Consider the following 94214-nt stretch of genomic DNA (forward strand, 5'->3'; position numbering starts at 1 on the left):
TAAGCGATTGCAAAAAGCACAGAATCAACGCTATATGAGCGATGATTTAATCCATACCTTACTTGATATTGCAGGAATTGATATGCAGGGCTTTGAATCCAAGCGGAGTTTAATAAGTGATGATTTTGCAGGGAATCGCCCTAGAATAGTTGGCAATGAGAATGGAAGAAAAGATTATGATAAAGACTTGATTATGCCCTAAATACTTCTTCCCATAAAGGCATAATAGCTTCTTTTGAGAATCTCTCTTTGACTCTTTGCTTTGCTTGTAGTCCCATAGATTCTCTTTTGTCTTTATCACTCATTAAGTCTATAAGTTTGTCTGCGTAGTCTTGTAAGTCATTATCTTCTATAAGATAACCGCTTGTGTGAGATTCTATAATATCGCTTGGACCCGCAGCAATATCAAAAGCAATACAAGGTAAGGCATAAGAGCTAGCCTCCACAAGCACCATACCAAAGCCCTCAAAATGGCTAGTCATCGCATAAATACTTGCGTTTAGATATTCAGATTCTATATCTTTTGTAAAAGGTTTTAGGATAATGGTGTCTTGTAGGTTTTTTTCTAGAATCTTTGCTTGGATTTGTTCTTTCATTACTCCATCGCCGACAATAATGAGCTTCCAAGATCCTAAGTCTTTTTTGTGCGTTGCAGTTTCCGCCCTTTTAAGAGAGTTTGCCTTTCGTGCTTCGTCATTTATGTTTAATAAACCCCTTGCACTCAAGGCTTCACAACTCTTAAAATCATCGCAAACTGCCTCCGCACTAAGTCGCTTAGAATCTAAGGTTGTTTCGTGGCTGTCATTTTGAATTGTTATCTTGTCATATTGAGTGCGTAAGCACGAAATATCTTTTTTAGATTCTGTGTTAGATACTTCGCTTTGCTCAGTATGACAATATATAGCTTTTATTCTCTCTTGCACCTTTTCCCAAATATCTATAAGCCTTAAAAAGCCTTTTTGATCACCCCTATCCATACGCCCAACGGATATGATTCTATGTTGATTAGAATCTGTGTTTTTTTGTGAGATAAAAGGCAGAAAGTTTGGGATTACTTTAACATTTTTATGATAGCCTTGCCATTTGTTTAATTCACGAGATGAAAGCACGACTAAGGTATCAAAGAGATTAAATATCTTTTGCTTTCTTTTATCTATCTTTTTTGGTGCGTTTAGATGCCATAGGCGGATATATTGTATAGAATCTAGTTTAGCCTTTGGGATATACCAGCCATCATTTGCTAGGACAATATCAGGCTTTTCTTGCTGTGCGATTGTATCTACTTTTTTGCTTAAGATATATCGATAAATGCTTTTATTAAAAAGCTTTTTAAATGGGTTTTTACTCTTTGGTGTGGTATGTGATAGAAAGCGGACATTGATATTTTTATGTAATGTAAAAGGGATTTCATCTTGGAATCTAAAAAAGCTAATAACACTCACTTCAAAGCCTATCTCACTAAACGCATTAGAGAGATTGACACACACTCTCTCGCCCCCGCCAGATTCTGCAATATCTTTGAGAATGATGAAAAGCTTCATTTTTTATCTTGTTTATCTAGCTCATAGAGTTTCGCATAGCGGAAAAACGCACCACTAGCGTTTAAAAGTGCAATGATAAAGCCCTTGTATCCATATTTAATCCCTCCACGCAAAAAATAATCTTTAAAAAAAGTCAGCCAGAATCTTGCAATAGCCCCCAGCATACTAGCTTTTTTCTTATGCCTGTGTTTTTGCTCCGCAGAATAGCTTGTGTAACGATTCATTTTTGCGATGATGGATTCCATATTAGGGGCAGCATAATGCTTCAATCCACTTGTAAGTTTAATAAGCTTGGCATTTTTGGGCAGTATAACACTCTCGTGTATGATGTTGTCATTAAAGCGTGTGAAAGTTTTATTAAAAAGTCGCCATACATAGTCGGGATACCACCCACACGCCTTTATCCACTCGCCATTGTAGAGATTTTTGCGTGGCATAGCGTAAATGTGGTGGGGCTGCATAGAGCTTAGGGCTAAGCGTATCTGCTCTAAAGTGCTAGATTCTAAAATCTCATCAGAATCTACACTCAAAATCCACTCGTGCGTAGCATAGCTTATGGCGAGATTTTTTAATGCACCAAAGCCGATGAACTCGCTTTGATAGATTTTGACATTAGCAAAATTTTTCGCAATATCAAGTGTGCCATCATCACTGCCATTATCAAGCACAATCACTTCATCAAAATCCACTAATGCCGATAAGCACTCGCTAAAAGTACTTTGAGCATTTTTGACTAAAATTGTAACGCTTATAGGGAGCTTTTGCATTTTAGAAGCTAAAGCTGCCGCCTAGGCGGAGGTTAATGTATTGCGGAATGGGTGTGCCATCAAGCTTAGTGGTCTTTGTGCTTACTTGCAAGGCAATATCTAGGAATCCTAGCACATTTAGCCCACCTGTAAGAATAAGCCCGGTATCTTGTCGCAAGTCTTTCATCGCACCTAGCCTTAAATCTACAACCTTAAGATCAAAGCCCATGCCTCCACCGATCATTTGGCTTTGTTGTTTGACATTGCTAAAAGCAAGTAAGTCATTTGGAGTTAAATCCGCGTCAAAGGCGACATTTAAAAACTTAGAGTTGTAGCCTAGCCCCATACGATATTGCGGCTTAATGGTGATATTATTGAGACTTGATTCAAAAGTAGGGGAGTTTAGATTCTTAGCCACAAGCCCAATCGTGAGATAGCGAAACTCCGGCAAATCAAGCTCATAAAGCACCCCTACATCTACGCCAAAATTATTTGATGAAATAGTATTTTCAAGTGAAGCAAGGCTTGTAAGCTCCTTTTGAAAATCTGTATTTTTATTGATATTAATCTGCTTTTGTGTGCTGATGGCATTCATTAGCTTACCGGTTATGCCAAGATTCAAGTTGCCGTGCTTAAGGTAGAATGTCCTTGCATAGCCGATTGGCACTTCAGAGAGCATAAGGGCGGTGGTAACAAGCTTGTGTGCATCGCTATTGCCCTCTAGTGAAGCAATAAGCGAGTATTTATCATAATCAGCCTTACTAGAAGCCTTGAAGCTAAAGCTCCCGCCATTATCTACAAGCTCGTAGTAGCTATTGCCACTATTGATGATAAGTCGCATTTTACTAGAATCTGCGTTGATAGACATACTAGAATAGGCTGAAGCGAAATACGCCACGCCCAAAGAACCTAGCTTTTCATTCATCGTTTTGCTTGAGATTTGTAAAATCACGCCATTTTGGCTAACGATATTAAGATTATTATCCTTTAAAATCTCCTGCATTGAGCTAATGTCTTCTACGGCTTTATCTAAGCCTTTATCACCACCTTTATTTATGGTGATATTTTGCAACGCATCTTTGATCGCTCCACTACCACCACCATTGCTAAAGTCAAGATTCCCATAATCAATATTTCCCACGATATTATCAAGCAAATCTTTTTGATCCTGCGAGATATTTTGGTTTTGATTGACTGCCCCTAAGATTCCTTGAATCAAACTGCCATAATTGCCATCGGGGTGTTGTTGCAAATAGTTTTCTAAATCTTTCTGGACATCACCTGTGCCCTGCCCGCCAAGAGCTGTTTGCAATCCTTCTTTTATAACATCTGTTATAACCCCAGCACTTGGCACACCACCTGCTCCAGCATTTGTGAAAGTCGCTATAAGTCGCTCTGCGGTGTCGGTCATATTATTTATATCAATAGTGGTGAGTTTAGCAAGATTCTGTTCTCTTAAGCCTACGCCAAGCGAGTAGCCAAGCTTGACTTTTGGATCGGAGCTTAAAAGGGCGGGATTGTAGTATAGCCCCCAAGCGGAGTGCTTGAGTGCTACCCCTGCTCCGCCCATTGCCGCAGAAGTATTGCCCATTGAGCCAAATTCCAAGGCACAAAGCTGGCTTACAAATAAGCTACTAAGTAGGATAAACCCAAAGAGTCTTTTCATAAAGCTACACCTTATTTTGAAATTTGATTTTGATTTTGATTCATTTTAATTTTGACTTATTTTGCCACCAAAACAGGAATAGGCGAAGAATTAATAAAGCTGTTTTGATGAGAGTTAAAGATTCTGTGTAAAAGTGAAGATTCACTCGCACCAATCACAAGCAAATCATACTCATTGATGATTTCTAGCACGACATCAACGGGATTACCGGTTTTTAGAATCTTTTGGCAAGTAATGCCTTGTTTATTAAACTCCGTTTCAAACTCATCAAGCATTGCATTTGACTTTTCATTCTCAATATTTTCAATCGTGCCATAATCCACAATCCCACTTTCCGCATAAACGATGATTTCAGGATTCACGTGAAGCAGTGTCAGCTCAATCTCATCTCTATTGCCAAAAAAGCGGATAATAGTTTGAATAGCTCTCCTGCATTCTTGTGTGTCGCTCACTCCAAACAATAGCTTTGTCATATTCACTCCTTTGAAGTTTTAATTTGGGGTTTTAATCATTGAAAAAATCCATTATATCACAAAAATCGGCATTATACATAATTACCTTAATCGCACTGCCCTTTGCGTAGCTCATAGGTTTTTGGCTAGGATTATCAAAAAGGGCAATGGCATTGTTTTTCCACATTGTAGCAAGGGAGCTTGAGCCGATTTTGCCGTTGTTATAGGGCAGGAAGCGAGAAGATTCTATTATGCCTAGCAGGGCTGAAGTGGTATTCGCCTTAAGATTTAAATCTGAATCTAGCTCAAAAGTAAAAGCTTTTGGATAAAAGGCACTGCCCCCTTGTAAAGATTCTAAAATCGGCAGAATTAAAGTATGTGTATGTAAAAGTAGGGCTAAGGGATTGCCCGGTAGCAAAATAATGATAGTATCTCCCAAAGTAGCCAAGCCAAGATGTCGTCCGGGCTTGACATTTACTCCATCAAATATAAATTTCGCCCCAAGCTCAAGTAAGGCTTGTTTAATCAAATCCGCATCGCCTACACTCGCCCCACCGCTTGTAATGACGACATCAAAGCTTTGAAAAGATTCTATTTTCTTATGCAAAGCAAGTTTGTCATCTTGTAAAATCCCTTGATAGCTACACGCAAAGCCACGAGAAGCTAAAAGTGTATAAAGGCTTGTGGCGTTTGTGTTGTAGATTTGATACGCTTTAGCGTGTTGGTGTGGCTCAATGACTTCATCGCCACTTGAAAAGATTCCAATTTTGAGCGGCACAAAGCTTTCTGTCTCGCTTATGCCTTGTGAAGCAAGGATACTTAAATCAAGGTGATTGAGCCTTTTTCCCTTGCGTAAAAGAAGTGAATCTGCTTGTATCTCTTCGCCTTTGTAGCGGATATTTAGCCCTTGATGCAAGGGCTGTTTTAGGCTGGGGAAGCTGACTTTGCCTTGTTGCTCTTGTGCCATTTCTATTTGGATAACCGCTTGGGTATTTTGCGGGAGCATTGAGCCTGTCATCACTTTGTAGGTTTCCCCTTGTGTCAGCGTGATGTGCGTGCTATTATCCCCGGCTAGAATCTTGCCGCGATTGATACAAGTTTTATCATAATCTTGCAGTAAAATCGCATAGCCGTCCATTGCGGAATTATCAAACGCTGGAATCGCCCTAGAAGCGAAAATATCTTGACTTAAAATGGCATTATAAGCGTTAAAAAGCTTGATTTTATGTGTGCGATTTGTGCGTGGTAGGGTAGTGCCAAGCTTTAGGGCTTGAGTGAAACTTATCATTTTTACTCCTTTTTAAATGATGTGGGATTCAAAATTGTGCAAGATTCAAAATTGTGTAAGCTGCAAATACGCATTGCTTAGGCGTTGTGTAATAGAATCTAGCTTTATTTCATCATTATAGCTTATGCTTAAAAGCTCCCGTGTGCTTGGCTCATCATAGCCTTGAGAAGCAAGCACAAAAGATGGTTTGGCATTACCAAATAAGCAATCCTGTCCATTAATGGCAAAAATGCCCTCCACACTCAAAGCCTGCAAGAGAAGCCGTGCTTTGATATGGGAAAATCGCAGAGGCAGGGCATTTGGCAGGGTAGATTCTAATGGGGCAAAAAGGGAGAGATTTTCGCCCAAAAGATTTTTGAGCTTTGTGTAAAACTCGTTTTTGCTATCTTTGGGCTTTAGGCTTTGAAGTATATCTTGCAGGGCGATATATGCGGCTTTGTAGAGATTAGGACGCAGGAGCTGGAGCTGAAAAAACTCATCTAAAATATGATTGTTTTCTAGCTTATTAAAACTACTTAGGATAAAACCGCTAGGGCGGGATAAACCTATGTTTTCAGCATTGCATAAGAATAGAATCTGCGGGTGGCTAAGTGTGCTTAAACGCTTGAGTTGTGTAGAATCTAGCACACTTGCAAGGAGTGAAATATCAAGGAAAATAAACGCATTTGGATAAGTGTGTAAAATCACTTCAAGCAAGGATTCAATGGGATTTGTAGTCAAAATATCTTGATTGACAAAGGGCAGGAAAAAAGCAAGATTCCTTTCATTTGGCAGTGGCGGAATGCTCTGTATAACGCCTTGTTGGTTTGGGGAGATAAGCTTAATGCCTTTGCTGACTTTCGCGGCATAAAGGCTTTGCTGATGCAAACTAACGCTAAGGACTATGTGAAAATGATGTGTTTGCAAAATGGAAAAAAGTGTAAAAAAATCACTGCTTGTGTAGTTGAAGCTATGGGCGTGGGTTTTAGAAAAAAGTGAGGCAAGGTTTTTAGAATCTTGGCTTAGTTGTGAAAGATAGGCACTATCAAGCGTGTTTGGATTAGGGACATTTTGTGAATGAAGCAAGGCATTTGCTTTGTGATTTTGTGGGAAGTTGGCTAAAAAATCAAGGCGGATTTCTTTTTCTTGTTTCATTGTTATCCTTTTGGTTGGTTGGAATCTTTACTAGAATCTTTGTAGGCTCGGTTTTGTGGGGCGTATTTTAAACTGCGTTTATTATCCTTACACACAATGTCATCAAATTTATCAAGGTATTCTAAATACGCGATAAGGTATTTTCGGCTTAAGTGTGTGTGGTTTCGTAACAGATTTACATCAATGTAGCCATTTGTCTGTAAAATCTCACGCATTAAGCTCACAATTTTTTGCAGGGCGGTTGTGGTGATAAAAAGATTATGCGTGATACGCACGACTTTTTGAGCGTGAGTTAGGGCTTTTAGGGCATTATCGCCTAGACTCCTATCAATCTCTAGCTCTTCATAGAGATTATAGGGTGCTAGGGGTGCGTAGCCCTGACTTGCTAAAGATTCTAAAATGCTTTGCTCTGCGTAAGTGTGGATATTTTGTATTTGACACCATTGAGAGAGATATAAACCATTTTGATTTTTTATCTGCCCTTCTTTTAAAAGCTCATCTAATGCCCTTTGACACAGGGCAAGGGACGCCCATTTGAGCTTATTATTTAAGCTTTGAGCGGATATAAGGGCGTTTTTATTGCGTGAGAAAATCTCTAAAATATGGGTTTTGAGTGTCTCTACTTGGGAGAGTGGATAGAGTGTTAGGGCTTTTTCATCAAGGAAAAGATTTAAAGTTTTAGCAATCTCTAGGCTTTGAGCGTGGCTTAGGCAAAATCGCTGTGTGGAGCTGACAAGCCCAAAGCCCTTTTTGTGAATCTGCGTTAAGAGATAAAAGCTTTGTTTGAAGTCTTTTTTTGCTAGGGATTCTAAAAGGATTAAACGAGTGTGTTTTTTGATAGGATCGGCAATGGGGTTTAAGATTATGCCACCACAAAGCGTGTCATTATCATTGCGTAAGATAAAGCGTTGGGAGTAGATTCCAAAAATGGGGGTATCGGTTTTGAGTGTAGCAAGGGTAAGCGGGGCTTTACCAAAGGCGTGTGAAACTATAACTTTTGAATCCATATTTGTTGAATTTGTGGCGTTTGAATCCACAAACTTTGAATCCGCAATTTTTGAATCTTTATGCGTGGTAAGCACACAAACTTTAGCCTTGAGTTTAAAGCTACCGATATGGAGTGTATAAGTGGCGTTGTGCCTAACTTCCCCAAAAATCCCCACATCAATGCTATCAAACCCACGCAAAAAGCCCTTCTTTGAGATGAGATAGCCTCGTTTTAGCTCATTATGACTTATCGCGGATAGATTGAGTGCAACGCGTTGTGAGGGATAGGCTTTGAGTGCTTTTTGCTTATGCACTTGAATGCTTTTTAGGCTCACTTCCTTGGCTTTGTTGTAAATATAGAGCTTTTCATCAATATGGCATTCCCCACTTAGCACACTGCCTGTTACCACGCAACCCGCTCCTTGAATAGCAAAGCTCCTATCTATGTAATACAAAAAAACTCCATAGTCATCTTTTGGCGGTTTGGGGATAGATTCTAACCTTTGTTTTAAATTTTCAATCTCTTGTGTGCTAGGCGTGGGACATAAGCTCAAAGCAAAGATAGAATCTAAGCTCATATCAAGGGGCTTGAAAAAATCTTTGATTGTAGATTCTAAGTCTGCTAAGTCTTTTTGCTTATTTTCAAGCTTATCAATTTTAGTTATCACGCAAATACAGCTTTTTGCCCCTAGCAAGTTTGCGATATGTATATGCTCCTTGCTTTGAGGCATAATGCCTTCATTTGCCGCAACTACAAGCAAAAGCACATCAATGCCAAATACCCCAGCAATCATATTTTTTACTAACTTGCTATGTCCGGGGACATCAATGAAAGCGACATTGCGGGAGTTAAACTCAAGGTTTGAAAAGCTCAAATCCAGCGTAATGCCCCTTTGCTTTTCCTGCTCTAAGCTATCGCCATCAAAGCCATTCAAAGCTTTTATAAGCGTGGTTTTGCCGTGGTCTATATGCCCAGCAAGTCCCACTATAATATCGTTGTGAATGTCATTGTGATTTTGCTCTATGGGCTGCTTAGTCATTGCTTTGCCCCAAAACAGATTCTAAAATCATCACAATCTTTTCTTCATCGTGTGGCAGTAAAGTCCGCATATCTAGCAGGATTTTATCTTTTTGTATGCAGGTGATAAGCCCTTGCAAACGCAATTTTTCTTCAAACGCTTTGGCATTTAGAATCTTGCTTTGCAAACTCACTCCCCAAGATTCAAACTCAATATGCGGCACACTCCCGCCCCCTGCAAGTGAAGAAAGCATTAAGACTTCCACTTGCACTTGTTGGCTAATGCGAGATTGTGTAATCAGGCTTTGTAAAACTTTTGCCCTAGATTCTAGCTTTTCTAGCGGGATTAAAAGCATATTAAGGGTTGGGATTTTGTGATGGGCTTTGTCTTTGTAGGCTTGGAGCGTGGCAATAAGGGCAAGAATGCTAAACTTATCCACCCTTAAGGCGCGTAAAAGCTGATTAGCTTTGAGCTGTTCTATAAGCTCCTTTTTGCCAAGGATAATGCCAAGCTGGGGACCGCCAAAGAGCTTATCGCCACTGAAGCTAAGCAGTGATGGTTTGTATTTACAAATTTCACTCACACTTGGCTCATCTTGTAGGCTTAAGATTCCACAATGTCCGCTGCCTAAGTCAAAATAATCAATAAGATTATGCTTTTTAGCTAAAGTGATAAGCTCTTTTATATGGCAGTCTTTGGTAAAGCCAACTTGCTTAAAATTACTTTGGTGGGCTTTCATAATCATCGCTGTTTTTTCATTTATGGCGTTTTCATAATCGCGTAAATGCGTCTTATTTGTCGCGCCCACTTCGCGTAAAATACTTGAAGCACTTTTCATCACTTCTGGGATTCTAAAGCTCCCACCTATCTCTACAAGCTCCCCACGCGAGATGATGACTTCTTTATCCTTAGCAAAGGTATTTAGGATTAAAAGCACGCTTGCGGCGTTGTTATTCACTAGCAGGGCGGATTCTACGCCAAACATTTGAGCTAGAATCTGTGTAGCGTGGATATATCGCTCCCCCCTTTTACCCTTGTGCAAATCGTATTCTAGCGTGTTGTAGGCGGTGAGTAGTGGGGTGATTTGCTCCATAATCTCTTGTGAAAAGACACTGCGTCCAAGGTTTGTGTGAATCACCACTCCTGTGGCGTTTATCACACTTTGCATTGTGGGGGCTTGAGCTTGCAGGGCTTTAGCTTTTATCGTTTTAGCGTGTGTGTTTAAATCTGTATTTGGGCTTTTTCCTTGCGAGATAGAATCTCGCAAAGTTTGTAAATACTCATAGATTAGGGGCAGAATAAAGGCTTTATCAAAGTCTTGTAAATCAGCGTGGGCTAGAAGCGTATCAACTTTAGGGATAGAACGCAATAGGGCTTTTTGCGTGGGTTGTAATGTGTCTTGTCGTGTGTCTTTTGATATGTGTTGCAATGAAAATCCTTTGAACCTGTTTGTGCTTTGTGCAAACAATGTAAGTAGGATTTTATCTCAAATACTTAACATTTCAAATAATTTCATTGTGTGAAAGGGCAAAAATGGCGGTGATTTATCTTGCTGGTGGTTGCTTTTGGGGAATGCAGGGCTATTTTGATAGGCTTAAAGGTGTGCTAGATTCTAGCGTGGGCTATGCAAATTCCAAGATCGCTAATCCAAGCTATGATCTTGTATGCAGTGGGGCAAGTGGGGCGGTAGAGACTTTGAAGCTAGAGTATGATGAATCTGCTCTGCCCCTGCGTGAGATTATAGAGCGGTTTTTATCCATTATTGATCCTTGTGCGTTAAATTATCAAGGTAATGACAGAGGCACACAGTATCGCAACGGCGTGTATTATGTGGATTCTAAGAGTGGGTGTGTGATAAGAGAGTGTCTCAAAAAATGGGAGCAAATTCAGAATCGCAAGGCGGTTACAGAGATTCTGCCTTTAGCTAACTTCTATGAAGCAGAAAGCTATCATCAAAAATATTTAGAGAAAAATCCAAATGGCTATTGCCATATTGATATAGAATCCGCCCTGCAACACTTTCAAGGTTTTCTTTCGTAGAATCTAGATTCTGCGTTGTCTCTTGTGCGCTTTTGCGGGAGTCTGCAGTGTCGGCTCGGTCATTTTGCAAGTATGGATTTGTTGCTTCGCAACTGTATGCGTTTGAGCCACTCCCTTCGCCTCCACTTTGACAACCCGCAAAATCATCGCAAGATACTTCCGCAGTCGGCGTTGTGGAATTTTAGTAGAATCTAGTTTCTACTAAAGCCTTAAAATGTATATCGCCCTTCAATAAATGCACTCCGCCCCTGCCCGATAAGGAAAGCATATCCTGCAATTTGATCGCTAGAGTCGTGGTTATAGTAGCTATAATAGAAAGTATCAAAGACATTTCTCACCCCAGCACTCAAAGAGAGATTGCTAAACCTCGCATTTAGCCCGATGTCTGTAAGACTATAAGGCTTTATCTTTTCTTGCGTAATGTCATAGCTTGTGCCAAAAAATGTATTATTTGTCCAAATGCTAAAGATTCTATTAAGAGCGATATTTGCACCGATTGTGGCTTTGTAGTTACTCACATATGGTATTTTGAGATTGCTGACATTTGAGCCATTGTTTTGTAAGATTTTCGCATCTACATAGCTAAAGCTTTCACTTAAAGCTAACGCTCCGCCAAAAAGATACTGCTCGGAGAATAGCTCTAAGCCTACACGCTGTGTTTTGTCATAGTTACCATAAGTTACACCGCTGACAGAGTGGGCGTTACCCTGCGTGTAAAATTCATTATTTGTCAATGTGTAGAACGCACTTGCACTCAGCATTACAGAATCTCCCAAAAAGTCTTTTATGCCTAGCTCAAAGGTATCATAGGTTTCTTTTTTGAGATTTGTGGCGGTGTAGGAAGCCCTGTTTCCGCTGCCATTGCGTCTAAGCATAGAATTTGGGCTAGGGGAGAAGTAGCCCCGCTCATATTTGGCATAAAGATTTCCAGAATCTGAATAGCGATAGCTTGGCGTTAGCTCTAGGGCGTAGTTATGAAGTGAGTCTGTGAGTGAGCCTAGGGTTGTGTATTTTGATGGCATACTACTATTAGTCATTGTGATTGTCATATCATTAAAATAGCTCACATCTATATCATAATATGCGTATTCATATCTCGCCCCGCCTGTGAGCGAGAAGCTTTTGCTAAAGTCGTATTTTTCTAAGGTATAAAGGGCATTGCTCCATTTTGTGCCAACAAATGGCACAAGGATTCTATGCTTGTAGCCTGTAACTGTCTGCCCACCCGGATTCATTGACACATTTCCGCTCCAATCAATCATTTGATCCATCGTGCGTTTGCCACGATTCCAAATAGATTCTGCTCCTAGGATAAAAAGCCCATTTGTGTGTTTGAGATCGTATTTTGCGGTGATTCCAGCTTTTTGATCATCAAAGAGAGAGCCACTTTGATCTGCTGAAGCATTGTTAAGCACCATATTCATATAGCTAAATGAACTTAGCCTTGTAAGAGAATCTACATAGTTGATACGATTGAGATGATAGAAAGCTTTTACATCAAGCTTTGAGTTTTCGCTTAGCTCACCCTTGTAGCCAAGACTCACATCAAGGCGTTGCTGTGTGTTATGCAAACTGCCATTGCCGGGCGTTTTCCTATCATCTTTGCTTGGGTTTTTAATATCCATAAAGGAATTATTCGGGCTTGTGCGGATAATGCCATTAAAATAATCCACATCAAAGCTTAAGCTATGCCCCCCCCCCTGTGAAATATCATATATGAGTCCCATATTTGCTTGTGCGCCACTTGTTTTATCTCCACTTCTAGGTCCGCCACGATTAATATATGCCGCACCGAGTGAAATATAAGTCCTATCTCCAAGTTTTGTGCCAAACTTCGCATCGGCATTGTAGCTATGTCCAGTTGAAGCTATTGTGTTGCCATAGCTTAACCCCGCTGTGAAAAATGGCTCTTCATACCGCCTTTGCGTGATGATATTGACTACTCCGCCGCGTGTGCCATTCCCATACATCACTGCCCCGCCACCGGGCAGAATCTCAATAGATTCTATACTTGAGGGGGATAGGGTATTAAGCGGAGTAACGCCGTGGCTAGAATCTAGCATATTGGAGTAGATTCCATTTATCAGCACCTGCACGGAGGTGTTAGCACGATTGCCCTGTCCGCGTAAGTCAAGGTTACTTCCTAAGCCCACATTACTTAGCCCCACAAAAGGCGTGTAGCGGAAAATATCTTCAGTTGAGCGATAGCCTTTGTCTGCGATACTCTCTTTATCTATCTCATACACATTGCGGTTTAGCTCATCAAGCTTGGAATTCATCATCGTGGCTTTGACTATGGAAGTATCAAGCTTAACTTTTTTTTGAGCTTCTTTTTGGGCTTCATTTTGAGAATTAAAATCATCACTAAAAGCATATTGTGTAATGCTACTCAATGCGGCAAAAAACAAGAGATACTTTTTCATCATATTTCCTTTATAGTGTGGTATATAAACCTTTTTGTAGATTTATGGAGTGGAAGTATAAGATTCTAAATTTAAAGTTAAATAAAAAATATGAGAATTATTTTTATTTTATAAACAAAATAAATAAAAGAGTAAGGCAAGAGAAGTGTGGGTAAAAATGAAACAAATCCGCAGAATCTACTTTACAAACTCCCTTAGAAACCACCTTAACCCCCCCCACCCCTTAGAATCTACTTTAGAATCCGCCTTCTGCCTTAGAAGTCCCCTTAAAATTCTGGCTTGAGTTGTTTTTATTGCGATAGATAAGCGTAAAACACGCTAGATTCTAGCTTTAAAATACGCTGCTTGTGGCAGGTTGCTTTGTGTCATTGAATCTACAATGCTTTTGCTATCAAAATATGTCACCACAGCTTTGCACACCTTTGTTAGCATTGCTTAAAATGCCTACAAAATAAGTGTGAAGCAAAGTCCTATACTCCCACTTTACACCAAAACGCATTGTCTTAATATCCTGCATACTTGTTATATTTGGCGAATGTGATGAGACATAAAGCGTATAAGAAATGTGAGAACTTCCAAATGAAAGCCTTTGTAACACGCTAGATTCTGCTTCTTGCTCACTTTCACCGCCTGTAAATTCCCAGCTGTATAATGTTGGATTGCCCTTAGGTGGGTATGTTGGCTTATTTGGGTCAAGATAGCTTAAAAACTCCTTCTCCGTTATTGTTTTTGGGCTAAACTGAAATTGTCCTAAGTAAAGGGCTTCTTTTTCATTTTCATCTAACCTATTAAACTGCGTGGAGTAAAAGAGATGTTTCAACTTAAAAATTTGGCTGTATTTTTGCGGAGAATCTTGCAAGGGGAAATCCAATTGTCCCTCAGCAATTTGGCAAAGCTCCTTATACCGCTCATAGCCACTATGCCACTGCACCCTTAGCATAGAATCTAGGCTAAAAAGCATAATCGCCAAAGCACATTCTAGCACCAAACAATAGGCGATTGTTTCACTCTTAGCCCATAGCTTTGTGCCAAAGATTCTAATATGCAGGGGCATTTGGCTTCTTTGTGCTAAATGAGTAGAATCTAAACACTTTTGCCCAGCCTTGAAATAATGCCTATTAAGTTTAGAAATAAGAAAATAGAGTATCAAAAGCACAAGTAAGGGCAAAATCACATAGAGTAAAGCAACGCCTCCAAGGATAACAAGCAATATCATCTCCGCAATTACTCCAAAGCCCACACAAAGCCTATTTGCCAAAGCTCAAAATGAGATTTATCCATATTTGTGCGCCCACAAGAATGGCTTTATCCTCCACATAGTAGGGATTTGAATGCAGATAGTTACAAATGCCCTTTTTTGCATTCCCACTGCCTAGAAAATACATCGCCCCCTTTTTATCCCTGCACGCTTCTATCATATAGCTAAAGTCCTCACTTGCACTCATCGGCTCACAGGATTGAAAAAGCATATTATGATTTTTTAGCACCTTTTGTGCAGATTCTACAAGGCGTTGCACACACGCAGCGTGATTAAAAATCGCCGGATACCCATCATAGCTAAACCGCGTCTTAAAGCCCCGCAATGCACTTTGCTCCTCTATGTCTTTAAACGCATTTTTTAAAATCTCGTTAGTCTCCTTATCCATAGCACGAATTGTGCCTTTAAGCAAGGCAGATTCTGCAATGCCATTGGGGATAGACCCGCCTTGAAACATACCGCAAGAAAACACCGCTGGTGAAAATGGATCTGTCTTTTTAGCGATGATATGCTCCATATCCATTAGGATTCTAGCCCCTTCATAAATCGCATCTAAGCCCTTGTGTGGTGTGGAGCTATGGGCGGCTCTGCCTTGAATGCTAAGATTCCAAATCGTGCCAAAAGAACTCATAATACCATTATTGATTTTCACACTGCCATATTCTAGCGAGGCGTCATTATGCAGGGCATACACTTCATCTACACCCTCCATACAGCCAAGTTCCACCATTTTATTAGCCCCTGGGATATGGGCTTTTTCCTCTGCCATTTGAAAGATAAAGCGGACATTGCAGGAGAGCTTTTCTTTATGTTGAATAATAAAACACGCACTCAAAAGGGCGATTGCCATATGTAAATCGTGTCCGCAGTTATGTGCCAAGCCCTTGTGTGTGGAAGTATGCTCGTTGTTGGTTAAGTCATTCATCTCTAGGGCGTCCATATCCGCACGGATAGCAATGCGTGGGAGATTACAATCTTTATCCAAATCCGCTAAAAAGCCCGTGTAGCCTTCAAATGTGGTGATTTTAAACCCCGCCTTTTTTAGCACATCTTGACAAAACGCACTTGTTTTGTATTCTGCCCCGGAGACTTCAGGGATTTTATGCAGACTATGGCGGAAATGCTCTCCTAGCTCTTTCATAGCTAAAAGTTTAGAATCTATCACAAAATCTTGCATAATACTCCTTTATTGTGGTATTGCTATTTGTTTGTATTTATCCACTCTTGTGATTTTGCCCTGACTTTAGAATCTAAATCACTAATAGATTCTATATCCTTTAAGCTTGTAAAATCAAAACTTGCAAAGTCATTCATAAGCTTCAATACTAGCTCACTTATTTTGCCAAAATTGATTTTGTTTTGCAAAAACGCATTCACCGCCACTTCATTACTTGCATTTAAAACAATGCCTTTTTGTGGTGTGCTTAGAATCTTACTCTTTAACGCCCAAAGCGGATACCTTTTTTCACAAATGGGTTTAAACTCTAAATGCAATGATAAAGGGTCAAGCTCTGGGACAAAGGGCGTGAGTGGGGCGAGAGTAGAATCTAGGGCATAGGCAATGGGGAGCTTCATATCAGGGTGGCTTAAGTGCATCGTAAGGCTACCATCTTTAAAACCTACAAGGGCGTGGGCTGTGGAGCTAGATTCTATAAAGGCATTAATATTATTTGTATCAAAAAGCCACCTTGCCTCTAAAATTTCAAAAAGCTTATTTGCCATAGTGGCGGAATCTATGGTGATTTTATGCCCCATTTGCCAATTTGGGTGTTTGAGTGCGTCTGCTATGGAGGCTGTGGGGATAGAATCTAGCGGATAATTGCGGAATGCCCCACCACTTGCGGTGATATAGAGCTTTGCAATAGGGCGAGTGTGAGAGAGATACCATAGGCTAAAATGTTCGCTATCAATGGGCGTGAGATGAGCATTCCTAAAAAGCCAACCCGCATTGACAAGGCTTTCTTTATTCGCAAGGGCGAGTTTCTTGCCACATTCTAACGCTTTTAGACTTGGTCTTAATCCTGCAAAGCCTACTAAGGCATTCACAACAAGGGGGGATTTTGAATGCTCTATAAGCTCCAAGATTCCACTCTCCCCAAAAAATAGCTTGTAATTCCCAGCGATGAGCTTATGAGAATCCGCCTTATCAGCAATGCAGACATTTTTTGGTTTAAAAGTATGGATTTGCTGATTTAAAAGGGCGATATTTTTCCCAGCACATAGAGATTCTATTGTGTAGTCAAAAGCCTTTGCGACTTCAAGCGTGTTTGTGCCTATGCTTCCTGTGCTGCCAAGGAGTATCATAAGCTTCTTACAACACTATCGCCATTTCTCTATAACCGGGCAGAAAATACAGCAAAAAGTGCATTACCACCGCACCAAAAAGCACCGCATCAAGTCTATCAAGCACACCGCCGTGTCCGGGGAGCAAGGAGCCACTATCCTTTACCCCAGCTTCGCGTTTTAAATAGCTTTCAAACAAATCGCCAAAGACGGACGCGATTGAGACAACAAAAGTAATCATCATAGAGTATAAAAAGCTCCCACAAGTGCCAATCCCCACAATTGAGCCAAATATCACGCCACACACCACACCACAAATCACGCCTTCTATGGTTTTTTTAGGCGAAGTTTCACAAAAGGGCGTTTTGCCAAAGGCTTTACCGCCAAAATACGCACCTGTATCAGTAAATGCCACGATGACAATAAGCCACACAATCACCCAGATTCCAGCTCCCCCAGCGTCTTTATATAGGGCATAAATACTCAAAAATGGAATGATAGGATAGATAAAAGGTAGCATTGTTTTAGGCGAGATTTTTTTAGAATAGGCTAAAAATGACGCATACATCACAAGCACGATAAAAGCCGATTCTACAACGCGTTCATTGATATAGGCTAATACCCAAATAAAAAAGGTAAAAATATAATAATGCGGGGCAGATTCTAGCTTGTATAAGCTCAAAGATTCTTGCACACCTACAAGGCACAACACTCCAAGCACCACGCAAGTAAGCAGTGGAGAATCTATAATCAGCACAAGGGCTAAGATTCCAATAAGGATAAAGGCGGTAATAAATCGTGCCTTATCCGCTAGGAATCTCATTTTGAGCTTATCTTGCAGAGTGTGGGAATGCTCTATCTCCGTATCTGTATTATGGGCTAAATCTTGCTCTATTTTATTTGAATGAAGCTCTTTTGAATCCTGCTCCACATTTTTTGGTTTTTGTTTTGAGCTTTGCTTTGCTTTTTTTGAATCTTGCTTTATCTCAAGGGTAGAATCTTGCTTTGTAGATTCTATTTGTGTAGATTCTACGCTATTTTCTTGTGTGGTATGTTCTTTCATTTGTATCCTTTTTTGTGTTTGTGGGGGTGCATTGTAGCATAAAGTTTGTGAGTTTTTAAGAAGTTGTGGAGAAATTAAGACATCAAGGGGCAGTTAGCCCTTAGACTAACTGCAAAGATATTAGAAAGTATGGCGGATATAGAAGAATGCGTGGCTTCTATCATCTGTGCGTTTTTCTTTAAGCTTTGTTCCTGCACTATCGCCCCACACAATCGGTGTGTATCCCGCTTTTGTGGTATCGCTAAACCACTCTAGCTTACCACCAATGGCAATGTCCTCTCTAATTTGATAGTTAAGAAGCAATGCTACGCTTTGCTCCGCACTTCTTGGGCTGTTTGTCCCACGCCCGATAAACTTCCAATCAAAGCTACCATAGTTCGCCCCAAGGTATCCAAAGCCCGTTACGGCATTTCTACCTATAATATCATTTAACGCATTGCCTATATCATACGCTCCAGCTGTCCAAATATCTATACCGATAGGATTCCCCCAACGCCCGATAAGCTCATTAGCATTGCCAAAGTTTTGATAATAGCCCACACCAAAGAAGAGCTTATCTACATCAAAGCGTTGGTCAATGTAGAGTGTGTAGGAGTATTTACCGATTTCGCCCCAATCTCTATTTGCAGAACCTTGTGTAAAAGCTTTGTTTTCATCAGCAATCGGTGCAAGGAAGCGGATTTTTGTCGTAGCGTTGAATCCTTGTCCTTCAAAGCTTGGATTTGACTTGAAGGTTACATTTGCACCCGGTGCAGTATAAACGCCCGGTGTAAAGTAAGAGAACGCACCGATAGTCAGTCCGCCAAAGTTCAAATCAAGCCCGGCTGCATAGGTGTTTCGCGTAGCAATGCTGTCATTATACTGTCCGTGAACGCGGTAGAAGTCATTAAACCATTGATCATATGCAAATGCACGGCGGTTTGAGAGAAAGCCCCATACTTTTAATGCACTGATATTAAGGGCAGCTTCTGCACCTTGATTGTATCCGCTAAACCACTCGCCAACCTTGCCAGATTCATAACGACCAGCTTTGACATAGAATGTGTTATTATCATATTCTACAAAGGCATTTTGAAACATATAGTTTTGCACTTTGCCTCTATCCCAAGAAACGCCATAATACGCGTTACGCACCGCACTAAAAGGCTGATTTGGATCTTTTCCATCTGTGGAGTCAAAAGCCAAGCCACCGATAGCCCCACCAAATCCAGCCTTGAATCCTGCACCTAAGTCAAGATTGAGATTAAGCTGTGAAAAGATTGTCGTAAAGCTTTCAGTAGGAGCTGCACCCGTAGCTTGATTGAGCTTTTGATTGTTAAAGCCCCATTTTGTGAAGCTTTCCGCCGAGCCGCTTACCTTGTAGTCAAAGGCACTTGCACTTGTCGCTACAAGCCCTAAAACCACGCTTGAGTATAGAATCTTTCTCATTTTTTTTTCCTTTTTTGTTTGTGGATATTGTGCTGGATTTAACACAAAGTAAATGTATTTTTTACAATACAAGGGCGACATTATAAAAATAAAAACTTAATCAAAAATTAATTAATTCTCTTTTAATCATAAGTGCGGAGATAAGATGTAGCCGAAAATAACACAAAAATTAAGACTGATAAAATGCTTAAAGTAAAATCTAGGAATGTGATATAATGTGGCTTAGAGGTTGCCTAAGAGAGTCGCAACCTCTCTTAGCGTAACCTACTTTGACAAAGGAGGTTACAATGGATAAGATTTACCAGAAAATCTTGGTTGCCATTATACTACTATGCGTAATAGTAGTCAAGTGTAGCTAAGATTTAGCCATAACGCGACTTGTTCAAGGGGTCGCGTTAGTCTTATCCTACTCTCTACTTGATTTATATCAGTCTTTTCTAATGCTCTCAAGCACAGCAAAATTCTAGCACTGCCATTCTCACACATACCCCATTTGTTACCTGCTCTAGCACCTTGCAGCGAGAATCTTTCAGCACTTCATCATCAATATCAATATTCCTGTGCACAGGTCCGGGGTGTAAGACTATGGCATTTGTATCGCCTAGAATCTCCAAAGTCAAGCAGTATTGCGAGGCGTAGTCCTTGAGTGAGCCATAGATTTGCTTATCGTGTCGTTCTGTCTGTGTGCGTAAGCTCATAAAGACATCAACCTCTTTAGCTATCTCACGGAGATTATGTGTGGTGCGTAAGGTGGTAGGCGGGAGAAAATGCGGTGGGGCTACTAAAATCACTTCCATACCAAAGCGTGAAAGCAATTCAATATTGCTATTTGCCACACGCGAGTTTTTTATATCGCCGATAATAGCAATTTTTTTGCCTTTAAGATTATGCAAATCATTGTCAAAATGCTCTTTTAAAGTCAGCAAATCAAGCAGAGCTTGAGTAGGGTGGGCGTGTGCGCCATCGCCACCATTGATGATAGGGCAGCTCACTTGGGATTTGAGATAGTATCCTGCCCCAGCGTTTTTATGGCGGATAATAATGGCATTTGGCTTCATTGCATTTAAGTTTGCTGCGGTATCTGACATACTCTCCCCCTTAGCCGTGGAGCTTTTGCTTACATCAAGGCGGATAACATCAGCCCCCAAGCGTTTAGCGGCAATCTCAAAGCTAGAAAGTGTGCGTGTGGAGTTTTCAAAAAAAATGGTAATAATGGTTTTGTTTTTGAGAATCTCCCTGTGTTGCATATCTTTATACACTTGGGCTTTATTTAAGATAGATTCAATTTGTGATAGGCTAAGGTCGCTTGTGCGGAGTAGGTGCTTTGGGGCTAGGGTGGGCGTTTGCATACAAATCCTTTTGCTTTTGGGTTTAGGCATTGTAGCAAAGTTTGTGATACAATATTTAAATAACAAGAATAAAGGAAAGATGTGAAGTTTTTTGCGGTGTGCGTGGGCGTGGCGTTTATACTTACTTCGTGTAGTGATTTTTATAAAAAAGATTTTGTGCATATTGCTTCAGCTCATTATAAGCCAAAAGATGAAAAATCCATAAAAGAGCGTGAGATTCAAGCGATGAGAAAATCTCAAATTTTGCAGGATAATCACACGCGGGTTTTGATGATAGCCCGATATGTCAATGAGATTAATAAAGAGTGGCTAGAAAATACAAGTGGTGAGATGTTTTTGATAGAAGTGTATGATAAGCTTGATGAGATAAGTGAAAAAAATATGAAATTTAGCTTAAAAACTGCCTACAATAGCGTAGAATCTAGCAAAATAGAAAAGCTAGATTCTAAGAATCTTGGCACTTTTACCCCTGATATTGCTTATAATGATGTGTATCTTGTTGCGTTTGATAGGATTGGTGAGCGTGGTAAGGACGCATTAAAGCTTTTTGCGGAGATAAAGGGTGTGGGGCGTATGAGCTTTGACTTTGGCTATGCAAAGCGTGAAAGTAAGCTCACACAATAATGCGACTTGATATGTATGTAAAATCTTTGTGTAGCTCCCGCACAAAGGCAAAAGAAGCCATAGAATCTGGCTGTGTGAAAGTCAATGGTATTGTGGTGAAAAAAGGCTCATTTTTGCTTGAAAAAGATGATGAAGTGAGTGTGGATTCTAAAGATTTACTGCTTTCTCGTGCGGGGTATAAACTGCGGGGATTTATAGAATCTTTAGTGCAAAAAGGGCTGTGGGATAGGGCATATCTCTTTCATAAAAAAGCCATTGATATTGGAGCAAGCACAGGGGGCTTTACTCAAGTGCTTTTGGAATCTGGCGTAGATTCTGTGGTGTGCGTAGATGTAGGGAAAAATCAGCTCCATATTAGCATTTTGCAAGATGAACGGGTGAGTGTGTTTGAGGAGTGTGATATACGAGATTTTAGCGATGAAGGGGAGTTTGATTTAATGGTGTGTGATGTGAGCTTTATCTCGCTGTATAAGCTAATGGATAGCTTTGAGAGATTAAGAGTGGGGGAATATATCTGGCTTTTTAAGCCACAATTTGAAGTGGGATTAAATGCAAAACGCAATAAAAAAGGGGTGCTAAAGGATAAAAGTTTAGGGCAAAAGGCAGTAGATGAGTTTTGTGAGAATCTCAAAAAGCGGAATTTTAGCGTTATAGCGAGTGAAAAAAGCAGAGTAAGTGGAAAGGAAGGGAATGAAGAGTTTTTTGTCTATGCCAGAAGATAGGCGTATTACTCATCTTGCGTTGGGGAAGTTTGATGGTATGCACTTAGCTCACAAGGAGCTTTTTAAGCATTTGGGGGAGAGTGGAGCGGTGCTTTGCATTGAAAGTGGCGGAGAGCTACTCACACCAGATAAAGAGCTATATTGCGATAAAGAGATGATTTTTGTGGAATTTAGCGATATTAAAGAATGGAATGGGGCATATTTTGTAAAAAAATTAAAAGAAAAGTTTAGGGCATTAGAAAAGCTCGTGGTGGGCTATGACTTTTGCTTTGGGAAAAATAGGGCGTGGAATGCGGAGGACTTGGCGGATTTGTTTGGAGGGGAAGTGATAATCGTGCCGGAATTTTGTATCAAAGATCAAGGGGTGCATTCAAGTGTGATAAAACAAGCCATTAAGCAAGGCGATGTGAAAAATGCAAGGGCGTTACTTGGGCGGTATTATCATATACAAGGCAGGGTTGTAAAAGGGCAGAATCTTGGCTCAACGCAGCTGTATGCGACTATAAATATAGAGACTAGCGGATATGTTTTGCCCCAAAATGGCGTATATGCGAGTTTCACAAAGTTGCAAAATAGAATCTATAAAAGCGTGTGTTTTGTGGGGCATCGTCTTAGCACAGATGGGGCATTTAGCATAGAGACGCATATCATTGATGATGACTTTGTGGCAGAAGATAGGATAAGTGTAGATTCTGTAAGTATATGTTTTATTGAAAAAATCCGCGATAACCGCACTTTTAGTGATTTGGGCGAGTTAAAATCCCGCATTGCCAAAGACATTTCACAAGCTCATTATATTTTAGATTCTGTTTCTTTGGCATTTGTGGAGATGTAGCTAGATTTTCTCCCAAGTGCTACCTTGTGGAGTATCCATAATCTCAATACCTTGAGCTTTGAGATCATCGCGTATGCTATCAGCAAGGGCGTAGTTTTTCTGTTTTTTAGCTTCTGTGCGGAGCTGAAGTTTAGATTCAATATCTTGCTTTTCTTGCTCTGTTAGCCCAAGCTGAAAATACAGAGTAGGGTCTTTACCCCCAAGCCCAAGCAGATATTCTATACACGCAAGGTTGCCGCTAATGGCAAGTTTGTAGGCTTTGTCTTTTGGATTCTTATCAAGGTAGTCATTGCTAAGAGATAGCATTTCTTCAATAATGCTAAGGGCTTTTGAGATATTATAGTCATCACTCAAGGCTTCAAGCAAGGGCTTAATAAAAGAATCTTGTGCGTTTTTGGTATGCGTTTTAAGCGTGTGTAAAGATTCTAACTGCTGGGCTAATTCACTTGAATCTAGGGCTTTTGCCTGTGGCATAGAATCTATAATGCGTTCTGCCATAATTCTTTTTTTGAGCCGATAGATTTTATCAAGTCGCTTTTTGCTTTGCAATAAGTCTTCTTCATTGAAATTTAACGCCAAGCGGTAATGCACCCCAAGCAGGTAATTTCTTAGAATCTCACCATCATAGACTTTGAGTGCGTCTTTGATAAAAAAGCTATTGCCAAGGCTTTTGCTCATTTTTTCGCCATTGATATTGACAAAGCCATTGTGTAGCCAATATTTTGCGAGTTCTCGCCCCGTGGCACAGCGGGTTTGGGAGGCTTCATTTTCGTGATGGGGGAAAAGCAAATCTGCCCCACCTGCGTGTATATCAATGGCAAAATCTTGCTTTTCACGCATATCATAGGCAAGGTGCTTTTCAATCATTGCCGAGCATTCAATATGCCAGCCCGGACGCCCTTTGCCAAATGGGCTATCATAAGCAATGTCATCTTCCCCCTTGTAGCCTTTCCACAACGCAAAATCGCTTTCTTCTTGTTTGTCGTTGGCATTTGTGATACGACTTTGATTCTGCTCGTGTGTGGTGCGTTGAGAGAGTGAGCCGTAGGCTTTATCTTTAGCAATGCTTAGATACACATCGTTATTTTCTCCCTTGTAGGCATAGCCTTTTTGCAAAAGTTGCTCTATCATTTCGTGCATTTGAGGTAGATTGCTTGTAGCTTTTGGCTCAAGATCGGGACGCAAGATACCTAAAGCGTGCATATCGTTTAAATACAGCTCAATATATCGCTCACTTACTTCTTCCACACTTATGCCATTTTGCAAGGATTTTTTAATGATTTTATCATCAATATCAGTAAAATTTTTAGCAAATATGACTTTAAAATCAAGGAATAAAAATAATCGCCGCCATAAATCAAAAGCAATAGAACTTCGCGCGTGTCCTAAATGTGCGTCATCATACACCGTTGGTCCGCAGACATAGATTCGCACTTGTTTTGGTGAGATAGGCTCAAAACAAAGCTTTTGCCTCTTATTGCTATCAAAAAGGGTAATCATACGCTATTCCTTACAAAAAGATGAATGGCATTGACACAATCGCTGATATAGGGCTTAAGAAACCATAGAATCAGCACTTCAACGCTTAAAATTATCACAAGCAGTAGCCACGCTTTTGTGTGGGCTATTATAGCTAAGAATTGCTTGAAGCCAAAGATTCTAATGGTTAGCACAAAAAGCACAAATCCGCTTAAACTGCCTGAAAATGCCAAGCCCATAGCTCCAAATGGGTGCATAAGCACAAGTGAAAAGCCAATGCCACATAGTAAGGAGATGGCAGAGATTTTAGCCGCTTTGCTCTGCATCTGATGAGAGTAAAGCCAAAGGGAGAAGATTCTACTTAATCCAAAAGGCACAAGTCCTATCATATAGGCACTAAACACTCCTGCTACGATAATGGTATTTTCACGAGTAAAATTCCCCCATTCATATAAAAGGCTGATAATCTCTTCACTTAGCATTACTCCGCCCACCACACAAGCACATAAAATGACGCATAAAAACCAAAATGATTTTTTTAAGGCTTGTAAAGCCTTTGTTTGTTCGTTGTTTTTAATCGCCTTTGCTACAAGGGGGAAAAGGGCAGTGGATATAGCAATAGCAAAAATCGCTAGGGGGAATTGAAAGATTCTATTTGCATAATAAAGTGAGCTAATGCTCCCAGCAGCTAGGAATGAGGCTAAAAGTGTGTCAGTAAAGGTGGCAAGTTGAGCAGTGGAGCTACCAAGCATAGCGGGGAAAAACTGCTTAAAAAAGGTTTTTAGCTCACTTTTTATTTGAGTGATTTTAGCTTTGAGCTTAGAATCTGGATCTTTTGTTTTACACCACTGCCAAAGCTCAATCACGCCTACCCACAAAAGCTTAAAAAATCTCAAACGATACAGCGGATAGAAATGCAGTAGAATCTGCAAGATTCCACCGCACACCACGCCATAGCTTAGCATATACACCACTTGCATAGATTGCTTATCGTGGGCTAAAAGCAGGGCTGCTATCATAGCAATATTTAAAAGTGCAGTGTTATAGGCATTGACCCAAAAGCAGTTTTTATATTGCAAAAGAGAAGAGAGAAAAGTAACGATAAACACAAGCTCCAAATACCAAAAGTTAATCACCACAATGGGCTTTGCAAGCTCTATTGTCTCTTCATCAAAGCCCCACGCTAAAAGCTTTGTAACAAGCCCACTGCAAAACACCACAAAAAGCGATAAGAGTAGAATAACAAAAGCAAAGATAAGAAAAGTGATGAGAGCAAACATACCTTTTTTGCGACTGCGAATGAAGTTTGGCAAAAAGCTTTGCGTGAAAGCCCCCTCTCCAAAGACGCGTCTAAAAAGATTTGGCAATTTAAAGGCGGCAAAAAATATATCACTATACACTCCAGCCCCTAGAATCTTAGCCGTGCATAAATCACGCACCAAACCAGCTACGCGTGAAAGCAGAATGCCACTACTATTTGTCAAAAATGCTTTTTTAATCAAATTTTTGCCTTTTTAAAGATTGAAAGTGTAAAATTATAGCTACAATAAACAAACTTTAAGCTACGGGGGTTGTTATGCAATTGTTTGAGCCTGTATCAGTCAAGGGCTGTGCTGATGTAAGTGCTGAGATTAAAAAAATCAGTGAGTTGTATGCACTTGAAGAAAAAATGATTAGCTTTGATATTTTGCAGATTAACACCCTTCATCGTGGCGAAAAAAAGAAAGATTTTACTTCATTAAGCCCTGAAGAGAGAGATAAGATTCTAAGCAATGATGCGGAATATAATAAAAATGACTTTGAAATACGGCAGGTGTATGATGTTACATTGCGTGGATTAAGGGAAAATGACTTAGCTCCTTTTGTTGATCTTAGGCTAGATTCACATTGTTATGAGTTGAGCTTAGATCTTAAGGCGGGGCTAGAAGTAAAAAATGATGAGAGTTTTTTTCAGGCACTTTATGAGGAGATTACACGAAAAAAGATTATGCACAATGTCGTTATTAGGTTGTTTGATAGCGGAGTGAAACAAGAGATTATAAATCTTAAAGAGCTTTTCTCACAGCTGCAAATAAGTGGTGTGCTAGAATCTGCACAAAGCCTTGTGATTGCAAAGGCGAGTTTTATCCCGGAAATGGAGGCAAGTTTTAGATTCATTTTACAAGAAGAGTGGAATAAAACGCATAGTGAAAGTATTGAATTTGCTTCCTATGCAGCAAAAAGTGGCGAACTCGTAGGTATAAGCCTAAAACATCAATCTGGGGTAAGTGGGCGGAATCTCAAGGGAGATTTTATCAATGTTAAAAAGCAAGAGAGTGAAAGCGATGATAAGATACAAAAGCTAAGATTCAAGGATAGTGAGTTTAACATAGAAGAGAAAGAAGATGAGGTGCTATATTACGCAGTACAAGATGGCTATGTGTCTGTGGGTGAAGGGGAGCTACGGATTTTACTTGATTTTAATTTCCCCGAAGTGAGTTTGCGTAAAAGTGGCTCATTGCTAGGTGGGGACAAAAAGGGCTTTGTTGTTGAAGTAACTTGTGCCGATCCTAATCAAGATGCGATTGGAGCGAGTATTGTGCTTGAGGCACAAGATATAAAGATTTATGGCTCTGTGGCAGAAAATGCCAAAGTGGTGGCAAAAAAGCTTGAGATTAATGGGCAAACGCACCAAAGTGCCGTGATTCAAGCAGATGAGATGAGTATTGATATACATAAGGGCAGTGCGATGGGAGAGAAGATTCGCATTAATCGCTTGGAGCTTGGTAATGTGGAGGGTGAAGAGATTGTGATTGAACAAGCCAATGGCGGGAGCATTGAGGCAAGGAAAATTACGATTAATTCATTGCATTCCCATACGAGAATTGGCGTTTCGGAGCATTTGTATATCAAAGCAATGAGCGGGGGAGAAAATCATATCAGCATTAATTCTCGCTCTTCACTCAAAGCAAAGCAAGAGGTGCAGCATTTTAACGCACAGATTGAGCGTAATATCAAAGAGATGAATATGCTTTTAGCAGTGCTAAACAAGGACTTGGCAAGGGTGCGTAAGACAAAGCCCATTGTGGAGAAAATTAAGCACATTATGGAGGAAAATAAGAAAAATAATAAGCCTAATGAACGCAGTATCACTGAAAGTGTGGCACAATATGTGGTACTTTTACGCAGGACAAAATATTTAAAAGAGCGTTTGCTGACATTACAAGCTCAAAGCAAGGATTTTAGCTCGGCTTTAGAGAATCTTGACTTGCAAACGCAAAATGCCAAAATCACAAGCGATGCCCCTTGGCAAAATGATAATGAGATTGTCTATGAGAGCTTTTTCCCAGAAGTAAAGGACATTATGCTTTTAAGCCACGGCGAGGAAGTGGATATTGGGATTGACAAAGAGAGTTTGAAGCTTGTGCGGGAAGTTCGCTCATAGATTTAGGTAAAGATTCTTATTAGGAGAGAAAAAAGTATGATTGTTGGATTGCGGGGAGTGATTGTAAGAAGTGAGCCTATGATGATAGAGCTTGATGTAGGTGGTGTGATTTATGGGGTGCAAATGTCGCTTAATGCTACTTCAAAGCTTAGGGGAGAGGGTGGCAAGGAAGTAAAGATTATTTGCGCGCAAATTATCCGCGAAGATTCACATTTGCTTTTTGGTTTTGTAGAAGAGATAGAGAAGCAGACTTTTGAGCGACTTATTAAGATTAATGGTGTGGGTCCAAAGGTCGCCCTTGCGATTTTATCTACCTATACGCCAATGGAGTTTGCCAAAATCATTAGTAATAAAGATGTTGATGCGTTGAAAAAAGTCCCGGGTATTGGGGCAAAGGGAGCGGGGAAGATTATGGTTGATGTGGCGGGATTCTTTGCTAGTCTTATCAGTGATGAAAATCTTCCGCAAGAAAATAGCTTAAAAAACGAAGCACTTCTAGCTTTGCAATCGCTTGGCTTTAAAAACACAGATGCTCAAAAGGCACTTCAAGGCATAGAGGCACAGAGTGTATCAGAGCTTGTGAAGTTGGCATTAAAAAAATTAGCTTAAATAAATGTGCTACAATATGCCGAGCAAAATTAAGACAGATACCTAGAATCTCACAAAATAAAAGGGGGTCGTAATGCTACAATCATTTCGCTCTAAAGTGCTTTTCACTCTTTTTGTTTTCATTATCATTGGTTTTGGTGTGTTGTATCAAATCATCTCATCTGGGTATGAGAGTATGGCGGTGAAAGAGGGGAAAAGAAGTGCGCAAATGCTTGGAGATTCTATTTTTCAAACCGTGCGTATGAGTATGAATATGGGGATTAGAGAGATGATTGATGCGGGATTAGCTGATGCGGGTAAGATCCCGGGAGTAGAATCTGTAACAATCTATAAATCCCAAAGTGTGATTGATTTATTTAATCTACCTGATTCTGTGAGTGATGATCCTAAGATTCAAGAAGTTTTTACAAACAAACTTGCCAAACTTGATGAACTCAATGAAAACAATCAGCATAGCGTTTTGTTTCAAAAGCCATTGATTGCAGATGAGGGCTGTATGGCGTGTCATCAAGATGGCAAGGTTAAAGAAGGTGATGTGCTAGGTGTGCTTGAGCTTAAGATTTCAACGCAAAGCTTTTATGATCAAATTGATGAGAGTGAAAATTATCTTTTACTCACAATGCTTGTAGCTGGGGTTTTAGCACTCTTTGGGCTGTATGTGTTTTTTGAAAAAGAGCTAGTTAAACCGCTTAATCGTTTGCGAGATATGGCAAAGGACTTGACAGATGGCGGTAGTGGGGATTTGACAAAGCGACTAGCGATTAAGAGCAAAGATGAAGTGGGGCTTACCTCAAACTATGTCAATAAATTTATCCAAACTATACAAGAGACGATTTCTCTAAGCAAACGCGTAAGCTTAGAAAATATGCATACTTGCAAGGGATTGCTAGATATGTCAAATGTGCTTTCACGCAATTCTGATGAGCAATTTGAGCTTGTAGATAGGGTCAATTCACTTGCACAAAATGTGAGCGAGAATCTTGAAGTTGCTAAAGATTCGGCCACTGCTACGACTGATGATATTAATCAAACGGAGAGTATTTTAGAAGAGTTTGTTAAGAATCTTAGTGATTCTATTGAGCTTATCACCACTTCTGTTCAAAGTCAGCAGGATATTTTAGGGAGTGTAGAGGAGCTTACAAATCACGCCGAGCAGATTAAATCTGTGCTATCAATCATTAACGACATAGCCGATCAAACAAATCTTTTAGCTCTCAATGCCGCGATTGAAGCAGCTCGTGCAGGGGAACACGGACGGGGCTTTGCGGTGGTTGCTGATGAAGTTAGGAAACTCGCTGAAAGGACACAAAAGTCTTTAGATGAAATAGCAGCAAATGTAAATCTTGTAACCCAAAGCATTGATGATATGGGGCAAACGATTAAAGAGAGTGCGGCAGATATGATACATATTACAGAAAAGACTTCACCGCTTATTGATGAAGCCCATCATACGCACGAAAAGCTAAGGCTTACAAAGCAAAATTCCATTCGTTTGACAGAGATAAGTAGCTCAATCTCTCAAAGCACAAAAGAGTTGGCAAGTATGATGCAAGATATTGCTAAATCTTCTGAATCTACGCAAAGTGTGGGGCATAATATCCAAAAGGTTGTGAATGATATGTCGCAAAAAGCAGAGGAACTAGATGGGGCGATGGCGAAGTTTAGAACATAGTGCTTCATATGACTAATGTGTATAGAGCGAGATTCGAAGCGGATTTTAGTAGCATTGATAAAATTATCGCGTGGGTAGAATCTCATATTATTGTAAGAGAATCTAAACCACATCATCAGGTGCAAGGCGTTGAGTGGGGGTTGAAGCGAGATTTAGTAGCGGATTCTAAAGCAAATAGGATAAAGATTCTAAGAAAAGGCAGGGATAAAATCGCCCTTGTGCTATGTGAGTATGTGGGGAATATTATAGAGCATAGTATTTTGTGCTTATCTAAAACACAGCTTTATAATGGATATAAAAACAATATGAAAGCCAGAAAAAAATATATAGAATGTGTGCTAAAAGTTAGAGCGACACATTTTATTTTGGAATCTTGCTATCCATTTATCTCAAGGTCTTGCTACAAAAGAGATGAACTAAAAATAGGTAAAAAGGGCAAAAAGATTCTAAAACTTATGGGTGCTAAGAGTCATTATATGATAAAAAGAGTAAAGACACCCTTTGTGTATTCATCTTTGCGTGTGGAAATATAAAAGGTTTTTGTGTAAGGAATCTCATCACTCTTTGCAAATACCCTTAATCGCACAATCACAAATAGTTTAGGATATTTATTCCTAGCCTTATTTAATCTCTTAAAAATAAACTCTGCTATAATCACGCCTTGTAAAAAAGGAGTGATATGGCGTTGCATCTTGAAACAATCAATGACTTACAAATGGTGCGTAGCACAGGAAAGCTTAAGACTTATGATGCGTTTTTAGGCTTTAAAATTGAGCTAGAAAATCTTTTGCCAGAGATTCTGCTTAGTGCTGAAAGTATTTTAAGAATCTATTTTGTTCAAGCTTACCCGATTAATTCTTATGTGCTTGGGTTTTTATTTAAACTAAGAAGTGTGGATAGGATACCCATAGAGATTATTGTTGATGACTTGCGATTATTTATGTTTTTTGAAGAAATTGATATGGTCGATGAGTTTAAGATTAAGATTATGGAGGCGTAATGCAAGAGTATAGCACTTGGAATAGAATCTATGAGTATATTGACCCCATAGCCTTTGAGCTTTTTGGCATAAATGTGCATTGGTATGGCATTATGTATGTGGGAGCAATGCTTATAGCTTTGCTTATTGCTAAGGCATTTGTGAAGTATAACAATACACGCTTTCCTATTACGCAAGAGAGCTTAGATTCATTTTTTATTTGGGTAGAGATTGGCGTAATTTTAGGCGGGAGATTGGGCTATGTGCTGATTTACTCTCCGCACAGGTGGGAATACCTTACACAACCTTGGGAGATTTTTAACCCCTACTACAATGGCGTTTTTGTCGGTATCAGTGGCTTTAGCTATCACGGAGCGATGTTTGGATTCTTACTTGCTTCATTGCTGTTTTGTTGTGTTAAAAAGCTTTCATTTTGGATATTTATGGATTTATCGGCTATTTCCATTCCATTAGGCTATGTGTTTGGACGCTTGGGGAATTTCTTTAATCACGAGTTATTTGGGCGTTTGGTAGATGAGAGTGAGTTTGGCAGAAGCATAGGCATACTTGTTAATGGTGAGTTGCGTTACCCTAGTCAGCTTTTTGAAGCATTTATGGAGGGCATTGTTGTCTTTATGCTTTTGCTTATGGTTTGGCGATATGCTAAAAAACCGGGCAGTTTGATTGTAGCGTATGGATTTTTCTATGCCATAGCACGATTTGTATGTGAGTATTATAGAGAGGCAGATTCACAGCTTGGTTATTATGCTTTTGGGCTGTCAATGGGGCAGATTCTAAGCGGTGTAATGCTCCTTGTCAGTGTGATTTTAGCCTTTGTAGTGTTTGCTCAAAATACAGATTCTAAACTCACTACCGCTACACTCAATAAGCATAAAAGGAGAAAAAAATGAGTTTCAAAAAAGCCTATATTTTGCTGACTTTTGCGATTTTAACCGAAGTGTTAGCTACGAGCTTTATGAAAGTTGGAGATGAATCTGGCAATAGAATCTTTGGCTTTGTAGCGATGTATGCACTGCTTGTGCTTTCATATTACTTTATGGCTCTTTCGCTTAAAAGATTGTCTATTAGTGTGGCGTATGCGTTATGGGAAGTTTTGGGCGTGCTGTGTGTGGTATGTATAGGGATTTTCTACTTTGGGGAAAGTCTCAAATGGCAGGAGTATTTAGGTATTTGTCTTTCACTCTGTGGCATTGCCCTTATTAATATTGCGGAGCTAAGAAATGCTAAAGCCCACGAAGATTCTACAGATTCTGTGGCTGCTAAAAATTCTACAACGGCTAGAGATTCACAAGATAATGGGGGTGAAAAATGACTTGGCTCTTTAGCACAAAAGAGGGTGCGTTGGTGTTTGTGCTTGTAGCAGCACTGCTTGATATTGTGGCAAATTTGTTTTTAAAAAAGTCAAATAGCTTCACACATAAAGGCTATGCGATTGCCTGTGTAGTGATGGTGTGGGTGGCTTTTAGTGCGTTAGCTGTGGCGATACAGATTCTGCCTTTAAGCACAGCGTATGCGACTTGGGGGGCTGTTGGCATTATTGGCACAGCCCTTGGAGGCTATATATTTTTTAAAGAGAATCTCGGCACACTTGGCTACATAGGCATTGCTATGGTTGTATGTGCGGTGGTGCTATTAAATTGGGGCGATTAGAATCTGCCAAAAAGGATAAAAATGCTAGAAAAAAAGATGAGTATTACAGATTTACAAGCAAAAAAGGGTGTAGAGAAAATTACGGCAATTACGGCTTATGATGCGTTAATGGCGGAGATTTTTGATGCTGAAGTTGATGTGATTTTGGTGGGCGATAGTTTGAAAATGAGCTTTGGTGGGGAGAATGAGACATTAGGAGCGAGTATGGAAGAAATGCTCTATCACACAAAGGCAGTTTGCAGGGGTGTGAAGCACTCTTTTGTCCTAGCGGATATGCCCTTTGGGAGCTATGCTACGCAAAAACTTGCCCTTAAAAATGCGTTAAGATTCTATAAAAACACCGCCGCTGATGCCATTAAACTTGAAGTGGATATACAAAAATTGCCTATTGTTAGGGCGTTGTGTGAAGAGGGCATTGCCGTTGTGGCACATATTGGGCTAAAGCCGCAATTTGCTCGTTTTGATGGGGGATTCAAAGTCAAAGGCAAGAGTGAAAAAGAAGCTCAAGAGCTGCTAGAATGTGCCTTAGCAATGCAGGAAGCTGGGGTTTGCTCCGTGCTGATTGAAGGGGTAAAATCACAAGTGGCAGAAAAAATCACAAAGGCTTTATCTGTGCCTACCATTGGCATAGGGGCGGGGAATGCGTGTGATGGGCAGATTCTAGTGTGGAGCGATGCTTTTGGCTTTTTTTCAGCTTTTAAGCCAAAGTTTGTGCGGACATATTGTGATGGCAGAGCAATGCTAAAAGAAGCCATAAGAGCCTACGCTAAAGATGTCAAATCCCTGCAATTCCCTAATGAAAATGAAAGCTACTAAGGGCGAAAATGGAGAAAATCACGCTAGAAAAGTCAAAAGAATCCACTGAAATAAATCGTATTGTGGAAGTTGAAAAATTCAGCTTTGAATCTAGCCAAGAGCTGTCTTTACGCCCAAGTGTTTGGGAAGAATATGTCGGACAGGAAAAGATAAAAAAGAATCTCAAAGTCTTTATAGAAGCAAGTAAAAAACGCAAGGAATGCTTAGATCATATTCTTTTTTTTGGTCCGCCCGGGCTTGGCAAAACGACACTAAGCCACATTATCGCCTATGAAATGGGCTGTAATATCAAGGTGAGTGCCGCACCGATGATTGAAAAATCCGGTGATTTAGCAGCAATTTTAACAAATCTCAATGAGGGGGATATTTTATTTATTGATGAGATTCACCGCCTTAGCCCAGCTATTGAAGAGATTCTCTATCCGGCAATGGAGGATTTTAGGCTTGATATTATCATAGGCTCTGGTCCTGCGGCACAAACGCTTAAGATTGATTTAGCCCCTTTTACGCTTATTGGCGCGACAACGCGTGCGGGTATGCTTTCAAACCCTTTGCGTGATAGGTTTGGAATGAGTTTTAGACTGCAATTTTATGAGCCAAAGGAACTTGCCCTTATCGTGCAGACTGCGGCAAAAAAGCTTTCAAAAAGCCTTTCACAAGAAGGAGCTAATGAGATTGCTAGACGCTCTAGAGGCACTCCGCGTATTGCCTTAAGGCTTTTAAGGAGGGTAAGGGACTTTGCTGATGTGAGAGATTTTCAAAGTGAAATAGATGTGGAGTGCGTGCATTATGCATTAAATGAGCTAGGCGTTAATGAGCTAGGCTTTGATGAGCTAGATTTGCGTTATTTAGCCATTTTAGCTGAATCTAGAGGTAGAGCCATTGGGCTAAATACCATAGCTGCGGCGATGAGTGAAGATGAGGCGACTATTGAAGATGTGATAGAGCCTTATTTATTGGCAAATGGGTATTTTGAACGCACGGCAAAAGGCAGAATCGCCACGCCTAAGACTTATGAGTTATTAAAGATTCCATTTATTGAGCAAAAAGGGCTGTTTTAGGGCGGAATAATTATTCCTACAACTTAAAATGTTTCATTTCGTGTGTAAAAAAAGGGCGTTTTTTTTTTTTTGTAGTGGGCTTTAGCTTGATTTTGCCAAAAAAATACATTACAATATGTGGGAGTTTATTGTAAAGTTGAAAATATTGCTTCAATGTCTCACAAAAACGGATTTAATCCATAATTTTCAAGGAGTGTATTTTGTTGTCTTACATTCGCAATTTGAGTATTGGTAATAAAATCAGTGGGCTTTTGACACTGATTTTATTAGTTGGTAATGTTGGTGTGGCGGTGCTTGTCTCAAGTAACATTGAAGATAGTATGGTGAAAGAAGCAAAGAAATTTTTATATGCAAGTGCCTTTAATGATGCTCGTGCTGTGGAGGCGCGCTTTAGCGTAGCTGGAGCTGGACTTGAAGCGGTGGCAAAAGCCGCAGGTGCAAATCTAAGACGCAATGCAAGTGCGATGTCTTCTGTGGCATTAAGCAAATTGCTTGAATATGTTGTAGATTATGATCCAACTATGGTGGCAACATATATTAAGATTGATCATCCTGCATATGATGAACGCACAAGGGCTGGATTTGTGCTTGTTGATGATGACCCTGATGAGCACGATTCTGGCGTAAGGATAGCTTCACTGAATGATATAAAGACAAAAGATGGCAAGAATCTTGTAGATGGCTTTGCGAATGTGCCTGCAATTAAGACCGGGACAGAGGAGATTATGCTCTCTAACCCCACAACAATCGTGTATGAGAAGCAAGAAATTAAAGCAATCAGTATTGCCTTTCCTGTATATAACGAAGGGCAACGCGTAGGGGTTGTGGGAGCTATCATCAATATGAGCTAAGCGATGAGATTCTAGCAAAGAATACTAATCCATTTGAACACTCTGTGCGACTGTTTCTTGGAGATGATGGGCTTTTGACAATGTATTATGAGGAAGATAAGATAGGCGCGAAGCTATTAGATATTAATAATACAGAGGGTGTGAAAAAGGCTGTTGAATTGCAAGCAACGCATAAGCTTGGAAGCGATATTGTTGAGACGACTTCAAGGGCTGGATACAAGGGAATGGCTGCTATCTACAATTTTGAAATTTGGGATGGTGTGTATTGGACGATGTTTAACTTTGCTCCTTATGATGAGTTGCTTGCGGAGTTGCGTTTTGTTGAGAAAAGCATTATTATCGTCTTGCTTGTTGTTATGGTGCTTGTGAATCTTGTGGTGATTGGTTATGTGAAGTTCTATATCCAAAGAGATATTGAAAAAATCTATGAGGGCTTGAAAGGTTTCTTTAGATTCTTAAAACGCGAAACCAATGATGTTGAACGCATTGATATAAATAAGACTGATGAGCTAGGACGAATGGCAAAACGCATTAATGACGCCGTTGAGGATATTAAGGAGCATACGCGTATTGACAACATTGCTATTGAACAAGCCATAGAATCTGTGCATAAGGTTGAGATGGGCGATTTAAGTGTAAGGCTGAATGCTAAACCAAACAATCCGCAGCTTATCAAACTCCAAGAGATTCTTAATGAACTCCTTGATGTTTTACAAAGACGAGTAGGGACGGATATGAATCTTATCCACGACATTTTTGAGCAGTATAAGACGCTTGATTTTACAAACTCTATCCCAGATGCTAGGGGTAATGTTGAAATTACAGCAAATGTGTTGGGTCAAGAGATTGCACAAATGCTACGCGTTTCAAGTGGCTTTGCTCAAACACTTGCACAAAGGGCAAGTGAGCTAGAAGAGGCGGTTTCACACCTTACACAAGGCTCTACTTCACAGGCTAGTAGCTTGGAGCAAACAGCAAGTGCAATTGAAGAGATTACTTCATCAATGCAGAGTATGCGTGAGCGAACAGCTGAAGTGGTTTCGCAAGGCGATGATATTAAAAATGTCATTGGTATTATCCGTGATATTGCCGATCAAATTAATCTCCTCGCACTTAATGCCGCTATTGAAGCAGCTCGTGCAGGAGAACACGGCAGAGGCTTTGCAGTCGTTGCCGATGAAGTAAGAAAACTTGCTGAAAGGACACAAAAATCTTTAGGCGAGATTGAGGCAAATACAAATCTCTTAGTGCAAAGCATTAATGAAATGGCAGATTCTATTAATGAGCAAACGCTTGGCATTACACAGATTAATGAAGCGGTAATTAGCCTTGAGAGTGTAACGCATAAGAATGTTGAGGTTGCTCAACACGCTGAAGGCATTTCTAAGGCTGTTGATGATATAGCTGGACAAATTCTAGAAGATGTGAAGAAAAAGAAATTTTAACATTACACAGCAAGCAAGATAATCCCTTGCTTGCTGTAAATCTCTTTTAGAATCTTTAACTCCATTGACAAAGCAAAAATTAATCTTTTATAGAAGCTAAAATGTTGCTTGTTGTTTTGAAGCATTTTGTGGGTATCGCTAAATATTGTGCTATTTTTTAGAATCTGTTAGGCTAGATTCTAAAAAATACTTGAAGGAAATACAAAAAAGCACTAGCGGTTTTTAATCATATCCGCTATGAGAAATGCCATCTCAATGGCTTGTGTAGCATTAAGGCGTGGGTCGCATTGTGTGTTATAGTTACACGCTAGTCCATCTTCGGTGATAGCTTGTGAGCCACCAACACATTCTGTAACATCAGCTCCCGTCATCTCCAAATGCACCCCACCCGCATAACTTCCACAGGCTTTATGAATCTCAAAAAAGCTCTTCACTTCACTTAGCACACTATCAAACACGCGCGTTTTGTAGCCATTGTTTGCCTTGATTGTGTTGCCGTGCATTGGATCGCAACTCCATAGAATCTCACGCCCTTCTTTATTGATAGATTCTAATAATGCGGGGAAGTTTTTCTTAATGCTTTCAGCCCCCATACGCACGATGAGATTAAGCCTACCGCTTTGATTGTGCGGATTGAGTTTATCGCAGATTCCCATAATGTCTTCCTTAGTCGCATTTGGTCCAATCTTCACGCCCACAGGATTCTTAACCCCTCGCAAAAATTCAATATGCGCCTCATCAAGCCCCCTTGTGCGTTCGCCTATCCATAGCATATGTGCCGAGCAGTCATACCACTCTCCACTTAGAGAATCTTCGCGGCAAAGCTGTTCTTCATAATTTAGCACAAGGGCTTCGTGTGAGGTGTAAAACTCCGTTTCACGCAAGGTCGGCAAGTCTTTGGAGTTAATCCCACAGGCTTTCATAAAATCAAGGGCTTGAGTAATGGCACAGGCAAGTTCCTCATACTTCTGCCCAAAGGCATTATTTTTTACAAAGCTAAGATTCCATTTATGCACTTGATTTAAATCCGCAAAGCCCCCTTGTGCAAACGCACGCAAAAGATTGAGTGTCGCCGCACTTTGATTATAGGCTTGAATTAAGCGATTTGGGTCGTGCTCCCTTGCTTTAGAATCAAACTCCATACCATTAATCATATCGCCGCGGTAGCTTGGCAGACTGACTTCATTTTGAATCTCATAATCACTTGAGCGAGGTTTAGCAAACTGCCCGGCTATGCGTCCTACCTTAACAATGGGGCAAGATGCACCAAAGGTCAAAATCGCCCCCATTTGGATAATCACTTTAAATAAATCGCGGATATTGATTGCATTAAATTGTGAAAAACTCTCCGCACAATCGCCCCCTTGTAATAAAAACGCCTCTCCCCTACAAGCTTGAGCTAATCGCTCTTGCAACGCCCTAGCTTCACCGGCAAATACTAGCGGTGGATAGGATTTGAGCTGCGATTCCACAGATTCTAAAAGTTTTGTGTCTTTGTAGGTTGGGTGCTGTTTGATTGGCTTATCACGCCAACTTTTTGTATGCCATTGCATAGATTCTCCTTGTTTAAATTAAAATCACATTGTAGCTAAGCGGATTAAACTTATTAAACTTTAGCCTTTTTACACACATTAAGGGCAGCAGGAGCTTGTGTGGTGGGCATTAGCTCTAAGCGATTAATGTTTATATGTTGTGGCAGGGAAGCTACCCAAAACACGCTTTGCGCGATATCTTCAGGCATAAGTGGCGTTGTGCCTTCATACACACTTTGAGCTTTTTTCTCATCGCCCTTAAACCGCACATAAGAAAACTCACTTCCGCCACAAAGTCCGGGTTCAATATCACTCACGCGGATATTTTTATCATACAAATCTGCACGGAGATTCAAGCTAAATTGCTTCACAAATGCTTTTGTTGCTCCATAGACATTGCCACCCGGATAAGGGTAGCTCCCTGCAATTGAGCCGATATTGATAATATGCCCGTGTCCTTGTGCTACCATTTGTGGTAAAAGCAAATGTGTGAGCTTCATAAGCGCTATGACATTCACTTCTACCATACGCTCCCAATCAGCAATACTTGCCTTATCCGCACTGCTTAGCCCAAGGGCTAATCCGGCGTTATTAATAAGCACATCTATGTTTTGAAAATCTTTAGGGAGATGTGATAAGGCTTCTGCGATAGATTGCGTATCGCACACATCGCACACTATGCTTTGGCACAGGTTTCCCAACTCTTTTTGTAAAGAATCTAGCCTTTCCTTTCTTCGTGCAAGAATGATGACTTTGTGGTTATTTTGAGTGAAGATTCTAGCTATGGCTGCTCCAAAGCCCGAAGATGCCCCTGTGATAAGTGCTGTCATAATGTTTTCTCCTTTTGTGTAAGTTTAAAGCTTTGCTCTGTTTTTTCAAAATATATTTTTCCCTCTCTCACAAGCTCATTAATAAGGCGTTTAAAAAGCTTTTTACTTATATGAAAAGATGTAAAAATGTTCTCTGGCGAGGCAGAAAAATCAAGTCTTAAAGGCATAGAATCTAGCAGCATTTGCTTATGATCTTTTTGCAGTGGCGGATAGAGCGTGAGATCAAATCTAGCGTGATTAATGCCCTTAGCATACACTTCAATGGGCGTGTAAAAGCGTGGGACAAAAGACTTAGGCAGCTCATTTGCATAGAGTAATCCAAAGTAGGCATTTTCTACCACGCAGCCAAAGCCTAGCGGTGTTTTTTCAAAAATATAGGCTTGAAGTGAGCTTGTAGAATCTGCGTGAAGCTTTGGAGTGGGCTTTAGGTATTTTTTAATCCCTTGTTTGGCAATAAGGCGAGATTGTTTATCAAGCGTAATAGCAACAAGCACCTTTTGATGAAGCTTGAAACTTTGCGGATTCTTGCAAGGCATAAAAATATGCTTATCCACACCTAAGTCTAAAAAACAGCCAAAGGGCGAGTGGCTAATGACTTCAAGCAAAGCAATATCCCCATATTGTGCCTTTGGCTTTTGCGTGGTAGCCACTGGGCGATCTTGTGAATCTGTCAAAACAAAGACTTTTATCATATCGCCTATGGCATTTTGTGGGGTCAAAAATTTATTTGGCAATAGCACTTCTTGGGGTGAAGAGCTAGGGCTTTTGCTGTGGGATTTTGTGGGGTGCAAATTTTGTGAATCTTGTGCGTGTGAAACTTTTGAAGCTGAATCTTGTGTAGCTTGGGCTGTGCTAAGATATGCACCATTTTTGCTAAAACGCATAATGCGTAATGTCTGCACTCTGCCCATAAGAATGGGAGCAGATTCTGCAAGGGCGGATTTTATAGCAGAAGGTTTTATAGTAGCAGATTCTGCGGTGTTAGTGGATTTTTGGAAGTAGGGCTTTGAAGTCTTCAATTTCTTGCTCTTGGACTTGGATAATCTTTTGTGCGATGGCTTTTATCTGCTCATTTTGCGTGTAGATAAGAATCTGCTTTGAAGCCTTGATGGCAGCCTCGTGGTGAGGAATCATACTCAACAAAAAATCGTGGTTTAAATGCTCTGTCAAGGCAAGTCCTGACATCTCTTGGTGCATAGTCTCCATATCTTTTTTAGCCTGTTGGTTATAAAGTGTTACTTCCTTTGGGCTATAAAGCTTTTTTTGCTCCTTGAGTTCGGGGATAATGACATTAAACTCATCAATTTCGGCTTTTTGCGTTTGAATAATTTGTGTGGCAATGGTGCGTAATTGCTTGTTTTTGGAGTGTTTTGGGAGAAACTCTGAAGCATCAATAGCACCTTGATGATGTGGAATCATATTTGTAAGAAAGTTTAAATCTAAATTATCATCTTCCAAAAATGGCTCTTCCATCATCGGCTCGTGCATAAGATTTAACATTTCTTTAGATAGGGCAAGGGGAGCTTGTGCTTCTAGCATTTCTTGATGATGTTGCATAGTATGTGCTGGGGCGGAAGAGCCTGTGTGGGTGTCATCTTTGGCATAGGCTAGACTTAAAAGCATAATCACAGCGATAAAAACTCTCATCTCGTCTCCTTTAGCTTTATGTGCTTTAATCTTAGCTAAAAAAATTGTATTTTTTCTAAACGATAAAATTTTTATATTATTTTATTGTGGTAGAGAGTGCAAAATTCTTGTGCGATACGCGGAGCGTTTGAGCCTTTCAGTGTGCTAAACTGCAAGGCTTTGCGTTTTGTCTCTTCATCTAAGGGAGTATTTAAAAGCTCTGCTACAAGCTCTAAAAATTCTAAACGCCCAAGCGTGTAGAATCCTAGAGCAAGCCCAAACCTATCACTAAGGGAGAGAATCTCATCTTTAGCGTCATTAAGATGCAGTGTATCTTGCGGGTAAGATTCAGCAATAAGGTGGCGTTGGTTTGAAGTGGTGTAAAAAAGTATATTTGTTGGCTTATTTTCAAATGAACCTTCAAGCACACTTTTTAGGGATTTGTAGCTATTTTCATTAGGTGAAAGGCTTAAATCATCGCATACAATAATAAATTTATAAGGCAGCTCCCGCACAACATCTTGCACAAATCCCACAAGATAAAGGCATTCCATAGGGAGTTCAATAACACGCAGGGGAGAATCTTTGTGTAAAAATGAGCTTAAAACAAGCTGCAAACACGAGCTTTTACCACAGCCCCTAGCTCCCCAAAGCAAAGCGTGTGATGATTTTTTGCCATTGATAAAGGCTTGGGTATTTTTGCTAAGGGCATTGAGTTGGCTATCTAGCCCAATCAGCGTAGATTCCCTATGAAAATCCTTAATTGCTTTAAAATATCCGCTAAAATGTCCATATTCTTGGCTTGGGATATGGCGATAAATACAAGCAAACTCACTCTCCCACGGGAAGCTGGAAAAGGTGGAGAGATTATAAAATGGCGATGTCATTTTGCTTTTTCTTTAGTGAAGTTTGTGCTTGGTTTGATTTTGGGCTTTTTTTGCGTTTCTTTGTAGATTAGCTCAATGTGTGCTTGTGGTTTTGTAGCAAGTGAGATAAGGCATTCTCCACCTTTTTTAAGTGAGCCAAATAAAATCTCATCACTCAATTTATTTTTAATCTCACTATCAATGATTTTTTTTATCTCTCTAGCTCCAAGGGCTGTATCTACACTCTGTGAAACAAGAAAGTGCAAGGCTTTAGAATCTATCTTAAGTTCAATATGACGAGATTTAAGAGAAGTGGCAAGTTCATCAATGTATTTTTTAGCAATAAGCAAATACTCCTTTAATCCCAAAGGATTAAAGTAAATAATGCTATCAATGCGACTTCTTAGCTCGGGTGAAAGCAGAAGCTTTATGGCGGTGTCATTTTTATGCTGCAAGGCGGCATTAAAGCCAAGCGTGTTGCTATCTTTACTCCCGGCATTACTTGTCATAATCACAATGACATTTTTAAAATCCGCCCTATTGCCGAGATTATCAGTCAAACTTGCTGAATCTAGAATCTGCAACAAAATATTATAAATATCGCTATGGGCTTTTTCTATCTCATCAAGCAATAGCACACAATAGGGGCTTTTACGCACCGCATCAACAAGTAGCCCACCTTGTTCAAAGCCCACATATCCCGCAGGCGCACCAATGAGCCTTGAAATGGAATGTGGCTCCATATATTCACTCATATCAAATTTAATAAAAGCAATGCCTAAAAGCTTGGCAAGCTCCTTGCTAAGCTCTGTTTTACCAACGCCACTAGGACCAGCAAAGACAAAGCTACCAATGGGTTTATTACTCTCGCTTAACCCTGCCTTATTTGCCTTAATCACGCGTGTTAGCTCCATAATAGCTGAATCTTGAGAAAAAATTTTCTTTTTAAGATTATTTGCAAGGGATTTCATCATCTTGCTTTCATCACTACTTATGGTGCTTTTTGGGATATGCACGCTTTTGCTGAGAATAGATTCTATATCTTTTACTTCAATTTTTGGCTTGTTGGTGTGGTAGATTTTTGTATTTGCCCCAACTTCATCAAGCAAATCTATGGCTTTATCGGGTAAAAATTTATCACTCACATATCGTGCAGATAAATCCACACAGGCTTTAAGTGCGTTCTTTGTATATGTTACTTGATGATATTTTTCATAAATGGGGGCTAATCCTTCAATAATCGCATAGCAGTCTTGCAAACTTGGCTCTTTGACTTCTACTTTGCTGAATCTGCGAGATAAAGCCTTGTCTTTGTCAAAATGTGTTTTAAACTCCGCAAAGGTTGTTGCACCAATGCAACGCAGTGTGCCATTAGCAAGGGCTGGTTTAAGCAGATTTGAGGCATCAAGGCTTGAGCCAGAAGTAGCCCCTGCTCCCACAATAGTGTGAATCTCATCAATAAAAAGCACAGCATTTTTAATGGCTGCTATTTCTTCTAGCACACCCTTAAGGCGTTTTTCAAAATCGCCACGATATTTGCTCCCTGAAATCATCGCCCCCACATCAAGGGCAAAAATCTGTGCGTTATGCAGGGCTTTTGGAAGCTTTTTGTGATAAATCTCTAATGCTAATCCTTCAGCAATGGCGGTTTTACCCACGCCGGGTTCGCCAACTAAAATGGGATTATTCTTTTTTCGCCTAGCTAGAATCTCACTCACACGCCAAATCTCCTGCTCCCTACCGATAACGGGATCAATCTCTCCTTTTTTAGCTAGAAGAGTAAGATTTTTTGTGTATTGTTCAAGGTAGCTTTTTTCGTGGTTTTCTTGCTCGTTTGTTTGTGAATCTTGCTCTTGTTGCGTGATGACTTCAAGCACGCTTAGTCTATCAATGCCTTGAGATTTTAGAATCTGTGTGCTAAAGCTTTGATTTTCTTCCATTATTGAAGCTAACAGGTCGCCTACATCAATGCTTTGGCGGTTGCTACTTTGAGCGTGGCTTACCATAGATTCTATAATTCTATCAAGGGCTGGGGTTTGCTTTGGACTTTTGCTGACTTCTTGTGAGTATGGGATATATTTTTTGAGATATAGATTTGTCATTTGTCGCATTTCTTGGATATTGCCGCCGCATTTTTGTAGGATTGATATGCCTTGAGTGTTATTGAGTGTAGCAAGGAATAAATGCTCGGTTGTAAGGATATTATGGTGCATTTCTTTAGCAATATCAATAGATTCATTAAAAATAAGTGTGAGATTCTGTCCTATCATTTTTATTCCTTTAGTGGAGTTCCTCTGTGATTACTCGCAAAGGATAACCTTGTTCTTTTGCTTTTTGGCTCACAAGCTGGGTTTTAAGCTCGGCAATATCATAGGGGTAGATTCCACAAACGCCTTTGCCTTCGTTATGGACTTTGAGCGTTATAGCTCTAGCTTCTTGGCTGGTTTTATCAAACACTTCCATAAGGATATGTGCGACAAAATCCATAGCTGTCCAGTCATCATTTAAGAGTAAAACACGATAAAGTTTTGGCTCTTCTAGCATTGTCTCTGTATGTGTCCAAGATTCAAAAGATGTGTCAAAAGATGAAAATGCCACGAGAATCCTTTGCGTTAAAATAAGCTCACATTCTAGCAAAAATAATATAATAGGGCTTGATTGGTTGGCTAAGAAATAGTGAGTGTTGCTAAAAAGTTTGTATTGTATTCAGGTTTGGAGATTTTAGGTTGTTAGAATTATGAAATGAGAGTAAAAAATCGTTACCAAGAGTAGAATCTATAAATGAGATTTTTACTGCTAAGAGTTACTAAGAGAAAAAAAGCCTAGATTCTAACTAGGCTTATAAATATTTAGGCTTTTGCCATCGCTTCTTTAGCGTATTTTTCACCGAGTTCAAAAGCTTTTTTATTGGCTTCTTGGACTTTGGCAGGGACTTTTTCTATCATTGTTTGAAACACAAGATCCCTATCCACGCATTGTGTGAAAGTTGTCGTAATGGCAAGGGCTACAACAGATTGTGTAACGACATTGCCCACTTCCTCTTTAGCAATGGTAATAATTGGAATCTCATAGATTTTAAACTTTTTTCTATCCTCATCACTTGGTCGCACGAGATTTGGCTCAACGACAATCACACCACCCTCTTTGACACCACTTTTAAAAGAATCATAGCTTACCTGTGCGGTGGAAAGCATAAACTCAATTTCACCCTCGTGTGCGTAAGGATAGAGAATCTCCTCTTGGCTTAGCAAAATATCAACCTTTGTTGGTCCGCCACGCACTTGGCTTGTGTAAGTGGCAGCCTTGACACCATAGCCTTTATCTTTGATTTGTGCTTCTGCTAGAATCTCCCCTGCCAAAAGCACCCCTTGTCCGCCTACACCTGTAAATCGCAACTGATGCATTTTAGTGTCCCCCTTTAGCTTGAGCTTTTTTGATTACACCTTCATAGGCTTCACAATACTCCATTCTATCTGTTTGGTGTTTAAGCACGCCGGTTGGGAATTTACCCACCCTTTCTTCTGCTGAAAGTGTATCAAACTTACTTTTACTCACAAGGCGAGATTCTATCCATTTTAGCATAGAAGTTGCCTCACCCATTTTATTTTTTCGTCCAAGGTTAATGTGGCAGTTACTATGTATATCAAAAAAGCTAAAGCCTTTATGCGTGAAGCCTTCGATTAGCACCTTTTCAAGCTTTTTAGGTGTAAGCACACTCTCTCGTGCTACAAAACTCGCTCCTGCCGCACTTGCCACTTCGCAAGGATCAAAGTTTGGATCAATATTGCCATATTGTGCTGTAACCGTCCAAAAATCCTTTGGCGTTGTAGGAGAGGTTTGAGAGTTTGTGAGTCCATAGATGAAGTTATTAATCATCACAAGATTGAGATCAATATTTCGCCTACAAGCGTGGATTGTGTGATTCCCACCGATTGCCATAGAATCCCCATCACCAGATATGACAATGACTTTTTTATCCGGATTAGCAAGTTTAATGCCCGTGGCATACGCCATTGTCCGCCCGTGAGTAGTATGCACGGTGTTGCAATTCACATACGAGCTAAAGCGACCAGAGCAGCCAATCCCACTGACAATACACACATCATTCATATTCCAGCCAAGTGCGTCAATAGCACGGATAACACTTTTTAGAATCACGCCATCGCCACAGCCCCAGCACCAAAGCGTGGGCATTTTATCCATTCGTAGATATTCTTCGTAATTAAAAGCCATCTTACATCTCCTTGATTTTTGTAATGATTTCAGTAGGCGAGATGGTGCGTCCATTTGCTTTGCCCAAGAAAGTAACATCTTTTTGCATAACGCGTTCCACCTCTTGCCTATACTGCCCCTTATTAAGCTCAATCATTAGAATCTTTTCAAACTTTTTACCCAAAGCTTTAAGCTGTTTTGCGGGGCTAGGCCATAATGTGATAGGGCGGAATAGCCCAACTTTTACTCCATCTTTGCGTAAATCTTTGATTGCTTCTTTGACAGAAAGTGAAACAGAGCCGTAAGCAATGATAAGAATCTCCGCATCATTCATCTCATATTCCTCAAACTCAACAATATCATCAACACAAGATTCTATTTTGTTAAAAAGCCTATCAATAAGATTTTGGGAGAGTTTTTCATCTTCTGTGGGGAATCCGCTAGGGCCGTGGTGAAGCCCTGTGATGTGATATTTGTAGCCTTTGAAAAATGGATTTAACACAGCGGGTTTATCTTGTGCTACGCCATAGGGTTGATAATCTTTAGGATCGCCTTTAAACTCTTCTCTATTGCAGATTGTAGGCTTAATGTCTTCAAAATCTGGGATTAAAGTCTTCCCGTGCATATGTCCTATGGTTTCATCAAGCAGTAAGAAAACGGGTGTCATATATTTTTCAGCAAGGTTAAAAGCACGAATTGTTTGCGTATAAGCCTCTTGGAGATTCCCCACACAAAGTGCGATAGAGCAAAAATCCCCGTGAGTTGGTGATTTGGCTTGATTAATATCACCTTGTGAAACGCGTGTGGGAAGCCCAGTGGAAGGTCCCCCACGCATAACATCAACGACAACAAGTGGAATCTCTGCCATAAAGCCATAGCCGATTTGTTCAGATTTAAGCGAGATACCCGGACCAGAGGTAGCAGTCATTGCCTTCACGCCTGTCATTGACGCACCTAAAGCAACAGCAATACCGCTAATCTCATCTTCCATTTGGATAAATTTCCCCCCGATTTTTGGTAGCTCCACACTCATTTCGTGTGCAATTTCGCTTGAAGGGGTGATAGGATAGCCACCAAAAAACCGACAACCTGATTCTATCGCAGCCAACGCGACAAGCTCGTTTCCTCCTGTAATTAACTCACGCATTTTTTCTCCTTATATCACCATAAATTTGTTTTCTTTGATTTTTGCTGCACGCTCTTGTGCTTCTTTGCTAACTTTGGCAAATTTATACTCATCTTTACTTGCTACAAAGATGGCAAAATCTGGGCAGTGTAGCTCACACTCCCTGCACCCAATACAACTTTCTGGATAAGCCACAGAGATAATTTTCCCTAGAATCTTATGCTCATCTTTTTTCATACCTAAAACACCGCTTGGACAAAGCGATACGCATACATCACACGCTTTGCAACGCGTTTCATCAACCCATACCGGCACATTCTCTGGTGCTTGTTTGATACCCATTTTCCTTTCCTTTCTTGTTTTTGGAATTCAATATAATCTTAGATTCTCTAATTTAACAATCCGTTATTTTTGAGAATCTCAACTTGTTTTTTGATGCCCTGTGCGGAGATTTTTAACATCTCTTGTTCCTGCTTATTTAGTGTCAAATTTACAATCTTTTCTACTCCTTTTTTGCCAAGTTTAATGGGAAGCCCAATGTATATGCTCTGCAAACCATACTCGCCTTGTGTATATACACTACATACAACATCTTCATCTTGCGGGTTTGCAATAAGTTCCAGCATTTTGACAACAGCACTCGCTGGGGCGAAATACGCCGAACCTTGCTGATAGTAACTCACAATCTTTGCCCCACCATTTTTTGTCTCTCTAATGAGATTTTGTTGTGAGTTTGAATCTAGCCTATCTGCGAGATTTTCTGCCCCATACAAAGAATGCCTTAAGAGTGGCAGCATATCATCGCTGTGAGCTCCTACCACATAGGGCTTGATTGGTGTTTGAAAGTCATTTAACAACACTTTGCTCTCATAGCTTAGTCTTGCTCCATCAAGCACACCTGCCATACCTATAACCCTTTGTTTATCAAATCCGCTTGCGTGTTTTGCCACAAGGCACATTGCATCAAGGGGATTTGACACGATAAGAAGCAAGGCATTAGGTGCGATTTTGGCGACATTTTGGCTAACTTCTCGCATAATATGCGCGTTTTTTAGGAGCAGATCATCGCGTGTCATATTGGGAGTGCGGGGGATTCCAGCGGTGATGATGACTACTTCACTTTCACTTAGTCCTTCATAAGATTCATAGCCTTTAATATGCGTAGGGATATTAAAAACTGCTGCAGCTTGAGATATATCAAGTCCCACACCTTTGCAACGAGGTATATCAATGCTAAAAAGTGCAATTTCTTTGGCAATGCCCTTCATCGCACCTAAAAATGCGATATGAGAGCCGACATTACCAGAACCGCCAATGATAGCAATTTTACCAAACATCTTTTTCCTTGATTTGAGAGCTTGTTTGCATTTAAAATTTTTAACTCAAAACACAAAAAGTTAAAAAAAAAATTTAACTTGCTAACTATGGGATAAAATAACTTAAAAGCAAATTAAAATCAAAAATGACTGCGATGTTCTTCGTAAGTTTTGCTAAATTTATGCGTTCCGGTGCTTCTGTCTCGTACAAAGTAGAGATAATCCACTTTAGCTGGATTTAACACTGCCTCTATGGCTTGTATGCTCACACTTCCAGCAGGGTAGGGTGGGACGCCTTTGTTGCGGTATGTATTGTAAGGTGTATCATCGTTGCGTATGCGTTCAGGTGTAACTTTAGAGTGTGAATACTGCCCATAATTAAGTGAGCCGTCCATTTGCAAGGGCATATTTTTTTCTAAGCGATTGAATACAACCGCTGCCACAATAGGCATTTCTTCGTTATTTGCAGCTTCTTTTTGCACCACTGAAGCAATGCTAACATTTTTAAACCATTCTTCTTGATTGTATGCTCCAAGTAGTCTTATGGCGTTTTGCTCGTGGCGTTTTATGGATATGTCATACAAAAGTTTCATTAGCTCATCAGAATCTATCCCAACAGGCAAACTATAAGTATCGGGGAAAATCATACCATCAGGGTAGGGAAAATACTTATCATAGGCTACTTGCAAAGATTCAGGCGAGAGATTAAAAGTGTCTGCCAGAATGCGGATAAAAAAATACATCGTCTCACCCGGAATAAGCGTTACATCTTTTGTGGCTGCCTTTGAGCTGACAAGAGCTTTGAAAAATGCCCCTTTAGGTAACACTTCTGCTTTCATATCAATGAATCCACTTTGTGGTTGCCCCAAAAGACGGATAAAAAGAGAATCTAGCTTGTTGTAATGCCCCCCATTTTCATTTAAGTATGTTATAATTTTGGGCAACGAGCCTTTGGGTAGATTCAAAACCCTTTCAGTTTGCACAGGCTGAAGCAAATAAAACAAAATGGTTATGGCAATGATGAAAAAAAGATCAAAACATATTGTGAGTATTGTCGTTTTTTTGGGCATTTTACTTACACTTTCTCTAATGGGATATAAAACTCTATTTAATGGCATTTACAGCCCTTCTATCAGTTTTGGACAGATTCAAATTGAGGGATTGTATCTTAGATTAAATAACAAGCTGATTTTAAATATTGAAAAACTTGACATCTCTGCCTTGCAGAAACAAGACAAGCAAAGCACAGATGATGATACGCCTTTAGATCCTAAAGACATACTTGGGTGGATTAAAAAGTTTTTGTTTGTCATCTCGTATTTTGAAAAGCTTGATATTGAAAATGTCGTTTTTGCCGATGAGCAAAAGCGGAGTGTGCATTATGACGGACACGAGTATAGAATCAATGCTCCGGAGTTTTTAGCGTATTTTGATGTAGAGGAAAGTAACAAAGATACAGAGTTGCTTATCCACGAGCTTGAGATTCTAAGTCTTGGTTTGCAGGTGCAGGGGAAATTTGTATATCAATCTTTGAAAAAAACACTTGAAATGGATATAGCTATCTCGCCAAAAGAGCCAATCAAGCAGCCCACACCAAAGCCTAAAAAGCCAAAAGATCCAAATCAAATAAGTGATACTCAAACAAGCGATGAAGAGGTGGAGCCGCCACTAGATCAGCCGACATTATATGTGCGGGGCATTACAGATTTTTATAAAATTGACTTAGAGGCTTCAACTTCTCATCTTTACAATCTTGACACCATTAAGCCTTATGTGGAAAAGCTAAAGATAAAAGCACTGAATGATTGGCTTTTTAAAAACATTAAATATGATGTGCTAAAGCTCCACTCATTAAGATTCCAAAGCACGCTTGATGGGCAGTTTTTTACTAAACTTCAAAAAACGCTCGCACTTGATTTAGCCATAGAAGCACCAAAAGTCTATCTCGCTCCGCATATTAAGCCTATTGAAGCGACGCGTATCATTTTATATATGCGAGATGAGAATCTCACCTTTTTGCTTAAAGACCCATTTTTTACAAATATCAAGCTTGATGGCTCGGAAGTCAAAATCAGCAATGTTTTTACCCCACCTCTTAATATCAAAATAGCTATCCGCTCTCAAAATGCGATGATGAGTGATGATTTAAATGATTTGTTGCAGGTGTATGGTGTGAGTGTGCCACTGCGGAGTGCGGATTCTAAACTGCGTGTGAATCTTGATATAGATATAGAGAATAAAAATAAGCACACGCAAGTTTCTCTTAATGGCAATATCAACGCCCCGCAAACAACTTTGAATCTAGGGAGTTTTCCACTTAGTGTGAATAATCTTAATCTTAATCTCACAAATACGCCTGATAAAGCCTACATACAGATTCTAAATACAAATGTAGATTATGCCAAAAGTGTCAAAGGCACACTCAATATGATGTGGAATCTTAAAAGCTCTAAGCTCCAAGGAGATTTAGCTATTGACACATTTGCATTGACTTCACAAGCCCTGTCGCAAAGCTCCACACCACCTATTATCCCAAAAGATAGCGATGAGCTGACAAAACGCATCATTCAAGCCATTTATGAGGAATCTCAAAAAGGCTTTAGCGAAGAGATTGTAAAAATAAATCCCAAACAAATGCCAAAAATTATGATAGATGGGGAGCTTGGTGGCAAGGAAAAAATCATCACTTTGCCCGATTTTGCCCTTAAGATTCATCTTGAAGAGAAGGCAAATGTGTTTGAACTTGGTGATATTGCAAAGATTTATCCCTACTCACCTATTTTGCAGTATTTTGGAATCCCAAGTGGGAATCTTAAGCTCCAAAGTAGTGATTTTGAAAGCTTTAGTTTAAGCGGCGAGGTGAGTAACCTTGAGTATCCGCTGTATGATAAAGACGCTAAAAAACTTAGTCGGTATTTTTTAGAAGGCGTGATTGATAAAAAAGGAATCCGCATAAACTCTAAAAACAAGAAGTTTTTATTTGTCAAAGATGGCAATATCAGCAAGATTATCCTTGATGGCTATAACTTGCGGATTGATGAGGTGTTTTCAAGTAAGATTCCTATCCTTGTGGAGCTTAATAAAGAAAGCGAATCTACAGAAAAACTCACTCCAGCACAGAGGGCGGAACAAGAGGCATTTATCAAAGCCAAGCAGCGATATGAAAGGGAGCATAAGATTTCACCTCATATCACATACCTTGAAGCAAAGGATATGGATTTTTATTTGAGTGGTTATGTTATCCCTTCAGATGTGGCGTCTGTATCTATACGCGATGGCGTGATTCGGGCTGATGTTACTTATGGTAATGGTGTGGCAAATGTGGATATGGCGTATTCTCGTGCGAATTTGCGTTTGAGTAATTTTAGTGCAGCGTTTTTAAATCGCGTATGGGGAAAAGATATTTTTAAAGGCGGGTTGTTTAACTTTAAGGGCGTATATGATGAGGGAGTATTAAAAGGTGAAATCAGTATGCAAAATACGATTTATAGAGACTTAGCTATTGTGCAAAATGTTCTCGCACTCATTGATACAATCCCGGCATTGCTGACATTCCGTAAGCCTGGGCTTGGAGCAGAGGGCTATGAGATAAAACAAGGCAAGGTGGATTTTGCAATAAATGATCAATTTTTGGTGCTTGAAAATATTAATCTGGTTGGAAGCTCCATTGATGTGGAGGGTGGGGGATTAGTCAATCTTAAAAATCAGGAGCTTGATATTGTTCTCAAGGCTTCAACGCTTAAGACTTTGGCATCCATTATTGATAAGATTCCGCTTGTTGATTATGTGATTTTGGGAAGTGATGGGAAATTTACAACCGGGATTGTGATGAAAGGCACACTTGAGAAGCCAAAAAGTGAAGTGAGTGTGGCAAAGGATATTTTACTTAGTCCATTTGAGATGGTGGGTAGAATCTTAGAACCGGTGGATAATCTTTTAAGCGGTTTAGCTGATGCTCTTGATAAAAATGTCCCTGATTCAAAGCCTAAAGAGACAACAGGGCAACAAGAAACACAAGATTCTATGTCAAATTCTATGATAGAGGACACGCAGCAACAAGACACGATAGAGCCAAAACAAGAGACTAATACAGATGAAGGCGAAGAAGATATAGAGCCAAATCTCCCACAACAGGAGCTTGATAAAAATGGGACAGAAAATGATGAAAAAGATGTAAAAGATAAAGATAAAAACGCACTAGAGCAAAAGCCTTAAAAATATAGAATCTGCTAAAGTTTAGATTTTAAGATAAAAATCAGTCTTGTTATCTTAATTTAAGCTATAATCGCCAAAGCAAAAATCAAACTCAATCAAGGACTATAACAATGACACTTTATGATTGTGATGTGGGTAAGCAGTGTAAAATCGTGGCTTTTACAACACAAGATAATGCTTTAAAAAATAGATTTATGTCTTTTGGGATTGTAAAAGACAAGGTATGTCGTGTAGTGAGCCACTCTATCAGGCGTTTAGCAGTAGCAGTGATGGTGGAAGGCACACAAATAGCTTTGCGAGATGTGGAGGCAAAGAGTATTATTGTTGAACCTTTAGAATCTTAGGATTCTAAATGCGTAAGAATAGCCCAAAGCTAAGCCTTAAAAAAGCAAAAAAGAAAGACATTCCCATTATCAAGGCTTTGTTTTTAGAGCATTACAAAAATGCCAAAACAGAGCTTGTGTATCATAATTTATATGAATTGCTCGTGTGTGTTATGCTTTCAGCTCAATGCACGGATAAAAGGGTGAATCTTGTAACCCCTGCTCTTTTTAGAGCCTATCCTAATGTCAAAAGTCTATCCCAAGCCTCCCTTGCAGATGTAAAAGGATTTATCCAATCTGTTTCATTTTTCAACAATAAAGCCAAGCACCTTATCAGTATGGCAAATCAGGTGATGAGCGAGTTTGATGGGGAGATTCCAACCACGCAAGAGGAGTTAAAGACTTTAGCAGGTGTGGGGCAGAAGACGGCTAATGTTGTGCTGATAGAATTTTTTGAGCAAAATTATATGGCAGTTGATACGCACGTCTTTCGTGTGTCTCATCGTTTAGGACTAAGCGGGGCTAGAAGTGCTATTGAAACTGAAAAGGAGCTAACAGCTCTGCTTAAAACCGATCTTTCAGTGCTTCATCAAGCTTTTGTGCTTTTTGGGCGATATACTTGTAAGGCGTTAAAACCCCTTTGTGAAGAGTGCTTTGTCAATGTATATTGTCAAAATAAAAGCAATTTTAAGCCAAGTTGAAAAGTTTAAAAATGTGTAGCCAAAAAATGTAGTATAATACGCAAAATCAAAACTTAAAGGTGCTGCAATGGATATTATTCATAATAGCTTTTTTGATGTCGTGCAAAAGAGCATTAGTAAAACTCCGCACGATTCTATTATGCCGCTTAAAAGGGGATATTTGAGTAGGATTAGTATGGTAGGCACACATAATGATGTGTTTTTGCTTTTTAATAAGGCATTTTTGCTGATTTTTTGTGTGGAGTTTTTGGGTGAAGAGAATCCAAGCGAACAAGCTTTGGAAGATATGGCAAAGGAACTTGCTAATCTTGTCGTGGGTAGGGCAAAAGTGATGACACAGGAGCTTGGAAAGCATTTTAATATTTCAACACCCGAGTATTTGGGACATCGCTTGATTAAAAACTACGATCACGGATTGCATTTTAGATTAAAGCAGGGGCGATGTAGCATTTATATGCGGAGTGCATTAAGTGTTTATAAATAGCGTTAATGGATTAAGATTGTATCAAGGGGTGTAAATGGCAGGAGAGAGTATCTTAGATAAACAACGGATTCACTCCGCAAAGGAAATTGAGCTTGCGACATATCTTGAAGATATGATGAAAAACTATACCGGTTTGCTTGATATGGAGGTGATTTTTAATGCCGAGCTTGGCAATACAAAAATCGCTTTGGGCGAGATTCTGCGGTTTGAGAAAGGCTCTATTATAGATCTTGGCAAACCAGCAGGGGAGAGTATAGAAACTTTTATCAATGGTCGTGTGATTGGCAAGGGTGAAGTTATGGTATATGAGCGTAACCTTGCTATTCGTATCAACGAGATTTTAGATTCTAATGCGATTGTGTATTATTTGACGCGTGAGAAGTAAGAATCTAAGAGAATAAAACTGATGGAATAAAATGAGAATATTTGCCTTTGTGTTGCTGTGTTTTGTCTCCTTGTATGGGGCAGATTCTAATGTAGCAGGGATTGAGTTTTCACAAAAGCAAGATAGTGTTGAAGTGCTGCTTTATTTAGAATCTGGCTATGAAAACTCCCCGCGTCTAACCGAGCAAGATGGCTATAAAGGCGTGATATTCCCAAATCTTCAAGCAAAATCCAAAAATCAAAGCCTGAAAAATTCCTTTATCAGTGAAGTGCAGGTCTTTAATATCCAAAATGATTTATATGTCATAGGTGTTGGCGATGTGCGTGTGATTGGCGTAAATGTCAGCAAATCAAGCAATGCCATTAAAGTGGTGCTAAACAAGATAGAAGTTCCAAAAAGTGAGCTTGACACACTTTTGCAAACGCCCCAAACGATACATAAGATTCCAAACCTTGAGATAGAATCTAGTCAAAATACACAAGCCTCTACAGCTCAAACTCAACTCTCTCAAAATACTTCATCTCAAGCGGCAGATTCACAAAATCCCCTTGCTTTCAAAACGGATATGGGGATTGATACTTGGCGGTATGTGGCGGTTTTGCTTGTTATGGCAGCCCTTGTGCTGGTGCTGTTTTATGTGAAGCGGTATGTTGTTGCCAAAGGCGGCAATAAAGCAGGGAGCAATAAAGCAGGGGCAAAAAGGAGTTTTGGCGGATATTTTTCATCTTTTGCCCAAAAGCAGGAAGTCTTTGACCCAACGAAAATTGAGGTTGTCTCACAGAAAAATTTAGATTCAAAACACAGAATCCTAACTATAGAATCTAATGGCTATCGGTATTTGATACTCATTGGTGCGACAAGCACAACACTTATTGATCGCTATCCTATCCCGCAGAGTATTAGCACAGCAGAGCAACTACATTTTGATGACCAATTTGCCAAACTCTTAGAGCAAAAGCAAGAGCGACTTTCTAAATATCTCCATAATTCTCAATATCCCAACGATGAGAGGGATTAAAAAATGAGAAGAGAAGCCCTAAGAAATGAAAAATCCGCTTGAAATGCAGGATAAATCTCGCTTTTGGGCGTGGTTACTCATATCTTTTCTTATCCATTGTGTGATTCTTGGCATTTTGTTTGTGCGTTTTGGACAAATGCAGTTTAAAAAAGGCACTTCTACAAATCCACAAATGAAAGTGGCGGGCTTTCAGATTCTAGGTGGTGGGGAGCTAGAATCTAAGCAGGATACGCATAATCAACTTGCCGCACCCAAATTTAACTCAACTCCACCAACACCTAAGCAAACCCAAAATGCAAAAACCCAAAGCAATACGAATGAGCTTGATCTCTCATCTTTAAGCCTTTATGATGGCAGGGGCAAACATCAGCAAACCACAAGGCAGAGAAGCAGAGTTAAAGCCCTTGCGAAGTTTCCGGGTGTTGATGAGGTAACAAGGAGAGATATAGAGGAGCTTTATGGGGCTGAATTTGGAGACTATGGCATAGCGGAGCAGGAATTTCTAGTCAATAATTTGCGGGATATTGGACGCATTACAAAAAAATACTTAGAATACCCAGCAAGTGCCATACGGCTGGGGCAGGAGGGGCTTAGTGCAGTGGAGTTTTATCTCCACCCAAATGGTGATATTAGTGGGCTAAAGATTATTGTTTCATCAAATTATATGCTTTTAGACCGCAATAGCGAACGCACCATTGAGATTGCTTACAAAGACTACCCACGCCCAATCACAAAGACAAAAATCCGCATTTTTGTAACCTATGGGATTTATTATTATGGCTATTAGACTTTAGATTCTGTTTCAAAGTTAAGGATTCTAAAAGCATTCTTGTTTTGAAAAATACGCTTAGAATCCCTATTGCCTTCAAGTTTTGTTATTTCAAAAAATCCTTTAAAATCTCTGCGTGTAATACAGGCTCAAATTCTAATATTTCATATTTTGCTAGATCATAATGCGTATAAGGATCGTTTGCTGCAAATGCTAAAGCTTCATCTTTATTTGCAAACTTGCCGATGATAATGCCGCCATCTTTTGGGATTCTAGGACCGGAGGCGAGTAAAATACCCCTTTCATACCCTTTTTTAAGATACTCCCTATGCTCTTGCAAACGCTCCGTAACCTGCTCTAAAGGCTTTGTGTAATGCACGAGACAAACAAAAAGTGTCATTTTCGCTCCTTCTAAATTATTAATTTTTATTCATTTACTGCCATAGACTCTTTTTCATCTTGCTTATGGGCTTTAAAAATGTCTTGTGAGATTTTATAGCTACAAAATTTTGGACCGCACATTGAGCAAAACTCCGCGTCTTTAAAGACTTCTTGTGGCAAGGCTTCATCGTGATATTCCCTTGCCCTATCAGGATCAAGGGCGAGCTCAAATTGTTTATTCCAATCAAAGCTATATCTCGCATCACTCATCGCATCATCTCTATCCCTTGCACCAATTCGTCCTCTAGCTATGTCTGCGGCGTGAGCGGCGATTTTATAAGCTAAGATTCCTTCCCTTACATCTTTAGCATTAGGTAGTCCCAAATGCTCCTTTGGCGTTACATAGCAGAGCATTGCCACACCTTTCCACGCCGCCACACACGCACCAATGGCACTTGCGATGTGATCATACCCAGCAGCAATATCCGTAACCAAAGGTCCCAGCACATAAAAGGGTGCTTGATTGCAATATTGTTTTTGTAATTCCACATTGCGTTCAATTTGATTAAGCGGCACGTGTCCGGGACCTTCTATCATTACTTGCACATCAGCTTCCCACGCTCTTTTTGCTAACTCCCCTAGCACTTTAAGCTCGGCAAATTGTGCTTCATCACTTGCATCATACAAGCAACCCGGACGCAAAGAATCCCCTAGAGACAAACTCACATCATATTCTTGACATATTTTTAGAATCTCATCAAAATATTCATAGAATGGATTCTCTTTGTGATAGTGCATCATCCAGCTTGCCATAAGGCTCCCCCCGCGTGAGACAATCCCCATTTTTCTCTTCGCCACAAAAGGTATATGTGAAAGCAAGAATCCACAATGGATAGTAAAGTAGCTTACCCCTTGTTTGGCTTGTTTTCTTAGCACATCAAGCATAGTGTCAATATCTAGCTTTAAGACATCATTTTTCACATCATAGAGAATCTGATACATAGGCACCGTGCCAATAGGCACACTTGAAGCATTGATAACTGCTTTTCTTATCTCATCTAAATCCCCACCCGTGCTTAAGTCCATAATCGTATCCGCACCATACTTGATAGAAACCTTAACCTTTTCTACTTCCTCTTCAATAGAGCTTGCAAGGGAGGAGCTACCGATATTTGAGTTGATTTTGGTGCGTGTGGCTATGCCAATACCCATAGGCTCAAGATTGGTGTGATTAATGTTTGCTGGGATTATGAGCCGCCCTCGCTCAATCTCTTGGCGGATAAGTTCGGGGCTTAGATTCTCAACATTAGCGACATATTCCATTTCTTTAGTGATAATGCCCTTTTTGGCGTAGTGGAGCTGTGTGCGGATTGAATCCTTGACGCGTCCATCCATCAATCTCTCTTGCATCAATCTCTCTTGCACCCATTGTGTTCTCATAGAAAATCCTTTTTATTTTTTGTGCTTACGCTATCTAAACTTACAAAATATACATTGATTATTTAAAAAATAGTTAAACAATATGGGAATTTAAGTAACAATTTTTAGCTTATTTTTTGTTTTTTATGGTAGAATGCGGATTTTCAAAAATAAATATACACTTTTTAGGAAAGATTTTGGTTTTACATTCGGTTTTGGATAATGTCTCACTCATTATGATGGCAGCTGGGGATTCTACGCGTTTTTGCGATGACTTTGCTTGTAAAAAGCAGTGGATTCGCGTTGGTGAAGAGCCTTTGTGGCTTGTGGCTACACGCAAGATAACACAGCAATTTTCTTTTAAAAATATTCTTATTACCGCCTCAAAAAATGACTTTGCTTATATGGCGGATATGAGTCCCTATCAAGTCGTGCAGGGTGGGGATAGCCGCACGCAATCCTTGCGTAATGCCCTGCAATATGTGGATACACCCTTTGTGCTTGTGAGTGATGTGGCAAGGTGGAATGCCCAAGATTCTGTGCTTAGGGCGTTATTTGCTAAATTAGAAAAGATTGATGAAAGCACCGCTTGTATCGTGCCTTATATAAAGGTAAGCGATACGAGCTTTTATAATGGGGAATATCTTAACCGAGATGAGATTAAGCTTATCCAAACGCCACAGCTTAGCAGGACAGCGGATTTGAAACTCGCCTTAGAATCTAGCCCAGATTCTAGTGATGAAAGCTCGGCTCTTCATAAGCTTGGCAAAAAGATAGCTTTTATAAAAGGCAGTCCCCTTATGAATAAGCTTACTTTTAAAAGCGATTTACTTTTCCATTTGCCCTATCTCAAAACCCCTTCAAAGCGTGTTCTTATAGGTAGTGGGATTGATGTGCATAGCTTTGAAGATGATAAAGAAATGTGGCTTGGCGGCGTAAAAATAGAATCTCCATTTGGTTTCAAAGCCCATAGTGATGGCGATGTCGCACTTCACGCATTAAGTGATGCGATTTTGGGTGCTATTGGTGGGGGCGATATAGGGCAGTGGTTTCCAGATTCTAATAAAGCGTATAAAAACGCAGATTCTAAAAAACTTTTAGGGCATATTTATAATTTTGCCTTAAGTGTGGGCTATGAGCTGCATAATGTGGATATAAGCATTATGGCACAAACGCCTAAAATCGCTCCGTATAAATCACAAATGCGTGAGTGTATCGCTAGAATCTTACATTTACCAAAATCGCGTGTGAATATTAAGGCAACTACAACTGAATCTCTAGGCTTTGTAGGGCGAAAAGAGGGCGTGTGCGTTCAGGCAAGTGTGAGTATGGGCTTTGCCCCTTGGCGAGAGATATTAAACGGAGAGTTAAATCATCATAATTTAAAGGGAGAGAATGACTAGGACATATTTAAAAAGGGAGAGGAAATGAAAGTTTTAATCATTGAAAATGAGATTTATTTAGCTCAAAGCATTGCAAACAAGCTTAGCGATTCACGCTTGGAGTGCGTTATCGCGCATTCACTCAAAGAAGTGCAAAAGGATCATTATGATGTGATTTTAGCCTCATTTGGCACGATTAATGAGGGCTACACAGAGCTAAGCAAAGCCTATCCACAAGCCATTATTATTTTAATGATTGCTTATATTAATGATGATACGGTGATTAAGCCTCTGCGAAATGGCGTAACAGATTATATTGTTAAGCCATTTATCGTTGATGAGCTTATCCGCAAAATCACGCACTACAAAGCATATAGAGAGATTAATGAAGAGATTAGTTTTTATAGGAGCTATTTTAGCTTTATTGAGCGTGAGCTAGGCACACCAGAGCCATTTTTGTATAATCCCCCCTTTGTGATTAAGACAAATACCCAAAGGGCAGCAGATATTTATGCTATGCGATATGCACGGGAAAAACGCGTCCATTTTCAATTTTATTCCCTGAAAGAAGATACTTGGAAAAGTATATTCCGTGTGCCACCAAAAAAGAATGAGATTTACTACATCACCAACCTTGAAGAGCTAAAAAAGAGTGATAGGAAGGATTTTCTTGAAGCGGCATTAAAGCACAATGTGATTATTAGCATTGTTTCAAGTGAAAAGGTTGCATTTCCGCAAGTGATTGACATTTCTCGGCAGTCTAATAGCGTGGAGCTAAGCGGGGAGATTCTATCAGTCAAAGAATATGAAAAGATTATTATTACCAAATATGAAAGTCGCTATCCGGATATAGAGCTTGCTAAAAAGCTTGGAATGAGCCGCAAAAGCTTGTGGGAAAAACGCAAGAAATATGGCATTATCCGCAAAAATAAGACGAATCCACAATGACTAAAAAACAAAAATTGATTAAAGACTTATTCCTAAGCCTTTTTTATAGTGGTTACTCGCCTAAAGCTCCCGGGACTATGGGGAGTGTGGTGGCTTTGCTTTTGGGGCTGCCTATTGTGTATTTTTCACAAGAGAGCATTTTTTTACTCAGCATTCTTATAGGGCTTATTGCCATTAAGCATATTGATAAATACGAAGAGACAACACAAACCCACGATGATAAAAGCATAGTGATTGATGAGCTTGTGGGTATGTGGCTAGCTATGGCGATTGTGGGCTTTGGGGTGGCACATAGCCTGTTAGCCTTTGTGTTTTTTAGAATCTTTGATGTGTCTAAGCTCTCATTTATTGGCAAAATTGATAGGGAATGGAAAGGCGGACTAGGCGTTGTGGGCGATGATGCCTTGGCTGGAATCTTGGCTGGAATCTGTAGTGTGCTGACACTTCAAGGTTTAGTATTTCTCTCAAATACAATGGATAGCTTAAAATTTATACAGCCCTATCTCGCCTAAAAGCTTACACAACCTTAAGCCACTGCGGCAAGTAGGTAGCAAAGCGATCTTGTATAAGCGGATTTTGCATAAGATCGCCTTTAAACGCCACTTGACTGATATTATGAATCTTACATAGCTCCACGAGTGCAAGGGCTAAAATCTCACATATTGAGCTTGCCACACTATATGCCACCCCCTCTATCTCTAGCCCACCAAGTAAGTAGCATAATGGCAGCCGCAAGGATTTATTGACTTCAATTTCACAACTGCCATTGTCTTTTGTAGTGAGCTTAAAATCAAGTTTGCTGATATGTGGAAATAAGTAGCTTTGTGCCAAGTCTAAAACTTGAGCGTGATTTAAACTTTTGCCAAACATCATTCCAACAAGCTTTAGCATATCACTTGCATTATGCGAGATAGAATCTTTGGTAGATTCTGAATCTGCTATGCCTTCAAGCTCTTCTTTTAAACGCCACTTGTGGTAATTCTCCACAAGTCTCGCCCCAAGCTTATTTTTACTCGCTAAATGTGGCAAAAGTGCGGATAAATGGGAGTAAAAACTAAGTGCAAGTAGATTCAAATCCTGCTTCTCTTGGCTATAAATACGCGTATCACTCAAGCTATCAAGCTCAAGGCATAAAGTAGAATCCGGCAAGGTATATTCTAGCGTATGCACTAGAGATAGGGATTTAAGGGGCTTTTTATCTTTGAGATAAGCATTGGCATTATTCAGTGGCTCTTCAATCTTACCAAAGCTATCCCAAAAATCAGGCTCACTACAAGCAATGCAGCCGTGTCCCGCCCGCACAGGCCAGCTTGTTTTGGCATTAAACTTCACTTTTGGGCAGTTATTTGCCACATAAGGTCCTTTGCAGCCCACTTTATACAAGCAATAGCCTTCTTGCAAACGCTCATCATCAAAAGATTCTACAAAATCCCCAGATTCAAACTTTGCCTTGCGTTCGCACATCTCGTGCAAGTTCTTGCCATAGCTCCATAATGGGCGGTTGAGATGATCACAGGGCGGAATCTCTTGAAGCAAAATATAATACATTAGCGAGCCTATCATATTAGCTTCACTAGGCGGACAGCCCGGGATATTCACAATAGGTTGTCTTAAAAAGGTGCTAATGCCTTGAGATTGCGTAGGATTAGGATATGCTGCCTGCACCCCGCCAAAGCTAGAGCAAGTGCCAATGGCAAAAATAGCCTGTGCGTGTCGCGCTACTTCAAGGCATTCATTCTCGCCATTTGTGCTATCAGCCCCAGAAGTGAGAAAATACGCACTCTCCCCCAAAGACACGCCCCCTTCAATCACAAGTATAAACTCCTCTTTTAGCGTATCGTGTAGGCATTGTTTCGCATTAAAGCCAACCGCTCCCATAATGGTTTCGTGGTATTCAAGTGAGATATATTCTAAAAGCAAAGATTCTACCCCGGGCTTATCAAGCCGCAGGAAGCTTTCACTGCACCCCGTGCATTCTGCCATATGGAGCCATACAAGGCGTGTGGGCGGCTTGTAGGATAGAATCTGCCCACAAAGCGGCACATAATCTTTTGGGATTCCAATAAGATTACATATTTGTGTAACCCACTCTGTGCTGACTTCGTTGCGTGGGACTTTTTGCGTTCTTTTAAGCTGTTGTAAATGCGTATCTAACCGCTCTAGAATCTGTGCTTTATCCATTTTATCCCCTTAGTCATTTAAGCACCGCAATGCTTCTCTTGGTAGTGTAAAAGGCGGAGATTCTTTTTGTCTAATTGATAGTCTTTATCAAACTTTTTCCGCACGATTTGTTCAATCAAGTCAAGGCTATCAGGGCTTTTATTGCTATCAAACATATCAAGCACAATCGCATAAAGCTGAATATTTTCTGCCAAGCATTCAAACGCCTTTTGCCGCTCTTGGATAAAAAGCTGCTCGTTTTTGGTGTATTCTTTGAGTTTTAGCACAATGTGGGCAAAGACGCGTTGCACCAAATGGGGCTTAAGATAGGAGCTTAGAATCTTAGGTAGCTCATCAAGCAAAGATTCAAGCTGCTCTTTCTGCATAAAAAGTAGCACGGGCAGGAGCATTACAATGCGTTCTGTATTTTTGTCCATTGATCGTGCCTCAAGCTTTAGCCACAGCCGCTCTAAAAAGCCATAATGATACGATTCTAGTTTCATTTGTTTTCTTTTGTCGTGTTATTGCAAATCTCCGTGCCGATACCCTGCGTGGTAAAAAGCTCTAAAAGCAGGGAATGCTCCACCCTGCCATCAATAATATGAGCCTTTTGCACGCCATTTTCCACGCAATCCACACAGGCTTCAAGCTTGGGTATCATACCACCGCTGATTACACCCCTAGATTCAAGCTCTTTAATCTCGCTTGGTGTGAGCGAAGAGATAAGCTCTTTATTTTCATCTAGCACACCCGGAATATCACTTAGAAAAATGACTTTTTTAGCCTTTAACGCTTTAGCAATATGACAGGCACATAAATCGGCGTTAATGTTATAGCCTAAATGCCTTGCGTTCTCGCCATTAGCAATGGGTGCGATAACAGGCACAAAGCCTTCATTGATAGTTTTAAGCAAAAACTCCGGATTCACTTTTGTAATCTCGCCGGTATAGCCTAATGCACCATTATCCTTTGCCCTTGCTTGAAGCAGGTTTGCGTCCTTGCCACTTATGCCTACTGCCTTAGCGCCGTGAAAGTTTAAAAATGCCGTGAGTTCCTTATTAATCTCCCCACTTAGCACCATCTCCACCACCCGCATAGAATCTGCACAAGTTACGCGATAGCCATTACTAAATTCACTTGGGATTTTGAGACTTTCAAGCACTTCATTTATGCGTTTCCCCCCGCCGTGGATAATTACAGGCTTTAATCCAAGCATATACATCATCACAATATCAAGGGCAAATTTTTCTTTTAAATCAAGGCTGCTTTGGGCTGCACCGCCATATTTGATAACGATAATTTCTCCCCTAAAGATTCTAATAAATGGCAGAGAATCTAGCAATATCTTCACAACCCTTGCATTTTTTTGCATTATTTTGCCCCTTATTCAAAGATGAAATGTATTATATCCCAAAATACGCAAAAAAGGAGAGATGATGAAAATAGTTTTACTTGATGGGAATACTTTGGGCGATTGTGATTTGAGCGGATTCAGGGCTTTGGGCGAGTTTGTAAGCTATGGGGTTACACTGCCACACCAGCGGATAGAGCGATGTGCTGGAGCAGATGTGGTGCTGACAAATAAAGTTGTGCTTGATGAATCTGTGCTTTCACAACTGCCGGATTTAAAGCTTATCTGCATTACCGCCACAGGTATGAATAATGTGGATTTAGACTTTGCTAAGAAGAAAGGCATTGTGGTAAAAAATGTTGCCGGATACTCCACAACTGCTGTCGCACAGCATACTTTGAGTATAGCCTTGCACCTTTTGGCACGGCTGGGGTATTATGATGCGTATTGTAAAAGTGGGGCGTGGTGTGAGAGTGATACTTTTACGCATATTAATGGCGGATTAAGGGAGCTAGAGAACTTGCAGTGGGGGATTATCGGCTTTGGAAGTATAGGGCAAAGAGTGGGGAATCTCACACAGGCTTTTGGAGCAAAAGTGAGCTACTACTCCACAAGCGGTAAAAATACGCAAAGTGGCTTTACGCGTAAGGAGCTAGATGAGATTCTCTCTCAAAGTGATATTATCTCTATCCACGCCCCGCTCAATCCCCAAACGCACAATCTGCTTAATCACAAGAATCTGCCTTTGATAAAAGATAAAGCGATTTTGATTAATGTCGGTCGCGGTGGCATTGTGAATGAAAATGACATAGCGGAATTTTTGAAAAATAAAGATATGTATTTTGGCACAGATGTGCTTGAGATAGAGCCGATGAAGCCAAACCACCCATTTTTAGATAAAAAAATAGCTGATAAGATTCTTATCACTCCGCACTTGGCGTGGGCGTATGACAAGGCAAGGGAGAGATTATTAGAGCTAACTTTGGAGAATATTAAGAGTTTTTAGAATCCACTTGTGGCTTTTGCGAATTTGCCTTTGTGCTTACGCATAAGTGGTGTTTGGGAATTTTAAATGAGTTGAGCGAGAATGGCAGAGTATTATGAATATGGCTTGATTGGGTTATTTGTGGTGTGTTTTATGGCTAGCACACTTTATCCGCTTGGCTCTGAAGCATTTGTCGTGGGCTTTATGGCGATGGGCTTTGAGCCTTTGGCAGTGTGGGCTGTGGCAAGTTTAGGCAATACGCTAGGGAGCTTAAGCACATATTATTTAGCCTATTTTGGCGGCTATAAGATGATTATGCGGTTTTTTCCAAAGGTGTGGGATAAAATCTCAACCCTCGCCCCTAAGATTCAAAAATATGGCTTTGTGTATGCGTTTTTTGTGTTTTTGCCTTTTGTGGGGGATGTTTTTGCCCTAGCTCTTGGGCTTGTGCGGTATAGGCAGATTCTGTGTGTGCTTGGCATTGCCCTTGGCAAAATGGCACGATATGCTTTGCTTGTTGTGCCTTTTGTGTTGTAGCGTTTTTGCAAACTTGCTACAATGTCGGCTCTAAAATCAAAAATAAAGGAGAGAATATGCCATTACTAGATAGTTTTAAGGTGGATCATACGCGTATGCCAGCACCTGCGGTGCGTTTAGCAAAGACTATGGAGACACCAAAGGGAGATGTGATAAGTGTGTTTGACTTGCGTTTTACGCGTCCAAATTGTGAGCTTTTGCGTGAAAAGGGAATCCACACAATGGAGCATCTTATCGCTGGATTTATGCGGGAGCATCTCAATGATTCAAGGGTTGAGATTATTGATATTTCGCCAATGGGCTGTCGCACGGGATTTTATATGAGTGTGGTGGGTAAGCCAGATTCCTATGCGGTAAAAGATGCGTGGGAAGCGAGTATGCGAGATGTTTTGCGTATCCAAGATGAAAGCCAGATTCCAGAGCTGAATATTTATCAATGTGGCACGGCGAAAATGCACTCACTCAAAGAAGCCCAAGACATCGCACAGGCAGTGCTTGATAAGGGTGTGGGTGTGATGAATACACAGGATTTGCTTTTAAAAGATTTTGCATAATTTTAAACTCTATCCCTTTGCTCTTAGGGATAGAATCTGATACTGCATTAGTTTTGAGTGGGCTTTCACATTTATTTCACAGAGTTTTTATACAATACACGAGATTATTAGTTGTATGTGCAACTATTTTTGATTAGGTAATAGATGGCTTTTTGGTGTAAAAATATTTGGTTTGAGTTAAGTAGTTATGTTTTTAAGAAATGTAAGGAGTGGTGATAATATGCGGTATATTTTGCGGTATATTTTGAAAATATGTATAGCTTTTTTGTGTGTGAGTGGGCTGTTTGTGGGCTGTTTTGATTCTGAAAAAAATAAAGCTCAAGCCCCCGTTCTTAAGGTAGAGACACAAAAAATCGCCCATCAAAATGTGGCTTTAAACTTTGAATATGCAGCCAGATTAAAAAGTATCCAAAGTGTCAAGGTGTATGCAAGGGTGCAAGGTGTGCTGTTGTCAAAGAATTTTAATGAGGGTGATATTGTCAAAGAGGGGCAGTTACTTTTTAAAATAGACCCAACGCGTTATCTTACAAAAGTCAATCAAGCCAAAGCTCAATATCAATCCGCGGAAGCGAACTTCATCAAAGCTAATCGCGATTGGCAACGCGTTGAGAAGCTCTATAAGCAAGGCGTTTATACCATTGATCAGTATGACACTTCGCGGTCAAACTACCTATCTGCTCAAGCAAATCTAGCAAATGCCAAGGCGACGCTTGATGATGTGAGTATTGATCTGGGCTATACAGATGTGGTAGCATGGATTAGTGGTAAGACGGGTATGCGAAGCTATGATGTGGGGAATCTCGTAGGCAGTAGCGGACAAGATGTCCTAACGACAATCACGCAGCTTAGCCCTATCTATGCGGAGTTTTCTATCCCAAATACGGATTATTACTTTATGCGTGGGCTTGAAAACAACCGCATACAGGTGGAATATGTGCTTGGTAATGGGAAGGTGTATGAAAAGCAAGGCAAACTTGATTTTGTGGATTCTGTGCTGGATTCACAAACGGCGACAATTAAAGCAAGGGCGATTGTGGATAATGATGAGCAAAAGCTTTTGCCTAATGAATTTGTGCGGGTGCGACTAAAGGGCTTTGAAGCACAAAATGCGATTACAATCCCCCAAACTGCCCTTTTGCAAGATAATCAAGGAAGCTATGTTTATACGCTTAAAGATGGCAAGGCTCACATCTCACGCGTAAGTCTAGGGCAGAATCTCCGCAATAATCAAGTGCTTATCACAGGCGGTCTGCAAGATGGCGATATACTCGTGCTGAATCAACTTTCAAAAATTCGTGAATCTATGCCGTTGCAGCAGCTAGATTCTAAACCACAGGATTCCAAAGCACAAGATGTGAAACCACAAGAGACAAAGCCCCAAGATTCAAAAAAATAGGAGCAGCTTATGTCAAAATTTTGTATCAACCGCCCCATTTTTGCTATGGTGCTGTCTATTGTAATTACACTTGTTGGGGCGATTTGTATAACGATTTTACCAGTTGAAGAGTATCCGCAAGTTGTGCCTAATGAGATTGTTGTAAGTGCGACTTATAGTGGGGCGAGTGCGGAAGTTATGGCAAACACGGTGGCAAGTATTATTGAAGATAGCATTAATGGTGTTGAGGGAATGCTGTATATGAAGTCTTCTTCAACTTCAAGCGGGGTAATGAATCTCAATGTATTTTTCAGTAATGATGCCAATGCGGATATGGCACTAGTCAATGTAACTAATCGCGTCCAATCCGCCCTAGCCCAACTTCCCGCAGAGGTGCAAAGAGTGGGAATCACCACGCGTAAAAGATCTTCTACACTTTTAGCGGTGTATGCAATGTATTCGGATAATCCCGCGCACAGCAGCACTTTTGTAGCAAACTATGGAATCTTAAATGTCATTAATGAGCTTAAACGCGTCCCGGGTGTGGGCGATGTAACGCCCTTTGGCTCTCAAGATTATTCTATGAGAATCTGGCTTGATATTGATAAGCTTTCACAAAATAATCTTACCCCTTCTGAAGTGGCTAAAGTCGTTTCAGAGCAAAACTCGCAGTTTGCTGTTGGCTCATTTGGTAAAGAGCCTATGAGAAGTGATATTGCTTTTACTTACTCGGTTACGACACAGGGGCGGTTTGTGAGTGCTGAAGAGTTTGGTAATATTATCATTCGCTCAAATGCTGATGGCTCGGCGTTGCGTCTTAAAGATGTGGCTAAAGTTGAGCTTGGGGCGAAGGATTATAGTGTTAGTCCATTGCTTGATGGCAAGCACGCTTCAGCCTTTGGTATTGCCTTGCAACCCGGGGCAAATGCCCTTGATGTGGCTAGTGCGGTGGAGAAAAAAATGCAAGAGCTATCTTTAAGCTTCCCAAATGGACTGCATTATAAAAATGTCTATAACACAACAAGTTTTGTGAAAATCTCCATTAATGAAGTGATTAAAACTTTTATTGAAGCCATTGTGCTTGTTATCATCATAATGTATTTTTTCTTGCAAAATTTCCGTGCGACTATCATTCCTGTAATCGCCATTCCTGTGTCCATCATCGGCACATTTGCGGGTATGTATGCACTAGGATTTTCAATCAATCTTTTAACGCTCTTTGGGCTTATTCTTGCGATTGGGATTGTTGTTGATGATGCGATTATTGTGATTGAAAATGTGGAGAGAATCCTGCATACGGAGACAAATGAGCTTGGGGAAAAATACTCCGTCAAAGAAGCCACACTCAAGGCGATGAGCGAGATTCAAGGTCCGGTTGTTGCCATTGTGCTAGTGCTTTGCTCGGTCTTTATCCCTGTGGCGTTTATTGGTGGATTTAGTGGGGCGATTTATAAGCAGTTTGCCATAACTATTGTTATTTCTGTGGTGATTTCTGGCTTTGTGGCATTGAGCTTAACCCCTGCTTTATGTGTGTCTATTTTAAAGGCAAAAGAGCCTAAGCCTTTTTATCTTGTAAGGCGATTTAATGACTTTTTTGATTGGCTCACACATAAATTTGGTGAGCAAATAGGCAAGGCGTTGCGGCGTGGAATCTTGCTTGTAGCGTTGTTTGTAGCTATTCTTATAACAACTTGGGGGCTGTTTTCTAAACTGCCCACTGGGCTTGTGCCAAGTGAAGATAAGGGCAGTATGATGAGCTTTATTCAGCTGCCTCCAGCGGCTTCACTTTCACGCACGATTACAGAAGGCAAAAAGGGCTTGGCGATTTTAGGGCAAGAAGAAAGTGTAGATTCAGGCTTTTTGATTGCTGGATTTGATATGTTAGCAAGTGCGGCACGATCAAGCGGGGCGGTGATTTTTGTAACGCTAAAAGATTGGAGTGAGAGAAAAGAAAGTGCATTTGCTATCGCACAAAAAATGATGGGTGCATTTAATGCTAACCTTGATGCCTTTAGTCTTGTAACAACACCACCGGCGATTATGGGCTTATCAACCGTTGGGGGCTTTGAGCTGTATATTCAAGATAGAAGTGGTGGGAGTATTAAGGATTTGGAAAAATACGCTAATCTCCTTGTGGCAGAGGCAAATAAACGCGAGGAGCTTTTAGGCGTGAGAAGTCTTTTTAGTGCAAATATTCCGCAGTATCATTTGAATCTTGATAGAGAGAGAGCAAAGGCGATGAATGTGAATGTTGATGATGTCTTCACCACAATGCAAAGCACCTTTGGACAGCATTATGTCAATGATTTTAATCTCTATGGGAAAACTTATCAAGTCAATATTCAAGCCCAAAGTGAGTTTAGAGAATCTCCAGAGGATTTGAGCCGTATTTTTGTGAAATCTAGCAATGGTGATTTAATCCCCATAAGCACACTTGTAAGCTTTGAGCGTGTCATTGGAGCGGATATTGTGGATAGATTCAATCTTTTCACAAGTGCGAAAATCATCGGTAATGCGAATGAGACAAAGGGCTATTCAAGTGGTGACGCACTGCGAGTGATTGAAGAGGTGGCAAAGGAAATTCTGCCAGAGGGCTATACAATAGCTTATTCTGGGACAAGCTATCAAGAGAAAAATGCAAGTGGCACTGGGAAATTAGCATTTATTTTTGGGCTTATTTTTGTCTTTTTGATTTTGTGTGCGCAGTATGAGCGATGGCTTATGCCTTTATCTGTGCTTACCGCTGTGCCTTTTGCGGTATTTGGTGCGTGTTTGGCAACTATGCTAAGGGGGTTAAGTAACGATATATATTTTCAAATTGGGCTTGTTATGCTTATCGCCCTATCGGCTAAAAATGCGATTTTAATTGTGGAGTTTGCACAGCATTTGCACGAGAAAGAGGGCAAAGGGATTCTAGAATCTGCCATTGGTGCGGCAAAGCTGCGATTCCGCCCGATTATTATGACTTCTTTGGCTTTTAGTATTGGCGTATTGCCTTTGGCTTTATCTAGCGGGGCGGGAAGTGCGAGCCGACACGCTATTGGCACAGGCGTGATTGGTGGAATGTTAGCAGCGACATTTATCGCCATCTTTTTTATTCCACTCTTTTGGAGCTATGTGGCAAGATTCAACGAATGGCTAAGGCAGAGACGCTCATCATAAAAGTAATTTATATTAAGGCAAGTCAAATATCAACACTTCATTATTAGAATCTAAGCCTTTGAGAATAAAGCTAGATTCAGAGCAGCACATCACACCATCACTTGTTTCTATGATAAATGGTTTGGTTTGGCTAGATTCTATCTCTAGTTTGCCACGCACCACTTGGATATACGCCTTGCGACCACTATCAAAGCTAAAAGTCTCATTTGCAATATCCCTATACAGCCATAACCGCATATCTTGATAGACTTTGAGTGAATCTTGCTCAGCGTTTGGGGACAAAATAAGTGTTTTGCCCTTGCTTGTGTCAAATGCCTTTTGCTCATATCGTGGGGTAATACCTAGCTCATTTGGCTGAATCCATATTTGATAAAAATGCAGCGGCTCATCAAGTAAATTAAACTCTGAGTGCGTGATACCACTGCCCGCACTCATTATTTGAAACTCCCCGCTTGGCACTCGCTCTTCATTGCCCATACTATCTTTATGCGCGATTGTCCCATTTAGCACATAGGTGAGAATCTCCATATCCTTATGCGAATGTGTCCCAAAGCCCTTGCTCGGCTCTACCCTGTCTTCATTAATCACACGCAATGCGCTAAAACCCATAAACCTTTCATCATAATATCCTACAAAAGAAAAGCTATGATAAGTATCAAGTCAGCCGTGATTAAAATGCCCTCTTTCATTTGCTTTGCGTAGTGTTAGCATATTAAATCCTTTGTGTAAAATAAATGTAAAAGCATTTTAGCTAAAGTAAAGCAATCAAAGTGGGGTTTTGTCAAAATGATGGTGCAAATCTTTGGAGATTGCACTCATAAAAAGTGAGCTATAAGGCGTTTTTTCTGCTATCATTGTGCAAAAATGTAACATATCTTTCTGCTGTGTAATGCACTCCAAACAAAGCTTTAGAATCTGTGAGGCATAGTCTTTTGGAATATGTTTTGGAGCGTGGCTAGGTGAGGTGAAGTGCTTGTGGATTCTATGCACGAGTTGTTTGTTTGTGATTTCTAAAATCATAGAATCTATTGGCATTTTTACAAACATCAAATTCTCTTGTGGCTGAAGCGAAATATAGGTGCTATCAACGCCAAAGATTTTAGTGCTATATGAATCAAAAAGATATAAGCTTTTGTTGTAGTTATCTTCCAAGCTCTCCAGCATCAGTTCTAAAACCGCTATGCGTTGGGCTTTTGTGTAGAAATTGCCAATGGGGGAAAAAGCAAAGCGGAGCAAAGATTCTATGCTATACCACTCCACACTTTCAAAGCCGTGTTCTAGCATTAGCTCATAGCGTTTTGTGCGTAAAGCTTGTGCGTGGATAGAGTTGCCAAACTTGTAGGGAAAAGTAACAATTTTATCGCGGTAAGCAGGGGAAGGGAATCTAGGGTGAATGACAAAACGCCTTTTAGATTCTTTTTCTAAAATATATTCTAATCCTCCTTCATAGCCTTTGTCTATGATTTTTATCTCACTTTGTGGCAGAGTTTTTAAGAGAGAAAAAAACTCATCTTTATCGCAATCTGTATCCCAGATTCTACTAGGGTAGCGGAAAAATGTATTGATAGATTCAAAGACTTCAGCTTGTGGCGTTTTTGTAACACTTTTGTCAATCCACGAAGTAAGTGTGCGTCTGTCTTTGCCGATGATCTTGGCAAATTTTGACACGCTTAAGCCTGATTTTTGATAAATAATGATGAGTTTTTCCAATGCTCCAAATGCCACAATAATCCTTTACATACTCTTTACAATGAGATTCTCAATATAATTGCACAATTTTTGTTCAATTATAACATTTATGCTCAAAACTTGCATTAAAAAATCAAAAATTGTTCATAGCAAATCAATCCTTTCAAGCTAGAATAAAACCCTAGCCAATTTTTCAAAGGAGATAGAGATGCCCACATATGAAGAAGTATATAAACAATCCATTGAGAATCCTGAAGCCTTTTGGGCAGAAGCTGCTAAAAAAGTGCATTGGTATCACGAATGGGATAAGGTGCTTGATGTTGTGAATGATCATTATCGGTGGTTTGTCGGTGGGTGTATGAATACCTGCTACAACGCACTTGATTTGCATATAGAAAATGGCAGAGGCGATCAAGTGGCATTGCATTATGACTCGCCTGTAACGGACACAAAAAAGTCTTACACCTATAAAGAACTACGCAAAAGAGTGGCAAAAACCGCTGGAATCTTAGTCAATAAAGGCGTGGTGAAAGGCGATAGAGTGCTTATCTATATGCCTATGATCCCAGAAGCAGTGATTGCAATGCTTGCTTGTGCTAGGATTGGGGCGATTCATAGCGTGGTCTTTGGTGGGTTTGCCGCACACGAGCTAGCCGCTAGGATTGAAGATGCCAAGCCTAGAGTTATTATGAGTGCTTCTTGTGGTATTGAAGTCTCTCGTGTGATTAAATATAAGCCAACACTTGATGAGGCGATAAAAAGCTCTAGCCATAAGCCCACCACCTGCCTTATCTGGCAACGCCCACAAGAGAGGGCGAATATGCTACCTTGGCGTGATGTGGATTGGGAGAGTGAAGAAGAAAAAACAGAGCCGGTAGAGTGTGTGCCTGTGGATGCGACTGATCCACTTTATGTGCTTTATACTTCTGGGACAACTGGTAAGCCAAAGGGTGTTATCCGCAGTAATGGTGGGCATTCTGTGGCGATGAAGTGGTCTATGGATAATATCTACAACGCAAAGCCCGGCGATGTCTTTTGGGCGGCAAGTGATGTAGGCTGGGTTGTAGGGCATAGCTATATTGTCTATGGCACTTTGATGAATGGCTGCACGACTATTGTGTATGAAGGAAAGCCGGTTAAAACGCCAAATCCGGGAGCATTCTGGCGTGTGGTGCAAGAATATAAAGTCAATATTTTATTTTCTGCACCAACAGCATTTAGAGCGATTAAAAAAGAAGATTCTAAAGGCGAATGGCTTAAAAAATATGATATTAGCTCCCTTAGAGCAGTCTTTGTCGCTGGGGAGCGGTGTGATAGCGATACGCTAAAATGGATTGAAAAGCTGACGCAAAAGCCTGTAATAGATCACTGGTGGCAGACAGAAACCGGCTGGGCAATCGCGGCAAATCCGCTAGGATTAGAGCAAATGCCTGTAAAGCCCGGCTCTCCTACAAAGCCAATGCCCGGCTTTAACCTAAAAGTGCTAGATGAAGAGGGCAAGGAATGCAAAGCCGGCAAGCTAGGGAATCTTGTGATTAAGCTGCCCCTGCCCCCTGCGTGTCTAATGGGAATCTGGGGCGATGATGCAAGGTATAAGAGAGCTTATCTTAATCACTATCCGGGCTACTATCTCACCGGCGATAGTGGCTATATTGATAAAGATGGCTATGTGTTTGTAATGGGGCGAATGGATGGGGTCATCAATGTCGCAGGACATAGGCTATCAACTGGCGGTATGGAAGAGGCTATTTCTAAGCACCCAGATATTGCAGAATGTGCGGTCATTGGTGTAAATGATGAGCTAAAAGGGGAGATTCCACTTGCCTTTGTCGTGCTAAAAGATGGGCTGGAAAGAGATACGCAAAGCTTGTGCGAAGGCATTGTGCAGCTTGTGCGAGAAGAGATTGGTGCGGTAGCTTCACTGCATATTGTCGCAGTGGTGGCACGACTGCCAAAAACTAGAAGTGGTAAAATCCTGCGAGGCACAATGCGTGATATTGCCGATGGTAATGAATGGAAAATGCCTAGCACGATTGAGGATTCTAGTGTGCTGCCAGAGATTGAGAAAGCATTGGCAAATCTTGGCTATCCAAAATCTAAAACCATAAAGGAGGCAAAATGAAAACAGCAGGACAGAAATTTAGAGAAGCATTAAAGGAAAATAATCCTTTGCAAATTATAGGTGTGATTAACTCCTACTCTGCTATACAAGCACAAAAAAGCGGTGCAAAAGCCCTGTATCTAAGCGGTGGGGCATTAGCGGCGATGAGCTTAGGTGTGCCTGATCTTGGCATTAGCTCATTAGAAGATGTCTGCATTGATGTGCGTAGAATTACAGCGGTGAGTGATTTGCCCTTGCTTGTAGATGCGGACACTGGCTGGGGTGGGGCGTTTAATATCGCTAGGACGATTAAAGACTTAACGCGAAGCGGAGCAGCGGGCTGCCACATAGAAGACCAAGTCGCACAAAAACGCTGCGGACACCGCCCAAATAAAGAGCTTGTAAGCAAAGAAGAGATGTGCGATAGGATAAAAGCGGCGATGGATGCAAAGCTAGATTCTAGCTTTGTGGTGATGGCAAGGACTGATGCCCACGCAAGTGAGGGGCAAAACGCAGCGATTGAGCGAGCATTAGCCTATGTAGAAGCAGGGGCGGATATGATCTTTGCCGAAGCAATCCATACGCTAGAAGAGTATAAGCAATTTACTGAAGTCATAAAAGTGCCGGTGTTAGCAAATATCACAGAGTTTGGCAAAACGCCTTATTTCACGCGTGATGAGTTAGCAAATGTGGGAATCTCTATGGTGCTGTATCCGCTTTCAGCAGCAAGGGCGATGAATAAGGCGGCTTTAGCGGTATTTAGAGATATTATCAACAATGGCTCACAGAAAAATAGCATAGATTCTATGCAAACACGAGATGAGCTGTATGAAATGCTTGGCTACCACGAGTATGAGCAAAAGCTAGATACACTTTTTAAAAGCAAAAAATAACCACACTAAATCTAAAGAAAAGGATAGAAAATGGCAGCACCAACGGAAAAAGTAGCAAAAAAAGTAGGTGGCTTAGCAGGGATAAGCGCAGGAGAATCCGCGATTTGCACTTGTGGCACAGGACACGGGCTAAATTATAGGGGCTATGATATTTATGATTTAGCAGAGCATTGTGAGTTTGAGGAAGTGGCATATTTGCTATTAAAAGAAAAGCTACCAAATAAAGCAGAGCTAGAATCTTTCAAAAAGGAATTGATTGCGGCAAGGAGCTTACCAAAAGAGCTAAAAGAAGTGCTAAAGCTTTTACCAAAAGATGCACACCCTATGGATATTATGCGAAGTGCGTGTTCTACGCTTGGTTGTTTGGAGAGAGAAGAATATGATGTGTTTAAAGCCTCTTTTCCAAATCAGCAAAGAATTGGTACAAGGCTTTTAGGGATTTTCCCAAGTGTGCTGACTTTTTGGCATCATTATCACACAAATGGCAAGGAGATAAGCACAGAATCTAAGCAAGATTCTATCGCTGGGTATTTTCTAGAATCCTTGCACCAAAAAGAGCCAAAAGAGCTATGGGTAAAGGCAATGCACGCTAGTCTCATTCTCTATGCAGAGCACGAGTTTAATGCCTCTACATTTACTGCAAGGGTGATTACGGCGACAATGTCTGATGTGTATGCAGGAATCACGGGGGCGATTGGGGCGTTAAGGGGACCACTACACGGCGGAGCAAATGAAGCGGCAATGGATTTGATTGAAGAGTTTAAAACGCCAGAGCAGGCAACGCAGGGGATCTTAGACAAACTTGCTAGAAAAGATAAGATTATGGGCTTTGGACATCGCGTATATGTGGAGAAAGATCCGCGAAATGTGGTGATTAAGGCGTGGAGTAAAAGATTGAGTGATGATGTGAAAGACACAAAGGGGCTATATCAAATCAGTGAAGCCATAGAAAAGGTAATGTGGGAGCAAAAGAAGCTTTTTCCCAATCTTGATTTTTATAGTGCAAGCACATATCACTTTATGGGGATTCCCACAGCGTATTTCACGCCGATTTTTATCTTTTCACGCACAGCAGGGTGGTTGGCACATATCTTTGAGCAAAGGGGGAATAATAAGTTAATTAGACCTAGTTCGCAATATATAGGACCGGAAAACAAAGCGTTTGTGCCTATGGATAAGCGTTAATCGTGGGTGCGTTAGCTTTTTGGCTAAAAACGGCGATTGCTGCGGCTTTGGCGGCGTCATTACCGCTTAGGTAACTCCTTGCCAAAGCCTTGCAAAGCCCCATTTTTAGCTCAAAAATCTTGCCGCTTGAGCGTTTGGTTTTGCGTGCTTTTCTAATTAAAACTTAAAAAATCATCGCAAAATCTTTAACGCTTAGGAGTGCGGTTTTGCTACTTAGATGGTTTGTATTTTGCCGAGTGGGAATCTAACTATTTGGCTTGGCAATCAGCGGCGGTGAATCTAGAATCTATATTCTAGAATTTTATAAAAACACAAATTCTAGCCATTGCTCTGTTGCTTTGTGAGTTTTTAGGGATTTTTAAGGTAGGAGTTACCTTAAGGGTAATGACTATCTTAAAAATCCCTAAATCTTGCAAATGGACAGACAAGGGTGAATTTCAACTATACTTTAACTACAAGGAGAACACAATGAGTGCCGATATGGGAACATTGGATACCAAACGACCAGAGTTTGATGAGCTGCTAACAAAAATTGCGCGTTATGCGTTGGAGTATAAGATTAACTCCCCTTTAGCTTATGAGACAGCGAGATACTGCCTTATGGATACCATAGGTTGCGGACTTTTGGCATTAAACTTTCCAGCTTGCACCAAGCTTTTAGGACCTGTTGTTGAGGGCGCGGAGTTTCGCCCTTTAGGAGCAAAGATCCCGGGGACTAGCTATCAGCTAGAGCCAGAGCGAGCGGCGTTTAATGTGGGAGCTATGGTTAGGTGGCTTGATTTTAATGACACTTGGCTAGCCGCAGAGTGGGGACACCCAAGCGATAATCTAGGGGCGATTTGGGCAGTAGCTGACTATCTAAGCCGCAAAAATATTGCCGAAGGTAAAGAGCCTTTAAAAGTCAAAGATGTGCTAAGTGCGATGATTAAAGCTCACGAGATTCAAGGTGTGCTTGCCTTAGAAAACTGCTTTAACAAAGTGGGGCTAGACCACGTGCTGCTTGTTAGAATCGCTTCTAGCGCGGTGGCGTGTGTTATGCTTGGTGGGAGCTTTGAAGAAGTGCGAAACGCAGTAAGCCACGCATTCATTGATGGCGGGGCGTTGCGGACATATCGCCACGCGCCAAACACAGGCTCACGCAAAAGCTGGGCGGCAGGAGATGCAAGCTCAAGGGGCGTAAATCTAGCCTTGAAAGCATTAAGTGGTGAGATGGGCTATCCAAGTGCGTTAAGTGCGGAGTTTTGGGGATTTGAAGATGTAAAAATGCGGGGCAAAAAGCTCACTATCCCACAAGAATTTGGTAGTTATGTAATGGAAAATGTGCTGTTTAAAATCAGCTTCCCAGCGGAATTCCACGCGCAAACTGCCGTAGAATGTGCCTTGAAACTGCATAATGAAGTAAAAGACAAATTAGATTCTATTGAAAAGATTGTGATTACCACGCAAGAATCTGGACATAGAATCATCAACAAAGTCGGCGAGCTTGCAAACCCTGCTGATAGGGATCACTGCATTCAGTATATGGTGGCTGTGCCGCTTGTGTTTGGGCGATTGACCGCAGAAGACTATGAAGATTCTGTGGCGAGTGATAAACGCATTGACGCCTTGCGTGATAAAATGGTAGTAGAAGTCGATGATCGCTATACGCGTGAGTATTTGGAGGCGGATAAACGATCAATCGCTAATGCGGTGCAGATTTTCTACAAAGATGGCAGCAAGAGTGAAAAGGTAGAGATAGAATATCCTATCGGGCATAAACGCAGAAGAAGTGAAGGAATCCCTGTGCTAGTAGCCAAATTTGAACGCAATATCGCCCTAAAACTTAGCCCCAAAAAATGCGAGCAAATAAGGGCAGTGTGTGAAAATCAAGCCAAGCTAGAATCTATGGCGTTTAATGAATTTAGTGATTTATTTGCGTTGTAGAAGCTAAACTAGCTAGGAGAAGTAAGCAGATTTTATTTTTAGAATCTGCTTTTTTACAAAGTGGGATTAGGACAATGCCTTTTCCCACTGATACGCACTTGTGATGATACCTTTTAAATCATTATATTTTGGTCGCCAATGTGTGAGTGAAAGAATCTTTTCATTTTTCGCACTAAGCTCAATGGGGTCGCCCTCTCGCCGAGATTCTGCAATGACTTTAAAATCCACCCCACTCACTTCTTTGACAATTTCTATCACTTCCTTAACGCTATAACCCTGTGAGTAGCCGACATTAAAGACATTTGATTGCCCTGTCTGTTGCAAATATTTTAATGCTTCAAGGTGGGCATTTGCCAAGTCATCAATATGGATATAATCGCGAATGCAAGTGCCATCTTTTGTGGGATAGTCCGTGCCAAAAATCCCCATACTCTCCCGCTTCCCACACGCACATTCACACGCTACCTTAATAAGATGTGTAGCATTTTTGCTTCTTTGCCCTAAGCCCTTATGTTGTGAGAGCAGCTCTTGTGTGTTATCCATACTCGCCCCAGCGACATTAAAATACCGCAACGCCACATAGTTAAAATTCTCAATCACTTTTGCGGTATCGCTTAAAACCCGCTCACTCATCATCTTTGAAGCCCCATAGGGATTAATGGGTAAAAGTGGGGCATTTTCATCAATGGGGATAAGCGATATATCTGGCTCCCCATACACAGCAGCTGTGGAGCTAAAGATAAAGTTATTGACATTGCATTCCACACAAAGATTGATAAGATTTGTTGTGTTGATTGTGTTGTTTATATAGTATTGCAATGGCTTAAGCACAGATTCTCCAACAATCAAAGACGCAGCAAAGTGAATGACAGCCTCAAACTGATATGTAAGAAGTAGAGTTCGCATTGCCTGTAAGTCATTAATATTGCTTTGAATGAAAGTGAGCCTATCCCCAAAACATTCCTGTAAGTAGGTAATATTCTCTATAAAACCTGTGCTTAAATCATCAACAATGACAAGATTGTAATCTGTATTTTTTAAAAACGCATAAGCGGTATGTGAGCCGATGTAGCCACTCGCACCAGTGAGTAGAAGATACGCCATAATAATCCTTTATTAAGTAATAGAATCTCAAAAGCGAGATTCTATACACACTTATTAAATATACCCTGCAATTTTTGCTAAAGCATATCCAGCTACACACGAGCTAAATACACCGATTAAGCCCGGCAAGATGAAGCTGTGGTTGATAACAAATCGTCCAATATGCGTTGTGCCACTTCTATCAAACTGAATTGTTGCCAAGTCGCTTGGGTAAGTTGGCAAAATGTAATAGCCATAGCACGCTGCTGCAAATGCTACGATAATTCCGGGTTCTACGCCAATACCAAGAGCCAAAGGCACAAACGCCGCAATAGCCGCTGCTTGAGAATTTACAAATTTTGAAATTAAAAGCAGCATAATCGCATAAGTCCAAGGCTGTGCTTTTACAATATCACCCAAAGCTTCTTTCATCATAGGTGTATGCACTGCAAACATTGTATCCGCCATCCACGAGATTCCAAACACCGCCACAAGGGCTATCATACCTGATCTGAAAATCTCATTCTTACCAATCTTACCTGCATCTACATTTGTAAAAATGAGTAACGCAGAACCAGCCAAAAGCATAAATACTTGAATCACATCTACCATACCCATAGGCTTCATCGCACCTTTTACTTCAAATTGCGGACGCAACTCTGGGAATGCTCCAAGCACAGCTACAACAACGATTGCACCTAGGAAAATCCACATAGCAAGCCAATCTTTGAAAGGAAGCTTAACACCTAGAAGTGTTTTAGAATCTCCATAGACATATTTTTTAAACTCTGGATCTTTGATTTTCTCTTGGAAAACTTCATCTTTATCTAAATCCTTACCCCTAAACCACGAGAAGACTCCAATACACAAAACACCAAAAAGTGTGCTAGGAATAGTGATTTGTAGCAAATTGATATAGCCATCAAATCCTGCAAGTTTATGCTCTGCTTCTAAAAGCAATGCTGTAAGGCTCACTACCGCAACAGACACAGGTGAGGCGATAATACCCATTTGTGAGCTGATTGAGGCTGCTGCCATAGGACGCTCTGGGCGGATATTGTTTTTAATCGCAATGTCATAAATAATTGGCATCATTGTATAAACAACGTGTCCTGTCCCGCATAGAATTGTAAGGAAACAAGTAACAAAAGGCGCTAAAATCGTCAAAAATTTTGGATTTCTTCTTAGCACACGCTCTGCAATTTGTAGCATTACATCTAGCCCACCACTTGCCTGAAGTGTCGCACTTGCCACAACAACAGCTAAGATTGTAAGCATTACAGAAACCGCAGGTTTGCCCGGAGCGACATTGAATCCAAAAGCAAGGACTAAAAGCCCAATCCCACCTAAAAGCCCAAGAGCAATACCGCCCTTTCTTGCACCATAAAAGAGACATACAAGCACGACAAAGAGCTGAATGCCAAACTGCCAACCTTCACTAAGATTTGTGAGAAAATCCATAAAAGCCCTCCTAGAGTGGAAAATATGCTAAAAAGCTCTGCAATTGTATCTAAAATCCCACATAGATAGCTTAAAGGCAATGTTTTTGGGTGTTTTTATTATGCTTAGTGTGTTAAAGTGTGGCTTTTACTTTGAATGAGCGTTTAAAAGGTTAAGAGAATGGATACTTTTCATATCGTGCTTGTTGAGCCACAGATTCCACAAAATACGGGCAATATCGGGCGGCTGTGTGTAGCCACAGATTCTATTTTGCATTTAATCCACCCCTTAGGCTTTAGCGTGGAGCAAAAGGAGCTTAAACGCGCAGGGCTTGATTATTGGCAGAATCTGCAAGTGTATGAATGGCAGAATTTGCAGGAGTTTTGGGAGAGCTACCCTATGGACGAGCGACATTTTTTCTTTAGCACAAAGGCAAAAAAGCTGCATTATCAGGCGGATTTTTCACAAGGGGGATTTTTGTATTTTGGGCGAGAGGATAGGGGGCTAGATTCTAGCTTGGTGGAATCTGCTAGGGCGTATAGGCTGCCTATGGTAAAAGGCATTAGAAGTGTGAATCTCGCCACAAGTGTGGGTGCAGCTCTATATGAGGGATTGCGCCAGCTTGGGAGCTACAAGCAATGGGAGTAAGACAAATAAAAAAAGCGTTTTTTTAAGCCCCTTTTTCTTGCCAAATAAAAATTTGAGTGTGGAGTTTAAAGTGCGGATAGATTGCTTAGACTTGCTAGGTGGCTCTACTACAACAAGCAAAAGATGTGAGTTAGAATCTACGCCCACACGCTTTCACATTTTCTCACACAAAGCTAGATTCTAATAGCCCTGTTGTTGCAATTCTCTGTAGCCTTCACAGCCAAGATCTTCGCCCAAATCACAGGCTTTGCTATAAAATGCTTTTGCTTTTGTAAAGTCTTGTTTTACACCATTGCCCGTATAATAAGCATAGCCCACTTGAAAACACGAAGAGGTATCTTCTTGCTCACAGCCTTTTTGATAATACTTAAATGCTTTAGGATAATTCCGCATTACTTTATCTCCTGCTGCATACAAGTATCCAAGAAAATAATATCCAGCATTTTCACCAAGCTCTATGGCTTTATTATATAACGCTATGGTTTTTTGTGTGTCCTGCTTTACACCACCACCATCTTCATAGGCAAGTCCCAAACCGATACAGCCCTTTCCGTAGCCACCATTACACGATTTGTCAAACAATGTAACAACTTTTGTTATATCTTGATGTTCTAAACCTGCTTTATGGCACGCCTTGAAGTCATTGTTTTCACATAAAGATTCTAGCTCTTGTAAGTTTTTATTTTCATAATAAGAATCTGGCTGAAACTTTTGCTGTTCTGTCTTTTTATCATCATTGCAACCACTAAGTGCCAAGATAAGCGATAGGACTGCCACAAACCCAACCGCTATTTTTTGTATCGTCTTTTTCATTTTTGCCCTTTCAATTAAAATTCAAAGCCCAGAATCCAAACCGTAGAATCCTAGCGTTTTAGATTAAGTGCTTCTTTTACTAAATCATCGCCTGTGGTAAAGGCTTTGGCATTCATAGAATAGCCTCTTTGCATAACAATAAGCTCCGTTAGGGCATTTCCCACATCAACATTACTCGTCTCCAAATGCTTATACAGCACCGAGCCAAACTTGAGATTTAGCCCCTCCCAACCCAAAATCGGCTTCCCACTAATCGTGCTTGCATCGCCATTTACGACCATTTCTGTCATCTCAAAGAGATTTCCGCCTACTTTCCTTAAGCCCTGATCATTGACAAATGCCGCAATACCCACGCGTCCCATAGGCTCATACGCTCCATTATCAAACGCAAGGAATATAATGCCATCTTTATCAATCCTTACATCACGCAAATGCCCTTCCGCTCGTCCATCTTGATCCTTTCCTAAAATGCCAGAATCTCTATACACAAAGTTTGAGCTTTGCATATCCTTTGCCCCTGCGATATTATATGTCAAGCTCTTATCGCCAAAATTTAGCTCAATAGGCTCGGCACTTGGCTTCCCATCGCTATCAAATTCTATGTTGTGCGTTACATAATCGGGGCTTATCATAATCTCCCCGTGCTGGTCAAACACGGCTGAACGCACCTCCCATTTTTCCTTGATTGGCGGCTCGGATTCAGGATTGCCCGACTGCACCATAAAGTAATGGCTTTGCACTAGGAATTTTTTGCCACTTTCATCATAGATTTCTACATTGGTTTGGTAGCTTGGCATTTGGATAAACTCACTGAAGAAACTATCCCCTCTAATCTCCTGCCAACCGACATTATCAAGCTTAGGATCGCTTGAGCCACTATCCACCATTTTGCGATAAAGTTTGCCCTCATAACTTACCACATCATCAACTTGATAAGTGCTACCTTTAGCATAGCTTGGCGGCAGGGCAGATTCCACACTGCCTAGCTCTTCCCAATTCCCCTCATTGATTGGATTATTCCCAGCGGCATTAATACGGCGATAGATTTTGCCATCACTTTGCACCACATCGCCTTCAAGGTAGGTGGTATTATCACTCCATTGACTTAACGCACTGCTATCTAGAATCTTCCAATTTTCTTTATCCATAAAGGGATCTTCACTACTGCCAAGTTCGCCTGTGCGGATAAATGAAACCCCCTTATACTGCACAATGGCATTTTTCTCATACGCCTTATTAGCGTTAAAATTTGTCCCCACGCCACTATTAAAGTTTTCATTTTTTCCTTTGAATCCTAGCTTTTCAAACAGGCTTCCGCCAAGCTCTAAATTGAGATTCTTATACGAATTATTTTTTAGCTCTAAGCTTACTTTTTCGCCGACTTTCCCATCAGCCCCTTTGCTGATTTCTAAATCTAACCCCACTTTCTCACGCAAAAGATTTTTTAAATCATTAAAAGTGCGGAATTCCCCTGCTTCAACTCCGCCTTCACCATATTTGAAGCTCAAGGTTTCCTTTTTGCCATCTTTATCTATGATAAGGCGGACTTCATTGTAGCTTGGGGCATTAAGTGGCGTATCATCGGTGGCAAAGGCGTTGATATCCGTATCCATAAATCGTTCAATATCAAACTCGCCATCTTTGTTTTTGAAAAAAGATGATACAGAAGTAGCATTTTCATTTTTATTGAGATTAGCACTCACATCAAGCTTTGTAGTCAGCACAGGGCGATAGTAGAGATTCTGCGGGACTTGCATAGGTTGCAATTTCCCAGAAGCAAGGGCTGCAAAATCAACCTCTTCACTTTTGTTTGAAGTGTAGATTCCATCTTTAATCTTGCCTAAATCCACACCATACATATAATATCCGCTTGTATTGACGATATAGCCCTCTCCATCACGCAAAAATGAGCCATCGCGTGTGAAATAGTTTTTTTGCTTTTTTTCATAGCCATCATCTTTGATTTCAAAACTTCCGCTTTTCTGCTCCCCAACAACAAACCAGCCCTTGCCCTCATAGGCTACATTAAATTCCCCATCACTTGCCTTGTAGCTTCCACTACGCGTGGAGATAGCATTGCTTGATTTTGTCGCACCATAGTTCATATCGTTATTAATGGGGGAATCGGCATTAAGAGAATCCATATTTGTGCTAAAAAGGCTTTCAAACTGCGGAATATTCTCGCGATAGCCAATGGTATTAACATTGGCAATATTATTTGAGATAGAATCTAGCCCAAATTGATGTGTTTTAATCCCGCTGTAAGAGTTGATAAGAGTGCTATTCATAGCCCGTGATCCTTATTGTAAAACTCAATGGCACTATCAAGGGGCAAAATCATATCGCCCATTCTTAGCATAGGTGAGCCTTTATCAAAGATAATGCTCTGCACCTCTCCGCGTCCCACACGAGCGGTGTGGTATTGTTTGCTTGTTTCATCAAGGTTATATTCCGCACGGATATTATATGTGCCATCATCTACCTGTTTGCCGTTATTATCTAGCGTATCCCAAGTAAATTCCAAATACCCGCTTTGGTTATTTTTATCTTTAAGCGAAATGCTTTTGACCATCTCATTATTGCTATTAAAAATATAAATGGTTGGATCGCCCTTTTGTGCGTCAATTTTTTGATCAAAATAGATTGAAAATTTCACCGCCTTACCTTTTTGGACATTCACGCCAAAGACATCAGTTTCAGCCACCTTGCCAATCATTGAGACGGTGTTTAACGCATTAAGCTGTGCGGTAGCGACATTTGATTTAGCTGAATCTTGCATACCGAGATTGAGTGCTTCTAAAGATTCTTTCATTTGTGCTTGAAACTCTTTTAGCTCCTTATTTGTCTCTTGTGTGCTTTTCATAGCTTCTGCCACTTCTACCATTGTCTTTTTATTTTGCTCTTGCATTTCCACTTGCGTGAGCTGGGCAGTTTGCGTGATAATCTTATCAGTCTCCATTGGTGCGGTTGGGTCCTGATTTTTGAGCTGTTCTAAGAAAAGTCGCATAAAAGCGTCATTATCAAGCTCATTAATGTTGCGGACTTTTTCTTTCTCTTTTGCTATTTTTGCCGCACTTCCTGTTACTTCTGCTAAGTCAATCGCCATTATTAAACTCCCTTTTTAAGCGTATTTAGGTAATGTAATATGCATTACATTGACTTCACTTTGTGAATCTTCTAAGCTATTTTTGTTCCCTTCTTGTTGTTGCTCTTGTGGGGTGCTATTTCCACCACTTTGCCCCTTGTTTCCGCTGCCATTCTCATTTGAGCTAAAGCTTAAATCCACATTTTCAAAGCCCACTTGTGCGAGATTATTTTTAAAATCCACTTGATTTTGTAAAAATAACCCAACCGCCGTAGCATTTGACACCACTTGAATATGCAAATCCTTGCCCTTTTTAGTGATAGTAAGCTCTAGTGTGCCAAGATTGCTCGGATTAAGCTCTAAGGATAGCTTTGTGATAGGGGGCTTGTAGTTTAGCACCTCTTCACGCAGGGCTTGAGCGAAATTCCTTACACTCTCTCGTGCAAGGGCAGAGCGGTAGAGAATCTGTGTGCGAGTATTTTCCTTTGTGTGTAAAACTTCCGCACTTTGCTTAGATTGAGTTTTACCCTTGCCTTCTTCTACCGCTTCAGATTCTTTAAGTTTTGTTTTCTTTTTGCCCCCTGCTAAAAGCATTTCCGCAAAGCTTTTTTCCTCTTCTTGAATCTGGCTTTGCTCAAGGGGCGATTGAGATTCTTCTAGCTGTGTGCTTTGTGCCTTGATCGTTTGCACTAGGCTTTCTGAGTCTGTATTCTTAGCCCCTTTGCTTTGTGTGTCTTTTTTGGGATTTTTCTCATTATTCTTTTTATCCCCACTTTTAGATTTATTTTGTAAGGCTTCAGATTCTAAAGCGGCTATGCTTTGAGCTAATACATTAGGCTTTTGAGTAGCGTTTGATTGCGACTTTGGAGTCTGTTTTTGTAATTCCTCAATACTTGGTATCTCATCAAGTCTTAATGCCTCTTCAAAGCTTTTTAATTCTGCATTTTTTGAATCCATAAGCTGGGCTTGAATCTGCTCTGTTTGCTTGGTTTGATTGGCTATCTGTTTAGATTCTGCTTGGGCAGGACTAGATTCTAGCTTTTCTACATTTTTATTTTGTGGGTTTTTAACCGCCTTACCTTTTGTTTTTTTAGAATCTTCGTTTATAGTCTCGCCATTTTCCGCCTTATTCTTTTTGGCTTTTTTGCTTGTTTTTTTGCCTTTGTCTTGCGGGGTTTGTAAAGATTCTTTAGTTTGTTCCAAAATAGAATCTTGCTTTGAGTCAAGAATCTTGTCTGCTTCAGCTCCAGCAACTAAAGGCGTAGCCTTTGTCTTAAGGGCTTTTTGGAGCATATTCTCCTTTGAATCTTGCTCTTTTAAATCTTGTTTATCCCAGCTGGGGTGCGTCCTTTAGAGAAAATACGCTACCTTTGCCCTCATCATCAGCCTTTTTAGTTGGATACTCATTTGAGATTTTGCTTGTGATGTTTTTTGGCTTTTTGGTTCCGCGTTGGACGATGGCGATTCTATCTACATTATTTTCATACTCGTAGTTGATTTTCTCTTTTGCCGATGCGGGAATGCTTTTTGGCTTTGCTTCTAGCTTCGCTTGTGTCTCTAATGCTTCTTGCGCGAGAGATTGAGCATTTGCCCCTTGCGTTTCTAGGCTCATTTTGCTAGGGTTTAAGCCTTTGGCTTGGGCGAGATTTTGCACATCAGCTAGGGTTTTTAGAGCTTGTGCTTCTTCTTGTGGGATTTTAGTTTGTGGCATTGGCATAGAGGCTAAACGCGGAGTTGTTGCTTTTGAATCTAGGCTAGAATCTTTGCTTTCTGCAATTTTAGTTGCTGTGCTTGTTGAGCTTGTGTTTAAAGGTGTGCTTAGGGCTTCTACAAGGGGATTACTCTCTTTTGGTTTATTTTCTTTAGATGATTTGGCAATTTTTTCTTGCAAACCGATTTTTGAATCTTCACTCGCAGTGTCCTTAAAATCAAAAGACGCAGGAGTTGCACTTGGAGTTTGAGCTTTTTGACTTGCAGGCTTTGTGCTTGGGCTTTGTGCTTTTTGAGTCTGTGATGAAAGATTCTTATCAAGCAGCTCATTTTTTGAATCTGCTTGAGCTGTATTTTTACTCTCTGTCTTATTCATTTTGCCTTGCAAGGCTTTGCTAAGTGGATTCTTGTCATCTACGGCTTGGGCTTGACTTGAATCTTTGGCTTCCTTTTGAGCTTTGGCTTTAGCCTGTTTGGCAAACATATCTTCAAACTTGCTCTCCAACTTATTGACATCTGCTGATGGAGAGTTTGGGCGTTTATCCAAGATAGAATCGGGCTTATTTAAAATAGAATTTTGCATTGCATCTAACATACTGCACTCCTTACAAGAAAATATGCAAACTCTCAAGCAAATTGTATTCCTAAAATGAGAGTGTATTTTTTTTGTAGAAAAAAGTGTAGAATCTCGCATTTTTGAGTTTTTGGTTTCAAGGAGTGGATTTTGTATAAAAAAATTTTGATGACTTTGGTTTTGTGTGTAGGTATGCAAAAGGATTTGTATGCGGAAAAGAGTGGATTTGAGATATATGGCGATGTAATGCAGATTCTGCCTTTTGCAATGATGGCATATAGCTATGCTATTGATGATATGCAAGGTGTGAAAGAGCAAGCCATAGGGGCTGGAGCGACTTTCCTTACCACTCACGCTATCAAGCAAGGCTTTGTGATTGTATCGCGTTCAAATGAATCGTATGCTAGAATCTCACAGCGTCCAAATAATGGAAGCTTTGATGGATTCCCAAGCGGACATACTTCATTTACTTTTTCGGCGGCTGGATTTGCTCAAAAACGCTATGGCTGGAAGTGGGGAGTGCCACTTAGTCTTATTGGTGCGTCAGTTGGAGCAAGTAGAGTGTATGCAGAGCGACATACAACTACGCAAGTCATCGCTGGAGCGATTTTGGGCTTTTCTCTTTCATATTTTTTGGCAAGCAAACAGAGTAAAGATTCACAACTCACTGCTTGGGTAGATAATGCGGAAAATGGCACACAAAACTATCATATAGGGTATATAAAGCGATTTTAGAATTTGCTTTAATTTATTTTAAAACCTTAGGTAGTGTAATGCCCTTTTGTCCTTGGTATTTGCCTTTTTTATCTTTATAGCTTATCTCACAAGGCGAATCGCCCTCTAAAAATAATACTTGAGCTATGCCTTCATTTGCATAAATCTTTGCTGGAAGTGGCGTTGTATTTGAAATCTCAATAGTGATATGCCCCTCAAACTCTGGCTCAAAAGGCGTAACATTTACAATTATCCCACACCTTGCATAAGTGCTTTTGCCAAGACAGATAGCAAGCACATTGCGTGGCATTCTAAAGTATTCTATCGTGCGTGCAAGGGCAAAAGAGTTTGGCGGCACAAGGCAGTAGCCCTTTTCACTCGCATCGACTTCTACGACATTGCGTTCATCAAAGCTTTTAGGATCAACCAAAGTCGCACCGATATTTGTAAAAATCATAAATTCACTACCCACGCGAATGTCATATCCATAGCTTGATAGCCCATAGCTTACGATATTTTGCCCCACTTGCTTTTCACAAAATGGCTCAATCATACCCTTTTTACTCATCTCTTTAATCCATAAATCAGACTTTAAACCCATTTTGCACCTCACTTTTTACAAAAATTTTGCGTATCTTTAAAAAATCGTGTTATTATAGCAGATTTAAATTTCACGACAAGAAAGGTGCAAGATGAATCTACAAGAAATCAAAAAGATTATGGAGCTGTTTGACAATAGTGATATTGCGAAGTTTAGTATTAAACAAGAGGGCTTTGAGCTAAAACTCCAAAAGGCTAATGCTAGTGTGAGTGGGGCGGTTACAGCCATTGCACCAGCTCCTGTTGCAGCTATCTCTCAAACTCCAGTAGCAGAATCTGCTCCCGTTGCGACACCTAGCACACCAAAAGATACAAGCGGACATTTTATCACATCTCCTATGGTTGGGACATTTTACCGCTCTCCAAGCCCGGGTGCTGCTCCTTATGTTAATGTTGGTGATACAATTAAAAAAGGGCAGACCGTTGCTATTATTGAAGCAATGAAAATTATGAATGAGATTGAAGCGGAGTTTGACTGCAGGGTTGTTTCCATTGAAGTGAGCGATGGACAGCCTGTGGAGTTTAGCACTAATCTTATTAAAGTTGAAAAACTCTAAGGCAAAGCAATGAGTGTAAAACAAAAAAAGATTCAAAAAATTCTCATAGCTAATCGTGGCGAGATTACGCTCCGTGCTATTAGAACAATCCAAGAGATGGGTAAAGAGGCTATTGCGATTTATTCAACAGCGGATAAAGATGCGTATTACCTTGATGTGGCAGATGGTAAAATCTGCGTAGGCGGGGATAAGTCAAGTGAAAGTTATCTCAATATTCCTGCGATTATGAGTGCGGCGGAGTTGCTTAAGGTTGATGCGATTTTTCCCGGCTATGGCTTTTTGAGTGAGAATCAAAATTTTGTGGAGATTTGCTCTCATCATAATATAGAGTTTATTGGACCAAGTGCCGAAGTTATGGTGCTTATGAGTGATAAGTCTAAGGCAAAAGATGTGATGAAAGAAGCGGGTGTGCCTGTAATTTTAGGGAGCGATGGAGCATTAAAAGACTATAAAGAGGCTGAAAGGATAGCAAATGAGATAGGCTACCCTGTGATTTTGAAAGCTGCTGCTGGTGGTGGCGGACGCGGTATGCGTGTGGTTGAAAAACCTGAAATGCTTAAAAATCTCTATCTCGCAGCTGAATCTGAAGCAGTAAGTGCCTTTGGCGATGGCACGATTTATATGGAAAAATTTATCCGCAATCCCAAACATATTGAAGTGCAGATTCTAGCTGATAAGCACGGCAATGTGTTGCATATCGGTGAGCGTGATTGCTCTGCTCAAAGGCGACAGCAAAAGCTCATAGAAGAATCTCCCGCTGTGGTTTTAAAGCCTGAAGTGCGTCAAAGACTGCTAGATACTGCTGTAAAAGCCGCACAATACATTAAATATGTGGGGGCTGGGACATTTGAATTTTTGCTAGATGCGAATTATGAGGATTTCTATTTTATGGAGATGAATACCCGTCTGCAGGTTGAACACACAGTGAGTGAGATGGTAAGCGGACTTGATTTGGTAGAGTGGATGATACGCATAGCCGAGGGACAGAAGCTCCCAAGTCAAGATTCTATTACTTTTAAAGGGCATTCTATTGAGTGCAGAATCACCGCAGAAGATCCTGAAAAGTTTTATCCTTGTCCGGGCAAGATTACAAAATGGGTGGCTCCGGGTGGAGCAAATGTGCGGCTTGATACTCACGCCTATGGTGGCTATACCGTGCCTATGCATTATGATTCTATGATCGGCAAGCTTATTGTGTGGGGTGAGGACAGAGACAAGGCTATTATCCGTATGCACAGGGCTTTGAAAGAATTTTGTATTGAAGGTATTAAGACGACTATCCCATTCCATATTAAGATGATGAAAAATAAGGACTTCCACGCTTCAAATATTCACACAAAATATTTGGAACAAAATATGCTTGAAATAGACTAAAGCAGAGTGCTAGAGATATTTAGAGATAGCGTATTAAGAGATATTTGAAGGAGCAAAAATGAAAATTACCGCAAGCACAAGCCAAACATTAAAGCAAGAAGAGCTAAAATCAAAAGGGTCAAAAGCAACAAAACAAGCCCAAGATCCAAAAGATTCTCCTAAAGCTGACAAAGCAAAAAGTGTTGATGTAAGTGGCATAAAAGACTCTCAACTCGCTCAAAATCTTAAAAACACCAACAGCGATATTGGACGCTTACAAGTCGCACAAAAATCACTCAAAACAATAGAATCTGATGTGAAAAAATTTGCCGAACTTGCAGATGAAGATAAAGAAACTTTTGACAAAGGTGAGAAAGATGATATTCGCACTCAAATGCAGGATTTGAAAAAAAATATAGAATCTGTATTGAAAAAGGCGACTTTTGAAGGCACTAGTGTTTTTGCTAAAAACATAAAAGATGGCAGTGGCAATGTGATTTTTGACGCACCAAAGCTAAAAGTAGGGCTACTTGATACGGACGCTAAGAAGTTTTATGATATTTTAAAAGAGCAGCAAAGTGAAATTAAAGATGCCATTGACACACTAAAAGAACAAGCAGATAATGACGCAGAGAAACTAAGCACAAAAGATGGTGTTAAAGTCGCCAAACAAGATGCAAAAGAGACAGATGGCTCATTTTTAAGAAAACTAGGCTCACTTTTCCGCGTTTCACACGATACGGATAAATTAAGCAATCAGCGTGTGCAAGAGCTTTTAGCGTAGTTTGGTTTGTAGTGATACCTTATAGCACACAACTTATTGATGAGAGCGATGTAAAGGCTTTGAATCTAGCCTTGCATTCCCCGCACCTTACACAAGGCAAACTTATCGAAGAATTTGAATCTGCCTTGTGTCAAAAGGCAAATGCTAAGTATGCCATCGCTTTTAACTCTGCTACTTCAGCCCTTTACGCACTCTATGGAGCATTTATCTATAAATATTTCCCCCATATTGCTAAATCACGGATAAATCCACTACGACAGGCAGATGTTCAACAAGAGATTTATTTTGTTACTACACCTATAAGCTTTGTGGCTACGACAAATATGATGTTAGTTTGGGGTATCACGCCCATTTTTTGCGATGTGAAAGATGATGGCAACATTGATGAAAAAGCCCTTGCTAAGATTCTAGCCACTCACCAAAAAAGGGAGCATATCAAGGCAATTGTGAGTGTGGATTATGCGGGGAAAAGTGTGGAGTATGAAGCCTTGCAGAATCTTGCAAAGGAGTATAATCTTTTGTTGTTTGCGGATAGCTCTCACGCTTTTGGTGGAAGCTACCACAATAAGCCTATTGGCTCTTTGGCAAATGCAAGTGTTTTTAGCTTTCACGCTTTAAAGCCTATTACTACCGCAGAGGGTGGGGCTTTGGTAACTGATGATGAAGAGTTAGCCCATTACGTAAGGCTTTTGCTTTCACACGGCGTGGAGAAAAAGAGGCTTTGGAATTATGATTGCTTATTGGCGGGTATGAATTTTCGCTTGAGTGAGCTAGGAGCTGCCCTTGGGCTAAGTCAGCTCAAAAAGCTTGAATCTTTTATAGAATCTCGCCATAAAATCGCAAGATTCTACGATGGGTTTTTTGCTAACAATCCACATTTTGGGACAATTGCCATTCCAGAAAGCATACAAAGCACACATCATTTATATCCCATTTTGCTTTATCCGCATTTGTGGTGTAAAAAGGAGCAGATTTTTGAATCTATGCAGGAGCAGGGCTTAGGTGTGCAGGTGCATTATAAACCTATTTATCAATTTAGCTTATATAGGGGGATTTTTGGCGAAGTGCGATGTGAAAATGCTGAAAAGTTTTATCTCGCAGAGATTTCTATCCCTTGTCATCAGGGTTTAAGTCTTAAAGAAGCGGAAAATATAGCCAAAATCGTTACTCAAATATGTGAATCTTATATGTAAATCCACATTTTTGCGTAAGATTTACTTTTTTGAGATGTGTGCTTTACCCTTCTTTTTCTTTTTTTGCTGTATAATCGCCGAGAAAATGCCAAATAACTTAACATAAAGGATTTTGATGTTTAAATATCTCTCACTTAAATATAAAATTTTGATTCTTATTTTTGGATCGTTTTTAAATTTTGCTGTGCTTGTAGGACTTGTTTTTATTGGTGAAAAAGAAATAGCAGAGCAGAGTGTAGAGCGACTGCACGATCTTATACAAGAGGAAGTTGAGCAAAAGCTTAAGCTTTCCACAGATTCTGTGGCACAATCTCTTGGGGCTTTGATAAAAGGACTTGATGAAAAGCAACAAATTGCTGTTATCGCTAAGGCTATTGAGGATTTTCGCTTTGAAGATGACAAATCGGGCTATTTTTTGCCTACAAGGAATATGTGCCGGTGGCTCACCCTACACGTAAAGATTTGCTTGGCAAATCTCTAGCAGAAGCAAAAGATGTTAATGGCGTGTATTATGTGCGGGAGTTGTTTGATACCTCAAAACGACAGACGGATAAAGGACTTTTTGTGCATTATCTTTTTTCTAAGCCTTTGCCTGATGGCACACTTGGCAATGCTCCTAAGATTGCCTATGCGGCGATGATTCCAAATACGGATAATATTTGGATTTCCACAGGTGTGTATGCTGATACTTTTGAGCAATACGCACAAAATAGTTCAACATCTATTCTTTCTATGATTCGCTCTATTTTGAGTAATGCTCTCATCATTGCTTCTGTATGTTTTGTGGTTATTTTTGTGCCTTTGATGTTTATGTTTTATCGTTCATTACTAAAGAGCGTTGGTGTGTTGCAGCACAATATGATGTTGTTTTTCAAGTATCTTAATCGTGAAAGCAAAGAAATTAAGCTTACTCCACTTCATAATAAAGACGAATTTGGAGCGATGGCGAAGGGTATTGAGCAAAATGTGGAGCATATCGCTAAAGGCTTAGAATCCGACCAAGCTCTTGTCGCACAATCTCTTCAAGTTATAGATAGAGCAAAACAAGGTTATGCTGATAGTCTTATAGAATCTAAAGGCAGTAATCCACAGCTGAATAATCTAAGAGATTCTGTCAATGAACTGCTTAAACTCTTAATGACAGGTGTAGGAAAAGATTTAAATGAGATTAATCGTGTATTTGAATCTTACACAAGACTAGACTTCACCACAGAAGTAAAAGATGCAAGTGGTAGAGTAGAAGTAGTTACAAATACTCTAGGAGAAGAGATTAGAAAAATGCTGCATACAAGTTCTAACTTTGCTCAAAACCTAAGTGAAGAAGCAAAAGCATTAGCAGAAGCTGTA

89 protein-coding genes and 2 pseudogenes are annotated in these 94214 nt (G+C 40.4%); 45 read left to right on the forward strand and 46 right to left on the reverse strand.

Annotated features, from left to right (window positions below):
- Positions 1–202: pseudogene (locus LS74_RS07270) on the forward strand (phosphoethanolamine transferase CptA); the annotation flags it as partial.
- On the opposite strand, the gene LS74_RS07275 reads toward LS74_RS07270, so the two are convergent.
- The 8 genes from LS74_RS07275 to selA are packed head-to-tail and all read right to left on the reverse strand — an operon-like array spanning position 192 to position 10262.
- Positions 192–1541, reverse strand: coding sequence for a glycosyltransferase family 4 protein (locus tag LS74_RS07275; protein WP_138128961.1), 1350 nt, complete (start codon positions 1539–1541; stop codon positions 192–194). The pseudogene LS74_RS07270 and the gene LS74_RS07275 sit on opposite strands and share 11 nt — an antisense overlap.
- Entirely contained in the window at positions 1538–2308 is a 771-nt protein-coding gene (locus tag LS74_RS07280; protein WP_034587409.1) for a glycosyltransferase family 2 protein, read from the reverse strand. Before LS74_RS07280 ends, LS74_RS07275 begins: the two co-directional genes overlap by 4 nt.
- 1 nt (position 2309) lies before the next feature.
- Positions 2310–3953, reverse strand: a complete 1644-nt coding sequence (traF, locus tag LS74_RS07285) for a conjugal transfer protein TraF (RefSeq protein ID WP_034587411.1) — start codon at positions 3951–3953, stop codon at positions 2310–2312.
- A 56-nt stretch (positions 3954–4009) separates the two neighbouring features.
- The gene (locus tag LS74_RS07290) at positions 4010–4426 is read right to left on the reverse strand and encodes a universal stress protein (protein ID WP_002955572.1); all 417 of its coding nucleotides are present in this window, start codon (positions 4424–4426) and stop codon (positions 4010–4012) included.
- A 31-nt stretch (positions 4427–4457) separates the two neighbouring features.
- Positions 4458–5693: a molybdopterin molybdotransferase MoeA gene (locus tag LS74_RS07295; RefSeq protein WP_034587413.1), complete on the reverse strand. Its 1236-nt coding sequence runs from the start codon at positions 5691–5693 to the stop codon at positions 4458–4460.
- Between the two features lie 45 nt (positions 5694–5738).
- Positions 5739–6827, reverse strand: coding sequence for a cysteine desulfurase (locus LS74_RS07300; RefSeq protein ID WP_034587416.1), 1089 nt, complete (start codon positions 6825–6827; stop codon positions 5739–5741).
- A gap of 2 nt (positions 6828–6829) precedes the next feature.
- A complete protein-coding gene (selB, locus tag LS74_RS07305; protein WP_034587419.1) occupies positions 6830–8854 on the reverse strand; it encodes a selenocysteine-specific translation elongation factor in 2025 nt (674 codons plus the stop codon).
- On the reverse strand, positions 8847–10262 hold the full coding sequence (gene selA, locus LS74_RS07310) for an L-seryl-tRNA(Sec) selenium transferase (RefSeq protein ID WP_034587421.1): 1416 nt from the start codon (positions 10260–10262) through the stop codon (positions 8847–8849). Before selA ends, selB begins: the two co-directional genes overlap by 8 nt.
- 104 nt (positions 10263–10366) lie before the next feature.
- Here selA and msrA point away from each other — a divergent pair, with 104 nt between their 5' ends.
- Entirely contained in the window at positions 10367–10873 is a 507-nt protein-coding gene (gene msrA / locus LS74_RS07315; protein WP_034587423.1) for a peptide-methionine (S)-S-oxide reductase MsrA, read from the forward strand.
- 209 nt (positions 10874–11082) lie between these two features.
- Here msrA and LS74_RS07325 read toward each other — a convergent pair whose 3' ends face one another.
- From LS74_RS07325 to LS74_RS07355, 7 genes are all read right to left on the reverse strand, one after another.
- The gene (locus LS74_RS07325) at positions 11083–13296 is read right to left on the reverse strand and encodes a TonB-dependent receptor (RefSeq protein ID WP_138128965.1); all 2214 of its coding nucleotides are present in this window, start codon (positions 13294–13296) and stop codon (positions 11083–11085) included.
- Between the two features lie 391 nt (positions 13297–13687).
- On the reverse strand, positions 13688–14536 hold the full coding sequence (locus tag LS74_RS07330; RefSeq protein ID WP_236096861.1) for a hypothetical protein: 849 nt from the start codon (positions 14534–14536) through the stop codon (positions 13688–13690).
- Between the two features lie 7 nt (positions 14537–14543).
- Positions 14544–15731, reverse strand: a complete 1188-nt coding sequence (locus tag LS74_RS07335; protein WP_034587783.1) for a M20 metallopeptidase family protein — start codon at positions 15729–15731, stop codon at positions 14544–14546.
- Between the two features lie 23 nt (positions 15732–15754).
- A complete protein-coding gene (gene dxr, locus LS74_RS07340) occupies positions 15755–16858 on the reverse strand; it encodes a 1-deoxy-D-xylulose-5-phosphate reductoisomerase (protein ID WP_034587779.1) in 1104 nt (367 codons plus the stop codon).
- Between the two features lie 7 nt (positions 16859–16865).
- Positions 16866–17900, reverse strand: coding sequence for a phosphatidate cytidylyltransferase (locus LS74_RS07345; protein ID WP_034587777.1), 1035 nt, complete (start codon positions 17898–17900; stop codon positions 16866–16868).
- Between the two features lie 120 nt (positions 17901–18020).
- On the reverse strand, positions 18021–19328 hold the full coding sequence (locus LS74_RS07350; RefSeq protein ID WP_034587775.1) for an outer membrane family protein: 1308 nt from the start codon (positions 19326–19328) through the stop codon (positions 18021–18023).
- Between the two features lie 446 nt (positions 19329–19774).
- Positions 19775–20677 carry an aspartate carbamoyltransferase catalytic subunit gene (locus LS74_RS07355; RefSeq protein WP_138128967.1) on the reverse strand — a complete coding sequence of 301 codons (903 nt, stop codon included), beginning with the start codon at positions 20675–20677 and terminating at the stop codon, positions 19775–19777.
- Positions 20678–20758: 81 nt separating this feature from the next.
- On the opposite strand from LS74_RS07355, the gene LS74_RS07360 reads away from it, so the two are divergent.
- From LS74_RS07360 to LS74_RS07370, 3 genes are read left to right on the forward strand one after another with little or no spacing between them, the layout of a single operon-like run.
- Complete coding sequence (locus tag LS74_RS07360) at positions 20759–21301, forward strand: hypothetical protein (RefSeq protein WP_034588319.1); 543 nt, start codon at positions 20759–20761, stop codon at positions 21299–21301.
- Entirely contained in the window at positions 21301–22023 is a 723-nt protein-coding gene (gene tlyA, locus LS74_RS07365; protein ID WP_034588317.1) for a 23S rRNA (cytidine-2'-O)-methyltransferase TlyA, read from the forward strand. The genes LS74_RS07360 and tlyA overlap by 1 nt, the downstream gene beginning before the upstream one ends.
- Complete coding sequence (locus LS74_RS07370) at positions 21992–22858, forward strand: bifunctional riboflavin kinase/FAD synthetase (protein WP_034588315.1); 867 nt, start codon at positions 21992–21994, stop codon at positions 22856–22858. Before tlyA ends, LS74_RS07370 begins: the two co-directional genes overlap by 32 nt.
- Here LS74_RS07370 and cysS read toward each other — a convergent pair whose 3' ends face one another.
- Positions 22859–24355: a cysteine--tRNA ligase gene (cysS, locus tag LS74_RS07375; protein WP_201274717.1), complete on the reverse strand. Its 1497-nt coding sequence runs from the start codon at positions 24353–24355 to the stop codon at positions 22859–22861.
- Positions 24355–25839, reverse strand: coding sequence for a murein biosynthesis integral membrane protein MurJ (murJ, locus tag LS74_RS07380; protein WP_034588310.1), 1485 nt, complete (start codon positions 25837–25839; stop codon positions 24355–24357). The genes cysS and murJ overlap by 1 nt, the downstream gene beginning before the upstream one ends.
- 74 nt (positions 25840–25913) lie before the next feature.
- Between murJ and LS74_RS07385 the strand changes: the two genes are divergently transcribed.
- From LS74_RS07385 to LS74_RS11685, 12 genes are all read left to right on the forward strand, one after another.
- On the forward strand, positions 25914–27761 hold the full coding sequence (locus tag LS74_RS07385) for a hypothetical protein (RefSeq protein ID WP_034588308.1): 1848 nt from the start codon (positions 25914–25916) through the stop codon (positions 27759–27761).
- A 36-nt stretch (positions 27762–27797) separates the two neighbouring features.
- Positions 27798–28370, forward strand: coding sequence for a Holliday junction branch migration protein RuvA (gene ruvA / locus LS74_RS07390; protein ID WP_138128969.1), 573 nt, complete (start codon positions 27798–27800; stop codon positions 28368–28370).
- 73 nt (positions 28371–28443) lie between these two features.
- Positions 28444–30042 (forward strand): methyl-accepting chemotaxis protein, encoded by a 1599-nt coding sequence (locus LS74_RS07395; protein ID WP_138128971.1) that lies wholly within the window; start codon positions 28444–28446, stop codon positions 30040–30042.
- 8 nt (positions 30043–30050) lie between these two features.
- Complete coding sequence (locus LS74_RS07400; RefSeq protein ID WP_034589342.1) at positions 30051–30575, forward strand: hypothetical protein; 525 nt, start codon at positions 30051–30053, stop codon at positions 30573–30575.
- Between the two features lie 146 nt (positions 30576–30721).
- Positions 30722–31042, forward strand: coding sequence for a hypothetical protein (locus tag LS74_RS07405; RefSeq protein ID WP_034589341.1), 321 nt, complete (start codon positions 30722–30724; stop codon positions 31040–31042).
- Positions 31042–31932, forward strand: a complete 891-nt coding sequence (gene lgt, locus LS74_RS07410; RefSeq protein WP_034589339.1) for a prolipoprotein diacylglyceryl transferase — start codon at positions 31042–31044, stop codon at positions 31930–31932. Before LS74_RS07405 ends, lgt begins: the two co-directional genes overlap by 1 nt.
- Positions 31929–32354, forward strand: coding sequence for a DMT family transporter (locus LS74_RS07415; protein ID WP_236096862.1), 426 nt, complete (start codon positions 31929–31931; stop codon positions 32352–32354). The genes lgt and LS74_RS07415 overlap by 4 nt, the downstream gene beginning before the upstream one ends.
- A complete protein-coding gene (locus tag LS74_RS07420; RefSeq protein WP_034589429.1) occupies positions 32351–32692 on the forward strand; it encodes a DMT family transporter in 342 nt (113 codons plus the stop codon). Before LS74_RS07415 ends, LS74_RS07420 begins: the two co-directional genes overlap by 4 nt.
- Before the next feature lie 21 nt (positions 32693–32713).
- Positions 32714–33508, forward strand: coding sequence for a 3-methyl-2-oxobutanoate hydroxymethyltransferase (panB, locus tag LS74_RS07425; protein WP_034589431.1), 795 nt, complete (start codon positions 32714–32716; stop codon positions 33506–33508).
- Between the two features lie 8 nt (positions 33509–33516).
- The gene (gene ruvB / locus LS74_RS07430) at positions 33517–34569 is read left to right on the forward strand and encodes a Holliday junction branch migration DNA helicase RuvB (RefSeq protein WP_034589433.1); all 1053 of its coding nucleotides are present in this window, start codon (positions 33517–33519) and stop codon (positions 34567–34569) included.
- Between the two features lie 200 nt (positions 34570–34769).
- The gene (locus tag LS74_RS11385; protein ID WP_236096863.1) at positions 34770–35420 is read left to right on the forward strand and encodes a PDC sensor domain-containing protein; all 651 of its coding nucleotides are present in this window, start codon (positions 34770–34772) and stop codon (positions 35418–35420) included.
- 44 nt (positions 35421–35464) lie between these two features.
- On the forward strand, positions 35465–36865 hold the full coding sequence (locus LS74_RS11685; protein ID WP_328590618.1) for a methyl-accepting chemotaxis protein: 1401 nt from the start codon (positions 35465–35467) through the stop codon (positions 36863–36865).
- 212 nt (positions 36866–37077) lie between these two features.
- Here LS74_RS11685 and LS74_RS07440 read toward each other — a convergent pair whose 3' ends face one another.
- The 13 genes from LS74_RS07440 to mltG form a co-directional block, all read right to left on the reverse strand.
- On the reverse strand, positions 37078–38418 hold the full coding sequence (locus LS74_RS07440; RefSeq protein ID WP_034588228.1) for a class II 3-deoxy-7-phosphoheptulonate synthase: 1341 nt from the start codon (positions 38416–38418) through the stop codon (positions 37078–37080).
- Between the two features lie 53 nt (positions 38419–38471).
- On the reverse strand, positions 38472–39227 hold the full coding sequence (locus LS74_RS07445; RefSeq protein ID WP_034588224.1) for an SDR family NAD(P)-dependent oxidoreductase: 756 nt from the start codon (positions 39225–39227) through the stop codon (positions 38472–38474).
- Positions 39224–40246 carry a S1-like domain-containing RNA-binding protein gene (locus tag LS74_RS07450; protein WP_236096864.1) on the reverse strand — a complete coding sequence of 341 codons (1023 nt, stop codon included), beginning with the start codon at positions 40244–40246 and terminating at the stop codon, positions 39224–39226. The genes LS74_RS07445 and LS74_RS07450 overlap by 4 nt, the downstream gene beginning before the upstream one ends.
- Entirely contained in the window at positions 40209–40874 is a 666-nt protein-coding gene (locus LS74_RS07455) for a DUF305 domain-containing protein (protein ID WP_034588222.1), read from the reverse strand. Before LS74_RS07455 ends, LS74_RS07450 begins: the two co-directional genes overlap by 38 nt.
- 71 nt (positions 40875–40945) lie before the next feature.
- On the reverse strand, positions 40946–41740 hold the full coding sequence (locus LS74_RS07460) for a DUF815 domain-containing protein (protein ID WP_034588220.1): 795 nt from the start codon (positions 41738–41740) through the stop codon (positions 40946–40948).
- Positions 41737–43989, reverse strand: coding sequence for an AAA family ATPase (locus LS74_RS07465; protein WP_138128973.1), 2253 nt, complete (start codon positions 43987–43989; stop codon positions 41737–41739). The genes LS74_RS07460 and LS74_RS07465 overlap by 4 nt, the downstream gene beginning before the upstream one ends.
- A gap of 10 nt (positions 43990–43999) precedes the next feature.
- Positions 44000–44317, reverse strand: coding sequence for an ATP-dependent Clp protease adaptor ClpS (locus LS74_RS07470; protein ID WP_034589157.1), 318 nt, complete (start codon positions 44315–44317; stop codon positions 44000–44002).
- A gap of 251 nt (positions 44318–44568) precedes the next feature.
- A complete protein-coding gene (locus LS74_RS07475; RefSeq protein ID WP_034589154.1) occupies positions 44569–45123 on the reverse strand; it encodes a 2-oxoacid:acceptor oxidoreductase family protein in 555 nt (184 codons plus the stop codon).
- Between the two features lies 1 nt (position 45124).
- A complete protein-coding gene (locus LS74_RS07480; protein ID WP_034589151.1) occupies positions 45125–45952 on the reverse strand; it encodes a 2-oxoglutarate ferredoxin oxidoreductase subunit beta in 828 nt (275 codons plus the stop codon).
- Position 45953: 1 nt separating this feature from the next.
- On the reverse strand, positions 45954–47078 hold the full coding sequence (locus LS74_RS07485; protein WP_034589149.1) for a 2-oxoglutarate synthase subunit alpha: 1125 nt from the start codon (positions 47076–47078) through the stop codon (positions 45954–45956).
- A 9-nt stretch (positions 47079–47087) separates the two neighbouring features.
- Positions 47088–47399, reverse strand: a complete 312-nt coding sequence (locus LS74_RS07490) for a 4Fe-4S binding protein (protein ID WP_002955483.1) — start codon at positions 47397–47399, stop codon at positions 47088–47090.
- Positions 47400–47446: 47 nt separating this feature from the next.
- Entirely contained in the window at positions 47447–48394 is a 948-nt protein-coding gene (locus tag LS74_RS07495) for a malate dehydrogenase (RefSeq protein WP_138128975.1), read from the reverse strand.
- A gap of 119 nt (positions 48395–48513) precedes the next feature.
- The gene (mltG, locus tag LS74_RS07500) at positions 48514–49443 is read right to left on the reverse strand and encodes an endolytic transglycosylase MltG (protein ID WP_034589031.1); all 930 of its coding nucleotides are present in this window, start codon (positions 49441–49443) and stop codon (positions 48514–48516) included.
- Between mltG and LS74_RS07505 the strand changes: the two genes are divergently transcribed.
- From LS74_RS07505 to LS74_RS07535, 7 genes are all read left to right on the forward strand, one after another.
- Positions 49391–52588: a DUF3971 domain-containing protein gene (locus LS74_RS07505; RefSeq protein ID WP_236096865.1), complete on the forward strand. Its 3198-nt coding sequence runs from the start codon at positions 49391–49393 to the stop codon at positions 52586–52588. The genes mltG and LS74_RS07505 overlap by 53 nt on opposite strands.
- Positions 52589–52698: 110 nt before the next feature.
- Positions 52699–52932, forward strand: coding sequence for a FeoA family protein (locus tag LS74_RS07510; protein ID WP_034589114.1), 234 nt, complete (start codon positions 52699–52701; stop codon positions 52930–52932).
- Between the two features lie 8 nt (positions 52933–52940).
- Positions 52941–53612 (forward strand): endonuclease III, encoded by a 672-nt coding sequence (gene nth / locus LS74_RS07515; RefSeq protein WP_034589116.1) that lies wholly within the window; start codon positions 52941–52943, stop codon positions 53610–53612.
- Between the two features lie 67 nt (positions 53613–53679).
- Complete coding sequence (locus tag LS74_RS07520) at positions 53680–54096, forward strand: chemotaxis protein CheX (RefSeq protein ID WP_034589118.1); 417 nt, start codon at positions 53680–53682, stop codon at positions 54094–54096.
- A gap of 34 nt (positions 54097–54130) precedes the next feature.
- A complete protein-coding gene (gene fliN / locus LS74_RS07525) occupies positions 54131–54481 on the forward strand; it encodes a flagellar motor switch protein FliN (RefSeq protein WP_002955476.1) in 351 nt (116 codons plus the stop codon).
- Between the two features lie 31 nt (positions 54482–54512).
- Positions 54513–55499 carry a flagellar biosynthetic protein FliO gene (locus tag LS74_RS07530; protein WP_236096866.1) on the forward strand — a complete coding sequence of 329 codons (987 nt, stop codon included), beginning with the start codon at positions 54513–54515 and terminating at the stop codon, positions 55497–55499.
- Between the two features lie 25 nt (positions 55500–55524).
- On the forward strand, positions 55525–56286 hold the full coding sequence (locus LS74_RS07535; RefSeq protein WP_138128979.1) for an energy transducer TonB: 762 nt from the start codon (positions 55525–55527) through the stop codon (positions 56284–56286).
- Between the two features lie 88 nt (positions 56287–56374).
- Here LS74_RS07535 and LS74_RS07540 read toward each other — a convergent pair whose 3' ends face one another.
- Together LS74_RS07540 and thiC are read right to left on the reverse strand one after the other, a co-directional pair.
- The gene (locus LS74_RS07540) at positions 56375–56668 is read right to left on the reverse strand and encodes a YciI family protein (RefSeq protein ID WP_034588324.1); all 294 of its coding nucleotides are present in this window, start codon (positions 56666–56668) and stop codon (positions 56375–56377) included.
- A gap of 26 nt (positions 56669–56694) precedes the next feature.
- Positions 56695–58089: a phosphomethylpyrimidine synthase ThiC gene (gene thiC, locus LS74_RS07545; RefSeq protein WP_034588326.1), complete on the reverse strand. Its 1395-nt coding sequence runs from the start codon at positions 58087–58089 to the stop codon at positions 56695–56697.
- A 176-nt stretch (positions 58090–58265) separates the two neighbouring features.
- Here thiC and LS74_RS07550 point away from each other — a divergent pair, with 176 nt between their 5' ends.
- The 3 genes from LS74_RS07550 to LS74_RS07560 are packed head-to-tail and all read left to right on the forward strand — an operon-like array spanning position 58266 to position 60910.
- The gene (locus LS74_RS07550) at positions 58266–59471 is read left to right on the forward strand and encodes a bifunctional 2-C-methyl-D-erythritol 4-phosphate cytidylyltransferase/2-C-methyl-D-erythritol 2,4-cyclodiphosphate synthase (RefSeq protein ID WP_034588329.1); all 1206 of its coding nucleotides are present in this window, start codon (positions 58266–58268) and stop codon (positions 59469–59471) included.
- A gap of 24 nt (positions 59472–59495) precedes the next feature.
- Positions 59496–60398: a response regulator gene (locus tag LS74_RS07555; protein ID WP_034588332.1), complete on the forward strand. Its 903-nt coding sequence runs from the start codon at positions 59496–59498 to the stop codon at positions 60396–60398.
- Positions 60395–60910, forward strand: a complete 516-nt coding sequence (locus tag LS74_RS07560) for a phosphatidylglycerophosphatase A family protein (protein ID WP_034588335.1) — start codon at positions 60395–60397, stop codon at positions 60908–60910. Before LS74_RS07555 ends, LS74_RS07560 begins: the two co-directional genes overlap by 4 nt.
- Positions 60911–60914: 4 nt before the next feature.
- Here LS74_RS07560 and LS74_RS07565 read toward each other — a convergent pair whose 3' ends face one another.
- The 3 genes from LS74_RS07565 to argB are packed head-to-tail and all read right to left on the reverse strand — an operon-like array spanning position 60915 to position 63930.
- Entirely contained in the window at positions 60915–62579 is a 1665-nt protein-coding gene (locus LS74_RS07565; protein ID WP_034588338.1) for a hydrogenase small subunit, read from the reverse strand.
- 17 nt (positions 62580–62596) lie between these two features.
- Complete coding sequence (locus LS74_RS07570) at positions 62597–63061, reverse strand: hypothetical protein (RefSeq protein ID WP_034588341.1); 465 nt, start codon at positions 63059–63061, stop codon at positions 62597–62599.
- Positions 63058–63930 (reverse strand): acetylglutamate kinase, encoded by an 873-nt coding sequence (argB, locus tag LS74_RS07575; RefSeq protein ID WP_138128981.1) that lies wholly within the window; start codon positions 63928–63930, stop codon positions 63058–63060. Before argB ends, LS74_RS07570 begins: the two co-directional genes overlap by 4 nt.
- 64 nt (positions 63931–63994) lie before the next feature.
- Here argB and LS74_RS07580 point away from each other — a divergent pair, with 64 nt between their 5' ends.
- The 5 genes from LS74_RS07580 to LS74_RS07600 all read left to right on the forward strand — a co-directional run bounded on the left by LS74_RS07580 (position 63995) and on the right by LS74_RS07600 (position 70522).
- Positions 63995–64915, forward strand: a complete 921-nt coding sequence (locus LS74_RS07580; RefSeq protein ID WP_034586792.1) for a D-2-hydroxyacid dehydrogenase — start codon at positions 63995–63997, stop codon at positions 64913–64915.
- Positions 64916–64996: 81 nt separating this feature from the next.
- Positions 64997–65431 carry a YqaA family protein gene (locus LS74_RS07585; protein WP_034586794.1) on the forward strand — a complete coding sequence of 145 codons (435 nt, stop codon included), beginning with the start codon at positions 64997–64999 and terminating at the stop codon, positions 65429–65431.
- Positions 65432–65487: 56 nt separating this feature from the next.
- The gene (gene luxS, locus LS74_RS07590) at positions 65488–65985 is read left to right on the forward strand and encodes an S-ribosylhomocysteine lyase (protein WP_034586796.1); all 498 of its coding nucleotides are present in this window, start codon (positions 65488–65490) and stop codon (positions 65983–65985) included.
- A gap of 232 nt (positions 65986–66217) precedes the next feature.
- Entirely contained in the window at positions 66218–67381 is a 1164-nt protein-coding gene (locus LS74_RS07595) for an efflux RND transporter periplasmic adaptor subunit (protein WP_034586816.1), read from the forward strand.
- A gap of 9 nt (positions 67382–67390) precedes the next feature.
- Positions 67391–70522: an efflux RND transporter permease subunit gene (locus LS74_RS07600; RefSeq protein WP_034586799.1), complete on the forward strand. Its 3132-nt coding sequence runs from the start codon at positions 67391–67393 to the stop codon at positions 70520–70522.
- A 12-nt stretch (positions 70523–70534) separates the two neighbouring features.
- Here the strand turns inward: LS74_RS07600 and LS74_RS11690 are convergent, their stop codons facing one another.
- The 3 genes and pseudogenes from LS74_RS11690 to LS74_RS07610 form a co-directional block, all read right to left on the reverse strand.
- Positions 70535–70804, reverse strand: a complete 270-nt coding sequence (locus tag LS74_RS11690) for a pirin family protein (RefSeq protein WP_289748740.1) — start codon at positions 70802–70804, stop codon at positions 70535–70537.
- An 87-nt stretch (positions 70805–70891) separates the two neighbouring features.
- A pseudogene (locus tag LS74_RS11695) lies at positions 70892–71167 on the reverse strand (pirin family protein); the annotation flags it as partial.
- A gap of 120 nt (positions 71168–71287) precedes the next feature.
- Complete coding sequence (locus LS74_RS07610; protein ID WP_034586802.1) at positions 71288–72247, reverse strand: hypothetical protein; 960 nt, start codon at positions 72245–72247, stop codon at positions 71288–71290.
- Positions 72248–72419: 172 nt separating this feature from the next.
- On the opposite strand from LS74_RS07610, the gene LS74_RS07615 reads away from it, so the two are divergent.
- The 4 genes from LS74_RS07615 (at position 72420) to prpD (ending at position 78313) form a co-directional block, all read left to right on the forward strand.
- On the forward strand, positions 72420–74333 hold the full coding sequence (locus LS74_RS07615; protein WP_034586805.1) for a propionyl-CoA synthetase: 1914 nt from the start codon (positions 72420–72422) through the stop codon (positions 74331–74333).
- A complete protein-coding gene (prpB, locus tag LS74_RS07620) occupies positions 74330–75205 on the forward strand; it encodes a methylisocitrate lyase (protein WP_034586807.1) in 876 nt (291 codons plus the stop codon). Before LS74_RS07615 ends, prpB begins: the two co-directional genes overlap by 4 nt.
- Positions 75206–75235: 30 nt before the next feature.
- Positions 75236–76390: a bifunctional 2-methylcitrate synthase/citrate synthase gene (gene prpC, locus LS74_RS07625; RefSeq protein WP_034586810.1), complete on the forward strand. Its 1155-nt coding sequence runs from the start codon at positions 75236–75238 to the stop codon at positions 76388–76390.
- 468 nt (positions 76391–76858) lie between these two features.
- Complete coding sequence (prpD, locus tag LS74_RS07630; RefSeq protein ID WP_138128983.1) at positions 76859–78313, forward strand: 2-methylcitrate dehydratase; 1455 nt, start codon at positions 76859–76861, stop codon at positions 78311–78313.
- 66 nt (positions 78314–78379) lie between these two features.
- Here prpD and galE read toward each other — a convergent pair whose 3' ends face one another.
- Together galE and LS74_RS07640 are read right to left on the reverse strand one after the other, a co-directional pair.
- On the reverse strand, positions 78380–79417 hold the full coding sequence (gene galE / locus LS74_RS07635; RefSeq protein ID WP_034589522.1) for a UDP-glucose 4-epimerase GalE: 1038 nt from the start codon (positions 79415–79417) through the stop codon (positions 78380–78382).
- A gap of 54 nt (positions 79418–79471) precedes the next feature.
- Entirely contained in the window at positions 79472–80857 is a 1386-nt protein-coding gene (locus tag LS74_RS07640; RefSeq protein WP_138128985.1) for an anaerobic C4-dicarboxylate transporter, read from the reverse strand.
- A 159-nt stretch (positions 80858–81016) separates the two neighbouring features.
- On the opposite strand from LS74_RS07640, the gene LS74_RS07645 reads away from it, so the two are divergent.
- Together LS74_RS07645 and LS74_RS10920 are read left to right on the forward strand one after the other, a co-directional pair.
- Positions 81017–81484 carry a tRNA (cytidine(34)-2'-O)-methyltransferase gene (locus LS74_RS07645; RefSeq protein ID WP_034589329.1) on the forward strand — a complete coding sequence of 156 codons (468 nt, stop codon included), beginning with the start codon at positions 81017–81019 and terminating at the stop codon, positions 81482–81484.
- Positions 81459–81668: a hypothetical protein gene (locus tag LS74_RS10920; RefSeq protein WP_034589330.1), complete on the forward strand. Its 210-nt coding sequence runs from the start codon at positions 81459–81461 to the stop codon at positions 81666–81668. Before LS74_RS07645 ends, LS74_RS10920 begins: the two co-directional genes overlap by 26 nt.
- On the opposite strand, the gene LS74_RS07655 is transcribed toward LS74_RS10920, so the two are convergent.
- Genes LS74_RS07655 through LS74_RS07675 form a run of 5 tightly spaced genes read right to left on the reverse strand, consistent with a single transcriptional unit; the run spans position 81665 to position 87687 of the window.
- Entirely contained in the window at positions 81665–82297 is a 633-nt protein-coding gene (locus LS74_RS07655; protein WP_084584357.1) for a tetratricopeptide repeat protein, read from the reverse strand. The genes LS74_RS10920 and LS74_RS07655 overlap by 4 nt on opposite strands.
- A gap of 50 nt (positions 82298–82347) precedes the next feature.
- The gene (locus tag LS74_RS07660) at positions 82348–84585 is read right to left on the reverse strand and encodes a flagellar hook-basal body complex protein (RefSeq protein WP_138128989.1); all 2238 of its coding nucleotides are present in this window, start codon (positions 84583–84585) and stop codon (positions 82348–82350) included.
- Positions 84582–85403, reverse strand: coding sequence for a flagellar hook assembly protein FlgD (gene flgD / locus LS74_RS07665; protein WP_034589453.1), 822 nt, complete (start codon positions 85401–85403; stop codon positions 84582–84584). Before flgD ends, LS74_RS07660 begins: the two co-directional genes overlap by 4 nt.
- Before the next feature lie 15 nt (positions 85404–85418).
- Entirely contained in the window at positions 85419–86675 is a 1257-nt protein-coding gene (locus LS74_RS07670; RefSeq protein ID WP_138128991.1) for a flagellar hook-length control protein FliK, read from the reverse strand.
- 34 nt (positions 86676–86709) lie between these two features.
- A complete protein-coding gene (locus LS74_RS07675) occupies positions 86710–87687 on the reverse strand; it encodes a hypothetical protein (protein ID WP_034587932.1) in 978 nt (325 codons plus the stop codon).
- A gap of 129 nt (positions 87688–87816) precedes the next feature.
- On the opposite strand from LS74_RS07675, the gene LS74_RS07680 reads away from it, so the two are divergent.
- Complete coding sequence (locus tag LS74_RS07680) at positions 87817–88401, forward strand: phosphatase PAP2 family protein (protein WP_034587931.1); 585 nt, start codon at positions 87817–87819, stop codon at positions 88399–88401.
- Between the two features lie 13 nt (positions 88402–88414).
- Here the strand turns inward: LS74_RS07680 and dcd are convergent, their stop codons facing one another.
- Positions 88415–88981, reverse strand: coding sequence for a dCTP deaminase (gene dcd, locus LS74_RS07685; protein WP_034587929.1), 567 nt, complete (start codon positions 88979–88981; stop codon positions 88415–88417).
- Positions 88982–89072: 91 nt separating this feature from the next.
- Between dcd and accB the strand changes: the two genes are divergently transcribed.
- The 6 genes from accB to LS74_RS07710 all read left to right on the forward strand — a co-directional run.
- Positions 89073–89537, forward strand: coding sequence for an acetyl-CoA carboxylase biotin carboxyl carrier protein (gene accB / locus LS74_RS07690; protein WP_034587927.1), 465 nt, complete (start codon positions 89073–89075; stop codon positions 89535–89537).
- 9 nt (positions 89538–89546) lie between these two features.
- A complete protein-coding gene (locus tag LS74_RS07695; RefSeq protein WP_034587925.1) occupies positions 89547–90911 on the forward strand; it encodes an acetyl-CoA carboxylase biotin carboxylase subunit in 1365 nt (454 codons plus the stop codon).
- A 58-nt stretch (positions 90912–90969) separates the two neighbouring features.
- On the forward strand, positions 90970–91674 hold the full coding sequence (locus tag LS74_RS07700) for a flagellin N-terminal helical domain-containing protein (protein WP_034587922.1): 705 nt from the start codon (positions 90970–90972) through the stop codon (positions 91672–91674).
- Between the two features lie 11 nt (positions 91675–91685).
- Entirely contained in the window at positions 91686–92867 is a 1182-nt protein-coding gene (pseC, locus tag LS74_RS07705; RefSeq protein ID WP_034587920.1) for a UDP-4-amino-4,6-dideoxy-N-acetyl-beta-L-altrosamine transaminase, read from the forward strand.
- A gap of 115 nt (positions 92868–92982) precedes the next feature.
- Entirely contained in the window at positions 92983–93348 is a 366-nt protein-coding gene (locus LS74_RS11395; RefSeq protein WP_236096867.1) for a hypothetical protein, read from the forward strand.
- Positions 93306–94214, forward strand: a 909-nt coding sequence (locus LS74_RS07710) for a cache domain-containing protein (protein WP_236096868.1), incomplete at its 3' end; no start/stop codon positions are given. The genes LS74_RS11395 and LS74_RS07710, both read left to right, overlap by 43 nt.

It is taken from the genome of Helicobacter magdeburgensis, from assembly GCF_000765825.2.
Lineage (GTDB): Bacteria > Campylobacterota > Campylobacteria > Campylobacterales > Helicobacteraceae > Helicobacter_C > Helicobacter_C magdeburgensis.

Coding starts and splice junctions, on each gene's coding strand:
- LS74_RS07275 (WP_138128961.1), bottom strand. CDS start 1,541: ATGAAGCTTTTCATCATTCTCAAAGATATTGCAGAATCTGGCGGGGGC.
- LS74_RS07280 (WP_034587409.1), bottom strand. CDS start 2,308: ATGCAAAAGCTCCCTATAAGCGTTACAATTTTAGTCAAAAATGCTCAA.
- traF (WP_034587411.1), bottom strand. CDS start 3,953: ATGAAAAGACTCTTTGGGTTTATCCTACTTAGTAGCTTATTTGTAAGC.
- LS74_RS07290 (WP_002955572.1), bottom strand. CDS start 4,426: ATGACAAAGCTATTGTTTGGAGTGAGCGACACACAAGAATGCAGGAGA.
- LS74_RS07295 (WP_034587413.1), bottom strand. CDS start 5,693: ATGATAAGTTTCACTCAAGCCCTAAAGCTTGGCACTACCCTACCACGC.
- LS74_RS07300 (WP_034587416.1), bottom strand. CDS start 6,827: ATGAAACAAGAAAAAGAAATCCGCCTTGATTTTTTAGCCAACTTCCCA.
- selB (WP_034587419.1), bottom strand. CDS start 8,854: ATGACTAAGCAGCCCATAGAGCAAAATCACAATGACATTCACAACGAT.
- msrA (WP_034587423.1), top strand. CDS start 10,367: ATGGCGGTGATTTATCTTGCTGGTGGTTGCTTTTGGGGAATGCAGGGC.
- LS74_RS07325 (WP_138128965.1), bottom strand. CDS start 13,296: ATGAAAAAGTATCTCTTGTTTTTTGCCGCATTGAGTAGCATTACACAA.
- LS74_RS07335 (WP_034587783.1), bottom strand. CDS start 15,731: ATGCAAGATTTTGTGATAGATTCTAAACTTTTAGCTATGAAAGAGCTA.
- dxr (WP_034587779.1), bottom strand. CDS start 16,858: ATGATACTCCTTGGCAGCACAGGAAGCATAGGCACAAACACGCTTGAA.
- LS74_RS07345 (WP_034587777.1), bottom strand. CDS start 17,900: ATGAAAGAACATACCACACAAGAAAATAGCGTAGAATCTACACAAATA.
- LS74_RS07350 (WP_034587775.1), bottom strand. CDS start 19,328: ATGAGAAAGATTCTATACTCAAGCGTGGTTTTAGGGCTTGTAGCGACA.
- LS74_RS07355 (WP_138128967.1), bottom strand. CDS start 20,677: ATGCAAACGCCCACCCTAGCCCCAAAGCACCTACTCCGCACAAGCGAC.
- tlyA (WP_034588317.1), top strand. CDS start 21,301: ATGCGACTTGATATGTATGTAAAATCTTTGTGTAGCTCCCGCACAAAG.
- LS74_RS07370 (WP_034588315.1), top strand. CDS start 21,992: ATGAAGAGTTTTTTGTCTATGCCAGAAGATAGGCGTATTACTCATCTT.
- LS74_RS07385 (WP_034588308.1), top strand. CDS start 25,914: ATGCAATTGTTTGAGCCTGTATCAGTCAAGGGCTGTGCTGATGTAAGT.
- ruvA (WP_138128969.1), top strand. CDS start 27,798: ATGATTGTTGGATTGCGGGGAGTGATTGTAAGAAGTGAGCCTATGATG.
- LS74_RS07395 (WP_138128971.1), top strand. CDS start 28,444: ATGCTACAATCATTTCGCTCTAAAGTGCTTTTCACTCTTTTTGTTTTC.
- LS74_RS07400 (WP_034589342.1), top strand. CDS start 30,051: ATGACTAATGTGTATAGAGCGAGATTCGAAGCGGATTTTAGTAGCATT.
- LS74_RS07405 (WP_034589341.1), top strand. CDS start 30,722: ATGGCGTTGCATCTTGAAACAATCAATGACTTACAAATGGTGCGTAGC.
- lgt (WP_034589339.1), top strand. CDS start 31,042: ATGCAAGAGTATAGCACTTGGAATAGAATCTATGAGTATATTGACCCC.
- LS74_RS07415 (WP_236096862.1), top strand. CDS start 31,929: ATGAGTTTCAAAAAAGCCTATATTTTGCTGACTTTTGCGATTTTAACC.
- LS74_RS07420 (WP_034589429.1), top strand. CDS start 32,351: ATGACTTGGCTCTTTAGCACAAAAGAGGGTGCGTTGGTGTTTGTGCTT.
- panB (WP_034589431.1), top strand. CDS start 32,714: ATGCTAGAAAAAAAGATGAGTATTACAGATTTACAAGCAAAAAAGGGT.
- ruvB (WP_034589433.1), top strand. CDS start 33,517: ATGGAGAAAATCACGCTAGAAAAGTCAAAAGAATCCACTGAAATAAAT.
- LS74_RS07440 (WP_034588228.1), bottom strand. CDS start 38,418: ATGCAATGGCATACAAAAAGTTGGCGTGATAAGCCAATCAAACAGCAC.
- LS74_RS07445 (WP_034588224.1), bottom strand. CDS start 39,227: ATGACAGCACTTATCACAGGGGCATCTTCGGGCTTTGGAGCAGCCATA.
- LS74_RS07455 (WP_034588222.1), bottom strand. CDS start 40,874: ATGAGAGTTTTTATCGCTGTGATTATGCTTTTAAGTCTAGCCTATGCC.
- LS74_RS07460 (WP_034588220.1), bottom strand. CDS start 41,740: ATGACATCGCCATTTTATAATCTCTCCACCTTTTCCAGCTTCCCGTGG.
- LS74_RS07465 (WP_138128973.1), bottom strand. CDS start 43,989: ATGATAGGACAGAATCTCACACTTATTTTTAATGAATCTATTGATATT.
- LS74_RS07475 (WP_034589154.1), bottom strand. CDS start 45,123: ATGCATCAGTTGCGATTTACAGGTGTAGGCGGACAAGGGGTGCTTTTG.
- LS74_RS07480 (WP_034589151.1), bottom strand. CDS start 45,952: ATGGCTTTTAATTACGAAGAATATCTACGAATGGATAAAATGCCCACG.
- LS74_RS07485 (WP_034589149.1), bottom strand. CDS start 47,078: ATGCGTGAGTTAATTACAGGAGGAAACGAGCTTGTCGCGTTGGCTGCG.
- LS74_RS07490 (WP_002955483.1), bottom strand. CDS start 47,399: ATGGGTATCAAACAAGCACCAGAGAATGTGCCGGTATGGGTTGATGAA.
- LS74_RS07495 (WP_138128975.1), bottom strand. CDS start 48,394: ATGTTTGGTAAAATTGCTATCATTGGCGGTTCTGGTAATGTCGGCTCT.
- LS74_RS07505 (WP_236096865.1), top strand. CDS start 49,391: ATGATGAAAAAAAGATCAAAACATATTGTGAGTATTGTCGTTTTTTTG.
- mltG (WP_034589031.1), bottom strand. CDS start 49,443: ATGCCCAAAAAAACGACAATACTCACAATATGTTTTGATCTTTTTTTC.
- LS74_RS07510 (WP_034589114.1), top strand. CDS start 52,699: ATGACACTTTATGATTGTGATGTGGGTAAGCAGTGTAAAATCGTGGCT.
- nth (WP_034589116.1), top strand. CDS start 52,941: ATGCGTAAGAATAGCCCAAAGCTAAGCCTTAAAAAAGCAAAAAAGAAA.
- LS74_RS07520 (WP_034589118.1), top strand. CDS start 53,680: ATGGATATTATTCATAATAGCTTTTTTGATGTCGTGCAAAAGAGCATT.
- fliN (WP_002955476.1), top strand. CDS start 54,131: ATGGCAGGAGAGAGTATCTTAGATAAACAACGGATTCACTCCGCAAAG.
- LS74_RS07530 (WP_236096866.1), top strand. CDS start 54,513: ATGAGAATATTTGCCTTTGTGTTGCTGTGTTTTGTCTCCTTGTATGGG.
- LS74_RS07535 (WP_138128979.1), top strand. CDS start 55,525: ATGAAAAATCCGCTTGAAATGCAGGATAAATCTCGCTTTTGGGCGTGG.
- LS74_RS07540 (WP_034588324.1), bottom strand. CDS start 56,668: ATGACACTTTTTGTTTGTCTCGTGCATTACACAAAGCCTTTAGAGCAG.
- thiC (WP_034588326.1), bottom strand. CDS start 58,089: ATGAGAACACAATGGGTGCAAGAGAGATTGATGCAAGAGAGATTGATG.
- LS74_RS07555 (WP_034588332.1), top strand. CDS start 59,496: ATGAAAGTTTTAATCATTGAAAATGAGATTTATTTAGCTCAAAGCATT.
- LS74_RS07560 (WP_034588335.1), top strand. CDS start 60,395: ATGACTAAAAAACAAAAATTGATTAAAGACTTATTCCTAAGCCTTTTT.
- LS74_RS07565 (WP_034588338.1), bottom strand. CDS start 62,579: ATGGATAAAGCACAGATTCTAGAGCGGTTAGATACGCATTTACAACAG.
- LS74_RS07570 (WP_034588341.1), bottom strand. CDS start 63,061: ATGAAACTAGAATCGTATCATTATGGCTTTTTAGAGCGGCTGTGGCTA.
- argB (WP_138128981.1), bottom strand. CDS start 63,930: ATGCAAAAAAATGCAAGGGTTGTGAAGATATTGCTAGATTCTCTGCCA.
- LS74_RS07580 (WP_034586792.1), top strand. CDS start 63,995: ATGAAAATAGTTTTACTTGATGGGAATACTTTGGGCGATTGTGATTTG.
- LS74_RS07585 (WP_034586794.1), top strand. CDS start 64,997: ATGGCAGAGTATTATGAATATGGCTTGATTGGGTTATTTGTGGTGTGT.
- luxS (WP_034586796.1), top strand. CDS start 65,488: ATGCCATTACTAGATAGTTTTAAGGTGGATCATACGCGTATGCCAGCA.
- LS74_RS07600 (WP_034586799.1), top strand. CDS start 67,391: ATGTCAAAATTTTGTATCAACCGCCCCATTTTTGCTATGGTGCTGTCT.
- LS74_RS07615 (WP_034586805.1), top strand. CDS start 72,420: ATGCCCACATATGAAGAAGTATATAAACAATCCATTGAGAATCCTGAA.
- prpB (WP_034586807.1), top strand. CDS start 74,330: ATGAAAACAGCAGGACAGAAATTTAGAGAAGCATTAAAGGAAAATAAT.
- prpC (WP_034586810.1), top strand. CDS start 75,236: ATGGCAGCACCAACGGAAAAAGTAGCAAAAAAAGTAGGTGGCTTAGCA.
- prpD (WP_138128983.1), top strand. CDS start 76,859: ATGAGTGCCGATATGGGAACATTGGATACCAAACGACCAGAGTTTGAT.
- galE (WP_034589522.1), bottom strand. CDS start 79,417: ATGGCGTATCTTCTACTCACTGGTGCGAGTGGCTACATCGGCTCACAT.
- LS74_RS07640 (WP_138128985.1), bottom strand. CDS start 80,857: ATGGATTTTCTCACAAATCTTAGTGAAGGTTGGCAGTTTGGCATTCAG.
- LS74_RS07645 (WP_034589329.1), top strand. CDS start 81,017: ATGGATACTTTTCATATCGTGCTTGTTGAGCCACAGATTCCACAAAAT.
- LS74_RS07655 (WP_084584357.1), bottom strand. CDS start 82,297: ATGAAAAAGACGATACAAAAAATAGCGGTTGGGTTTGTGGCAGTCCTA.
- LS74_RS07660 (WP_138128989.1), bottom strand. CDS start 84,585: ATGAATAGCACTCTTATCAACTCTTACAGCGGGATTAAAACACATCAA.
- flgD (WP_034589453.1), bottom strand. CDS start 85,403: ATGGCGATTGACTTAGCAGAAGTAACAGGAAGTGCGGCAAAAATAGCA.
- LS74_RS07670 (WP_138128991.1), bottom strand. CDS start 86,675: ATGCTCCAAAAAGCCCTTAAGACAAAGGCTACGCCTTTAGTTGCTGGA.
- LS74_RS07675 (WP_034587932.1), bottom strand. CDS start 87,687: ATGTTAGATGCAATGCAAAATTCTATTTTAAATAAGCCCGATTCTATC.
- dcd (WP_034587929.1), bottom strand. CDS start 88,981: ATGGGTTTAAAGTCTGATTTATGGATTAAAGAGATGAGTAAAAAGGGT.
- accB (WP_034587927.1), top strand. CDS start 89,073: ATGAATCTACAAGAAATCAAAAAGATTATGGAGCTGTTTGACAATAGT.
- LS74_RS07695 (WP_034587925.1), top strand. CDS start 89,547: ATGAGTGTAAAACAAAAAAAGATTCAAAAAATTCTCATAGCTAATCGT.
- LS74_RS07700 (WP_034587922.1), top strand. CDS start 90,970: ATGAAAATTACCGCAAGCACAAGCCAAACATTAAAGCAAGAAGAGCTA.
- LS74_RS11395 (WP_236096867.1), top strand. CDS start 92,983: ATGTTTAAATATCTCTCACTTAAATATAAAATTTTGATTCTTATTTTT.